The organism is Pseudomonas sp. PSB18 (assembly GCF_014596565.1).
Taxonomy (GTDB): domain Bacteria; phylum Pseudomonadota; class Gammaproteobacteria; order Pseudomonadales; family Pseudomonadaceae; genus Aquipseudomonas.
In genome coordinates this window covers 171,816-282,910 of sequence record NZ_NOIN01000002.1, presented here as the reverse complement: position 1 = coordinate 282,910, position 111,095 = coordinate 171,816, and the positions used below count along the sequence as shown (strand labels likewise).

Annotated in this window: 109 protein-coding genes, 1 pseudogene and 1 riboswitch (2 of these 111 cut by a window edge); of the genes and pseudogenes, 55 read left to right on the top strand and 55 right to left on the bottom strand. The window is 62.1% G+C overall.

Going from position 1 to position 111,095, the window contains the following annotated elements; all coding sequences use genetic code 11:
- The 5 genes from ilvD to CGA22_RS05370 all read right to left on the bottom strand — a co-directional run.
- Positions 1-433, bottom strand: the 5' portion of a protein-coding gene (gene ilvD / locus CGA22_RS05390) for a dihydroxy-acid dehydratase (protein WP_041021456.1). It extends 1,409 nt beyond the left edge of the window; 433 of the gene's 1,842 nt are visible here — the first part of the coding sequence; the start codon lies at positions 431-433; its stop codon lies beyond the left edge, outside the window.
- Between the two features lie 257 nt (positions 434-690).
- Complete coding sequence (locus tag CGA22_RS05385) at positions 691-1,890, bottom strand: MFS transporter (protein ID WP_041021455.1); 1,200 nt, start codon at positions 1,888-1,890, stop codon at positions 691-693.
- Positions 1,883-2,836: a diiron oxygenase gene (locus tag CGA22_RS05380; RefSeq protein WP_041021454.1), complete on the bottom strand. Its 954-nt coding sequence runs from the start codon at positions 2,834-2,836 to the stop codon at positions 1,883-1,885. Before CGA22_RS05380 ends, CGA22_RS05385 begins: the two co-directional genes overlap by 8 nt.
- On the bottom strand, positions 2,833-3,915 hold the full coding sequence (locus CGA22_RS05375) for a SagB family peptide dehydrogenase (protein ID WP_041021453.1): 1,083 nt from the start codon (positions 3,913-3,915) through the stop codon (positions 2,833-2,835). The genes CGA22_RS05380 and CGA22_RS05375 overlap by 4 nt, the downstream gene beginning before the upstream one ends.
- Positions 3,916-4,355: 440 nt before the next feature.
- On the bottom strand, positions 4,356-5,552 hold the full coding sequence (locus tag CGA22_RS05370) for a class I SAM-dependent rRNA methyltransferase (protein ID WP_041021452.1): 1,197 nt from the start codon (positions 5,550-5,552) through the stop codon (positions 4,356-4,358).
- 282 nt (positions 5,553-5,834) lie between these two features.
- On the opposite strand from CGA22_RS05370, the gene CGA22_RS05365 reads away from it, so the two are divergent.
- Genes CGA22_RS05365 through CGA22_RS05355 form a run of 3 tightly spaced genes read left to right on the top strand, consistent with a single transcriptional unit; the run spans position 5,835 to position 7,868 of the window.
- Positions 5,835-6,650, top strand: coding sequence for an HDOD domain-containing protein (locus CGA22_RS05365; RefSeq protein WP_177329235.1), 816 nt, complete (start codon positions 5,835-5,837; stop codon positions 6,648-6,650).
- A gap of 29 nt (positions 6,651-6,679) precedes the next feature.
- On the top strand, positions 6,680-7,492 hold the full coding sequence (gene mutM, locus CGA22_RS05360) for a bifunctional DNA-formamidopyrimidine glycosylase/DNA-(apurinic or apyrimidinic site) lyase (RefSeq protein ID WP_041021450.1): 813 nt from the start codon (positions 6,680-6,682) through the stop codon (positions 7,490-7,492).
- Between the two features lie 55 nt (positions 7,493-7,547).
- Positions 7,548-7,868: a hypothetical protein gene (locus CGA22_RS05355; RefSeq protein ID WP_041021449.1), complete on the top strand. Its 321-nt coding sequence runs from the start codon at positions 7,548-7,550 to the stop codon at positions 7,866-7,868.
- A 145-nt stretch (positions 7,869-8,013) separates the two neighbouring features.
- Here CGA22_RS05355 and CGA22_RS05350 read toward each other — a convergent pair whose 3' ends face one another.
- The 5 genes from CGA22_RS05350 to CGA22_RS05330 all read right to left on the bottom strand — a co-directional run bounded on the left by CGA22_RS05350 (position 8,014) and on the right by CGA22_RS05330 (position 12,741).
- A complete protein-coding gene (locus CGA22_RS05350; protein WP_003206534.1) occupies positions 8,014-8,265 on the bottom strand; it encodes a YfhL family 4Fe-4S dicluster ferredoxin in 252 nt (83 codons plus the stop codon).
- 135 nt (positions 8,266-8,400) lie between these two features.
- Positions 8,401-8,880, bottom strand: coding sequence for a pantetheine-phosphate adenylyltransferase (coaD, locus tag CGA22_RS05345; RefSeq protein WP_040071510.1), 480 nt, complete (start codon positions 8,878-8,880; stop codon positions 8,401-8,403).
- A 115-nt stretch (positions 8,881-8,995) separates the two neighbouring features.
- Positions 8,996-10,591 carry a GMC family oxidoreductase gene (locus CGA22_RS05340; protein ID WP_041021448.1) on the bottom strand — a complete coding sequence of 532 codons (1,596 nt, stop codon included), beginning with the start codon at positions 10,589-10,591 and terminating at the stop codon, positions 8,996-8,998.
- Between the two features lie 146 nt (positions 10,592-10,737).
- The gene (locus CGA22_RS05335) at positions 10,738-11,283 is read right to left on the bottom strand and encodes a hypothetical protein (protein WP_041021447.1); all 546 of its coding nucleotides are present in this window, start codon (positions 11,281-11,283) and stop codon (positions 10,738-10,740) included.
- A gap of 27 nt (positions 11,284-11,310) precedes the next feature.
- A complete protein-coding gene (locus tag CGA22_RS05330) occupies positions 11,311-12,741 on the bottom strand; it encodes a coniferyl aldehyde dehydrogenase (RefSeq protein WP_041021446.1) in 1,431 nt (476 codons plus the stop codon).
- A gap of 147 nt (positions 12,742-12,888) precedes the next feature.
- Between CGA22_RS05330 and CGA22_RS05325 the strand changes: the two genes are divergently transcribed.
- Both CGA22_RS05325 and CGA22_RS05320 read left to right on the top strand, forming a co-directional pair.
- Positions 12,889-13,560 (top strand): TetR/AcrR family transcriptional regulator, encoded by a 672-nt coding sequence (locus CGA22_RS05325; RefSeq protein WP_024780447.1) that lies wholly within the window; start codon positions 12,889-12,891, stop codon positions 13,558-13,560.
- Between the two features lie 49 nt (positions 13,561-13,609).
- A complete protein-coding gene (locus CGA22_RS05320; protein ID WP_041021445.1) occupies positions 13,610-14,464 on the top strand; it encodes a sulfurtransferase in 855 nt (284 codons plus the stop codon).
- A gap of 489 nt (positions 14,465-14,953) precedes the next feature.
- Here CGA22_RS05320 and CGA22_RS05315 read toward each other — a convergent pair whose 3' ends face one another.
- The 4 genes from CGA22_RS05315 to CGA22_RS05300 are packed head-to-tail and all read right to left on the bottom strand — an operon-like array spanning position 14,954 to position 19,432.
- Positions 14,954-15,952 (bottom strand): hydrolase, encoded by a 999-nt coding sequence (locus CGA22_RS05315; protein ID WP_041019987.1) that lies wholly within the window; start codon positions 15,950-15,952, stop codon positions 14,954-14,956.
- Positions 15,953-15,982: 30 nt separating this feature from the next.
- Positions 15,983-16,594, bottom strand: a complete 612-nt coding sequence (rsmD, locus tag CGA22_RS05310; RefSeq protein ID WP_041019986.1) for a 16S rRNA (guanine(966)-N(2))-methyltransferase RsmD — start codon at positions 16,592-16,594, stop codon at positions 15,983-15,985.
- On the bottom strand, positions 16,594-18,084 hold the full coding sequence (locus CGA22_RS05305) for a M16 family metallopeptidase (protein WP_188258501.1): 1,491 nt from the start codon (positions 18,082-18,084) through the stop codon (positions 16,594-16,596). Before CGA22_RS05305 ends, rsmD begins: the two co-directional genes overlap by 1 nt.
- Positions 18,077-19,432 carry a M16 family metallopeptidase gene (locus CGA22_RS05300; RefSeq protein ID WP_041019984.1) on the bottom strand — a complete coding sequence of 452 codons (1,356 nt, stop codon included), beginning with the start codon at positions 19,430-19,432 and terminating at the stop codon, positions 18,077-18,079. Before CGA22_RS05300 ends, CGA22_RS05305 begins: the two co-directional genes overlap by 8 nt.
- Positions 19,433-19,776: 344 nt before the next feature.
- Here CGA22_RS05300 and ftsY point away from each other — a divergent pair, with 344 nt between their 5' ends.
- The 4 genes from ftsY to rpoH all read left to right on the top strand — a co-directional run bounded on the left by ftsY (position 19,777) and on the right by rpoH (position 23,853).
- A complete protein-coding gene (gene ftsY, locus CGA22_RS05295) occupies positions 19,777-21,198 on the top strand; it encodes a signal recognition particle-docking protein FtsY (protein ID WP_041019983.1) in 1,422 nt (473 codons plus the stop codon).
- Positions 21,195-21,866 carry a cell division ATP-binding protein FtsE gene (ftsE, locus tag CGA22_RS05290; protein ID WP_024778908.1) on the top strand — a complete coding sequence of 224 codons (672 nt, stop codon included), beginning with the start codon at positions 21,195-21,197 and terminating at the stop codon, positions 21,864-21,866. The genes ftsY and ftsE overlap by 4 nt, the downstream gene beginning before the upstream one ends.
- A complete protein-coding gene (gene ftsX, locus CGA22_RS05285) occupies positions 21,863-22,885 on the top strand; it encodes a permease-like cell division protein FtsX (protein WP_041019982.1) in 1,023 nt (340 codons plus the stop codon). Before ftsE ends, ftsX begins: the two co-directional genes overlap by 4 nt.
- Before the next feature lie 113 nt (positions 22,886-22,998).
- A complete protein-coding gene (rpoH, locus tag CGA22_RS05280; RefSeq protein ID WP_024778906.1) occupies positions 22,999-23,853 on the top strand; it encodes an RNA polymerase sigma factor RpoH in 855 nt (284 codons plus the stop codon).
- A gap of 193 nt (positions 23,854-24,046) precedes the next feature.
- Here rpoH and mtgA read toward each other — a convergent pair whose 3' ends face one another.
- Positions 24,047-24,769 carry a monofunctional biosynthetic peptidoglycan transglycosylase gene (mtgA, locus tag CGA22_RS05275; protein WP_041022755.1) on the bottom strand — a complete coding sequence of 241 codons (723 nt, stop codon included), beginning with the start codon at positions 24,767-24,769 and terminating at the stop codon, positions 24,047-24,049.
- A 73-nt stretch (positions 24,770-24,842) separates the two neighbouring features.
- On the opposite strand from mtgA, the gene CGA22_RS05270 reads away from it, so the two are divergent.
- The 4 genes from CGA22_RS05270 to trmB all read left to right on the top strand — a co-directional run bounded on the left by CGA22_RS05270 (position 24,843) and on the right by trmB (position 27,083).
- Positions 24,843-25,214, top strand: a complete 372-nt coding sequence (locus CGA22_RS05270; RefSeq protein ID WP_041023985.1) for a DUF423 domain-containing protein — start codon at positions 24,843-24,845, stop codon at positions 25,212-25,214.
- Between the two features lie 90 nt (positions 25,215-25,304).
- Positions 25,305-25,505, top strand: a complete 201-nt coding sequence (gene thiS / locus CGA22_RS05265) for a sulfur carrier protein ThiS (RefSeq protein WP_024778903.1) — start codon at positions 25,305-25,307, stop codon at positions 25,503-25,505.
- Between the two features lie 48 nt (positions 25,506-25,553).
- On the top strand, positions 25,554-26,348 hold the full coding sequence (locus CGA22_RS05260; RefSeq protein ID WP_003177480.1) for a thiazole synthase: 795 nt from the start codon (positions 25,554-25,556) through the stop codon (positions 26,346-26,348).
- Positions 26,349-26,357: 9 nt separating this feature from the next.
- Positions 26,358-27,083 carry a tRNA (guanosine(46)-N7)-methyltransferase TrmB gene (gene trmB / locus CGA22_RS05255; protein WP_041023984.1) on the top strand — a complete coding sequence of 242 codons (726 nt, stop codon included), beginning with the start codon at positions 26,358-26,360 and terminating at the stop codon, positions 27,081-27,083.
- Positions 27,084-27,218: 135 nt separating this feature from the next.
- On the opposite strand, the gene CGA22_RS05250 is transcribed toward trmB, so the two are convergent.
- From CGA22_RS05250 to CGA22_RS05210, 9 genes are all read right to left on the bottom strand, one after another.
- Entirely contained in the window at positions 27,219-27,542 is a 324-nt protein-coding gene (locus CGA22_RS05250) for a DUF3392 domain-containing protein (RefSeq protein ID WP_024778900.1), read from the bottom strand.
- A gap of 18 nt (positions 27,543-27,560) precedes the next feature.
- Positions 27,561-28,760 carry a radical SAM family heme chaperone HemW gene (hemW, locus tag CGA22_RS05245; protein ID WP_041023983.1) on the bottom strand — a complete coding sequence of 400 codons (1,200 nt, stop codon included), beginning with the start codon at positions 28,758-28,760 and terminating at the stop codon, positions 27,561-27,563.
- Positions 28,757-29,353, bottom strand: a complete 597-nt coding sequence (gene rdgB / locus CGA22_RS05240; protein ID WP_041023982.1) for an RdgB/HAM1 family non-canonical purine NTP pyrophosphatase — start codon at positions 29,351-29,353, stop codon at positions 28,757-28,759. The genes hemW and rdgB overlap by 4 nt, the downstream gene beginning before the upstream one ends.
- Positions 29,350-29,784, bottom strand: coding sequence for a DUF4426 domain-containing protein (locus CGA22_RS05235; protein ID WP_041023981.1), 435 nt, complete (start codon positions 29,782-29,784; stop codon positions 29,350-29,352). The genes rdgB and CGA22_RS05235 overlap by 4 nt, the downstream gene beginning before the upstream one ends.
- 28 nt (positions 29,785-29,812) lie before the next feature.
- Positions 29,813-30,433 carry a methionine biosynthesis protein MetW gene (metW, locus tag CGA22_RS05230; protein ID WP_041023980.1) on the bottom strand — a complete coding sequence of 207 codons (621 nt, stop codon included), beginning with the start codon at positions 30,431-30,433 and terminating at the stop codon, positions 29,813-29,815.
- A 7-nt stretch (positions 30,434-30,440) separates the two neighbouring features.
- Positions 30,441-31,580: a homoserine O-succinyltransferase MetX gene (locus CGA22_RS05225; RefSeq protein ID WP_041023979.1), complete on the bottom strand. Its 1,140-nt coding sequence runs from the start codon at positions 31,578-31,580 to the stop codon at positions 30,441-30,443.
- A gap of 208 nt (positions 31,581-31,788) precedes the next feature.
- Positions 31,789-32,379 carry a YggT family protein gene (locus CGA22_RS05220; protein ID WP_041023978.1) on the bottom strand — a complete coding sequence of 197 codons (591 nt, stop codon included), beginning with the start codon at positions 32,377-32,379 and terminating at the stop codon, positions 31,789-31,791.
- A gap of 10 nt (positions 32,380-32,389) precedes the next feature.
- A complete protein-coding gene (proC, locus tag CGA22_RS05215) occupies positions 32,390-33,208 on the bottom strand; it encodes a pyrroline-5-carboxylate reductase (RefSeq protein ID WP_041023977.1) in 819 nt (272 codons plus the stop codon).
- A gap of 36 nt (positions 33,209-33,244) precedes the next feature.
- Positions 33,245-33,937 (bottom strand): YggS family pyridoxal phosphate-dependent enzyme, encoded by a 693-nt coding sequence (locus tag CGA22_RS05210; protein WP_041023976.1) that lies wholly within the window; start codon positions 33,935-33,937, stop codon positions 33,245-33,247.
- A 55-nt stretch (positions 33,938-33,992) separates the two neighbouring features.
- On the opposite strand from CGA22_RS05210, the gene CGA22_RS05205 reads away from it, so the two are divergent.
- The gene (locus CGA22_RS05205) at positions 33,993-35,027 is read left to right on the top strand and encodes a type IV pilus twitching motility protein PilT (protein WP_041023975.1); all 1,035 of its coding nucleotides are present in this window, start codon (positions 33,993-33,995) and stop codon (positions 35,025-35,027) included.
- Positions 35,028-35,148: 121 nt separating this feature from the next.
- On the opposite strand, the gene CGA22_RS05200 is transcribed toward CGA22_RS05205, so the two are convergent.
- Positions 35,149-35,760 carry a C40 family peptidase gene (locus CGA22_RS05200; RefSeq protein WP_041023974.1) on the bottom strand — a complete coding sequence of 204 codons (612 nt, stop codon included), beginning with the start codon at positions 35,758-35,760 and terminating at the stop codon, positions 35,149-35,151.
- Between the two features lie 250 nt (positions 35,761-36,010).
- On the opposite strand from CGA22_RS05200, the gene CGA22_RS05195 reads away from it, so the two are divergent.
- Positions 36,011-36,439: an NINE protein gene (locus CGA22_RS05195; RefSeq protein WP_041023973.1), complete on the top strand. Its 429-nt coding sequence runs from the start codon at positions 36,011-36,013 to the stop codon at positions 36,437-36,439.
- Positions 36,440-36,561: 122 nt separating this feature from the next.
- Here the strand turns inward: CGA22_RS05195 and CGA22_RS05190 are convergent, their stop codons facing one another.
- The 7 genes from CGA22_RS05190 to gshB all read right to left on the bottom strand — a co-directional run bounded on the left by CGA22_RS05190 (position 36,562) and on the right by gshB (position 42,602).
- Positions 36,562-37,833, bottom strand: a complete 1,272-nt coding sequence (locus CGA22_RS05190; RefSeq protein WP_041023972.1) for a dihydroorotase — start codon at positions 37,831-37,833, stop codon at positions 36,562-36,564.
- On the bottom strand, positions 37,830-38,834 hold the full coding sequence (locus tag CGA22_RS05185) for an aspartate carbamoyltransferase catalytic subunit (protein ID WP_003177495.1): 1,005 nt from the start codon (positions 38,832-38,834) through the stop codon (positions 37,830-37,832). The genes CGA22_RS05190 and CGA22_RS05185 overlap by 4 nt, the downstream gene beginning before the upstream one ends.
- Before the next feature lie 24 nt (positions 38,835-38,858).
- A complete protein-coding gene (gene pyrR / locus CGA22_RS05180) occupies positions 38,859-39,365 on the bottom strand; it encodes a bifunctional pyr operon transcriptional regulator/uracil phosphoribosyltransferase PyrR (protein WP_041023971.1) in 507 nt (168 codons plus the stop codon).
- An 82-nt stretch (positions 39,366-39,447) separates the two neighbouring features.
- Positions 39,448-39,885 (bottom strand): Holliday junction resolvase RuvX, encoded by a 438-nt coding sequence (ruvX, locus tag CGA22_RS05175; protein ID WP_041023970.1) that lies wholly within the window; start codon positions 39,883-39,885, stop codon positions 39,448-39,450.
- The gene (locus tag CGA22_RS05170) at positions 39,885-40,454 is read right to left on the bottom strand and encodes a YqgE/AlgH family protein (protein ID WP_024778884.1); all 570 of its coding nucleotides are present in this window, start codon (positions 40,452-40,454) and stop codon (positions 39,885-39,887) included. The genes ruvX and CGA22_RS05170 overlap by 1 nt, the downstream gene beginning before the upstream one ends.
- 221 nt (positions 40,455-40,675) lie before the next feature.
- Positions 40,676-41,572: an energy transducer TonB gene (locus tag CGA22_RS05165; protein ID WP_041023969.1), complete on the bottom strand. Its 897-nt coding sequence runs from the start codon at positions 41,570-41,572 to the stop codon at positions 40,676-40,678.
- 76 nt (positions 41,573-41,648) lie between these two features.
- Complete coding sequence (gene gshB, locus CGA22_RS05160) at positions 41,649-42,602, bottom strand: glutathione synthase (RefSeq protein ID WP_041023968.1); 954 nt, start codon at positions 42,600-42,602, stop codon at positions 41,649-41,651.
- A 224-nt stretch (positions 42,603-42,826) separates the two neighbouring features.
- Here gshB and CGA22_RS05155 point away from each other — a divergent pair, with 224 nt between their 5' ends.
- The 17 genes and pseudogenes from CGA22_RS05155 to madM all read left to right on the top strand — a co-directional run bounded on the left by CGA22_RS05155 (position 42,827) and on the right by madM (position 61,733).
- Entirely contained in the window at positions 42,827-43,255 is a 429-nt protein-coding gene (locus CGA22_RS05155; protein ID WP_041023967.1) for a PleD family two-component system response regulator, read from the top strand.
- Between the two features lie 47 nt (positions 43,256-43,302).
- Entirely contained in the window at positions 43,303-43,668 is a 366-nt protein-coding gene (pilH, locus tag CGA22_RS05150) for a twitching motility response regulator PilH (protein WP_041023966.1), read from the top strand.
- A gap of 10 nt (positions 43,669-43,678) precedes the next feature.
- Entirely contained in the window at positions 43,679-44,218 is a 540-nt protein-coding gene (locus tag CGA22_RS05145) for a chemotaxis protein CheW (protein WP_041023965.1), read from the top strand.
- Between the two features lie 180 nt (positions 44,219-44,398).
- Entirely contained in the window at positions 44,399-46,453 is a 2,055-nt protein-coding gene (locus tag CGA22_RS05140; protein WP_041023964.1) for a methyl-accepting chemotaxis protein, read from the top strand.
- Between the two features lie 171 nt (positions 46,454-46,624).
- Positions 46,625-52,558 carry an Hpt domain-containing protein gene (locus CGA22_RS05135; protein ID WP_041023963.1) on the top strand — a complete coding sequence of 1,978 codons (5,934 nt, stop codon included), beginning with the start codon at positions 46,625-46,627 and terminating at the stop codon, positions 52,556-52,558.
- Entirely contained in the window at positions 52,551-53,024 is a 474-nt protein-coding gene (locus CGA22_RS05130) for a chemotaxis protein CheW (protein WP_041023962.1), read from the top strand. The genes CGA22_RS05135 and CGA22_RS05130 overlap by 8 nt, the downstream gene beginning before the upstream one ends.
- Before the next feature lie 59 nt (positions 53,025-53,083).
- A complete protein-coding gene (locus tag CGA22_RS05125) occupies positions 53,084-53,713 on the top strand; it encodes a nucleotidyltransferase domain-containing protein (protein ID WP_041023961.1) in 630 nt (209 codons plus the stop codon).
- Positions 53,676-54,100, top strand: a pseudogene (locus tag CGA22_RS05120) (hypothetical protein). The gene CGA22_RS05125 and the pseudogene CGA22_RS05120 overlap by 38 nt, the downstream one beginning before the upstream one ends.
- 380 nt (positions 54,101-54,480) lie before the next feature.
- On the top strand, positions 54,481-56,151 hold the full coding sequence (gene mdcA, locus CGA22_RS05115) for a malonate decarboxylase subunit alpha (protein WP_041020203.1): 1,671 nt from the start codon (positions 54,481-54,483) through the stop codon (positions 56,149-56,151).
- Positions 56,151-57,026, top strand: a complete 876-nt coding sequence (locus CGA22_RS05110; protein ID WP_041020202.1) for a triphosphoribosyl-dephospho-CoA synthase — start codon at positions 56,151-56,153, stop codon at positions 57,024-57,026. Before mdcA ends, CGA22_RS05110 begins: the two co-directional genes overlap by 1 nt.
- Positions 57,026-57,325, top strand: coding sequence for a malonate decarboxylase subunit delta (locus CGA22_RS05105; RefSeq protein ID WP_041020201.1), 300 nt, complete (start codon positions 57,026-57,028; stop codon positions 57,323-57,325). The genes CGA22_RS05110 and CGA22_RS05105 overlap by 1 nt, the downstream gene beginning before the upstream one ends.
- The gene (locus CGA22_RS05100; protein ID WP_041020200.1) at positions 57,318-58,169 is read left to right on the top strand and encodes a biotin-independent malonate decarboxylase subunit beta; all 852 of its coding nucleotides are present in this window, start codon (positions 57,318-57,320) and stop codon (positions 58,167-58,169) included. The genes CGA22_RS05105 and CGA22_RS05100 overlap by 8 nt, the downstream gene beginning before the upstream one ends.
- Complete coding sequence (gene mdcE / locus CGA22_RS05095) at positions 58,166-58,969, top strand: biotin-independent malonate decarboxylase subunit gamma (protein ID WP_188258500.1); 804 nt, start codon at positions 58,166-58,168, stop codon at positions 58,967-58,969. Before CGA22_RS05100 ends, mdcE begins: the two co-directional genes overlap by 4 nt.
- Complete coding sequence (locus tag CGA22_RS05090; RefSeq protein WP_041021149.1) at positions 58,963-59,586, top strand: malonate decarboxylase holo-ACP synthase; 624 nt, start codon at positions 58,963-58,965, stop codon at positions 59,584-59,586. Before mdcE ends, CGA22_RS05090 begins: the two co-directional genes overlap by 7 nt.
- The gene (gene mdcH / locus CGA22_RS05085; RefSeq protein WP_041021148.1) at positions 59,583-60,503 is read left to right on the top strand and encodes a malonate decarboxylase subunit epsilon; all 921 of its coding nucleotides are present in this window, start codon (positions 59,583-59,585) and stop codon (positions 60,501-60,503) included. Before CGA22_RS05090 ends, mdcH begins: the two co-directional genes overlap by 4 nt.
- A gap of 67 nt (positions 60,504-60,570) precedes the next feature.
- Positions 60,571-60,963, top strand: coding sequence for a malonate transporter subunit MadL (madL, locus tag CGA22_RS05080; RefSeq protein WP_025215947.1), 393 nt, complete (start codon positions 60,571-60,573; stop codon positions 60,961-60,963).
- A 5-nt stretch (positions 60,964-60,968) separates the two neighbouring features.
- Positions 60,969-61,733, top strand: coding sequence for a malonate transporter subunit MadM (gene madM, locus CGA22_RS05075; RefSeq protein ID WP_041021151.1), 765 nt, complete (start codon positions 60,969-60,971; stop codon positions 61,731-61,733).
- A 120-nt stretch (positions 61,734-61,853) separates the two neighbouring features.
- Here madM and CGA22_RS05070 read toward each other — a convergent pair whose 3' ends face one another.
- Complete coding sequence (locus CGA22_RS05070; protein WP_041021147.1) at positions 61,854-62,774, bottom strand: LysR substrate-binding domain-containing protein; 921 nt, start codon at positions 62,772-62,774, stop codon at positions 61,854-61,856.
- 153 nt (positions 62,775-62,927) lie between these two features.
- Here CGA22_RS05070 and trhA point away from each other — a divergent pair, with 153 nt between their 5' ends.
- Positions 62,928-63,545 (top strand): PAQR family membrane homeostasis protein TrhA, encoded by a 618-nt coding sequence (gene trhA, locus CGA22_RS05065; RefSeq protein WP_041021146.1) that lies wholly within the window; start codon positions 62,928-62,930, stop codon positions 63,543-63,545.
- Here the strand turns inward: trhA and CGA22_RS05060 are convergent.
- Positions 63,542-64,459: a LysR family transcriptional regulator gene (locus CGA22_RS05060; protein WP_041021145.1), complete on the bottom strand. Its 918-nt coding sequence runs from the start codon at positions 64,457-64,459 to the stop codon at positions 63,542-63,544. The two genes, trhA and CGA22_RS05060, sit on opposite strands and share 4 nt — an antisense overlap.
- A 100-nt stretch (positions 64,460-64,559) precedes the next feature.
- Between CGA22_RS05060 and CGA22_RS05055 the strand changes: the two genes are divergently transcribed.
- Positions 64,560-65,801 (top strand): D-amino acid dehydrogenase, encoded by a 1,242-nt coding sequence (locus CGA22_RS05055; RefSeq protein ID WP_041021144.1) that lies wholly within the window; start codon positions 64,560-64,562, stop codon positions 65,799-65,801.
- Positions 65,802-65,824: 23 nt separating this feature from the next.
- On the top strand, positions 65,825-66,727 hold the full coding sequence (locus CGA22_RS05050; protein ID WP_041021143.1) for a transporter substrate-binding domain-containing protein: 903 nt from the start codon (positions 65,825-65,827) through the stop codon (positions 66,725-66,727).
- Positions 66,728-66,854: 127 nt separating this feature from the next.
- Here CGA22_RS05050 and CGA22_RS05045 read toward each other — a convergent pair whose 3' ends face one another.
- Complete coding sequence (locus CGA22_RS05045; protein ID WP_041022841.1) at positions 66,855-67,574, bottom strand: 16S rRNA (uracil(1498)-N(3))-methyltransferase; 720 nt, start codon at positions 67,572-67,574, stop codon at positions 66,855-66,857.
- A 131-nt stretch (positions 67,575-67,705) separates the two neighbouring features.
- Positions 67,706-69,112, bottom strand: a complete 1,407-nt coding sequence (locus CGA22_RS05040; protein ID WP_188258499.1) for an adenosylmethionine--8-amino-7-oxononanoate transaminase — start codon at positions 69,110-69,112, stop codon at positions 67,706-67,708.
- Between the two features lie 222 nt (positions 69,113-69,334).
- On the opposite strand from CGA22_RS05040, the gene CGA22_RS05035 reads away from it, so the two are divergent.
- The 4 genes from CGA22_RS05035 to CGA22_RS05020 all read left to right on the top strand — a co-directional run bounded on the left by CGA22_RS05035 (position 69,335) and on the right by CGA22_RS05020 (position 72,847).
- A complete protein-coding gene (locus tag CGA22_RS05035; protein ID WP_041021264.1) occupies positions 69,335-71,101 on the top strand; it encodes a flavin monoamine oxidase family protein in 1,767 nt (588 codons plus the stop codon).
- Between the two features lie 173 nt (positions 71,102-71,274).
- The gene (locus CGA22_RS05030; protein WP_156996861.1) at positions 71,275-71,430 is read left to right on the top strand and encodes a hypothetical protein; all 156 of its coding nucleotides are present in this window, start codon (positions 71,275-71,277) and stop codon (positions 71,428-71,430) included.
- Between the two features lie 236 nt (positions 71,431-71,666).
- Positions 71,667-72,218, top strand: coding sequence for a cytochrome b (locus CGA22_RS05025; RefSeq protein WP_188258498.1), 552 nt, complete (start codon positions 71,667-71,669; stop codon positions 72,216-72,218).
- A gap of 32 nt (positions 72,219-72,250) precedes the next feature.
- Positions 72,251-72,847: a YceI family protein gene (locus CGA22_RS05020; RefSeq protein WP_041021262.1), complete on the top strand. Its 597-nt coding sequence runs from the start codon at positions 72,251-72,253 to the stop codon at positions 72,845-72,847.
- Positions 72,848-73,091: 244 nt separating this feature from the next.
- On the opposite strand, the gene CGA22_RS05015 is transcribed toward CGA22_RS05020, so the two are convergent.
- From CGA22_RS05015 to ahcY, 4 genes are all read right to left on the bottom strand, one after another.
- Positions 73,092-74,948, bottom strand: coding sequence for a DEAD/DEAH box helicase (locus CGA22_RS05015; RefSeq protein ID WP_041021261.1), 1,857 nt, complete (start codon positions 74,946-74,948; stop codon positions 73,092-73,094).
- Positions 74,949-75,199: 251 nt separating this feature from the next.
- The gene (locus CGA22_RS05010) at positions 75,200-75,964 is read right to left on the bottom strand and encodes a substrate-binding periplasmic protein (RefSeq protein ID WP_052435090.1); all 765 of its coding nucleotides are present in this window, start codon (positions 75,962-75,964) and stop codon (positions 75,200-75,202) included.
- A gap of 160 nt (positions 75,965-76,124) precedes the next feature.
- On the bottom strand, positions 76,125-76,970 hold the full coding sequence (metF, locus tag CGA22_RS05005; RefSeq protein WP_041021260.1) for a methylenetetrahydrofolate reductase [NAD(P)H]: 846 nt from the start codon (positions 76,968-76,970) through the stop codon (positions 76,125-76,127).
- 181 nt (positions 76,971-77,151) lie between these two features.
- A complete protein-coding gene (ahcY, locus tag CGA22_RS05000; RefSeq protein WP_188258497.1) occupies positions 77,152-78,561 on the bottom strand; it encodes an adenosylhomocysteinase in 1,410 nt (469 codons plus the stop codon).
- A 23-nt stretch (positions 78,562-78,584) separates the two neighbouring features.
- Positions 78,585-78,690, bottom strand: a riboswitch (S-adenosyl-L-homocysteine riboswitch).
- Positions 78,691-78,880: 190 nt separating this feature from the next.
- On the opposite strand from ahcY, the gene CGA22_RS04995 reads away from it, so the two are divergent.
- Complete coding sequence (locus CGA22_RS04995; RefSeq protein ID WP_024778852.1) at positions 78,881-79,285, top strand: acyl-CoA thioesterase; 405 nt, start codon at positions 78,881-78,883, stop codon at positions 79,283-79,285.
- Positions 79,286-79,477: 192 nt separating this feature from the next.
- Positions 79,478-80,359 (top strand): formate/nitrite transporter family protein, encoded by an 882-nt coding sequence (locus tag CGA22_RS04990; RefSeq protein ID WP_041021258.1) that lies wholly within the window; start codon positions 79,478-79,480, stop codon positions 80,357-80,359.
- Here CGA22_RS04990 and CGA22_RS04985 read toward each other — a convergent pair.
- On the bottom strand, positions 80,310-81,479 hold the full coding sequence (locus CGA22_RS04985; RefSeq protein ID WP_041021257.1) for an MFS transporter: 1,170 nt from the start codon (positions 81,477-81,479) through the stop codon (positions 80,310-80,312). The genes CGA22_RS04990 and CGA22_RS04985 overlap by 50 nt on opposite strands.
- Before the next feature lie 204 nt (positions 81,480-81,683).
- On the opposite strand from CGA22_RS04985, the gene CGA22_RS04980 reads away from it, so the two are divergent.
- Both CGA22_RS04980 and CGA22_RS04975 read left to right on the top strand, forming a co-directional pair.
- Positions 81,684-82,517, top strand: a complete 834-nt coding sequence (locus CGA22_RS04980) for an EamA family transporter (RefSeq protein WP_041021256.1) — start codon at positions 81,684-81,686, stop codon at positions 82,515-82,517.
- A 52-nt stretch (positions 82,518-82,569) separates the two neighbouring features.
- Entirely contained in the window at positions 82,570-82,953 is a 384-nt protein-coding gene (locus tag CGA22_RS04975) for an MAPEG family protein (protein WP_041021255.1), read from the top strand.
- A 154-nt stretch (positions 82,954-83,107) separates the two neighbouring features.
- Here CGA22_RS04975 and CGA22_RS04970 read toward each other — a convergent pair whose 3' ends face one another.
- Positions 83,108-84,295 carry a murein transglycosylase A gene (locus tag CGA22_RS04970; RefSeq protein WP_041021254.1) on the bottom strand — a complete coding sequence of 396 codons (1,188 nt, stop codon included), beginning with the start codon at positions 84,293-84,295 and terminating at the stop codon, positions 83,108-83,110.
- Positions 84,296-84,420: 125 nt separating this feature from the next.
- Here CGA22_RS04970 and CGA22_RS04965 point away from each other — a divergent pair, with 125 nt between their 5' ends.
- Entirely contained in the window at positions 84,421-84,870 is a 450-nt protein-coding gene (locus CGA22_RS04965) for a c-type cytochrome (RefSeq protein WP_041021253.1), read from the top strand.
- Between the two features lie 60 nt (positions 84,871-84,930).
- Here CGA22_RS04965 and CGA22_RS04960 read toward each other — a convergent pair whose 3' ends face one another.
- Together CGA22_RS04960 and ligB are read right to left on the bottom strand one after the other, a co-directional pair.
- Positions 84,931-85,326, bottom strand: coding sequence for a DUF1090 domain-containing protein (locus CGA22_RS04960; RefSeq protein WP_041021252.1), 396 nt, complete (start codon positions 85,324-85,326; stop codon positions 84,931-84,933).
- Positions 85,327-85,416: 90 nt separating this feature from the next.
- Complete coding sequence (gene ligB / locus CGA22_RS04955; RefSeq protein WP_041021251.1) at positions 85,417-87,090, bottom strand: NAD-dependent DNA ligase LigB; 1,674 nt, start codon at positions 87,088-87,090, stop codon at positions 85,417-85,419.
- Positions 87,091-87,296: 206 nt separating this feature from the next.
- Here ligB and CGA22_RS04950 point away from each other — a divergent pair, with 206 nt between their 5' ends.
- Positions 87,297-87,917, top strand: a complete 621-nt coding sequence (locus CGA22_RS04950; protein WP_041021250.1) for a LysE family translocator — start codon at positions 87,297-87,299, stop codon at positions 87,915-87,917.
- A 94-nt stretch (positions 87,918-88,011) separates the two neighbouring features.
- Here the strand turns inward: CGA22_RS04950 and metK are convergent, their stop codons facing one another.
- Both metK and CGA22_RS04940 read right to left on the bottom strand, forming a co-directional pair.
- Positions 88,012-89,202: a methionine adenosyltransferase gene (gene metK, locus CGA22_RS04945; RefSeq protein WP_041021249.1), complete on the bottom strand. Its 1,191-nt coding sequence runs from the start codon at positions 89,200-89,202 to the stop codon at positions 88,012-88,014.
- Positions 89,203-89,221: 19 nt separating this feature from the next.
- The gene (locus CGA22_RS04940; protein WP_188258496.1) at positions 89,222-90,217 is read right to left on the bottom strand and encodes an ArsR/SmtB family transcription factor; all 996 of its coding nucleotides are present in this window, start codon (positions 90,215-90,217) and stop codon (positions 89,222-89,224) included.
- A gap of 255 nt (positions 90,218-90,472) precedes the next feature.
- On the opposite strand from CGA22_RS04940, the gene tkt reads away from it, so the two are divergent.
- From tkt to fba, 6 genes are all read left to right on the top strand, one after another.
- On the top strand, positions 90,473-92,470 hold the full coding sequence (gene tkt, locus CGA22_RS04935; protein WP_024778840.1) for a transketolase: 1,998 nt from the start codon (positions 90,473-90,475) through the stop codon (positions 92,468-92,470).
- A gap of 165 nt (positions 92,471-92,635) precedes the next feature.
- The gene (gene epd, locus CGA22_RS04930; protein WP_041020084.1) at positions 92,636-93,712 is read left to right on the top strand and encodes an erythrose-4-phosphate dehydrogenase; all 1,077 of its coding nucleotides are present in this window, start codon (positions 92,636-92,638) and stop codon (positions 93,710-93,712) included.
- 24 nt (positions 93,713-93,736) lie between these two features.
- On the top strand, positions 93,737-94,900 hold the full coding sequence (locus CGA22_RS04925; protein ID WP_041020082.1) for a phosphoglycerate kinase: 1,164 nt from the start codon (positions 93,737-93,739) through the stop codon (positions 94,898-94,900).
- Between the two features lie 31 nt (positions 94,901-94,931).
- Positions 94,932-95,153: a hypothetical protein gene (locus tag CGA22_RS04920; protein ID WP_041020081.1), complete on the top strand. Its 222-nt coding sequence runs from the start codon at positions 94,932-94,934 to the stop codon at positions 95,151-95,153.
- 57 nt (positions 95,154-95,210) lie between these two features.
- Positions 95,211-95,543, top strand: coding sequence for an MliC family protein (locus CGA22_RS04915; RefSeq protein WP_041020080.1), 333 nt, complete (start codon positions 95,211-95,213; stop codon positions 95,541-95,543).
- A 150-nt stretch (positions 95,544-95,693) separates the two neighbouring features.
- On the top strand, positions 95,694-96,758 hold the full coding sequence (gene fba, locus CGA22_RS04910; RefSeq protein ID WP_024778835.1) for a class II fructose-bisphosphate aldolase: 1,065 nt from the start codon (positions 95,694-95,696) through the stop codon (positions 96,756-96,758).
- Positions 96,759-96,816: 58 nt separating this feature from the next.
- Here the strand turns inward: fba and CGA22_RS04905 are convergent, their stop codons facing one another.
- The 3 genes from CGA22_RS04905 to CGA22_RS04895 all read right to left on the bottom strand — a co-directional run bounded on the left by CGA22_RS04905 (position 96,817) and on the right by CGA22_RS04895 (position 98,960).
- On the bottom strand, positions 96,817-97,086 hold the full coding sequence (locus CGA22_RS04905; protein WP_177329206.1) for an I78 family peptidase inhibitor: 270 nt from the start codon (positions 97,084-97,086) through the stop codon (positions 96,817-96,819).
- 236 nt (positions 97,087-97,322) lie between these two features.
- Positions 97,323-97,991 (bottom strand): polysaccharide lyase family 7 protein, encoded by a 669-nt coding sequence (locus CGA22_RS04900; RefSeq protein ID WP_041022574.1) that lies wholly within the window; start codon positions 97,989-97,991, stop codon positions 97,323-97,325.
- Between the two features lie 297 nt (positions 97,992-98,288).
- Entirely contained in the window at positions 98,289-98,960 is a 672-nt protein-coding gene (locus tag CGA22_RS04895; protein WP_041022573.1) for a polysaccharide lyase family 7 protein, read from the bottom strand.
- A 313-nt stretch (positions 98,961-99,273) separates the two neighbouring features.
- On the opposite strand from CGA22_RS04895, the gene CGA22_RS04890 reads away from it, so the two are divergent.
- The 3 genes from CGA22_RS04890 to CGA22_RS04880 are packed head-to-tail and all read left to right on the top strand — an operon-like array spanning position 99,274 to position 102,245.
- Positions 99,274-101,397, top strand: coding sequence for a putative bifunctional diguanylate cyclase/phosphodiesterase (locus CGA22_RS04890; RefSeq protein ID WP_041022572.1), 2,124 nt, complete (start codon positions 99,274-99,276; stop codon positions 101,395-101,397).
- Between the two features lie 43 nt (positions 101,398-101,440).
- A complete protein-coding gene (locus CGA22_RS04885) occupies positions 101,441-101,944 on the top strand; it encodes a M48 family metallopeptidase (RefSeq protein ID WP_041022571.1) in 504 nt (167 codons plus the stop codon).
- Between the two features lie 4 nt (positions 101,945-101,948).
- Positions 101,949-102,245 (top strand): helix-turn-helix domain-containing protein, encoded by a 297-nt coding sequence (locus CGA22_RS04880; protein ID WP_041022570.1) that lies wholly within the window; start codon positions 101,949-101,951, stop codon positions 102,243-102,245.
- A gap of 97 nt (positions 102,246-102,342) precedes the next feature.
- Here CGA22_RS04880 and CGA22_RS04875 read toward each other — a convergent pair whose 3' ends face one another.
- Positions 102,343-102,795: a GNAT family N-acetyltransferase gene (locus tag CGA22_RS04875; protein ID WP_041022569.1), complete on the bottom strand. Its 453-nt coding sequence runs from the start codon at positions 102,793-102,795 to the stop codon at positions 102,343-102,345.
- A 255-nt stretch (positions 102,796-103,050) separates the two neighbouring features.
- On the opposite strand from CGA22_RS04875, the gene CGA22_RS04870 reads away from it, so the two are divergent.
- On the top strand, positions 103,051-103,788 hold the full coding sequence (locus CGA22_RS04870) for a substrate-binding periplasmic protein (protein ID WP_041022568.1): 738 nt from the start codon (positions 103,051-103,053) through the stop codon (positions 103,786-103,788).
- Between the two features lie 62 nt (positions 103,789-103,850).
- On the opposite strand, the gene yccS is transcribed toward CGA22_RS04870, so the two are convergent.
- The 5 genes from yccS to CGA22_RS04845 all read right to left on the bottom strand — a co-directional run.
- On the bottom strand, positions 103,851-106,034 hold the full coding sequence (gene yccS, locus CGA22_RS04865) for a YccS family putative transporter (protein ID WP_041022567.1): 2,184 nt from the start codon (positions 106,032-106,034) through the stop codon (positions 103,851-103,853).
- Between the two features lie 226 nt (positions 106,035-106,260).
- Positions 106,261-107,439 (bottom strand): NAD(P)/FAD-dependent oxidoreductase, encoded by a 1,179-nt coding sequence (locus CGA22_RS04860; RefSeq protein ID WP_041022566.1) that lies wholly within the window; start codon positions 107,437-107,439, stop codon positions 106,261-106,263.
- Positions 107,440-107,582: 143 nt separating this feature from the next.
- Positions 107,583-108,920 carry an ATP-dependent RNA helicase DbpA gene (gene dbpA / locus CGA22_RS04855; protein ID WP_231995077.1) on the bottom strand — a complete coding sequence of 446 codons (1,338 nt, stop codon included), beginning with the start codon at positions 108,918-108,920 and terminating at the stop codon, positions 107,583-107,585.
- 222 nt (positions 108,921-109,142) lie between these two features.
- The gene (gene mdtD / locus CGA22_RS04850) at positions 109,143-110,570 is read right to left on the bottom strand and encodes a multidrug transporter subunit MdtD (RefSeq protein WP_188258495.1); all 1,428 of its coding nucleotides are present in this window, start codon (positions 110,568-110,570) and stop codon (positions 109,143-109,145) included.
- Positions 110,571-110,680: 110 nt separating this feature from the next.
- A protein-coding gene (locus CGA22_RS04845; RefSeq protein WP_041021827.1) for a TldD/PmbA family protein crosses the window boundary here: on the bottom strand, positions 110,681-111,095 show its 3' end. 923 nt of this gene lie beyond the right edge of the window; only the last 415 of its 1,338 coding nucleotides appear in the window; its start codon lies off the right edge, out of view — the gene reads right to left on this strand; it ends in the stop codon at positions 110,681-110,683.

The following is a 111,095-nucleotide window of genomic DNA, read 5'->3' as shown; positions in this document are numbered from 1 at the left end:
CGGACACGAAGATCACCGGGATGTTGAGGCGCAGGGCTGCCATGAGCATGCCGGGGGTGATCTTGTCGCAGTTGGAAATGCACACGATGGCGTCGGCGCAGTGGGCGTTGACCATGTATTCGACGGAGTCGGCGATGATTTCCCGGCTCGGCAGCGAATAAAGCATGCCGTCGTGGCCCATGGCGATGCCGTCATCCACGGCGATGGTGTTGAATTCCTTGGCAACACCGCCTGCGCGCTCGATCTCGCGGGCAACCAGTTGGCCCAGGTCCTTGAGGTGAACGTGACCGGGTACGAATTGGGTGAAGGAGTTGGCAACGGCGATGATCGGCTTCTTGAAGTCGTCATCCTTCATCCCCGTGGCGCGCCACAGTGCGCGGGCGCCGGCCATGTTGCGGCCGTGGGTGGATGTTTTCGAGCGGTAATCGGGCATGGAACACTCCGGGCGGCTAATCAGATATCAAGGGGAAAGTGAGCTTCTATTGACGTCTGGAGCACTCGGGGTTGGCCGGGTGTCCGGAAGTGGCCGATGACTGTGCAGGATCGCTGCGCGCCTCAGCATGAGCTCATAAACCCGCCGGGGGATGAATGGCGATGAATGTCGCGATTCTACACCGCTGGCGCCAGGATGAAATGACGCAAAGCGCTGATCGGATGCCAATGTCGCGCTCGGATGACGGTCGGTGGTGCTCAACCGATCAAAAGCCGTGGGTGACGATGCCGGATCAGGCCATTGAGCGCCAATCCCAGGAGACTGAGCAGCACCAGGCACAACGCCAGGGTGGTTTGCAGGGCAAGCGGGGTAAGGCTGATCGCGGCACTGGTCAGCCCACCGACGATGAAGATCAGCACGCTGCCAGCCGAAGCGGACGTACCGGCTTGCTCAGGAAACAGGTTCATGGCCCGGGTGTGTGCCGCCGCACGGGCGGTGGTGGTTCCGGCGGTACAGACGATCATGGGCAGCAATACGGTGGTGACCGACAACCCGAAATGGCTGGAAAGCCCGAACATCAAGACGCCCGCCAGCAGGATCAGGCTCAGGCCGGTGATGATCTGCGTCTCCGGAGCGATCCGGTTGCTCAGCACCGTCGCCAGTGCGCCGCCGCCGATGTAGGCCAGTCCGTAGCCCAGCAGTGCCAGGGAAAAAGCCTCGGGCGAGAGCTGTAGTTGGTCGATGAATACCAGCGGCGAAATGACGATGAAGGAGAAGTGGCAGGAAAAAGCCAGCGCCGAGGTCAGCCAGTAGGCCATGAAGCTGAAATCGCCGCATACCTTTCGATAGGCGCCGATGAAGCCCAGCCTGGCCTGGCTGCTCGGCGTGGAGCGGCACAATAGAAGCCAGGCGCTCACGAATACGCTGGCTGCCAGGGCAATGAACACCAGGAAGCTGCCGCGCCACCCCATCCAGTGCTGCAGTCCGGTTCCGGCCAGGGGCGAAACGGAAATGAAAATACCGCCGCAGGTGACCAGGAAGATGCGCAGCCGCTGCTGCTCCTGGCCGCTGAACAGGTCCTGGATCAACGCCTGGGACAGCACGAAACAACCGCATCCCAACGCCTGGACGACGCGGAAGAACAGGAATGCTCCGTAGTCGTCGGTGAGTACGCAGCCCGTGGCCCCGACGGCTGAAACGGAGATCCCGATCAACAGCAGGTTCTTTCGCCCCATGGTGTCGGAGAGCGGGCCGACCAGCAGTTGCGAAAGGGCGATACCTATCGCGAACAGACTGACCGACAGGGCAATGTCGGGCGAGGAACGTCCGAAATGTTCGGACAGTGCCGGGAACGAGGGCAGCACGACGTCGATCGGGAACACGCCGAGCAAGGTCATCGTCAGCAATAGGCCTACGGTGGCGGGTTTGCGGCCCGGAAAGCTTTTGGGTTCACCCATCGATAAACCCTGCCTGGGCGAAAAGCCGCTGGTGGTGTTGGTTGTCGAAGAAGCCTGCCTTGCGCATGGCCGCGAAGGTCGACACCGCTCCCGAGCGTACTCGTCGGCCATGGGCGTCCGGTTGCAGGAGATCGGCAACGATCTGGAGAGCCGACCGCCCGCTGAAGCCGACGCTGGCGAGGCTGCGCTTCAGCCAGGGCAGGTCCGGTTCGAAATAGAGGCCGATGATCTGCAGCAGCATGCGCGCGGCCAGGTCGCGTTGCGTGGGATCCAGGGCGCCCCATAGGTACTGGAACACTTCGCTGAAGTAGCGACTGTGGCGTGCCTCGTCCTCGAGATGGCTCCTGAGCATCCGGTAGACGGTGCACACCAGGGAGTCGCGGGTGATGGCCAGCAACTCCTTGGCGATGATCGTCTCGGATACGAACCCCAGCAGAAACCACGCCAGAGGCCGATCCGCGGGGGCGACGGTATCGATCATGCCCAGCAGGCGCTGGATACGCCTGGGTGGCGGCCGATCACTGATCCCATAGAGGGCCGCGATCTGCTCGGCCACGTCGTTGGAAAACAGTGCGTGATAGCCCTCGTCGGTATAGAGCTGCAGGGCCGCGGTTTTCATCGGCTGGGGGATCGGCAAGGCCAGCTCGCCATGGACGATGGTTTCCACGGCGCGATTGACGACCCGGTGTTCGAGCAGCGTGGTGTAGTCGAGGAAATGCACCAGATGGTTGGCCGCCAGGCGCTGGGCGATGGAGCGGCCCGCCTCCTGGATCAACGGATGTTCGATATAGGGAATGAAGGTTGACGGAAACCAGTCTCGACTACGGAGCTGTTGTTCCAGGTTCTCCGGCAGACGATAGTCGCCTTTACCCGTGCGCACGGCCGCCTTGTTATCCCAGTCGCCCAACGTGTACCGAGGCGCCCGGCTGGAGGCTGAGCCGGTCATGACACGACTTCCTGTCGATCGATCAACGCCATCAGCTCCTTGCAGTGCACCTGTCCATCGCCATGACCGCAGCCGACAAAAAACAACGGTTGCTCGCAAGCGCCTTCAAGGCCAAGCAGGTGTTCGACTTCACGGTCGGCCAATGCGCCGGTCAGCCAGGTATCGAGGCCCAATGCAGTCGCAACGGTCAGGAAAGTCTGGGAAACATGACCGGTTTCGACGAAGGCCATTCGGTAGGCGCGAGAGTGCGGGTATTTCCACCAGAGTTTGTCGAAGCGTGACGTGAGAAACAGCCCGAACGGCAGGGGATTGATGAAGTGCTGACCGCACAACAGGTTCCCCAGGGGCTCATCGGGCAGGGATCGGATCGGGCTCAGGGCATGTGCGTCCGGATGATAGGCGTAGATGCCGGGTGCCAGGCCCGTCACGTTGCGTACATACAGGTAACCTTCGCAGGCGTTCAGACCGCCCCCCGAGGGGCTGCTGCGTCTTACCCCCAGCGCATCGGGCCTGGAAGTGTCCTGGACGCCCAGGCGTTCGTTCAGGTAGCCCAGGGTCAGGTACAAGAGGATGCCGACCTGTTCGATCGAGATGGTTTGTTCGCTGAATGAGCGGGATGTGCTTCGACCGACCAGGGTCTGGGACAGCGAAGCGTTCGGCATGTCGACCAACGTGCAGGGAGCCAGGACGATCCGGTCGGCGGGATACGTTCTTGTCCGGGCGGGAGGTGCCGGTGAAGACAGCACTTCATTGCAATGTTGCAGATACGCTTTCGCCCATTCATTCACATCCCTGGGAACTTGTGCACAAGGAATATTTTTTGTACCGATGTGGAATATCCTGGACAACTCATCCCAATGCCACTCAATGGGTCTTCTCGGCTCTTCGATAAGTATGTCTGCCTTCAGGAAATCGGCGTCGATAGCGTTGTTAATGTCGAATTGCAGCGGATTGGCGATAAGTTGCGCCAGTCGTGTCGAATAATGAAGGTCGAGTTCGAATTGGGTATGGCGCTCGTAGTTCCATACAATTTGGTGCGGCGGGCGCGCAAGAACGAAAAGGCACGGATTTATGTGCATGCAAATGGATTCCGCTGGGGAAAAACGTCCGGATGGGGCTGAGGCGCCGGCACTCCTCAGCCCATCGTTTATTTCAAGCGTTTACTGGCTTAGTGGCTCTTTGGAACAATCAGGCCTGCCAGGTTTGCGATTTTGTCAGCTTCCAGATTGATTGCTTTCATGATGCAGCTCCTTTGCGTTGAATAAGTGTTGTGCTTTTAATAGTTGTCACTTGCGCAGTGACCGTTCAATCATAGTTTTTAATGAGTGCTTGGCAAGAGGAGAATGAGTAGGACGGCTCCAGTAATAATGTGAGATCGTTCTTACAAAAATTGTAAGTGGTCGTATTAGCTTCAATGGGAGGTAACTTTTCGTACACAAAAAACAATCGCAGCCGAAGCTGCGATTGGGGTGTTGGCTGGATACCGATGCGCAAGACGCAGGGCCGAGACTCTGATCCTTTAGCTGTTGGGCAACAGCCGGGAGGTGATGCTCTTGATGTAGCGGGTTTCCGGGATGGCTGGGTGAACCGGATGGTCCGGGCCCTGACCGCCGCGTTCAAGCAATTGAATGTTGCGGTCCAGGTGACGGGCACTGGTCAGCAGAATGTTCTGCAGGTCGTCTTCAGGCAAGTGCATCGAGCACGAAGCGCTGACCAGGATGCCGTCCTTGGTGAGCAGGCGCATGGCTTGTTCATTGAGGCGACGATACGCACCCTCACCATTCTTGAGGTCTTTCTTGCGCTTGATGAAGGCCGGTGGGTCGGCCACGATCACGTCGAAACGCTCTTCACTGGCCTTGAGTTCCTTCAGGGCTTCGAACACGTCGCCTTCGATGCAGGTCAGTTTCTCGGCAAAGCCGTTCAGCGCCGCGTTGCGTTCGACACCGTCGAGGGCGAAGGCCGAGGCGTCGACGCAGAAGACTTCGCTGGCGCCGAATGCCGCGGCTTGTACGCCCCAGCCGCCGATGTAACTGAACAGGTCCAGGACGCGCTTGCCCTTGGCGTAGGGAGCCAGGCGTGCGCGGTTCATGCGATGGTCGTAGAACCAGCCGGTCTTCTGGCCTTCCATGACCGGCGCTTCGAATTTCACACCGTTCTCTTCCAGGGCGACCCATTCCGGCACCAGGCCGAACACCGTGTCGACGTAGCGCTCCAGGCCTTCGGCGTCGCGGGCGGCGGAGTCGTTCTTGAACAGAATGCCGCTGGGCTTGAGCACCTGGGTCAGGGCCGCAATCACGTCTTCCTTGTGGGCTTCCATGGTGGCGGAGGCGATCTGCACCACCAGAATGTCGCCGAAACGGTCGACCACCAGGCCCGGCAACAGGTCGGAGTCGCCATAGACCAGGCGATAGAACGGCTTGTCGAACAGCCGCTCACGCAAGGACAACGCGACGTTGAGGCGATGCACCAGCAGGGACTTGTCCAGCGGCAGCTTCGCGTCGCGGGACAGCAGGCGGGCGCAGATCAGGTTGTTGGGGCTCATCGCGACGATGCCCAGCGGCTTGCCGCCGGCGGCTTCGAGGATCGCCTGGTCGCCGGCCTTGAAACCGTGCAGCGGGGTGGCGGCCACGTCGATTTCGTTACTGTAGACCCATAGGTGGCCGGCACGCAGGCGACGGTCGGCGTTGGCTTTGAGGCGCAGGCTGGGCAGGGACATGACGTCGCTCCGAAAAAAAGAGCGGGAGTATACCGTGTTGGGGGGACCGGCGGGCCCGGAGGTCGATATGTGGCAACCGGATGGCCGGCACGAAAAACAGTTCAAGCTCAATGGAGTCGCTGCCGACTCAGGCCTGAGTCTCCATGAAAGTTGCGCCGATCTACCCAAGCGGTGTGTCGGATCCGTCTTTCAGGGTTAGAATCCTTGCCTGTCCCAGAGTGTGTGCCCATGTCCAACGAGCTTTCCACCGAACAGATCCAACAGTCCCTGCAAGGCATCAGCGTGCCGCCCCAGCCGCAGATCATGGTGGATCTGCAGATGGAACAGTACATGCCTGATCCGGACCTGGAGACCATCGCCAAGCTGATCTCACAGGATCCGGGGCTTTCGGGGGCCTTGCTGAAAATCGTCAACTCGCCGTATTACGGCCTGCGCAACAAGATCACCTCGATCCAGCGCGCGGTGAACCTGTTGGGCAGCCGTTCGATCATCAACCTGATCAACGCGCAGTCGATCAAGGGAGAGTTGCACGACGACGCCATCGTCACCTTGAACCGCTTCTGGGATACGGCCCAGGACGTGGCAATGACCTGCCTGACCCTGGCCAAGCGGGTCGGCCTGGAGAATGGCGACGAAGCCTATGCCCTGGGGTTGTTCCACGATTGCGGCGTGCCGCTGATGCTCAAGCAGTTTCCCAACTACATGGGCGTGCTGGAGGAGGCTTACGCCAGCGCGAGCGCCGAGTGCCGGGTGGTGGACACGGAAAACCGCGTGTTCAATACCAACCACGCCGTCGTCGGTTACTACACCTCCAAATCCTGGCGCCTGCCGGATCATGTCAGCCAGGCCATCGCCAATCACCACAACGCCCTGGCGATCTTCAGCGACGAGTCTTCGCGCAACAATAGCCCGCTGAAAAACCTGCTGGCGATCCTGAAGATGTCCGAGAACATCTGTGCGTCCCACCGGGTGCTGGGCAATCAGGCCGAAGACCATGAATGGGATTGCGTCGGTGCCCTGGTGCTCGATTACATCGGCTTGTCGGAATACGACTTCCAGACCCAGAAACAGGAAATCCGCGACCTCGCCACTCGTTGAGTGCCCAGCTCGCCTGACTCGAGAGCCTCATGCCAGAACTGCCGGAAGTCGAAACCACCCGCCGCGGAATCGCGCCACATCTTGAAGGACAACGGGTCAGCCGCGTAATCGTGCGCGACCGTCGTCTGCGCTGGCCGATTCCGGAAGACCTCGATGTGCGGCTCTCGGGCCAGCGCATCGTGCAGGTGGAGCGGCGAGCCAAGTACCTGCTGATCAATGCCGAGGTCGGTACCTTGATCAGCCACTTGGGCATGTCCGGCAACCTGCGGCTGGTGGAGGTGGGCATGCCTGCCGCCAGGCACGAGCATGTGGACATCGAGCTGGAGTCTGGTCTGGCCTTGCGCTACACCGACCCGCGACGCTTTGGTGCGATGCTCTGGAGCCTAGACCCGCTCAACCATGAATTGCTGGTTCGCCTCGGACCGGAGCCATTGACCGATCTGTTTGACGGTGAGCGCCTGTTCCAGCTCTCCCGTGGGCGTTCCATGGCGGTCAAGCCGTTCATCATGGATAACGCGGTGGTGGTGGGTGTGGGCAATATCTATGCGACCGAAGCGCTGTTTGCCGCCGGTATCGACCCGCGGCGGGCCGCTGGAGGCATTTCCCGGGCCCGGTACCTGAAACTGGCCGTCGAGATCAAACGCATCCTTACCCATGCCATCGAACGCGGCGGTACCACGCTGCGGGATTTCATTGGGGGCGATGGCCAGCCTGGGTACTTCCAGCAGGAACTGTTCGTGTACGGCCGGGGTGGGGAGTTGTGTAAGGTCTGCGGCACGGGCTTGCGGGAAATTCGCCTGGGACAGCGTGCGAGTGTCTGGTGTCCGCGTTGCCAAAGCTGATTCGTCCTACGGTCTATAGTCAGTAGTCATACTGATCAGCCGAAGGATCGACCCCATGAGACTGCTTCGACCTGTTGTTTTAATGCTGCTGCTGACCCTGGGTTTGCCTGCCCTGGCGAACAGCGGCAGTGGCGATCCGCGCTACACCATCCAGAATCCGCCCGCCTTCGCCATGATCGGCGACTTGTTGATCGCCCGGCCGCTGCTGCTCGCCGCTACTGTGATCGGTGCGGGGGCGTTCGTGGTGTCGTTGCCCTTTACCGCACTGGGCGGTGGGGTTGGTGATGCGGGGAAAGCGTTGGTAGTGGACCCGGCCAAGGCCACCTTTGTGCGGTGCCTGGGGTGTGTTGGGGAAGGGTTCGAGCAACAGGAGTGATGGTGGTCCTGATGGCCTCATCGCGAGCAGGCTCGCTCCCACAGGGGATCTGCCATGTCCATAACAGGTGTGCCTGGTCCAAATACCTTGTGGGAGCGAGCCTGCTCGCGATGAGGCCGGTGCAGGCGCTACAAAACCTTCTGGCTCAAGCCTTGCCAGTGATCTTGCGATATTTCGCCATCAACTGTTCTTCGGTTTCCGGATGGGCTTCGTCCAGCGGAATGCAATCCACCGGGCAGACCTGCTGGCACTGGGGCTCGTCGTAATGGCCGACGCACTGGGTGCACAGGTTCGGGTCGATGACGTAGATCTCTTCGCCTTGTGAAATGGCTTCATTCGGGCATTCGGGTTCGCAGACGTCGCAATTGATGCAGTCGTCGGTGATGATCAGGGACATGCAGGCTCCTGCCGGGGCGTTGGGCCCGGGCATCTGAAAACGAATATGCGCAATTGTGCCGCATTGGCGAGCGCAGTGCACGCGGGTGCGATGGACTGCGCTCGTGCTACCGCGAAGTGGATCGCAGCAGCGGGTTTATTTCTTGAAGCGCAGGGTCAGCGCATCGGCCACGGCCGGGTGGACGAACTTGGTGATGTCGCCGCCCAGGGCCGCAATTTCACGCACCAGGGTCGATGAGATGAACGAGTAACGTTCCGACGGCGTCAGGAAAAGACTTTCGACGTCCGGGGCCAGCTGGCGGTTCATGTTGGCCAGCTGGAATTCGTATTCGAAGTCCGAAACCGCTCGCAGGCCGCGCAGGAACACATTGGCGTTCTGTTCCTTGGCAAAGTGCGCCAGCAGTGTGGAGAAGCCGACCACTTCTACGTTGGGCAGATGCTTGGTGACTTCACGGGCCAGCTCCACGCGTTGTTCCAACGGGAACAGCGGGTTTTTCTTCGGGCTGGCGGCAACGGCGATGATCACATGATCGAACAGGCGCGCGGCGCGTTCGACCAGATCGCCATGGCCCTTGGTAATAGGGTCGAAGGTACCTGGGTACAACACTCGGTTCATCGCGTCGTCCTGGCGGGAGTCCGTTGGGGAGTCGGATGGTATCGCAGCCTTCTCGGTCGGCCAAGTCGGCTGTGGGATAAGAAAGCACTATAGACGCTGCGAATGATCGGGATATTCATGGATTTCTCAGACGTTCGGCCAGGGATGTCGCCAGTTTCGCTGTCAGGCCATACACCGACAATTGCGGGTTGGCACCGATGCTGGTGGGGAACAACGAGCCGTCGTGGATCGAAAGGTTGCTGAGTTGATGATGACGGCCGAGGCTATCGGCGACAGCGGTTTGCGGCGTTTCGCCCATCGCGCAACCGCCCATCACATGGGCGCTGCCCAGGCGTGTGCGATACAAGGCCAGGTCCAGCCCGTCGATCAGGGTACGGGCTTCGGCCAGGCTTTTCACGTAGCGGGCATCGCTGTGCAGCGGCATGACCGCCCGGGCACCGCCGGCGAACTGAATCTCGGCCATGCTGTGGAACGCGCGGCGCAAACCGTCCCAGGCGTAGGGTGACACGTGGTAGTCGAGCACCGGCGTGCCATCGCTGCGCAACTCGACGCTGCCGCCGGGGCTGTCCGGGTGAAAGCCGTCGCGCAGCAACGCCAGCATGGCATGGGTATGGGGCAGTTGCGCCATGTGAGCGGCGTTCTGTGTGCCGAAACCGCCCAGCAGCGTGGCGGCGAGGGCCGGGTGCAAGGGGGGCACTTCGAGTTTGTAGGACATTTTGCCGGTAGCGCCGTCCTGCCATTGGAAGTGATCCGAATAGATCGATTGTGGCGCGCCATAGAACGGGTTGATGACCTCTTCGAATTGCGCGGCCGACATGTTCACCAGATGCAGGAAGGTCCGTTTGCCCAGGCGTTCGTATGGGTCTGGCGCATCGGAGCGCAGTAACAATGCCGGGCTGTTGATGCCGCCGCCGGCGAGTACGTAGTGGCGCGCCTTGACGGTAATGCGCCGCCCGGTCGGCGCCACACAGTGCTCGTCCATGGCCAGGCATTGCAGGTCGACGACTGCATCGTTATTGAGGGTCAGGCGCTCGGCCCGCGCCAGGTAAAGCAGCGCGCCGCCTTTGTCGAGCAGGGTCGGAATGGTGGTGACCAGCATCGACTGCTTGGCGTTGGTCGGACAGCCCATGCCGCAATAGCCCAGGTTCCAGCAGCCGCGCACGTTGCGTGGGATGACGTGCCAGCTATAACCCAATCGTTCACAGCCTTTGCGGATGACGTCGTTGTTGGCATTCGGTGGAATCAGCCACGGCGCCACGCCTAGCCGTTGCTCCATCCGTTCGAACCAGGGCGCCATCTCGGCGGAGCTGTGCCCTTTGACGTTGTGCTCGGCCGCCCAGTGATCGAGGGTCTGGTCCGGTGTGCGGAAGCTCGAGGTCCAGTTGATCAAGGTCGTGCCGCCCACGGCCCGGCCCTGGAGGATGGTGATGGCGCCATCCTTGCTCATGCGCCCCAGGCCTTCCTGGTACAGGCTGGTGTAGGCCTGGTCCTCGAGCAGCTTGAAGTCGCTGCTGGTCTTGAGCGGGCCTTCCTCGATCAACAACACGTTGTAGCCGGCCGCGCTGAGAATCTCTGCCGTGGTACCGCCGCCCGCGCCGCTGCCGATGATTGCCACGTCTGCTTCCAGGGTCAGATCCTGGCTCAGTCGAGCACCGTTGTAGGTGGTCCAGCCGCGGGCAAGGCCCTCGCGGAAGGGGTCGGGTACGGGCATGTTCGGGCTCTCTTGTTGTGATGGATGTGCGATGGGCCTCTTGTGGGAGCGAGCCTGCTCGCGAAAGCGGTGTATCCGTCAACAGCAATGTTGCCGACCTACCGCCATCGCGAGCAGGCTCGCTCCCACAGGGATTTCGGTGGGTCTCAAACCGTGGGTGGCCCTGGATACCCGCAGTGTGTCCAAGCCTCGGCCCGGCTGTACCACGCCATCATCACCATTTGCAGCAATGAGCTGTGGCCTTGGCGCAACAGGTTCAATGAGCTGTTTTCCCAGCGATCGAGGAACTGGCGGATGTCATCGGCGCTGGCGTTTTCCCACGAGCCCCAGACACCGGTCAGCGGCCCGCGGGTAATACCCAGAGTAAGGACGTCGAACAGTTGGCGAGTGAGCTTGAGCATGGGCGGAGAAAGGTGGGCGAGGCCGGTATCCAGGCTTCCCAAGGTGGCGTCAGCAGCGGCGGTGCGCTGCTCAACGGTCACGGCGCCCTCCAGCATCACGGGAATGAGCGCGCGTAAAAACGGCAGGTCGCTGTCCCGCAGGGCGGCAAGGCCCTTGGCCGCTTGGCCTGGCGAGCAACCGCTCAGGCTGGCCCCCAGTCCCACTGTGCTCAGGAATACGCTGGCGCCGAAGCTGAATTTCAGCAGACCACGCCGTGACAGCGCGGGTGTATCGGTCAGGCTTGGGTTCATTATTGTTATTTCCCGCGCAGACACCGGTTAACGGACAAACAGCTTCTGAATCAACTTCTGGAGCGGTTTGCCATAGGGCGGATAAATCAGTCTGGCGGCATTGAAGCGTTGTTTGCTCAGCACGCCCTTGGCTTTGCTGAAGGTCAGGAAACCTTCGTGCCCGTGGTAATGCCCCATCCCCGACGGACCGACGCCTCCGAATGGCAAGTCGTCCTGGGCAACGTGCAGCAAGGTGTCGTTCAGGCAGACGCCGCCGGAATGGGTTTCGTGGAGTACGCGATTCTGCTCGGCCTTGTTGTAGCCGAAATAGTAGAGCGCCAATGGACGAGGCCGTTGATTGATGTAGGCAAAAGCCTGGTCCAGGTCGTCATAGGGCACGATAGGCAGCAACGGGCCGAAGATCTCGTCCTGCATGACGGTCATGTCGTCGCTGACATTGAGTAGCAGGCTGTGAGGCATGCGGCGTCCCTGGCCCTGGTCGAACAATTCGATCAGCAATCCGCCCTTGCCGGTCGCGTCGCTGATGTAGCCGTTGAGTCGTGCCAGTTGTCGTTCGTTGATGATCGCGGTGTAGTCCGGGTTGTCAGCCAGGGTCGGATACAGCCTGCGAACCGCCTCGCGATAGGCATCGACGAATTCGCCGACGCGGTTTTTCGGCACCAACACGTAATCTGGCGCGACACAGGTTTGCCCGGCATTCAGCATTTTGCCGAAGGCGATGCGCTCGGCGGCATCGCTCAGGGGCACATCGGTGGACACGATGGCGGGCGACTTTCCACCCAGTTCCAGGGTGACGGGGGTCAGATTCTCGGCGGCGGCCCGCATGACGTGCCTGCCGATGCTGGTAGCGCCGGTAAACAACAGGTGATCGAACGGCAACCTGGAGAAGGCTACGCCGACATCTGTCTCACCGAGTACCACGCACACCAGGTCCTGGGGGAAGATCCGTGCCAGCAATTGCTTGAGCAACAGTCCGGTGGCAGGTGTGGCTTCGCTGAGCTTGAGCATCACCCGATTGCCCGCCGACAACGCCCCGACCAACGGCCCGATGGCCAGGAACAAGGGGTAGTTCCAAGGCACAATGATTCCGACCACGCCCAGCGGTTGGTAGATCACCTTGGCCGACGCCGGTTGGAAGGCCATGCCTACCCTGCGTCGGGAGGGTTTCATCCAGCCCTTGAGGTGTCGGCTGGCATAATGGATGCCGTGCAGACTTGGCATCAGCTCGGCCAACAGCGTTTCGTCGGCGCTGCGGTGGCTGAAATCCTCGCTGATGGCGTCGATCAGGGCCTGCCGTTCGTTGCTCAGCATCTCCCGGAGAGACTTGAGCCATTGCCGGCGCTGATCTACCGGAGGCATCGGATGAGCGGCATAGGCCTGGCGTTGTGCCTCGAAGCGTGACTGCAGCTCATTCAGTTGCTGTTGGGAATCGTGCAGATAAGCAATGTCGGCGGGCATCGTCAGGCACCAGTTCTTATTAGTGTGGGTGTTTTCTAGAGCTTATGCTCTAGAAAGTCAAATGACATCCATGATGGCTATGGGTTTGTCCTCCGGGCGATAGGTCGTAAGATGCCGCAATGCTTTCGTCGAATTAAAGCCCAAGCCATGGTCACACGAATGAAAACCAGCGAGCGCATCGTGCAAAACAGCCTCGAGCTGTTCAACCAGCAGGGCGAGCGCAGTGTCAGCACCAACCACATTGCCGCCCACATGGACATGTCCCCGGGTAACCTCTACTACCACTTCCCTAACAAGCAGGCGATCATCGCCGTGCTGTTCAGCGAATACGAAAACCTGGTGGACAGTTTCCTGCGCCCGCCCCAGGGCCGGGCGGCCACGGTGGAGGACAAGCGCTTCTATCTCCAGGAGCTGCTGTCGGCGATGTGGAGCTATCGCTTCCTGCACCGGGACCTGGAGCATCTGCTCGACAGCGATCCGGACCTCGCGGCTCGCTATCGCCGGTTCTCCCAGCGTTGCCTGATCCACGGGACCGCCATCTACGAGGGCTTCGTCGCAGCCGGCATCCTGAAGATGGACCGGGTGCAGATCGAGTCCCTGACCCTCAATGCCTGGATCATCCTGACCTCCTGGGTGCGGTTTCTTTGTACCACGCGGGAAAACTCCAATCATTTGAGTGAGCAGGCCATCAAGCGCGGGGTGTACCAGGTGTTGGTGCTGGAGGCCGGCTTCGTGACCGATCAGGCCCGCGAAGCGGTGGATGCACTGTTCAAAGAGTATTACGTCCCTCTGCCCCAGACCCTGGAGGAAGGGCAGTAGGAATCGGATCTGACCCTACAGGCCACACATTCCGCCACAGGAGCTCGTCATGCCCATCGCGCAACTCATCAGCCCTCAAGCCCTCGAACAGAGGAGGACTCAGCCCGGACTGGTGATCCTCGATTGCCGTTTCGCCCTCGATGACCCGGATTATGGCCAGCGCAGCTACGCCGAGGGGCATATTGCCGGTGCGTCGTTCGCGGACCTTGAGCGCGACCTGAGTGGCTCGGTGATCAAGGGGGTGACCGGGCGTCATCCGCTGCCGGAACCCGAAGCATTGATGGAGCGCTTGCGGGCCTGGGGCATCGACAACGACAGCGACATCGTGTTGTACGACGATGGCCCCGGTGCCTATGCGGCCCGGGCCTGGTGGTTGCTGGCCTGGCTGGGCAAACGCGAGGGCGTGTACCTGCTCGACGGTGGGCTCAAGGCTTGGCATGCCAATGGTTTGCCCTTGAGTCTCGATCCGCCAGCGGGCAACCGTGGGGCGTTCAGCGGTTCGCCCGATGACGCCCTGTTGCTCGACGCCGAGGCGCTGCAACAGCGCCTCGGCCAGGCGGAGATGACGCTTCTGGATGCTCGCGCGTTGCCGCGTTTCAAGGGTGAAGTCGAGCCGATCGACCCGGTGGCCGGACATATTCCGGGAGCGCAGTGTGCGGCATTTACTGACAACCTTGGCGCTGATGGGTGTTTTTTGCCGGCTGATCGGCTCAGGCAGCGTTTTGCCGAGAAATTGGGGGGGCGTTCGCCGACTGAGTTGGTGGCCTATTGCGGCTCGGGGGTGACTGCGTGTCATAACCTGTTTGCTTTGTGCCTGGCGGGGTATCCGTTGGGGAGGTTGTATGCCGGGTCGTGGAGTGAGTGGATTAATGATTCGGGGCGTGGGGTGGCGAAGGGTGAATAGCCGCAATGGGGACCTGGTGTTGTCGATCGGGTACTTATCCGTTGCTGCGGTTATGGCCTCTGGCGGTTCCGCTCTTACAGCGGGTTACTTTTGGCAAACGCCCCAAAAGTAACCAAAAGGTCTTTGCCCCACCACTCGGCACCTCGCCTAGGCTCGGTGTGCCCTCACTCCGGCATTGCTCCGTGGGCCCGCCGCGAAGGGCCATCCATGGCCCAGCGCGGCTAACCCGGCATCCATGCCGGGTTGCCCACTGCGCAATGCCTGCGTTCGGCCAGCGTGGTTAACGGGGCCTGAAGATCAAAAGCAAAAGCAAAAGCAAAAGCAAAAGCGAGGCGAGGGCCTTGCAGTCGGCCTGTTTCTTCCTGCCGGCACTAGTCCCTGTGGGAGCGAGCCTGCTCGCGATAGCGGCGGGTCAGTAGCATTGAGGTGACTGACACTCCGCTATCGCGAGCAGGCTCGCTCCCACAGGGGAGTTGTGTTGGCGGCGGTTCATCCGTGACCCAGGCTTGCCAACCACTGGGGAATGCGTCGCTCCAGGTAGTACCCGGGCGAGCGCAAGGTGCCTTCGACAAAGCCTACATGCCCACCTTTGGCATGCAGTTCAAGTCGGGTGGAGGCGGAGAGTTCGTCGGGTTCGGGCAGGCTGTGGGGAAATACGAAAGGGTCGTCGGCGGCCTGGATGACCAGGGTCGGTGTGTTGATTTCGCTCATGTAATAGCGGCTGGACGCGCGACGGTAATAGTCCGAGGCATCGGAAAAGCCGTGCAGCGGCGCAGTCACCCGGCCGTCGAAGTCCCAGAAGGTGCGCATGTTTTCCAGTGGGCCCAGCGCCGCCAGGGTGGCCAGCCCTTCGTGACGGCCATCGTGCTTGAACCGGCGTTGCTTGTTGCGCACGTAAGCCACCAGCTCCCGCATGAAATGCGCCTGATAGAACTTGGAAAACCCTTGCCCGATGCGGTCGGCACATTGGTCGAGACGAAACGGCACCGAAACGGCCACGGCGCCGAGTAGTTGGCTGTCGTTGCCGGTTTCTCCCAGGTGCTTGAGCAGCACATTGCCGCCGAGCGAATAACCCACTGCAAACAGCGGCGCCAGGGGCCGTCGCGCCCGCAGGTGAGCGATGACGGCGGCCAGGTCTTCGCTGACGCCGGAGTGGTAGCTGCGGGGCAGCAGGTTCGGTTCGCCTGAGCAACCGCGCCAGTTCAGCGCGACGCTGGCCCAGCCCTGACGGCCCAGGGCTTGTTGCAAACCGGCCACATAAGGCGAGTTGGAGGAGCCCGTCAGTCCGTGCAGCACCAGTACCAGTGGTGCCTTGGCGCTGTGGGGGCCATGCCAGTCGAGATCGAGGAAGTCATCGTCGTCCAGCCACAAGCGTTCGCGTTGGCGAACGATGTGCGTGGTCTTGCGCCATAACGGGCCCCACAGGGTTTGCAAGTGGGGGTTGCCAAGGCCCCTGGCGGGGATGAAGCGTTCAGATGCAGCGGCCATTATTATTGTTCTCGATGCTGCGGCCAGCCGTCAGCCGACGGCTTCTGCCATGCGTTGCCATAATGCGTAGTACACCCGTCCGGATTTCTGCTCGCGATGCAAGCGCCAATTGCTCGGCAAGCCGAGGGTCGACGGAGCGGTTTCGCTTTCAGTGTAGACCCAGGCATCCTCGGCCAGCCACTGGCGTTCTTCGAGTAATGCGCAGATCGTCGGCAACAGGTTCTGGTTGAACGGCGGGTCGAGAAACACCAGGTCGAAAGGGCTGGCCGGTTGGCTGTCCAGGTAGCGCAAGGCATCCGCCGTCTGCACCTGGCCGACCGTGCAACGCAGGGTGCCCAGGTGCTCTTTCAGGCTGGAAACCGCCAGGCTGCTGGCGTCCAGGGCCTGGCCCATGGCGGCGCCACGGGACAGGGCTTCGAGAAACAGCGCGCCACTGCCGGCGAACGGGTCGAGCACCCGGGCGCCTGCCACGTAGGGTGCGAGCCAATTGAACAGGGTTTCACGCACCCGGTCCGGTGTCGGGCGCAAGCCCGGGGCGTCGGGAAAGCTCAGACGCCGGCTGCGCCATTCACCGCCGATGATGCGTAGCTGATTGATGCCGTTGTGAGCGGGTTTCTTGCTGGAATTGGATGGGCGGGCCATTAGTGCTCCGGAACCCCGAGCGGTTGCTCGGCAGGTTTGTCAGTGGGGGCCGGCAGCGGCTTTTGCGGCACGGTCGGACCGGCGGTGACGATGACCATTCTGTCGGTGCTCAGGTGCTTGTTCAGTGCTGCCTTGACCTGTTCGACCGTCAACGCCTGGGACTTGCGCATGAAGTCTTCCAGGTAGCTCAGCGGCAAGTCATAGAAGCCCATGGCTCCGAGTTGGCCGACGATGTCGGCGTTGCTCGCGGTGGACAGCGGGAAACTGCCGGCCAGCTCGCGCTTGGCGTCATCGAGCTCTTTCTCGGTCGGACCGTTCTTCAGGTAGTCGGTGAACACATCCTGCACCAGCTTGAGTGTGCCTTCGCTCATTTCGGCGCGGGTCTGCAGGTTGATCATGAACGGGCCGCGAGCTTGCATCGGGGTGAAACCGGAATATACGCCGTAGGTCAGGCCGCGTTTTTCCCGTACTTCGGTCATCAATCGCGTGCCGAAACCACCGCCACCTAGGATCTGGTTACCCAGGGACACGGCCGCATAGTCCGGGTCGTCCCGGTCGATGCCCAGTTGCGCGAGCATCAGGTTGGTCTGCTTGGACGGGAATTCGATGTGGCTGACGCTCGCCTTCGGTTCCACTGGGGACAGGGTTTTTGCCAGGGCCGGACCTTTGGGCAGCGCGGCGGACACTTGGTTGGCAATCGCCTCGGCCTCGGTGCGGGACAGATCCCCCACCAATGCAATCACTACGTTGCCGGCAGCATAGGCCTTGGCGTGAAAGGCACGGGCCTGGGCCAGGGTGATCGGTGGAATGCTTTCTGCGGTGCCGTCACTGGAATGGGCGTAAGGGTGGTCACCGTACAGGCGCTTCATCAGTTCCAGCCCCGCCAGCTTGCCGGGATTCTGTTTCTGGTACTCGAAACCGGCGAGCATCTGGTTCTTGATACGGGCGAAGGAGTCTGCGGGGAAGGTCGGTTTGCCGACCACTTCGGCGAACAGCTTCAGGGCGGGTTCACGCTTGTCCACCGCGCTGAGGCTGCGCAGGGAGGCCACGGCCATGTCCCGATAGGCACCGTTGCCGAAGTCCGCGCCAAGGTTTTCGAACCCTTCGGCGATGGCGCTGACGTCCTTGCCGGCCACGCCTTCGTTGAGCATGGCATTGGTCAGCAGTGCGAGGCCGGGGGCGTTGCCGTCCTGGCTGCTGCCGGCGGCGAAGGTCAGGCGCAGGTCGAACATCGGCAGTTCGCGAGCCTCGACGAACAGCACCTTGGCGCCGTCGGCGGTTTTCCAGGCTTGCACGTCGAGCTGGCGGTGGCCGGGCGCCTTGCCGTCCAACTCCGCCAGCGATTGCAGTTTGTTGCCGGACTTGGCGTTATCCAGGGCCTGGCTGGCAGTGACGTCAGTGGCGGGGGACAGGTAGAAGGCCAGGGCGGCGACCAGGGCAATGACCACCAGGCCGATCAGCAGCAAGCGTGATGATTTGCGCTCACTCATGAGCTTTCTCCTCGGGCAGGACGTGCGCAACGCTCAGGCGCGAGCGGGTGAAATACAGCTGGGCTGCCTTCTGGATGTCTTGCGGGGTTACGCTTTGCAACTCGGCGAGTTCGGTGTCCATCAGCTTCCAGGACAACCCGACGGTTTCCAGTTGGCCGATGGCGGTAGCCTGGCTGGTGATCGAATCGCGTTCGTACACCAGGCCGGCGATCACCTGGGCGCGGACGCGCTCCAGCTCCTCGGCGGTCGGGGCGGTGGTTTTCAATTGGTCCAGCAAGCGCCACAGGCCGGCTTCGGCCTGGGCCATGGTCTTGTTCTTCTGGGTGTTGGGCGCCGCCGACAAGGTGAACAGCGTATCGCCACGGGTGTAGGCGTCGTAGCTCGACGAGCCGCCGGACACCAGTTCTTCCCCGCGCTCCAGCTGGGTTGGAATCCGGCCACTGTAGCCGCCATCCAGCAAGGCCGAGATCAGCCGCAGGGCGTTGACCGAACGCTTATCCGTTGCGGTGGCGATGCTCGGCACGTTGAAGGCCAGCATCAGGCTGGGCAGCTGGGTCTGCACATGCAAGGTGATCTGGCGTTCGCCGGGTTCGGCCAGCTCCAGGGGAATCTTCGCCGTGGGCACATCACGCCGGGGAACCGGACCGAAATAACGCTGGGCCAGGGCCTTGACCTCGTCCGGCGTCACGTCGCCGACCACCACCAGGGTGGCATTGTTCGGTGCGTACCAGGATTCGTACCAGTGGCGCAGTTCCTGGACGGTCATGCGGTCCAGGTCGGCCATCCAGCCGATGGTCGGCGTGTGGTAGCCGCTGGCCGGATAAGCCATGGCCTTGAAGCGCTCGAAGGCCTTGGACATCGGCTTGTCGTCGGTGCGCATGCGGCGCTCTTCCTTGATGACTTCGATCTCGCGACTGAATTCTTCGGGCGGCAGGCGCAGGCTGGCCATGCGGTCGGCTTCCAGCTCGAAGGCCACCCCCAGGCGATCCCGGGCCAACACCTGGTAATAAGCGGTGAAGTCATCGCTGGTGAAGGCGTTTTCCTCGGCGCCCAGGTCCCGCAGGATCAGCGATGCTTCGCCGGGGCCGACTTTTTCGCTGCCCTTGAACATCATGTGCTCCAAGGCGTGGGACAAACCGGTCTGGCCCGGTGTTTCATAACTGGAGCCGACCTTGTACCAGATCTGGGAGACCACCACCGGCGCACGATGATCTTCGCGCACCACGACCTTCAGGCCGTTGTCGAGGGTGAATTCATGGGTGGGTTGTGGATCGGCAGCCAAGGCTGAAAGGGGCAGACAAACTGTGCTGAACAGCAGGCCTGCAACGCGGCGGGCAAGAGCATTCATTCGTGTTTAAACCTGTTGGGCTGCCCGCTAGGTCTTAGCGTCGGCGGGCGAGAGGGTGCTAGGATACTGTTCCGTTTTACTGGCGGCCACGCCTATCGGGCCTTTTATCGGCCCAGGGTTGTCCGGGTTTTGCGCAGAAGCATCGGGTTTTTCCGTGGATCCCTGCGTTTTCGCCGACGATGCCTTGCCAGTCCTTCGAAAAAATCGACGATGAGGTGTCCTGGGGACATTTCGACAATCTGTTGCGCGTGAACAAGCTGGATGAAACGCAGTCTGTTCAGCATCGAATATTCATCACCGAGGCGCCCTCGTGGCGCGTCGCTACCGTGAGATAGCCGTCCTCCATGTTTGGTTCCAACGACGACAAGAAGACCCCAGCTGAGGCTGGCGAGAAAAAAGGCCTGTTCGGATGGCTGCGCAAGAAGCCGCAGGAAACCGTCGTCGAGCAGTCGCAACCGCTCCCCGAGCCCGCCGCTGAACCTGCCGCCGAGGCGGTGGCCGAAGACGCTGCGCCGATCGTTCTGCCGCTGGCCGAACCCGTGTTGCAACCGGCCGAGCCTGAGCCCGTTGCCGCGCCGCCGGCCGAGCAGCCGCTGACTCCACCCGTCGGGCAAAGCCCCTGGCTGACCCTGCCGGTAGCGGAAGAGCCGGTGGCACTGGTCGAGGACGCGCAGCCCCATGTCACGCCGCCGATTCCAGCCCCGACGCCAGCTGTCGCGGAGCCTGTTGTCGAGGTGCCGCCAGTCATGGTTGCCCCTGCCACTCCCCAGGCCGACCCCGTCGTGGTTGATACACCAGTCGTCGTCGAGCCGGCGCCTTCCTCCGAGCCAGGCAAGGTCGGTTTCTTCGCGCGCCTCAAGCAAGGCCTGTCCAAGACCAGCGCCAGCATTGGCGAAGGCATGGCTAGCCTGTTCCTGGGCAAGAAGGTCATCGACGACGAGTTGCTGGATGACATCGAAACCCGCCTGCTGACCGCCGATGTCGGCGTCGAGGCGACGTCGGTGATCATCCAGAGCCTGACCCAGAAGGTCGCGCGCAAACAATTGACCGATGCCGACGCGTTGTACAAATCCCTGCAAGCCGAGCTGGGCAACCTGCTCAAGCCGGTGGAGCAGCCGCTGGTGATCGCTTCGCAGAACAAACCGTTCGTGATCCTGGTGGTCGGCGTCAATGGCGCCGGCAAGACCACCACCATCGGCAAGCTGGCGAAGAAACTGCAACTTGAAGGCAAGAAGGTCATGCTGGCCGCCGGCGATACTTTCCGCGCCGCTGCCGTAGAACAGTTGCAAGTGTGGGGCGAGCGCAACAAGATCCCGGTGATCGCCCAGCACACCGGCGCCGATTCCGCTTCGGTGATCTTCGACGCCGTGCAGGCCGCCAAGGCCCGTGGCATCGACGTGCTGATCGCCGACACGGCCGGTCGCCTGCACACCAAAGACAACCTGATGGAAGAGTTGAAGAAAGTTCGTCGGGTGATCGGCAAGCTCGATGCCGACGCACCCCACGAAGTGCTGCTGGTGCTGGACGCCGGTACCGGCCAGAACGCCATCAACCAGGCCAAGCAATTCAACCAGACCGTCGAACTGACCGGGTTGGCCCTGACCAAGCTCGACGGCACCGCCAAGGGCGGAGTGATCTTCGCCCTGGCCAAGCAGTTCGGCCTGCCCATCCGCTACATCGGCGTGGGCGAAGGCATCGACGACCTGCGTACCTTTGAAGCCGAGCCCTTTGTCCAGGCGCTGTTTGCCGAGCGGGAGCATTCATGATTCGTTTCGAACAGGTCGGTAAACGCTATCCGAATGGTCACGTCGGCCTGCATGAGCTGAGCTTTCGGGTGCGTCGAGGTGAGTTTCTGTTCGTCACCGGCCATTCCGGCGCCGGTAAAAGCACATTGCTGCGCCTGCTGCTGGCAATGGAGCGGCCCACCACCGGCAAGCTGCTGCTGGCCGGCCAGGACCTGAGCACCATCAGCAACGCCCAGATCCCCTACCTGCGGCGGCAGATCGGCGTGGTGTTCCAGAATCACCAGCTACTGTTCGATCGTACCGTGTTCAACAACGTGGCGTTGCCCTTGCAGATCCTTGGCCTGTCCAAGGCCGAGATCAACAAGCGGGTGGATTCGGCCCTGGAGCGCGTAGCCCTGTCGGACAAGACCGACTTGTACCCAGGCGACCTGTCCACCGGCCAGCAACAGCGCGTCGGTATCGCCCGCGCCATCGTTCACCGCCCGGCCTTGCTGCTGGCGGACGAACCTACCGGTAACCTCGACCCGCGTCTGGCGGCGGAAATCATGGGCGTATTCGAAGACATCAACCGTTTGGGCACCAGCGTGCTGATTGCCAGTCACGACCTGGCCCTGATCGCACGCATGCGCCACCGCATGCTCACCTTGCAGCGCGGCCGTTTGATCGGTGACGGGGAGGCTGGCGTATGAGCGCAACCCGCAGCCCGAAAGTGGCCGAGCGCGTGGCCCCGAAGGCCTCCGATCCGCAACCGCAAAAGAAAAAACGCGACGATGACGACGGCCCGGACTTCAGCACGCTGCTGCATGCCTGGATCGAAAGCCATCGCGCCAGCCTGCTCGACAGCCTGCGACGCCTGGGTAAACAGCCGATAGGCAGTTTCTTCACCTGCATGGTCATGGCGGTCGCCCTGAGCCTGCCGATGGGGCTGTCATTACTGCTGAATAATGTAGAGCGTCTTGGCGGTTCCTGGCAGCGCGCGGCGCAGATTTCCCTGTACCTGCAATTGGAGGCGACGCCGGGCGATGGCCAGACGCTGCTCGAGCAGATCAAGGCCATGCCGGGCGTGGCCGATGCCGAATACATCGGCCGCGACCAGGCACTCGAGGAGTTCCAGCAGCAGTCCGGCCTGGGCGAGGCGCTCAAGGAACTGCCGGAAAACCCATTGCCGGGCGTAGTGCTGGTGACGCCGAAGGAAGTCGACAAGCCGACCCTTGAAGCATTAAGACAAAGACTTTCCGAGTTGCCGAAGGTACAACAGGCGCAACTTGATTTAGTCTGGGTCGAGCGTCTTGCGGCGATCCTCAAGCTCGGTGACCGGTTTGTCTTCGGCCTGACGGTGCTGCTGGTGTCTGCATTACTTTTGGTGATAGGCAATACCATTCGTCTTCATATTGAAAACCGCCGCACCGAGATAGAAGTGATTAAACTCGTCGGCGGCACGGACAGTTATGTGCGCAGGCCCTTCCTCTATATGGGCGCGCTGTATGGCTTCGGTGCCGGGATCCTGTCCTGGGGTGTATTGGCGTTCGGCCTGGACTGGCTGAACGATGCGGTAGTGGGGCTGGCCGGTTTGTACGGCAGTGATTTCGCGCTGGCCGGAGTGCCAGTCGCCGACGGTCTGTCGCTCTTGCTTGGCGCGGTGCTGTTGGGTTATATCGGTGCATGGATTGCGGTCGCACGCCACTTGCGTGAGCTTGCGCCAAAATAGAGTCATTTTGCGCGTATTGACCTTTCAGTTTTTGTGGGAACTTGTCCTACGGTTCCCGGTCAATTTTCGCAGTGCTGAACTGCACGAGTTATGTGAGTCGGAGGTTTTTTCGTATGACCACTTCTTTGCAACCTGCGTATGCTCTGGTCCCGGGTGCGAACCTGGAGGCCTATGTGCACACGGTGAACAGCATTCCCTTGCTGACACCCGAGCAGGAGCGTGAACTGGCCGAGAGTCTCTATTATGAGCAGGATCTTGAGGCGGCTCGGCAAATGGTGCTCGCCCACCTGCGTTTTGTCGTACATATCGCCCGCAGCTATTCCGGCTACGGGCTGGCCCAGGCCGACCTGATCCAGGAAGGCAACGTCGGCCTGATGAAAGCGGTCAAGCGCTTCAACCCGGAAATGGGTGTGCGCCTGGTATCGTTCGCGGTGCACTGGATCAAGGCGGAAATCCACGAGTTCATCCTGCGCAACTGGCGCATCGTGAAGGTCGCGACCACCAAGGCCCAGCGCAAGCTGTTCTTCAACCTGCGCAGCCAGAAGAAGCGTCTGGCCTGGCTGAACAACGAAGAAGTCCATCGGGTGGCCGAAAGCCTGGGTGTGGAACCTCGTGAGGTCCGCGAGATGGAAAGTCGCCTGACCGGCCAGGACATGGCCTTCGACCCGGCCGCCGAAGCGGACGACGACAGCGCCTTCCAATCGCCGGCCAACTACCTGGAAGACCACCGGTATGACCCAGCGCGTCAGCTGGAAGACGCCGACTGGAGCGACAACTCCAACACCAACCTGCACGAAGCCCTGGAAGTGCTGGACGAGCGCAGTCGCGACATTCTCTACCAGCGCTGGCTGGCAGAGGAAAAGGCCACGCTGCACGACCTTGCGCAGAAGTACAACGTGTCGGCGGAGCGGATTCGCCAGCTTGAGAAAAGTGCGATGAACAAGCTCAAGTTGTCGATTGCGGCTTAACCGGCACAACGGCAATAAAAAACGCCCCGATCAGCGATGATCGGGGCGTTTTTGGTTGTGTGATCGTTCCCACGCTCTGCGTGGGAACGCATCCTGGACGCTCCGCGTCACGCTTGGGGACGCGGAGCGTCCCGTGCTGCATTCCCACGCGGAGCGTGGGAACGATCATAAGCAGGGACTTTCAGTGCCTGGGCTACTGGGCCCAGGGCGCCCGTCGCGAATCATTGAGTCCCAGCAGGTAACTGTCGCCCCCCAATTGGCTCATCTGCTGGCGTATCCAGCTTGCCCGCCGCAGTACATAGGGGCTTGGCCGGCTGGCGCTCCATTTTCGAGGGTTGGGCAGTACCGCCGCCAGCAAGCTTGCCTGCTGCCGGGACAAGGCATTGGCGCCAACACGGAAATGGTGTCGCGCCGCGGCTTCTGCACCGAATACGCCGTCATCCCACTCCACGCTATTGAGGTACACCTCAAGAATCCGCTGCTTGGGCCAGAGCACCTCGATCAGCGCGGTGAACCAGGCTTCGAAGCCCTTGCGCAGCCAGCTGCGGCCCGACCACAGGAACAGGTTCTTGGAGACTTGCTGGCTGAGAGTGCTGGCGCCACGAATCGAACCGCCGCGGCCGTTATGGGCGAATGCGGCCTGGATCGCGCCGATGTCGAAGCCCCAGTGTTCGGGAAATTTCTGGTCTTCGCCAGCAATCACCGCGACCTTGAGGCTGTCGGAGATCTGGTCCCAGGGCTGCCAGGTGCGTTGCAGGTCGATCGGTTCGCCGTCGACCCAGGATTCAACCTTGCGCTCGATCATCAGCGCTGTGAACGGCGGCGGTACCACGCGCAATAGCAGCACCAGGACAACGCTGCCGACGGCGAACCAGAGCAGGGCTTTGAGGAATCGTCGAAACAATGTACGCAGCATAGAGATGGCTTGGCCGAACCCGTCGAGCGGGCCATTATACAGACCCTGTCCACCGAGTCTGACTGGAGTTCTCATGCTGCGTAGCTTTCTGATGCTGGCTGCCTTTTTCGGCTTCACGGGCGTCGCCCTGGGGGCCTTCGCCGCCCATGGCCTGAAGAACCGCCTGAGCGCCGACTACCTGGCCATTTTCCATACAGGCGTCACCTATCAATTGGTGCACACCCTGGCGTTGCTGGGCGTCGCGCTGCTGGCCACACACATACCCGGCCGCATCGTCACCTGGGCCGGCATTTCGTTCGTGGTCGGCATTCTGCTGTTCTCCGGTAGCTTGTACTTGTTGACGCTCACGGGTATCAGCAAACTGGGCATTATCACTCCGTTCGGCGGTGTGGCGTTCCTGATTGGCTGGTTGTGCCTGGGGCTCGCCGCCTGGCGGCTGGGTTGACCGGACGGTCCATTTCATGACGAATGGCTTGGGTCACCCAGGCTGATCGGGCTAGAATGCCAGCCCCTAAAAATGATGGCGGCATCCGGCATGCGCATTCAGTTGAACGGCGAACCCTTTGAATTGCCCGACGGTGAGACCGTTGCGGCCCTGCTGACCCGTCTGGATCTCACCGGACGCCGTGTCGCGGTGGAACTCAATCTGGATATCGTCCCGCGCAGCCAGCATGCCGACACCGCCCTCAACGAGGGTGACCAGGTTGAAGTCGTGCACGCCATCGGCGGCGGCTAGCGGTTTCGCAGCATTTCGCAAGAACCTCATCCCAACAGAGGATTTCCCATGAGCATCGTTCGTAGCGACAAGCCCTTCGTCCTGGCCGGTCGTACCTACCAGTCGCGCTTGCTGGTTGGCACCGGCAAGTACCGCGATATGGAAGAAACCCGCCTGGCCATCGAGGCTTCGGGCGCCGAAATCGTCACCGTTGCGGTGCGTCGGACCAACATCGGCCAGAACCCGGGCGAACCGAACCTGCTGGATATCCTGCCGCCGGATCGCTACACGATCCTGCCCAACACCGCCGGCTGCTTCGACGCCATCGAGGCCGTGCGCACCTGCCGCCTGGCCCGTGAGCTGCTCGATGGCCACAACCTGGTGAAGCTGGAAGTGCTGGCCGACCAGAAGACCCTGTTCCCCAACGTGATCGAAACCCTCAAGGCTGCCGAAACCCTGGTCAAGGAAGGTTTCGACGTCATGGTGTACACCAGCGACGATCCGATCATCGCCCGGCAACTGGCGGAAATCGGCTGCATCGCGGTCATGCCGCTGGCAGGCCTGATCGGTACGGGCCTGGGGATCTGCAACCCTTACAACCTGCAGATCATCCTTGAAGAAGCCAAGATCCCGGTGCTGGTGGATGCCGGCGTCGGTACCGCGTCCGACGCGACGATCGCCATGGAGCTGGGTTGCGAAGCGGTGCTGATGAACTCCGCCATCGCCCACGCCCAGCAGCCGATCCTGATGGCCGAAGCCATGAAGCACGCCATTGTCGCCGGGCGCCTGGCGTATCTCGCCGGCCGCATGCCGAAAAAACTTTACGCCAGCGCCTCCTCGCCGCTGGATGGTCTGATCAAGTAAGAGCCATTGATGACTGAATCGAACGACACGCCTGTCCAGCCGGACGAAGGCGAAGAGCGCCAACACCGCCGCATCAAGAGTTTCGTGATGCGCGCCGGGCGCATGACCGAAGGCCAGCAACGCGGCCTGGAGCAGGGCGCGCCATTGTTCGTCCTGCCCCTGGCTGATGCGCCGGTGGACTTCGACCAGGTGTTTGGTCGCTCGGCCCCGCGCTCGCTGGAAATCGGCTTTGGCATGGGCCACTCGCTGCTGGAAATGGCCGCTGCTGCGCCGGAGCAGGATTTCATCGGTGTGGAAGTGCACCGTCCGGGCGTCGGTGCATTGCTCAATGGCGTGCTGACCCAAGGGCTGACCAACCTGCGGGTCTACGATTGCGACGCTATCGAAGTGCTCAACCGTTGCATAGCCGACAACAGCCTGGACCGGTTGATGCTGTTTTTCCCGGACCCGTGGCACAAGAGCCGTCACCACAAGCGCCGTATCGTCCAGTCTTCGTTCGCCGAGCTGGTGCGCAGCAAGTTGAAGGTCGGCGGGGTGCTGCACATGGCCACCGACTGGGAACCCTACGCCGAATACATGCTGGAAGTGATGAACGTCGCCCCGGGTTATCGCAACCTCGCCGAAGACGGCAAGTGCGTGCCGCGCCCGGCCGAACGGCCGATCACCAAGTTCGAGCGCCGTGGTGAACGACTTGGGCATGGGGTCTGGGATCTGAAGTTCGAGAAGCAGTCCTAAGCCATAATTGTGGGAGAGAGCTTTGTGGGAGCAAGGCTTGCCCGCGATAGCAGCGCCTCGGTATCAAACTGAATCCGGGTCGTATGCATCGCGGGCAAGCCTTGCTCCCACAGTTGTTTCAGGGCGCTGCGAAGGTCAGCGACGATCCGCCACCACCCCGATCAACACCAGCACCACCAACAGCACCGGCGCCAGGCTGTAGTTGTTGAACTGGCTCAGCCCCCGCACCACCCACGGCGTGGCGTAGATCAGTGCCGCGCCGCTGCCAATCATGCACAACAGGGCGATCAGCGGGACGCGCAATGCGCCGGCGATGCTGCCCAGGCGTTGTTCGACCCAGGCCTTGATGTCTGCGCCGAACAGCACCAGCAGGCAGCCGACCAATGCCAGGGAGATTTCCGACAGGTTGCTGCGGCTCCAGCGGGACACGGTGGCGAGCAGGTCGAGTACCAGATCCATTCGATTTCCTTGTGTTGATCAGCTCAGAAATTTCTGCAGCAAGTCATTGAGAAACAGCTGTCCGCGCTCGGTGGCCGCCAGACGTGACGGTTCGACCTGCAACAACCCGCTTTGTTCGGCTTCACGGCGACCTTCGGCCAGGCTTTGCAGGGGCAGGCCGGTGCGTTCCGGGTATAGCCGCGCGTCCACGCCTTCGGTCAGGCGCAGGGCGTTCATCAGGAATTCAAAGGGCAGTTCTTCGTTGGCCAGGGTCTTTTCGCCGGCCAGGAAGCGCTTGGCCGGGTTGAGGTAGTCCTTGGGCAGGCGGGTCTTCCAGGTGCGCACGATGCGCCCGTCCGGATGGCTGAGCTTGCCATGGGCGCCGGCGCCGATGCCGATGAAGTCGCCAAAACTCCAGTAGTTGAGGTTATGCCGTGCCGCCCGACCCGGTTGGGCGTAGGCCGACACTTCGTATTGGGCGTAGCCGTGCTCGGCCAGCAGCGCTTGTCCGGCTTCCTGGATGTCCCACAACGTGTCGTCTTCCGGCAACGTTGGCGGCTGGTTCCAGAACACCGTGTTCGGCTCCAGCGTCAGCTGATACCAGGAGAGATGGGTGGGCTTCAGGGCGATGGCCTGGCGCAGATCGCTCAAGGCATCGTCGAGGGATTGGTCGGGCAGGCCATGCATCAGGTCAAGGTTGAAGTTATCGAACCCGGCCTGGCGGGCCATGTCGGCGGCACGCACCGCCTCGTCACCGTTATGGATCCGGCCCAGGGCTTCGAGCTTGGCTTGTTGGAAGCTCTGGATACCGATGGACAGGCGATTGATGCCCAAGGCCCGGTAAGCCACGAATTTCTCTTGCTCGAAGGTGCCGGGGTTGGCCTCCAGGGTGATTTCGATGTCGTCGGCAAAGGCTATCCGCGCCTCGACACCCTTTAGCAGCCGGCCCAGGGCCTGGGCGCTGAACAGGCTGGGGGTACCGCCGCCAAAGAAGATCGAGCTCAGTTTGCGACCATAGACCCCGTGCAGATCCTGGTCGAGATCGGCTAACAAGGCATCGACGTACTCTTCTTCCGGCAACTGCGGGCTGGCGGTGTGGGAGTTGAAATCGCAATACGGGCATTTGCGTACGCACCACGGGATGTGGACGTACAACGCCAAGGGCGGCAGCACTGGCAGCGGCGCCCGTGGCGTGTGTGCGCCGCCATGAATCAGCGGCGCGGGGGAGTCATTGTTCATTGCAGGCCCAGGCGTTGACGCAGCAGGGCCATGGCGCGGGCGCGGTGGCTCAGTTGATTCTTTTCCACCGGACCCAGTTCGGCGCTGGAACAATTGCGCTCCGGCACCCAGAACAGCGGGTCGTAGCCGAAGCCGTGCTCGCCGCTGGCCTCGGTGAGGATGCGTCCCTGCCACAGCCCTTCGCAGAGGATCGGCAGCGGATCATCGGCATGTCGCACCAACGCCAGGACGCAAACGAACTGTGCGCCACGCTCGGCTTCAGGCACGTCCTTGAGGGCGTCGAGCAGCTTGGCATTGTTCGCTGCATCACCCTTGCCGTCGGCGTAACGGGCCGAGTAGATGCCCGGCGCGCCGCCGAGGAAATCCACCGCCAGCCCGGAATCGTCGGCCAGCGCCGGCAGGCCGGAAATGCGCGCGGCGTTGCGGGCCTTGAGGATCGCGTTCTCGACGAACGACAGACCGGTTTCTTCCGGCTCCACCTGGCTGAACTCACCGATCGAGCGCAGGTGCACCGATCCGCCGAGCATGGCCTGGAGTTCCTTGAGTTTGCCGGCGTTATGGCTGGCGAGTACGAGTTGGGTGAGGTTCATCATTCGGCCGGAAACAGCTCCTGGTTGAAGTTGAGGGTGTTGACCTTGTCGCCCGTCTTGACCTTGATCTCGAAGGTACGGGTTTCCTGCTGCTCTACCGGATACTGGGCGATGTAGTAGATCGCGCCTTGTTCGCTGATTTCGCGGAACGCCAGGGGGACCGTCTTGCTGGTCAGGTCCTTGATCGTGCCGCTGACCTCGGCCGTCAGCGGCTTGCCATCCTTGATCACCGACACGTTGATCACGCCCTGGTTCTTGCTGCGGACCAGCTTGGCGGCCTCGGCGATGTCCGATGTCAGGAAGGTGGAATTGAAGGTGTTGTAGTGCACGGTGACGTCACCGAACACTTCCTTGCGCTCGGCCTTGATGGCGTCAGCGGCCATGACGCCGGCGCAAAGGCAAGCAGTGACGAGGAACAACGCGAGACGTTTCATGTTGTGCTCCTGGGAACAGGGTCGGGGTTCACACGGCGACCTGATGATCGGCAAGGCCTGGGCTGCTGACCCGATAGATGCCTATTTCACCTAATAGATTAGGCCATAGCTTGCTGGCCCACCCGTGGCGGTGCTGCTGATCCACCGCCAGGCGATCGATGACCTTGGCCTGGCGTTCGCGGCACAACGCTTCGAAATCCTCGAAGGTGCAGAAGTGGATGTTCGGCGTGTTGTACCAGGTGTAGGGCAAGAACTCCGACACCGGCATGCGGCCCTTGCTCGCCAGGTACCAGCGGCAGCGCCAGTGTCCGAAGTTGGGGAAGGTGATGATGCACTGACGTCCGACCCGGAGCATTTCGTCGAGGATCCTGTCCGGGTAGTGCACCGCTTGCAGGGCCTGGGTCATGACCACGATGTCGAAACTGTTGCTGGCGAAGTTGCCCAGGCCCTTGTCCAGGTCCTGTTCGATGACGTTGATGCCCTTGGCGACGCACTCGGCGATGTTGTCCGGGTCGTTTTCCAGGCCGTAGCCGGTGACCTGCTTGTTGTCCCGCAGCCAGGTCAGCAGTTCGCCGTTGCCGCAGCCCAGGTCGAGCACGCGGCTGCCGGCGGGGATCCATTCCTGGATGATGTCCAGATCGGCTCTCATGGCGTCCTCACAGCGTAATACGGTTCATGTAGTTGCCGAACGCCTGCAGGTAGCGCGGGATCGGAATCAGAAAGGCGTCGTGGCCCTGGGGCGCGTCGATCTCCAGGTAGCAGACGTCCTTGCGCGCGGCCATCAGCGCGTCCACCAGTTCCCGGGAGCGGGCCGGGGAGAAGCGCCAGTCGGTGGTGAACGACATCACGCAGAACTTGGCGGTGGCACCGGCGAAGGTCTTCGCCAGGTTATCGTCGAAGTTCGCCGCCGGATCGAAGTAGTCCAGGGCCTTGGTCATCAACAGGTAGGTGTTGGCGTCGAAGCGCCCGGAGAATTCCTCACCTTGATAACGCAGGTAGCTTTCCACCTGGAACTCGACGCTGTGGAAGTCGTAGTTGAGCTTCTCGCTCTTGAGGCCGCGGCCGAATTTCTCGCCCATGGAGTCGTCGGACAGGTAGGTGATGTGCCCGACCATTCGCGCCAGCATCAGCCCGCGCTTGGGGATCACGCCGTGCTCCTGGAACGAACCGCCGTGGAACTCCGGGTCGGTAAGGATCGCCTGGCGCGCCACTTCGTTGAAGGCGATGTTCTGCGCCGACAGCTTGGGGGCCGAGGCGATTGCCAGGCAATGGCGCACGCGATCCGGGTAGGTGATGGTCCATTGCAGGGCCTGCATACCGCCCAGGCTGCCACCGATCACGGCTGCCCATTGGCCGATACCGAGACGGTCGGCCAGGCGGGCCTGGCTGTGGACCCAGTCTTCCACGGTCAGCACGGGGAAATCGGCGCCGAACGGCTTGCCGGTGTCCGGGTTGAGGCTGCTGGGGCCGGTGGAGCCGTTACAGCCGCCCAGGTTGTTCAGGCTGACCACGAAGAACCGATTGGTGTCGATCGGCTTGCCGGGGCCGATGCAACTGTCCCACCAGCCGGGCTTGCGGTCGTCGACGCTGTGGTAGCCGGCGGCATGGTGATGCCCCGACAAGGCGTGGCAGATCAGCACGGCATTGCTCGCCGTGGCGTTGAGCGTGCCATAGGTTTCGTAGATCAGGTCATAGGCTGGCAACGAACGGCCACAGGCCAGGGCCAGGGGCTCGCTGAAATGCGCCATTTGCGGCGTCACCAGACCAACGGAATCGGGGGGAAAGGCAGCTGGCATCGACCCTGCTCTCGTTGAAATGAGGCGTAAGTCTAAAGACCGCTGGGGTTAGCGGCAACCAAGGAAATCGCTGACTGATGCTGATCGTTCCCACGCTCTGCGTGGGAATGCATCCCGTGACGCTCTGCGTCATCCCAAGGCAGAACGCGGAGCGTCCTTGGCAGCATTCCCACGCAGAGCGTGGGAACGATCAGGCCACAGGGTCAGGTCAGATCAGGACGCGCAGGATATCCGGCATCATGGTCATCGCCGCGAGGTTGTTGATCACCAGCATGTCGAGCAGTTTGAGCACCATGAACGCCAGGATCGGCGAAATATCCAGGCCGCCGAGGTTCGGCACGATGCGACGGAACGGGGCCAGGGCCGGTTCGCAGATCTGGTTCACCAGCTCGGCGCCCGGGTTGTGGCTGCCCGGGGCGACCCAGGACAGGATCACGCTGATGATCAGGGCGAAGAAGAAAATCTTCAGGAACAGCGCAGTTACGCCGATGATCGACCAGATCAGCAGTTGCAGCGGGTTGCCGGTGGTGCCGTAGGTGAGCAGCAGGGTCAAGGCCATCAGCGCCATTTGCACGAGGATTGCCAGTACCAGCGAGGACATGTCCAGGCCGAACAGGCTCGGGATGATCCGGCGCAGGGGCTTGAGCAGCGGTTGGGTGGCCTTGACGACGAACTGGCACAGCGGGTTGTAGAAATTGGCTCGGACCAGTTGCAGCACGAAACGCATCAGCACGATCAGCAGGTAGAGGCTGCCAAGGGTTTGCAGCACGTAGACCGCTGCGGTGTTCAATCCAATCATGAATGGCTCCTTATTGGCCCAGTTGTTCGGCCATTTCGGCCGAGCGGTGCGCGGCGGCGCCGAGTGCTTTTTCCACCAGGGCTTCGAATCCCCCGGCCTGGAACGATTTGATGGCGGCTTCGGTGGTGCCGGCCGGCGAGGTCACGCGGCGGCGCAGTTCGGCGGCATCGACGTCACTGGAGGTGGCCATGTGGGCTGCGCCGAGGGCGGTCTGCAAGGTCAGCTTCGCGGCAATCTCGCGGGGCAGGCCCAGTTTTTCGCCGGCGGCGGTCATGGCTTCGATCAGCAGGAAGAAGTACGCCGGGCCCGAACCGGAAACGGCAGTGACCGCGTCCAGCTGCTGCTCGGTTTCCAGCCACAACGCCAGGCCGACGGCCGACAGCAGCTCTTCAGCCTGCTGGCGTTGTTCGGCGCTGACCTGTGGGGTGGCGAACAGGCCGCTGACGCCCTGACGCAACAGCGCCGGGGTGTTGGGCATGCAGCGCACGATGGGCTGGTCGCCGAGCCACTTGTTCATGCTGGCGCAGGTGATGCCGGCGGCAATCGACACCACCAGTTGATCGGGCTTGAGGCTTGGGCGAAGGGCTTCGCACACGGCTTTCATCGCCTGCGGCTTGACCGCCAGCACGATGACGTCCGCGCCATCGATGGCTTGTGCGTTGTCGGCAAAGGTCTCGATGCCGTGCTCGTTGCTCACCCGGGTGCGGGTCTCGGTACCCGGATCGCTGGCGCGGATCTGCGCAGCGTCCAGGCCCTTGGCCCGCAGGCCACCGATCAGGCTGGCGGCCATGTTGCCGGCGCCGATAAAGGCAATACGCGTGTTGCTCATGACAGGTCCTTGATTGAGGAGTTGAGTCGGCATGGCTTACGGTTGGTTGGCGCTGTAGTCGCGAGCACCAAACAGGGCTGTACCGATCCTGACCCAGGTGGCGCCCTGGGCAATGGCGGATTCGAGATCGTGACTCATGCCCATGGACAGCGTGTCCAGCGGCAGGGCCAGGCTGGCTTGCAAACGTTGGACGGCGGCGAAGGCTGCGTCCTGGGCGGCGCGCTCTTCGGTTGGCTCGGGGATCGCCATCAGGCCGCGGAGCGTCAGGCGTGGCAATGCGCTGATGGCATCGGCCAGGGCCGGCAGATCCTCCGGGGTACAACCGGATTTGCTGGCTTCCCCGCTGACGTTGACTTGAATGCAGATGTTCAGCGGTGGTAACCCGTCCGGACGCTGCTCGGACAGGCGTTGGGCAATTTTCAAGCGGTCCACGGAATGCACCCAGTCGAAATGTTCGGCAATAGCGCGGGTCTTGTTCGATTGAATGGGGCCGATGAAGTGCCAGATCAAGGGCAGGTCGGTCAGTTCGGCCTGCTTGCCCAGCGCTTCCTGCAGGTAGTTCTCACCGAAGTCCCGCAGGCCGGCGGCATAGGCTTCACGCAGGGCCTGGGCGGGCTTGGTCTTGCTCACCGCCAGCAGTTGGACGCTGTCTGCGGCGCGGTGGGCGGCTTGCTCCGCAGCGCGGATGCGCGATCTAACCTGAGCGATGTTGTCTGCTATCGTGGACATAAAGAAGCGCCAGCGGTCTGAGGTTCGCGGCATTCTACTGGAATTGAGGAGCGCTATGGATATCACTGAACTGCTGGCGTTCAGCGCCAAACAGGGGGCCTCGGACCTGCACCTGTCGGCCGGGCTGCCGCCGATGATCCGGGTTGATGGCGATGTGCGGAGGATCAACCTGCCGGCACTGGACCACAAGCAGGTTCATGAGCTGATCTACGACATCATGAACGACCGGCAACGGGTAGATTACGAAAAGTTTCTGGAAACCGATTTTTCCTTCGATGTACCCGGGGTCGCCCGGTTTCGGGTCAACGCTTTCAACCAGAATCGCGGCGCGGGGGCGGTGTTCCGGACCATTCCGTCGAAAGTCCTGACCATGGAAGAGCTGGGCATGGGCGAGGTGTTTCGCAAAGTGACCGAGGCCCCTCGCGGGTTGGTGCTGGTGACCGGACCGACCGGCTCAGGCAAGTCCACCACCCTGGCGGCGATGATCGACTACCTCAACACCCATAAGCATCACCACATCCTCACCATCGAGGACCCCATCGAGTTCGTTCACGAACCGCGCAAATGCCTGATCAACCAGCGCGAAGTGCACCGCGACACCCAGGATTTTTCCACGGCCCTGCGTTCGGCCCTGCGGGAAGACCCGGACGTGATTCTGGTGGGGGAGATGCGCGACCTGGAAACCATCCGCCTGGCACTGACCGCCGCCGAAACCGGGCACCTGGTATTCGGCACCCTGCACACCACCTCGGCGGCCAAGACCATCGACCGGGTGGTGGACGTGTTCCCGGGGGACGAGAAGTCCATGGTGCGCTCGATGTTGTCGGAATCATTGCAGGCGGTGATTTCCCAGACGCTGATCAAGAAGATCGGCGGCGGCCGGGTTGCCGCTCATGAAATCATGCTGGGCACATCGGCGATTCGTAACCTGATCCGCGAAGACAAGGTGGCGCAGATGTACTCGGCGATCCAGACCGGCGGCTCGCTGGGGATGCAGACGCTGGACATGTGCTTGAAGGACCTGGTGACCAAAGGCTTGATCAGCCGGGAACATGCGCGGGAGCGGGCGCGTACGCCGGATAGTTTCTGAGGCGTTTTCCGATCGTTCCCACGCTCTGCGTGGGAACGCAGCCCGGGACGCTTCGCGTCCCCTGAGAGCCGAACGCAGAGCGTCCGCTGAGGCATTCCCACGCAGAGCATGGGAACGATCATCAGCGCTGGACGACCCGCATCCCGCCCGGCTCTTTCGGCAACACTCGCTTGGCAACCACGTAGTGGGTGTCCCAGTACGGTTTGTTCAGGGTGTCGATGGTCACCGACTTGCCGCGACGTGGCGCATGGATGAAGCGGTCGTTGCCCAGGTAGATGGCCACGTGGTTGACCCGGCGGCTCTTGAGCTTGAAGAAGATCAGGTCGCCGGGCTTGAGGTCCTTGCGCTCGACTTTCTCACCGTGACCGGCTGCCATGGCATTCGAAGTGCGTGGCAGGTCGAAGGTGCTGTCGTTGAACGCATATTTCACCAGGCCGCTGCAATCGAAGCCTTTACTTGGGCTGCTGCCGCCCCAACGATAAGGTGTGCCCAGTACATTCACGGCACGGCTCAATACGTTGCTGCTCGCTTTGGTCGCCATGGGCGGCACCAGCTTGCTGTTGCCCGTGGTCGTGTACTGGACGCTTGGCTTGTTCTTTCTCGACGGAGCAGAAACATGGGATTTCGGGGTGTAGCCGTTGACGTTGGGAAGACGTTGCTCACGATTGGTGGCGTGGGCGGCCAGTGGCAATAATAGGCAAATGGTCAGCCATGTCTTGAAAAATGGACGCATTAGGCAGGGCTCTTATAGGTTAGCGCGCAACTTTATAACAGCTTTTTGAGTGATTCCGAGGCCGTTTGTCGATCCGGAATCCTGCGCGCAACCCCTGAAAATGAGCCACTTTGCCCCGATTGTCCGACACAACCCCCGGAATACGGGGGCTTCGCTGCGCCCAAGGTGCCAAGAACCGCTTGTCGGCAAGACACACAAAAGTCACAAAAGGTCCGAACAAATTTATCTATCGAGGCAAAAGAGGCCATTTATGAACAGCTATCAGCTGGACGCTACCCATGACACCCACAGCAAAATCATCGGGTATCTGCTCTGGATTTTCGGTTTCACCGGGGCCCATCGTTTCTACTATGGCAAGCCGGTCACCGGCACGATCTGGTTCTTCACCTTCGGCCTGCTGGGCATTGGCTGGCTGATCGATTTGTTCCTGATCCCTGCGATGGACCGCGAAGCGGATCTGCGCTTCACCCCAGGACCCATCGAATACACCGTGGCGTGGATCCTGTTGACGTTTCTCGGGGTGTTCGGCGTGCACCGGATGTATCAGGGCAAATGGCTCAGCGGGATCATCTACCTGCTGACGGGCGGGGTGTTCTTCCTGGGGGTGCTGTATGACTTCTGGACGCTGAACGACCAGGTTTCGATTCGGAATGCGCAGAAGCGTGGGGCTTTTCAGTAAGACTGGGTTGCTCCCATCGCGAGCAGGCTCGCTCCCACAGGGATCTTCAGCGCGCACAGATTGTGTGAGTACCTGAAATCCAATGTGGGAGCGAGCCTGCTCGCGATGGGCGCGACGCGGTGTCAGGCCTGGTGAGTAACCCGCCCATCCATCAAGGTATAGCGCACCAGTCCCGGCAAGCTGTGGCCCAGGAACGGGCAATTGTCGCCCTTGGAGCGCCAGGCTTCCCCAGCCACGGTGGAGGCGGCCGGGTCAAACAGCACCAGGTCCGCTGCCGCACCCACTGCCAGTTTCCCTGCCGGTAGTTGCAGTGCCTGGGCCGGGCCGGCGCTGAGGCGCGCCAGCAGGGTCGGCAGGTCGAGCAGGCCGTCTTCCACCAGTGTCATCGCCAGCGGCAGCAGCAGTTCGACGCTGCTGATGCCCGGTTCGGTGGCGCCGAAGGGTGCCAGCTTGGCATCGCGCTCATGGGGTTGGTGATGGCTGGAAATGGCCGAGATCACTCCGGATTTCACTGCCTCGCGCAAGCCATCCCGGTCGGCGCGGGTGCGCAGCGGTGGTTGGACGTGATAGACGCTGTTGAAATCGATCAGGGCTTCGTCGGTCAGGATCAATTGGTACAGCGCCACATCGGCGGTTACCGGCAAGCCGCGGGCCTGGGCCTGGGCGATCAGCGCCGCGCCGCGGGCGCTGGTCAGCTGGCTGAAGTGCGCGCGCACACCGCTTTGCTCCACCAGCAACAGGTCACGGGCCAGGGCCACGGTCTCGGCGGTCTCCGGTATGCCCGGCAGGCCAAGGAAGCTGGCGGTCGGGCCTTCGTGGGCCAGGCCACCTTCGGCCAGGTCGTGATCCTGGGAGTTGAAGATCACCGTCAGGCCGAAGGTGGCTGCGTATTCCAGGGCGCGGCACAGGGTGCGGGTATTGCGGAAGCTGTTCAGGCCGTTGCCGAACGCCACGCAACCGGCATCGCGCAACGCGATCAGCTCCGCCAGTTGTTCGCCGTCGAGGCCTTTGCTCAACGCACCAATCGGAAAGACCTTGGTATTGCCGGCTTCGCGGGCGCGGTCGAGGATCAGTTCGGCCACGGCCGAGGTGTCCAGCACCGGTTTGGTCTGTGGCGGGCAGCACAGACTGGTCACGCCACCGGCGGCGGCGGCCCGGGTCTCGCTGACGATGCTGCCTTTGCGACTGTAGCCAGGCTCGCGCAGGGCGACGTTCAGGTCGACCAGGCCGGGGGCGGCCACCAGGCCCTGGGCGTCGAGGGTCTCGGCCGCCACGAAACCGGCCGGGGCGGCGCCCAGGGCGACGATTTTGCAGGCATCGATATGGATGTCAGTCACTTGATCCAGGCCGCTGGCCGGATCGATCACGCGTGCGCCGAGAATGCTGAGCTTCACTGGGCGTTCTCCTGGTCGAATTGGCGCTGGGCCGTTTGCCCGCTCATGGCCATGGACAGCACGGCCATGCGGATGGCGATGCCGTAGGTCACCTGGTTGAGAATCACCGAATGGGGGCCGTCGGCCACCGCCGATTCGATCTCTACGCCGCGGTTGATCGGCCCCGGGTGCATGACGATGGCATCCGGCTTGGCCCCGGCCAGGCGGGCGGTCGTGAGGCCGAACAGGCGGTAGAACTCGCCTTCGCTGGGTAGCAGACCGCCGGTCATGCGTTCACGCTGCAGGCGCAGCATGATCACCACGTCCACATCCTTGAGGCCTTCGGTCATGTCGGTGTAGACCTTCACGCCGTACTGTTCGACGCCGATGGGCAGCAGGGTTTTCGGCGCGATCACGCGGATATCCGGGCAACCGAGGGTCTTGAGGGCGAGCATGTTCGAGCGAGCCACCCGCGAGTGCAGGATGTCGCCGACAATGGCCACCGAGAGGTTCTCGAAACTGCCCTTGTGCCGGCGAATGGTCAGCATGTCCAGCATGCCCTGGGTCGGGTGGGCGTGACGGCCGTCGCCGCCGTTGATGATCGCCACCTGCGGGCAGACGTGTTCGGCAATGAAGTGTGCCGCGCCGGAATCTCCGTGGCGCACGACGAACATGTCCGCCGCCATGGCTTCGAGATTGCGCAGGGTATCGAGCAGGGTTTCGCCCTTGCTCGCCGAGGACGTCGACACGTTGAGGGTGATCACGTCCGCCGACAGCCGCTGGGCCGCCAGTTCGAAGGTGGTGCGGGTGCGGGTGGAGTTTTCGAAGAACACGTTGCACACGGTCTTGCCGCGCAGCAACGGGACTTTCTTCACCGCCCGGGCGCCGACTTCAAGGAACGAGTCGGCGGTGTCGAGGATTTCCGTCAGCAGCTCGCGGCGCAGGCCGTCGAGGGACAGGAAGTGCCGCAGCTGGCCCTGATCGTTGAGCTGCAGCGGGCGCTTGGTTTCGAGAGGCGTCATCGCGATGGACTCTTACAAGGGCAGTTAAAGGGCAAGGTCTTGCAGTTCGAGTTGCAGCGGTGCGGGACCGGAGAGCTTGACCCGCTGGTGTGCGGCCAGTGTCAGCGTCGCACCGACCACGTTCGGGCGGATCGGCAACTCGGCGGCGTCCAGGTCCAGCAGGCACACCAGGGTCACACTGGCCGGGCGCCCGTAATCGAACAACTCGTTCATGGCGGCGCGGATGGTCCGGCCGCTCATCAGCACGTCATCGATCAGGACCAGGTGCTGGCCCTCGATCTCGAATGGCAGAGCCGAAGGACGTACCTGTGGGTGCAGGCCGTTCTGGCTGAAGTCGTCGCGGTAGAAGGACACGTCCAGGGTGCCCAGCGGCGATTGGCTGCCAAGTTCCTCGAGCAAGGCCTGGGCGACCCAGACGCCGCCGGTGCGAATGCCGATGTAACGCGGTTCGCTGATGCCGCGTTGTTCCAGGTGTGCCGTGAGACGGATCGCCATCTGGCTGATCAGGTCGGCAGGATTGGGCAGGCTCATGCTGGCTCCTTCAGGTTCCCGGGCCTGTGGTGAAAGGCCCGGTCTATCGCTAAAAGAAAGCGCCTTGGCGGCGCTTTCAAAATCAGGTGTCGAACAGGGCGCTATTGGCATCGAGCCAGCCCTGCAGTAGCAGGGCGGCGGCGATGGCGTCCACCGGGTTGTCGCGGTAACTGCCTTTCTGCCCGCCACGCTCGAGGCGTTCGCCCTTGGCTTCGAACGTGGTCAGGCGCTCGTCGTGGGTATAGAAGGGCAGGTTGTAGCGGCCATTGAGCCGGCGGGCGAACTTTTCAGCGCGCACGCACATGTCGCTGGGCGTACCGTCCATGTTCAGCGGCAGGCCGACCACCACGGCGTCGGGTTTCCATTCCTTGATCAGCGCTTCGACCTGGTTCCAGTCCGGAACGCCATTCTGCGCCTTGAGGGTGCACAGCTCGCGGGCCTGGCCGGTAACGACCTGGCCGACCGCGACGCCGATCTGTTTGGTGCCGTAATCGAAACCCAGCAGCAGGCGCAGGGCCATCAGGCGTGTCCTGCCTGGCTGGTGAGCAGGCTGAGGTTGATCCCCAGGCGGTTGGCCGCCGCTTCCAGGCGCAGTTCACTGCTGGTGTTGAACAGGATGTCGGCGTCGAACGGGCAGGTCAGCCAGGCGTTGTCGGCCAGTTCGGCCTCCAGTTGCCCGGCTTCCCAACCGGCGTAGCCGAGGGCGATCAGGCTTTTTTCCGGACCGACACCGTCAGCGATGGCAAACAACACGTCCTGGGAGGTCGACAGCGACACGCCGTTGAGGTCCACCGTGGCCTGGTAGCTCGGCCCCGACGGATGGAGCACGAAACCGCGGTCGGTCTGCACCGGCCCGCCGATGAAAATCGGCACGTGCTGACACAGGATGGGCGGCTCTACCTCAGGGCGCAGCTGCTCGAGAATGTCCGCCAGGTTCAACTCCTGCGGGCGATTGATCACCAGCCCCATGGCGCCATTGGCCGTGTGCTCGACGATGTAGGTCAAGGTATGGGCGAAGTTCGGATCGGCCATGTGCGGCATGGCGATCAGGAAATGATGCTTGAGGTAGGTGGGGCTGACGTTTTTCATAGGCGATAGTGTGGCGGCGCAGGGGCGAACTGACAAGCTGGGGATGTGCAGGAAATACCTCGATCTGGTTGGCGACACCGATCAAATGTGGGAGCGGGCCTTGTGGGAGCAAAGCTTGCTCGCGATCCAGGCGCTGCGGTCCTCAAGAGACCGCGGCGTTTTCATCGCGGGCAAGCCTTGCTCCCACACAACCCACTCCCACAAGGGGCTTGGGCAGTGGGTCAGTTACTGGAGAGCCGATCACCCCGGGAGAATTTCCAGGTGCGGATGATCTCCAGCCGGTCGATGTCCGACAAATCTCCGGTAAACGGTGCGAACGGTGCCGCCAGGCGCACGATGCGCTGGGCCGCCTGGTCCAGCAGCGGCTGGCCGGAAGATTCCAGCACCAGCACTTCATACAGGGAGCCGTCGCGGTTGATCGAGACCATGAGCCGCAGGTTGCCGTAGATCTGCTTGCGCCGTGCTTCGTCGGGGTAGTTGAGGTTGCCGATGCGTTCGACCTTCTTGCGCCACTCGTCCTTGTACCAGGCGCCCTTGTCACGCATGGTCGAGGCGGCGCTCAGGCGGTGGATACGCGGACGCTTGGCATAGAGCTGCTGTTCCTGGGCCAGTTCGGCTTCCAGGCTGGCGATGTCGCTGGACAGCTGGGAGCTGTCGAAGGTCGGTGCCGGGGCCTTGGGCTTGGGATCGGGCTTGACCTCCTCCTTGACCGGCGCCTTCTTCGGTTTCGGTGCCACGGTGGTCACGGCAGCCTTGGGAGCGGTTTCCTGCACCTCGGGCTTGGCGGCCGGAGGAGGGGTGGCCTTCTGGACCTGATTATCCTGGAACGGCGCGATCTCGGTGGTCTTGGGAACCGCCTTTTTTTCCAAGGTGCCGCTACCCTGCTGGTTCTCCTGGGCGAGGAAATCTGCCTGCTTCGGCTTGGTTTCGCTCTTGAAGGTGGCCAGGGTGATTTCCAGGGTCTGGGTGATCTGCTTGGGCTCGACCGTGGCAAATCCGACGCCCAGCAGCAGGGCCAGGTGGATCAGCGCCGCCAGGAACAGGGTAAAGCCGAGGCGATCAGCCGGACGCACGCCACGGTGGGCGAGCTCTAGGGGCAGATCGGACGGAAGGGTCATGACAAGGAAACCAACATCGCGTTTTTTTAAGGCCGGGCATGATAACGCAATGTGGGTTCCCTTCATCAGATCTGGATCAACGAGCCTTGAGCTTCTGATCGATGGCATCCATCAGCATCCCGCCGATGTCGGTGCCGAAGGCATTGTCGATCTCGCGGATGCAGGTCGGGCTGGTGACGTTGATTTCCGTCAGATGCTCGCCGATTACGTCCAGGCCCACGAACAGCAAGCCTTTTTCCCGCAGGGTCGGGCCAACCTGGGCCGCGATCCAGCGGTCCTTCTCGGTCAGCGGGCGGGCTTCGCCACGGCCGCCGGCGGCCAGGTTGCCGCGGGTTTCGCCTGCTGCCGGAATGCGCGCCAGGCAATAGTCCACCGGCTCGCCGTCGATCATCAGGATGCGCTTGTCGCCATCGACGATGGCCGGCAGATAACCCTGGATCATGATCTGCTGCTGGCCGTGCAGGGTCAGTGTTTCCAGGATCACGGAGAGGTTCGGGTGGCCGGCGGTGTGGCGGAAGATCGAAGAGCCGCCCATGCCGTCCAGGGGCTTGAGGATCACGTCGCCGTGATGATCGGCGAACGCGCGCAGTACATCCGGGCGGCGGCTGACGATGGTCGGTGGCGTGCATTGCGGGAACAGCGTGGCGAACAGCTTCTCGTTGCAGTCGCGCAGGCTCTGGGGCTTGTTGACCACCAGCACGCCGGCGGTTTCGGCTTGTTCCAGCAGGTAGGTGGAATACACGAATTCCATGTCGAAGGGCGGATCCTTGCGCATCAGGATCACGTCCAGGTCGCTCAGCAGCGCATCCTTTTCGTCGCCCAGTTCAAACCATTTTTCCGGGCTGGCGAAGACTTTCAACGGTTTCATGCGCGCCCGTGCCTGGCCTTCGGCCTGGTAGAGGTCGCGCTGTTCCATGTAGAACAATTCCCAGCCGCGCTTTTGAGCGGCCAGCAGCATGGCCAGCGAGCTATCCTTCTTGTAGGAAATGCTGGCGATAGGGTCCATGACAATGCCGACGCGTACGCTCATGGCTTGGTTCCTCGAAATCTGATGGGGCACAAATGGCGTGAAAAAGTGGCGTCAGAGTGGCGCCCGCCGGATTCGCGGTCAAGGAAAAACCACCATGCCGCCCGGCCGATAGCCCGGCGCTGGAGACTGTGCTAAAAAGGCTGCCATGTGGCGCGCGGGCCTTGAACATCAAGGGCTTGCGCCGTCGGTCGCATTTAAGCGTTTAAAACCGGTTCGCAGTAGCAATGGCAGAGCATCCTACGCAGCAGCAACCCAGCGCCTTGAAGGTCATGGTCATCGACGATTCGAAGACCATTCGCCGTACCGCCGAAACCTTGCTGCGCAATGTGGGTTGCGAGGTGATCACGGCGGTCGATGGCTTCGATGCCCTGGCCAAGATTACCGACCATCACCCGGGCATCATCTTTGTCGACATCATGATGCCGCGTCTGGACGGTTACCAGACCTGCGCCCTGATCAAGAACAACAGCGCCTTCAAGGCCACGCCGGTGATCCTGCTGTCGTCCCGGGACGGGCTGTTCGACAAGGCCAAGGGACGCATCGTCGGTTCCGATCAGTTTTTGACCAAGCCTTTCAGCAAGGAAGAACTGCTGGGCGCGATACAAGCTCATGTTCCGGGCTTTGCCGCCGTCCAGCCGCACCAGGCACATTAAATGACGCCCGGCCGCAGAGCCTGGGGTCGACAAGAATGGGGAACACCATGGCACGAATTCTGATCGTCGATGATTCGCCGACTGAAATGTACAAACTGACCGGCATGCTGGAAAAGCACGGTCACCAGGTCCTCAAGGCCGAGAACGGCGCCGACGGCGTGGCCCTGGCCCGCCAGGAAAAGCCCGACGCGGTGTTGATGGACATCGTCATGCCCGGCCTCAACGGGTTCCAGGCCACACGCCAGCTGACCAAGGATCCGGAAACCGGCCACATCCCGGTGATCATCATCACCACCAAGGACCAGGAAACCGACAAGGTCTGGGGCACGCGCCAAGGCGCCAAGGACTACCTGACCAAGCCGGTCGACGAAGAAACCCTGATCCAGACCCTGAACAACGTCCTGGCGGGTTGACGGCGCGGCCATGAGCCCATCCCTGACTGCGTTCGAGCTGCTGCTGCAGATCGATCGACGCTGCCGGTCGCTGGCGGCGGACCTGCCGTCCCAGCCGACCCACCGTCATGCCTGGAGCGGTATCGGCTTTCGCCTGGGTGAGCGCTGGTACGTGGCGCCCATGGAGGAAGTCAGCGAAGTGCTGCACGAGCCGCGCCATACGCATTTGCCCGGGGTCAAGCCTTGGGTTCGCGGCGTGGCCAACCTGCGCGGACGACTGTTGCCATTGATGGACCTGAGCGGTTTTTTCGGTCATGAACTGTCAACGGTGCGCAAGCAGCGGCGGGTGCTGGTGGTGGATCATGGCGAGGTGTTCGCCGGGTTGCTGGTGGATGAAGTCTTCGGGCTCCAGCATTTCGCCCAGGACAGCCTGGAGCCGATGCAGGCAAACGATCGCGACTGTCCGGAAGCCGCCTTCGTCAAGGGCCGGTTTCTTGGCGAGCGCCAGTGGCAGGTGTTCAGCCCTTTTGCGTTGACGCAGTCTGAGGGGTTCATGGATGTGGCTATTTAACAGACACCGCGTAGCCTCCTGTGGGAGCGAGCCTGTGGGAGCAAAGCTTGCTCGCGATGCAGACGCCTCGGTCGGCAGCAAACCGTGTTGTTTTCATCGCGGGCAAGCCTTGCTCCCACAGAGCCGCCCTGAGATCAGTCACCCATGGCGAGTTGGATTGGGCAGTACAGGCGAAAATCGATGATCAAAGCAAACACAGGCAAGCCACTGGAAGCGTCGCGCAGTCGTTCGCAGATCATCGTGCTGTTCGTCGCGCTGATTGTCTTCATCATGCTGCTGTTCGCCAATTTCGCGTACCTCAACACCCAGTCCACCTACGATAAACAGTACATCGGCCATGCCGGTGAGTTGCGGGTGCTGTCCCAGCGCATTGCCAAGAACGCCACCGAGGCCGCCGCCGGCAAGGCCGCGGCGTTCAAATTGCTGAGCGATGCACGCAACGATTTTGCCCAGCGCTGGGGCTACCTCAAGCAGGGTGACCCGGTGACCGGCCTGCCACCGGCGCCTTCGACCCTGCGACCGCAGATGCGCGCGGTACAACTGGACTGGGAACGCCTGCTCAAGAACACCGACGCCATCCTGTCCAGCGAGCAGACCGTGCTGTCGCTGCATCAGGTGGCGGCGACCCTGGCCGAAACGGTGCCGCAGTTGCAGGTCGAATACGAAAAAGTCGTCGAGATCCTGCTGCAACGGGGCGCACCCGCGGCCCAGGTGGCCATGGCCCAGCGCCAGTCGCTGTTGGCCGAGCGCATCCTGGGCGCGGTGAATACCGTGCTGGCGGGGGATGAGAACGCCAGCCAGGCCGCCGATACCTTTGGCCGCGATGCCGCGCGTTTCGGCCAGGTGCTCAACGGAATGTTGCAAGGCGACCCGGCCTTGAAGATTTCCCAGGTCCAGGATCGCGATGCCCGGGCACGCCTGAGCGAAATCAGTGAACTGTTCGAGTTCGTCTCGGGTTCGGTGGATGAAATCCTCGAAACCTCGCCGGAGCTGTTCAAGGTCCGCGAGTCGGCGGGTAACATTTTCAACCTGTCGCAGACCCTGTTGGATGAAGCCTCGCACCTGACCACCGCACTGGAAAACCTGGCCGGTGGCCGGTCCGTCCACGCCATTGGCGGTTACGTGCTGGGGCTGCTGGCACTGATGTCGATCATCCTGATCGGCCTGGTGATGGTGCGTGAAACCAACCGCCAGTTGCACGAAACCGCGGAGAAGAACGAGCGCAACCAGAACGCGATCATGCGCCTGCTGGACGAGATTGCCGATCTGGCCGACGGCGACCTGACCGTCACCGCGTCGGTCACCGAGGACTTCACCGGCACCATCGCCGATTCGATCAATTATTCGGTGGATCAACTGCGCGACCTGGTCGCCACCATCAACCTCACCGCCGGTCAGGTCGCCGCCGCGGTGCAGGAAACCCAGGCCACCGCCATGCATCTGGCCCAGGCTTCCGAGCACCAGGCCCAGCAGATCAGCGAAGCTTCGACTTCAATCAATGAAATGGCCCAGTCCATCGACCAGGTATCGGCCAACGCTGCCGAGTCGTCGGCGGTGGCCGAGCGCTCCGTGGAGATCGCCAACAAGGGCAACGAGGTGGTGCACAACACCATTCATGGCATGGACAACATTCGCGAGCAGATCCAGGACACCGCCAAGCGCATCAAGCGCCTGGGCGAGTCGTCCCAGGAAATCGGCGACATCGTCAGCCTGATCGACGACATTGCCGACCAGACCAACATATTGGCCCTCAACGCCGCGATCCAGGCGTCCATGGCCGGCGATGCCGGGCGCGGCTTCGCGGTGGTGGCCGATGAAGTGCAGCGGCTGGCGGAGCGCTCTTCGGCGGCGACCCGGCAGATCGAAACGCTGGTGCGGGCGATCCAGGCCGACACCAACGAGGCGGTGATCTCCATGGAGCAGACCACCAGCGAAGTGGTGCGCGGCGCCCGGCTGGCCCAGGACGCCGGGGTGGCCCTGGAAGAGATCGAGGGCGTGTCGAAGACCCTGGCGGCGCTGATCCAGAGCATTTCCAACGCGGCGCAGCAGCAGACCACCTCGGCGGGGCAGATTTCCCTGACGATGAACGTGATCCAGCAGATCACCACGCAAACCTCGTCCGGCTCCACCGCCACCGCCGAGAGCATCGGCAACCTGGCGAAGATGGCCAGCCAGCTGCGTCGGTCGGTGTCGGGTTTTACCTTGCCGGCGGCCAAGGATGAGGACAAGTCTTGATTGTTGGAGGCGGTATACGGGGCGAGGGGAATCATGTGGGAGCAAGGCTTGCCCGCGATGAGAGCGACGCGTCAGGCCGGAGATCGAGTTGCCTTTATCGCGAGCAAGCTTTGCTCCCACAGATGAGTCCTCCCGCCACAAGGAGGGTGTATTTGCCGGATTGGAGCGGTTATGGGTGATCGGCACGACTATGTGGCCCTGGAATGGGTCAAGGGCGAGATTGCCGAAACGCTGAAGCAGGCCCATCTGGCCCTCAACCGGCTGGTGGATGACCCGCAGGCGGCAGACGCCCTCGGGCAATGCCTGGCCTGCATTCACCAGGTGCATGGTGGCCTGCAGATGGTCGAGTTCTATGGCGCGGCGTTGCTGGCCGAAGAAATGGAGCACCTGTGCGTTGCCCTTCAGGACAATCGCATCGCCCATCGCGACGAAGCCATCAGCCTGTTGAGCCAGGCCTTGGGGCAGTTGCCAATGTACCTGGATCGCATCCAGGGTGCCCGCCGCGACCTGCCGCTGGTGGTCCTACCGCTGATCAACGATCTGCGCAGTGCCCGGGGCGAAAGCCTGTTGTCGGAAACCAGCCTGTTCAGCCCGGAACTGCCCGATATCGCGCCCCTCGGCGATGGGGCCCTGAAGCGGCTCGAGCCGGCGGACCTGCCCGGCACCTTGCGCAAATTGCGCCAGACCTTGCAAGTGGCCCTGGTGGGCCTGTTGCGCGAACAGGATGACGCCACCCACCTCGGTTACCTGGCCAAAGTTTTCCATCGCCTGGAAGGGCTCTGCGCAGGCGCGCCGCTCAATGCCCTGTGGCAGGTGGCTTCGGCGTTGATCGAAGGCATGCGTGACGGGCGAATCGCCAACAGCCCGGCGTTGCGCAGCCTGTTCAAGGAAGCCGACAAGGAACTCAAGCGCCTGCTCGACCAAGGCATGCCCGGTATCAATCAACCGGCCCCGCCGCACCTGCTCAAGAGCTTGTTGTTCTATATTGCCAAGGCCGAATACCCCAGCGGGCAGATGCAGATCATGAAAGAACGCTACTCACTGGACGAGGCGCTGCCCGACAGCGCCATGCTCGACGAAGAACGTGCGCGCCTGGCCGGACCCGACCGCGACGCCATGCGTTCGGTGCTCACCGCGCTCTGCGAGGAGCTGGTGCGGGTCAAGGAGCGGCTGGACCTGTTCGTGCGCAGCGACCGCCAACACGCCTCGGAGCTGGACAGCTTGCTGGCGCCCCTGCGGCAGATCGCCGATACCCTGGCGGTGCTTGGTTTCGGCCAGCCACGCAAGGTCATCATCGATCAATTGGCGGTGGTACTGAGCCTCTCCCAGGGCCAGCGTGAGCCCGATGACGCGACCCTCATGGACGTCGCCGGAGCCTTGCTCTATGTCGAGGCCAACCTGGCCGGCATGGTCGGCACTGTCGAGCCTGAAAGTCGTGAAGACAGCCAACTGCCCACCACCGACCTGACCCAGATCCACCAGATCGTCATCAAGGAAGCCCACACCTGCCTGCAGCAGGCCAAGGACATGATCGTCGACTACATCGACGCCGACTGGAACAGCGAGCAACTACAGACCCTGCCGACCTTGCTGACTCAGGTTCGCGGCGCGCTGGCAATGATCCCCCTGAGCCGCGCTGCCGGCCTGGTGGAGGCCTGCAACGGCTTTATCCGCGACCACTTGCTGCTGGACCAGACCCGACCGGGCTGGGAAGAACTCGACCATCTGGCCGACGTGATCACCGGCCTTGAATACTACCTGGAACGTTTGAGCGAAGATCCGGAAACACCCGGCGAGCCGTTGTTGGATGGGGTCGAACGGAGCCTGGCCGCGCTCGGCTATTTCCCCGACGAAGCCCGGGTACCCTTGCTCGACGATGTGCTGAGCCCGAACGAAGCCCAGGTCATGCAGGATTTGCAGGAACTGGATGATCCGCAGACCGTGCAGTCCCTCGCCGACATGCTGGCCAGCCCGGTCTCGGCGCTCAATCCGCCGGCCAGGAGCACGCCGGGCAGTCTGCTGCCGCCCCCGGTGGATGAGCACCCGGTGGACGAAGAGTTGCGTGAGGTTTTCCTCGAAGAAACCGGCGAGGTGCTGGAGGTGCTGCACGAATACCTGCCGCGCTGGGCCGCTCAGCCCGCCGACCAGGTCGCCCTGGGCGAAGTGCGTCGGTCCTTCCATACGCTCAAGGGCAGCGGCCGCATGGTCCGGGCGCTGGTGCTGGGCGAGCTGGCCTGGGCAGTGGAGAACCTGCTCAACCGGGTGCTGGAGCGCAGTGTCGAGCCGAGTGCTACGGTCCTGCAACTGGTGGACGACACGGTACGGCTGCTGCCCGGCCTGGTCGCCGATTTTGCCGCCCATCACCAGCGTCAGCGTGACGATGTCGACCGGTTGGCCGCCCGCGCCCATGCCCTGGCCAAGGGCAATGAAGAGCTCGATGAAGACCAAGGGGACGTGGCTGCCCTCGACCCGCTGCTGTTGAAGATCTTCGACAAGGAAGCCCAGGGGCATCTCGCCGGTCTCAATCGTTTTCTCGACCAGGCTGCCGAACACCTGCCCTTGCAGGCCAGCGATGAATTGCAGCGGGCCCTGCACACCCTCAAGGGCAGCGCATCGATGGCCGGTGTGCTGCCGATTGCCGAGCTGGCCGGGGCGATGGACCAGCTTGCCCGGGAGTACAGGGTGCACCTGGTGGCCCTCGACCTGGATGAAGTCGAGTGCCTGCTGGAAGCCGAAGGCCTGCTGCGCCTGGGGCTGCGCCAGTTGCACAGTGATCCGCTGGCGCCGATTCCCGGGGCTGCGGACTTGATCCGGCGAACCCAGGCCCTGGTGGCCGAGCGCCTGCAGGCGGTCAGTGGTACCTCGGACCATGGCGCGCGGAACAAGCGCGATCCGCAACTGATCAACGATTTCCTGGCCCAGGGCATGGACATCCTGCTGGACGCCGAAAACCTGCTGCAACGCTGGCAGCAGCACCCCGGCGAGGGGCAGGAGTTAAGCGCGTTGCTGGATGAGTTGACGACCCTTGGCGAAGGCGCGCACCTGGCCGACTTGCAGCCGGTGGACGAACTCTGCGAAGCCTTGCTTGATCTCTATGGCGCCGTTGAGGAAAGCAGCCTGGCGGTCAGCGACGAATTCTTCCAGCAGGCGCAACGTGCCCACGAAGCGCTGATCGACATGCTCGATGAGTTGGCGGCCGGCCAGCATGTGCATCCACGGCCCGAGCGGGTCCAGGCCCTGCACGCGTTGCTCGAGGCTGGTCTCGATCCGTCGGCCACCGGCCTGATCCGTAGCGATGGCAGCCGCACCTTGAGCATCCGCGAGCTGGGTCATGCAACCGCCGAGCTCGAACGCGACGTGCCTGCTGACACGTCGGTGGACGACGACATTACCTCGATCTTCCTCGAAGAGGCCCAGGACATCCTGGAAAGCGCGGCCCAGGCCCTGCAACGCTGGCTGGCCGACCCGGACAACGGAGCGCCGCTGTCCTCGTTGCAGCGGGACCTGCACACCCTCAAGGGCGGTGCGCGCATGGCCGGTATCCGGCCGATCAGCGATCTGGCCCAGGAGCTGGAAAACCTCTACGAAGGCCTGGTGGATCGCCGCTACAGTTACAGCGATGAGCTGGCTCACTTGCTCAACGGCAGCCACGAGCGTCTCGACCTGTTGCTCGGACAACTGCAGCAGGGCCAGACCTTGGGCGATCCGGTTTCACTGATCGACGCCATCCGCCGGTTCCGTCAGGACAAGCCGAACGCCGTCGAAGGCGTCGGATCCATCCCGGGCGACGCGGCCAGCCATGATCCCGAGCTGCTGGACATCTTCCTCGAGGAAGGTTTCGATATCCTCGACAGCTCCGGCGCGGCCCTGCTGCGCTGGCAGGCCGAACCGTCGAACCGCCAGGCGGTGGAAACCCTGCTGCGGGACCTGCACACCCTCAAGGGCGGTGCGCGGATGGTGGAGATCGGGCCCATCGGCGACCTGGCCCATGAGCTGGAAAACCTCTACGAAGGCTTGTCCGCGGGCCTGTTGCAAGCGACTCCGGCGCTGTTCGTCCTGCTGCAGAGCAGCCATGACCGCCTGGCCCACATGCTCGATGCTGTACGGGCCGGCCTGGCCTGTCCGCCGGCGGACCGGCTGATTGCGCAGATCCAGGCGGTCAACCACCCGCAGGACAGCGAAACGCCGGCTACGGAGCCCCCCGCAGTCCCGACCATGCCCGTAGGTGCGGCCACGGCACCCGCGCCCGCCAAGCCCGAGCCAGCTGCATCGAGCGACGGTGCGGACATGGTCAAGGTGTCTGCCGAACTGCTGGACGACCTGGTGAACCTGGCCGGGGAAACCTCGATCTTCCGTGGCCGTATCGAACAGCAGGTCAACGACGCACACGTGGCCCTGAGCGAGATGGAAACCACCATCGAGCGCATGCGCGACCAGTTGCGACGCCTGGACACTGAAACGCAGGGGCGGATTCTCAGCCGCCAGCAAGTGGAAGCCGAGCGCCTGGGCTACGAAGAATTCGACCCGCTGGAGATGGACCGTCATTCCCAGCTGCAGCAGTTGTCCCGGGCACTGTTCGAGTCCGCCTCGGACTTGCTTGACCTCAAGGAAACCCTGGACCGCAGCAACCATGACGCCGAGAACCTGTTGCAACAACAACGGCGCATCAACACCCGGCTCCAGGAAGGCCTGATGCGCACGCGCATGGTGCCGTTCGAGCGCATGGTGCCGCGGCTCCAGCGCATCGTCCGGCAAGTGGCGCAAGAACTGGGCAAGGATGTGGAGTTCGTCGTCGACAATGCCGAAGGCGAGATGGATCGCAACGTGCTGGAACGCATGGCCGCGCCGTTGGAACACATGCTGCGCAACGCCGTCGACCATGGTCTGGAGCCGGCGGACGTGCGCATCGCCGCGGGCAAGCCGGCCCGTGGGCGTATCAGCCTCGACCTGTCCCGGGAAGGCGGCGACATCGTCTTCGATATCCGCGACGACGGTGCCGGTGTGCCGCTGGACGCGGTGCGGCGCAAGGCGATCAAGCGCGGACTGCTGGCGCCGGACAGCGACATCAGCGACCGCGACGTGTTGCAGTTCATCCTGCAGCCGGGCTTCTCCACCGCCGAAAAAATCACCCAGATCTCCGGGCGTGGCGTCGGCATGGACGTGGTCCACGAAGAGGTGCGGCAACTGGGCGGCAGCATGGTCATCGACTCGACGCCGGGGCAGGGCGTGCACTTCCGCATCCGCCTGCCCTTTACCGTGTCGGTCAACCGGGCCCTGATGGTGCAGTGTCACGAAGACCAGTACGCGATCCCGTTGAACACCATCGAAAGCATCGTGCGGGTGCTGCCCGCCGAGCTGGAGGCTTATTACCAACTCGATCCACCCACCTACACCTATGCTGGGCAACGGTATGAGTTGTGCTACCTGGGCGAGCTGCTGAAAACCGCGCCCCGGCCGAAACTGTTGGGCCAGAGCCAGCCCTTGCCGCTGTTGCTGGTGCAGTGCAACGAACGGCATGTCGCAGTGCAGGTGGATGCCACCGTCGGGACCCGGGAGATCGTGGTCAAGAGCCTCGGCCCACAATTCTCGGCGGTGCAGGGCCTGTCCGGTGCGACCATCCTCGGTGACGGCCGGGTAGTGCTGATTCTCGACCTGTTGGCACCGATCCGCGCCATGCCCAGCCAGGCCCCGCGTCGTCCGGTACTGACCGAAGGCGAGGGCGAGCATCAGCGGCCGTTGTTGGTACTGGTGGTGGACGACTCGGTGACGGTCCGCAAGGTCACCAGCCGCCTGTTGGAGCGTCATGGCATGCATGTCCTGACCGCCAAGGACGGCGTGGATGCCATGGCGGTGCTGGCTGAACACACCCCGGACCTGATGTTGCTGGACATCGAGATGCCCCGCATGGACGGTTTCGAGGTCGCGACGCAAGTACGCAACGAGCCGCACCTGGCGCACCTGCCGATCATCATGATCACCTCCCGCACGGGCCAGAAACACCGCGACCGGGCCATGGCCATCGGGGTCAACGACTACCTGGGCAAGCCCTACCAGGAATCGGTGCTGCTCGAGAGCATCGCCCACTGGAGCAAGCCCCATGCATGACCACCGCACCCGCTACCTGACCGGGCTGCTGTTGCCCCTGGCCGACCGGCACCTGGTGCTGCCCAACGTGGCGGTGGCCGAGCTGATCGATTATCAGAGCGGCACCTTCGATATGGACACCCCGCCGTGGTTCCTGGGCTGGGTTTCCTGGCGCGAGCGGCAGATCCCGTTATTGAGTTTCGAATCGGCCTGTGACCAGAAAACCGTGATTGGCGAGCGCGCCCGCATCGCCGTGCTCAATGCCCTGGGCGGTCGCGCGGAACTGAAGTTCATCGCCCTGTTGGTGCAGGGCATCCCGCGTTCCTACAAGCTTGATAGCCAGTTGAGTTACGTCGACGTGCCGCTCTGCGGTCTGGAGCAGGCGGCTGTGCAGGTGGGCGAGCATGTGGCGAAGGTGCCGGATTTGCTGGCGTTGGAAGAATTGGTGATTGCCGCCGGACTCATTAGTCCCTCCGCAAGGCCTTAAGGCTTGATAAGTCCCAAAAAGGGACCTATCGTTCCCTTTTTGGGACTTATGGTTTCCCCATGGATCATCTCTCTCTCAGCGATGCATTGTTTACGGTAACCCAGCAACGGATCCTGGGCTTGTTGTTCGGGAAACCGGAACAGAGTTTCTACACCAATGAGATTGCTCGCAGGGCTCAAGTGGGCAAAGGCAGTCTGATGCGCGAGCTGGAGCGCTTGCAGAATTCGGGTGTTCTGACGATGACTCGTCAAGGTAACCAAACCCATTATCAGGCCAATACACGCTGCCCTATTTACGCTGAACTGCTGGGCATCGTTCGCAAAACCATCGGTCTGGCCGAGCCGATTCGCCAGGCATTGGAACCTTTTTCCAGACAGCTGAGATGGGCGTTCGTCTACGGCTCTATCGCCAAGGATCAGGCAAACGCATCCAGTGACATAGATCTCATGCTGATCGGCGATGGACTGCACTACAGTGAGGTGATGGAGCGGCTTATGCCCCTGGAAGAGCAACTGGGCCGTCCTCTTAACCCTACGCTCTACACGCCTCAGGACTGGGCCGCAAAATTCGCAGCTGGCAACAGCTTCGTGACGCGAGTAGCGCAACAGGACAAGATCAGCTTGCTGGGTGAAGACCCTTTGGAGTCCAAGGATGGGATACCAGGAAAACCTGGAGAATCTGTTACGTAGTGGCGGGCTCAAGGCCGAGCCACCTGATCGCCAGGATGCGAGGGCTTGATGCGCTCGGCAATGGCTCGCCTCAATGACGCACAAACGCCATCTCTTTCATTCGCCAGCCGCTTTGACCTGGCCTACAACGCGGCTCATGCCCTGGCGCTCACGGCACTGCGCTTGAGCGGTTATCGTTCGGACAAGCGTTATCTGGTTTTTCAATGCCTGATTCACACCGCAGATGCAAGCAAGCTTCAGGTCCGCATATTTGCGCTTTGCCATGAACGGCGCAATCTTGCCGAATACGAAGGCTATATGGATGAAGATCATGGGCTTCTCGCTCAACTGATCGAGAATGCTGTGGAACTGCTGGAGCGAGTCCGGCGACTGATGGACATCTGCTGATCCTGGCGCAAGCCGCGAAATCTGAACTCAACTACAAGCCCTGTGGGAGCGAGCCTGCTCGCGATAGCGGCGGCCCATTCAGAGCAGATACCGACTGACCCACCGCTATCGCGAGCAGGCTCGCTCCCACAAGGGATTGACGGTGGACGTTACTTTTGTGAACCCCACAGAACCTGTGGGAGCCGGGCTTGCCCGCGAAGGCGGCGGCCCATTCAGAACAGGTGCAAGCTGACCCGCCACTTTCGCGAGCAAGCTCGCTCCCACACAGATCCATTTCCAACCATTACTCCAAGCGTAACGATCCACCGTCGAGCTTGATTGATGCCGTTGTCCCATCACTCCTAAGGTAACCCCCACGACAGCGAACCCGTGGAGTGGTCATGACAACAACAATATCCCCCGACTCGCGCTGGACGCGGCGGCGCGGCGAAAAGCAGCGGCGTCTCGAACAGGTGAAGGGCATGGTCGATGGCGTGGTATTGCCCACCGACCGGATCGTCGAGGCGTTGCAGGTGTTGATCGAACCTGGCGACCGTGTGGTGCTGGAAGGCAACAACCAGAAGCAGGCGGATTTCCTTTCGCGCTCCCTGGCCAAGGCCGACCCGTCGAAGCTGCACGACCTGCACATGATCATGCCCAGCGTCGGCCGCTCCGAGCACCTGGACCTGTTCGAACGTGGCATCGCCCGCAAACTCGATTTTTCCTTCGCCGGGACCCAGAGTCTGCGCATCAGCCAGTTGCTGGAAGACGGTCTGCTGGAAATCGGCGCGATCCACACCTACATCGAACTCTACGCCCGGCTGGTGGTGGACTTGATTCCCAACGTGGTGCTCTCGGCCGGTTTCATGGCCGACCGCGCCGGCAACATCTACACCGGCCCCAGCACCGAAGACACCCCGGCGTTGATCGAGCCGGCGGCCTTCAGCGATGGCATCGTCATTGTCCAGGTCAACCAGTTGGTGGATGACGTCAGCGACTTGCCGCGAGTAGACATCCCGGCATCCTGGGTGGATTTCGTGGTGGTGGCCGACAAGCCGTTCTACATCGAGCCGTTGTTCACCCGCGACCCACGCCACATCAAGCCTGTGCACGTGCTCATGGCGATGATGGCGATCCGTGGGATCTACGAAAAGCACAACGTCCAGTCCCTCAACCACGGCATCGGCTTCAACACCGCCGCCATCGAGCTGATCCTGCCGACCTACGGCGAATCCCTCGGTCTGAAGGGCAAGATCTGCCGCAACTGGACCCTCAATCCTCACCCGACATTGATCCCGGCCATCGAAAGCGGTTGGGTCGACAGCGTGCATTGCTTCGGCACCGAACTGGGCATGGAGCATTATATCGCCGCCCGGCCGGACGTGTTCTTCACCGGCCGCGATGGCTCGCTGCGCTCCAACCGCATGGTCTGCCAATTGGCCGGCCAATACGCGGTGGACCTGTTCATCGGTGCCACCCTGCAAGTGGACGGCGACGGTCATTCCTCGACGGTCACCCGAGGCCGATTGGCCGGTTTTGGTGGTGCGCCGAACATGGGCCACGATCCCCGTGGTCGCCGCCACGGCACCCCGGCCTGGCTCGACATGCGCCACGGTGATGGCGAGGCTCCATTGCTCGAACGCGGCAAGAAGCTGGTGGTGCAGATGGTCGAGACCTTCCAGGAGGGCGGCAAACCGACGTTCGTCGACACCCTCGATGCGGTGGATGTGGCGAAGAAAGCCGGCATGCCCCTGGCGCCGATCATGATCTACGGCGACGACGTCACCCATCTGTTGACCGAAGAGGGCATCGCCTATCTGTACAAGGCCCGTTCCCTGGAAGAACGCCAGGCGATGATCGCGGCGGTTGCCGGGGTTACCGCCGTCGGCCTGCGTCACAACCCGAAAGACACCGCCCGCATGCGCCGCGAAGGGCTGATCGCCTTGCCCGAAGACCTGGGCATCCGCCGCACCGACGCCACCCGCGAATTGCTTGCCGCCAAGAGCGTGGCCGACCTGGTGGAGTGGTCCGGCGGCCTCTACAACCCTCCCGCCAAGTTCAGGAGCTGGTAATGCACGCACTCAACCTGCAACCGAAAACCCTGACCCTGGCCGAACGGCTGGCGGACCTGGCAGTGGACGCGCTGATCGACGAAGCGGACCTGTCACCCAAGCCGGCGCTGGTGGACCGCCGTGGCAATGGCGCTCACACCGATCTGCACCTGGGACTGATGCACGCCTCGGCGCTTTCCTTGTGGCCGGCCTTCAAGGAAATGGCTGACGCGGCGATGGCGTTCGGCGAAGTGGGCCTGCCGCTACGCGAAGCCCTTGGGCGCATTGGTCGTGAAGGCGAAGCGGCGATGCTCGCCACCACCGACGGCGTGAATACCCATCGTGGCGCGATCTGGGCGTTGGGCCTGCTGGTGGCTGCGGCGGCGCTGGAACCTGAATCCAGCGCCGCCAGCGCCCTCACATTGCGTGCCGCACGCCTGGCGCTGCTTGAAGATCGCTACGCGCCAAGACCTCTCAGCCATGGCGCCCAGGTGGCCCAGCGCTATGGCGCACGCGGCGCAAGGGAAGAAGCGCAGCTTGGCTTTCCTTCGATCATGCAACGCGCACTGCCGCAACTCAGGCGTAGCCGAACCCACGGCCATGGCGAGCAGAACGCCCGGCTCGACGCCTTGCTGGCGATCATGACCCAACTGGCGGACACCTGCGTGCTGTACCGCGCCGGCGAACCCGGTTTGCAAACCATGCAGACCGGTGCCCAGGCGGTACTGGATGCCGGTGGCAGTGCGAGCCTCGACGGCCGCCGCCGATTGCACGCACTGGACCAACAACTGATTGCATTGAACGCCTCGCCCGGCGGCGCCGCCGACCTGCTCGCGGCCTGTCTGTTCATCGATCGTATCGAGTCGGGTGATAGCGTCATCCAGGGAGTTTGCTGATGGAAACCTTATCCTTTGAATTCCCCGCCGGGCAGCCGCCACGGGGCCGGGCGCTGGTGGGCTGTGTCGGCTCGGGCGACCTGGAAGTGCTGATCGAGCCGGGGCTGGCAGGCAAGCTGACCATCCAGGTGCAGACCTCGGTCAATGGCAGCGAACAACGCTGGCAGCATCTCTTCACCCGGATGTTCGACGGCCAGACGCCGCCCGCGCTGTCCATCGACATCCACGATTTCGGCGCCACCCCCGGCGTGGTGCGTCTGCGTCTGGAGCAGGGCTTCGAGGAGATCGGCCATGATTGACAGTGCAGCATTGCTCAACAAGCACAGCTTCGTCGAACTCGGTGCCCGGCAACGGGCGAAAGCCTTGCTCGATGACGGTACGTTTCGCGAATTGCTCGACCCGTTCCAGCGGATCATGTCGCCGTGGCTGCTGCGTCAAGGCGTGGTGCCGCAAAGCGACGACGGCGTGGTGATCGCCAAGGGCAGCATCGACGGCTTGCCGGTGGTGCTCGCCGCCATTGAAGGCGCGTTCCAGGGCGGTAGCCTTGGCGAAGTGGGTGGGGCGAAGATCGCCGGCGCCCTGGAACTGGCCGCCGAGGACAACCGCAAGGGCATTGCGACCCGTGCGGTGCTGCTGTTGGAAACCGGTGGTGTGCGTTTGCAGGAGGCCAATCTGGGATTGGCGGCCATCGCCGAGATTCATTCGGCCATTGTCGACTTGCGTCAGTACCAGCCGGTGGTCGGTGTGGTGGCTGGCAGTGTCGGTTGTTTTGGCGGCATGTCCATCGCCGCTGGGCTGTGCAGTTATCTGCTGGTGACCCAGGAAGCGCGGCTGGGATTGAACGGCCCGCAGGTGATCGAACAGGAGGCCGGAATCGCGGAATACGACGCCCGGGATCGCCCGTTTATCTGGAGCCTGACCGGTGGCGAGCAGCGTTTCGCCACGGGATTGGTGGATCGTTATTGCGCCGATGATGTGCAGCAGATCCGCCACCAGGTCAGCCAGTTGTTGCACTTGGGCGTGCCCGCCGAACACCGCAGCGGCCAGGCCGGGTTGTTCCTGCAACGCCTGGCCCGGTTGGACACTGAGGTGCAGATCGAACCGGCTGCGGTTCGCCAGCTTTATCAGGGAGAACGCCCATGAGTTCGTATTCGTTGAGAGGCTTGCGCTGGTTCGAAGCCTTGAGTGGCGGCGCCGAGCCGCTGTCGGGACTGCCCGCTTCGGTGAAAGCGGCCGATGCCCGGTTGGGCGGGCAGACCGTGCGCCTGTTGGCGGTGGTGGCCGACCCTGACAATCCTTTTCCCCGTGCTCGCAACGGTGAGGTCGGCCTGCTGGAAGGCTGGGGCCTGGCCAAGGCGGTGGATGACGCCATCGAGGCTGACCGCGGGGCGCCCGGCAAACGTGCGCTGATCGCCATTGTCGATGTACCCAGCCAGGCTTATGGTCGCCGGGAAGAAGCCCTGGGCATCCATCAGGCGTTGGCCGGTGCGGCGGACAGTTACGCCCGTGCCCGGTTGGCCGGCCATCCGGTGATAGGCTTGCTGGTGGGCAAGGCGATGTCCGGGGCGTTCCTGGCCCACGGCTACCAGGCCAACCGGCTGATTGCTTTGCGCGATCCTGGGGTGATGGTCCACGCCATGGGCAAGGCCTCGGCGGCGCGGGTGACCCTGCGCAGTGTCGAAGAATTGGAAGCCCTGGCTGCCAGCGTGCCGCCGATGGCCTATGACATCGACAGCTATGCCAGTCTGGGCTTGTTGTGGGAAACCTTGTCGGTCGAACAGATCGAACAACCATCGGCGGCCGATCTGGCCCGGGTCACCGATTGCCTGCAACAAGCGATCAACGATGTGGCCGGTGCGCCTCGAAACTTGAGCAGCCGCCTCGGGGCGCCCCATCGGGCCGCTTCCAGCCATGTTCGCCAGTTGCTGAGCGCGCAGTGGTGAGCACCTTCCTGGCGCACGACCTGTTGTGGGGGATGACCCCGCAGCAGTTGCCAGCGGATGCGCCGGCGTGGGCTGTGCAAGCCCTTGACCTCGGACAACCGGTGGTGGTGCGGCGGGCGCTGACTGCGCCGGGACAGGTGGCGGTGGGTATTCGTGGTCGGGCTCGGGAGCAGCGTTACGCTACGTCGATGCCGCTGGCGGCGATCCAGCGCAGAGTGCGCCCGGAAGACCTCTGCCACGTCGAGTGCCATCGGGATTTGCCGGCCCTGCGGGCGCTGTCCCGTCTGCGCTCGATGCTCGACGCCTGCGGCTGGACCTGGGGTATCAGCGGCAGCGCCGGGTTCGAGCTCGCCAGCGGCATCGAGGCGTTGCATGAGCGCAGCGACCTGGACCTGATCCTGCGCACGCCGCAACCGATGGATCGTGTCCAGGCCAGGGACTTGCTGGCGCGACTGGACGGCTCGGTGTGTGCCGTGGACATGCAGTTGCAGACTCCATTTGGTGCTGTTGCCCTGCGCGAGTGGGCGGGCTCGTCACGTCGGGTCCTGCTCAAGGATGACGTCCAGGCACGGTTGGTGAGCAATCCCTGGCAGCCGTCGCGGGAGCAGGCCGCATGAGCAGCCTTCTGGTATTCCCCGGCCAGGGCGCGCAGCGGACGGGCATGCTCCATGGCCTGGCGCCGCATGTGTTGGCCGAGGCGAGCGATGTGCTCGGCGAAGACGTATTGCACTTGGACAGCGCCGAAGCCTTGCAATCGACCCGCGCAGTGCAGTTGTGCCTGCTGATCGCCGGCGTGGCAGCGTCACGCCACCTGCTGGAGCAGGCCCAGGCGCCGGACTACGTGGCGGGGCTGTCCATCGGCGCGTATCCGGCGGCGGTGGTGGCGGGAGCGCTGAGGTTCGAGGATGCGTTGCGGCTGGTCAGCCTGCGGGGCGAATTGATGCAGCAGGCCTATCCGCAAGGCTACGGCATGACCGCGATCATCGGCCTGGACCTCGCCGCCGTGGAAGGGTTGCTGGCCCAGGTGCACAGCGACGCAACACCGGTCTACCTGGCCAACATCAATGCCGATAACCAGGTGGTCATCGCCGGCAGCGACGAGGCCATGGCGATCGTTGCCGGCCACGCACGCCGCCAGGGCGCCGGCAAGGCGTGTCGCCTGGCGGTGAGCGTGCCGTCCCATTGCCCATTGCTGGAGGGTCCGGCACGGACATTGGCCCAGGCGTTTGCCGACGTGCCGTTGCAAGCCCCGACATTGGGTTATCTCAGTGGCAGCCGCGCCCGGCCGGTGACAAAGCCCGACGCCTTGCGCGACGACCTGGCTTTCAACATGTGCCGCGTCGTCGATTGGCGCGGCACGGTGCAAAGTGCCTATGAGCGCGGCGTGCGCTTGCAGATCGAACTGCCACCCGGTGCGGTGCTGACCGGGCTGGCGCGCCGGGTGTTCGAACAGGGCACGGTCATGGCCTTCGACGGTGCCCGGCTCGATACCCTGCAGGCGCTGCTCGCAGAGGAGGGAAGCCGCCAACCCTAGACCACCGACTCAAGCTGGCGAAGCACAAAAACAACAACTTCGACGATGCACTTTGAGGACTACGACAATGATTATTTACGGTGTGGCGTTTCTGGCCTTTTGTACCCTGACGGGTATTTTCATCGGTGAGCTGCTGGGCAAACTGATCGGCGTGCCGGCCAACGTCGGCGGTGTCGGCATTGCGATGCTGCTGTTGATCGGCCTGGGCAGTTATCTGAGCAAGCGCGGTCTGTTCAAGGGCAAGTCCGAGGCTGGCGTGGAATTCTGGAGTGCGGTCTACATTCCCATCGTGGTTGCCATGGCGGCCCAGCAAAATGTCTATGGCGCGCTCAAGGGCGGGCCCATGGCGATTCTGGCCGGGACCCTGGCGGTGGTGATTGCCTTTGCGTTGGTGCCGGTGCTGGTGCGCATCGGCAACAAAGGGCCTGAAGCCAACGTTTCCGTGAAGACGGTAGGGTGATCGCCATGTACGAATCGATGATGAAAGTGATTACCGGCTACGGCCTGATCAGTGGTTTTGCGGTTGTCGGCATCACCATGTGGGTGTCGTACTGGATCAGCAACACGTTCACCAAGGGCCGCCTGCACGGTTCGGCCATCGCGATTTTGTTGGGGCTGATACTGTCGTATATCGGCGGGGCGATGACCGGAGGGCAGAAGGGGGTGGTGGATATTCCACTGCTTTCCGGCATCGGTTTGCTGGGCGGCGCCATGCTGCGGGACTTTGCCATTGTCGCCACGGCGTTTGGGGTGAGTGTCGAGGAGCTCAAACGTGCCGGTTTCGTCGGAGTGCTGGCGCTGTTCGTCGGCGTGGGCACCTCGTTCATTGCCGGCGTGGGTGTAGCGATGGCCTTCGGATACACCGATGCGGTGAGCCTGACTACCATCGGCGCTGGGGCGGTCACATACATCGTCGGGCCGGTCACCGGAGCGGCCATTGGCGCCAGTTCCGAGGTGATGGCGCTGTCTATTGCGGCGGGGTTGATCAAGGCGATCCTGGTGATGGTGGCGACGCCTTTCGTGGCACCGATGATTGGTCTCAACAATCCACGCAGTGCGGTGATCTTCGGTGGGTTGATGGGCACTTCCAGCGGTGTGGCCGGCGGGCTGGCAGCGACCGATCCGAAGCTGGTGCCGTATGGGTGCCTGACGGCGGCGTTCTATACCGCGCTGGGGTGTTTGATGGGCCCTTCGGTGTTGTTCCTGATCATGCGCGGGCTGATGGGCTAGGGCTTATCTCCTTTGATCGTTCCCACGCTCTGCGTGGGAATGCCTCCTTTGACGCTCCGCGTCACGCTTTTGGGCCGCGGAGCGTCCCGGGCTGCGTCCCCACGCAGAGCGTGGGGACGATCATGGGATGGCTTGGCGATTGGCATACATCCGGCATTCGGCCAATAACGCCAGCAGGTTCGGATCGCGCTCCTTGGCCTTGAGGAACACCACGCCGATGTGCTGCTGCAAGCGGTACTTCTCCTGCAATGGGATGAGCTTCACCCGGTTCTCGTACACCGCTGCAATCCTGCCCGGCAGCAAGGCATAACCCACCCCGGAGCTGACCATGCTCAGCAGGGTGAAAATGTCGTTGACCTGCATCGCCACCTTCGGCTCGAACCCCGCCTGCCTGAATACCCGCACCCCATCCTGATGGGTGGCGAAGCCCTGGGTCAGGGTGATGAACGTTTCGTCACGCACTTCAGCCAGGTCGACTTCGCTGCGTTGGGCAAACGGCGAGTCGGCCGGCGTGGCGAGAAAAATGTCGTCGGAAAACAGGGGGATCTGCTCGCAGTCCGGGTCGTTGACGCTGTCGTCCAGGGACACCAGGATGGCATCGACTTCCATGTTCTTGAGTTTGTACAGCAAGTCGATGTTCGAGCCCATGATCAGGTCGATGTTGAGCTCACTGCGCCGGATCTTCAGGCCCATGATCAGCTGCGGCACGGTCTTGACCGTCAGCGAGTACAGCGAGCCCAGCTTGAAGCGCTCGGCGGAGAACCCGGCGGCTTCACGGGTCAGGCGTACGCTTTCGACCACGTCCTGGATCAGTTTTTGCGCTCGCTCCTCCAGCACATAGGCGCTTTCCAGCGGTGTGAGGTTGCGGCCTTCGTGCTTGAACAACGGGCAGCGCAGGGCGCTTTCCAGCGAATGAATGGCCCGGTGCACGCTGACATTGCTGGTCTGCAATTCCGCCGCCGCCCGCGCCAGGTTGCCGGTGCGCATGAAGGCCAGGAACACCTCGAGTTTCTTCAGGGTCAATTCTTCGTCGATCAGCATGGGGCGGACTCTTATTCGTGTCATCCGATTGTGCCCCAATGAACCTGGTGGCGAGGAGATTTACAGATGATCGCAACTCACAGCAAACCATTGCACTTTTACGCCACAGGCCTGAGCCTTGGCGCCTGTTTCGTCATGGAGGGGTAGGAATCGATGTATCACGGGGAGCGACTGAACGCCTGGACCCACTTGGTTGGGGCGATTGCGGCGTTTATCGGCGGGGTGTGGCTGGTGGTGCTTGCCGGGCTGACCGGCGATCCGTGGAAGATCGTCAGCGTGGCGATCTACGGGTTTACCCTGCTGGTGCTGTACAGCGCCTCGACGGTCTACCACAGCGTGCGCGGGCGCAAGAAAGCGATCATGCAGAAGGTCGATCATTTTTCGATCTACCTGCTGATCGCCGGCAGCTATACACCGTTCTGCCTGGTGACCCTGCGCGGGCCGTGGGGCTGGACGTTGTTCGGGATCGTCTGGGGGCTGGCATTGATCGGGATCCTGCAAGAGATCAAGCCGCGTTCCGAAGCGCGGATCCTCTCCATCGTGATCTACGCCGTGATGGGCTGGATCGTGCTGGTGGCGGTCAAGCCGCTGTTGGCGGCCCTGGGCAGCACCGGTTTCGCCTGGCTGGCCTCGGGCGGGGTGTTGTACACCGTGGGCATCATTTTTTTCGCCCTCGATAAGCGATTGCGCCATGCCCATGGCATCTGGCATCTGTTTGTGATCGCCGGCAGCCTGCTGCACTTCGTGGCGATTCTGTTCTATGTCCTTTAGCGGGCAGCCGTGAACAGCCCATCCAGTTGCCCCTGGGCCTGACTGGCGAATATCTCCAGCAGGGCGCCCAGGGTGTGTGCCGGCGCTTCATTGGCTCGGGTCACGGCGTAGAGTGAGATGGGCAGCGGTGGCGATAACGGTCGGATCGCCGTGCAGCTCTTCGCGGCGCCAAGGGCCGTGAACGGGTCGATCACCGCCATGCCGGCACCGGACTCCACCATGGCCCGGGCCAGCGAATAGGTCTGTACGGCGATGCTGATGCGCGGCGCAGGGTCCACCGCTTCCAGGTAGCCGTCCAGTCTGGCCGAGAGTGGATCGGCGCTCGACAAGCCGATCAGGGGCGCGCCGGCCAGTTCCTGCAGCGACATCGGTTTACCCACTGTCGCGTCGTCCCAATGCCCCTTCGGCGCCAGCGCCACCAGCACACCGCTGGCCAGGGGCTGGGCCTTGAGCCCCGGATGGTCGGGCGGCTGCAAGGTGAGGGCGACGTCGATCTCGCGCATCAACAGGTTCTGCATCAGTTCACGGCTGTGGGCGCTGGACAGCTCACAGACAATGTCCGGGTAGCGCCGGGTCCATTGATGAATGGCCGCCGGCAGCAGCGACAGGGCCAGGGCCGGAGTCGCGCCGATGCGCAGGTTGTGACCGGGTTTGCGGCGCAGGCTCTGTGCCAACCGCCGAACGCCTTGCAGGCTTTCGCTGACCTTGTCGACTTCGCGCTCCAGCTCCAGGGCTTCGGGGGTCGCCTGCAACTTGCCGCGCACCCGCAGGAACAGGGCAAATCCCAGCTGTTGCTCGGCGTGTTGCAGCACTTTGGTCACCGCCGGTTGGGAAACGTGCAGCAACTGTGCGGCGCCGCTGATGGAACCGGCCTGGCGTATGGCCTGGAAAATCTCGATATGACGAAGGCGCATGGCGATCCCATAACCTTTGTTTATAGGTGCTCCATCTTTATTCATTGTTCCGAACCTGTCACCTGCCCCTAACCTCAACTGATTGGAAACGGAGGCGGACATGGGGCAACGGGTGTGCATCATCGGCGGTGGCGTGGTCGGGTTGGCGACGGCTTATGCACTGGTTCGCGACGGCATCGAGGTGACGCTGGTGGAGGCCCGGGACACACTGGGCAGCGAAACCAGTTTTGCCAACGGCGGCCAATTGTCCTATCGCTACGTCGCCCCCCTGGCGGACGCCGGGGTACCCTGGCAGGCACTCGGCTGGATGTTGCGCGGGGATTCGCCACTCAGGTTGCGGCCTCGCCTGGACCCAACCCAGTGGCGCTGGATGGCTTCCTTCATTGCGGCGTGCCGGACATCGGTCAACCGGCGTAACGGCGCCCACCTGTTGCGCCTGGCGCTGCTGAGCCAGGCCACCTTGCAGAGCTGGCGCGAAGACGATCGCCTCGATGGCTTCGGCTGGCGGCGCAACGGCAAGCTGGTGACGTTTCGGGATGCCGCCCATTTCCAGCATGCCCGGCAGCGACTGACGGACAACCTGCACCAGCAGGTGCTTGGGCCCGCCGAGTGCGCGAGCCTGGAGCCGGCGCTGGCGGGCATGCCATGGGTGGGCGGGATCTACACGCCGGGCGAGGAGGTCGCCGATTGTCACGCTTTCTGCCAGCGACTGGCCGCACGCTTGCAGGCGTCGGGGCGCTGCGAATTCTTGTTGGGGCAGACGGTGACCGGTATTGGCCACGCCGATGGACAGGTGCAGGCCATCGAGTTGAACGGGCAGCGCTTGCCGGTGGACAACCTCGTGATTGCTGCCGGTCACCGCAGCGCGGCCCTGGCATTGCCAGGGGTGCGAATGCCGCTGTATCCGCTCAAGGGTTACAGCCTGACCGTGCCGATTGGCGCAGCGCATCGGGCCCCGGAGCTGAGCATCACCGACTATGACCGCAAGATCGTCTATGCGCGAATCGACGACCATCTGCGGGTGGCGGCGATGGTGGATATCGTCGGCTTCGACCCGACGCCGGATCCGCGGCGCCTGGCCCTGATCAAGCGCCAGGCCCAGGAAACCTTTCCCTTGGCCGGGGATTACGAACGCGCCGTCGAATGGGCCGGCATGCGCCCGGCTACGCCCAGCGGCGTGCCGCTGATCGGCGCCACCGGCTATCGCAACCTGTGGCTCAATCTCGGCCATGGGGCACTGGGTTTCACCCTGGCGTGCGGCAGCGCTCGCCTGCTCAGCGAACTGATCCGCCAGCGCACCCCGTCCATTGATTTGCAGGGCCTCACGCCCCGCGCCGCCTGACCCACCCGCAACGGAGAATAACAATGCAAAGAATCACGTTGATCGGCTGCACCCTGAGCCTGTTGTTGAGCGCCCCTGTCCACGCTACACAAGCGCCTCCGAGCGGTACGCTGGAGAAAGTCGCCAGCACCCATGTCATCACCCTGGGGTATCGCGACGCCTCGGTACCGTTTTCCTATGTAGGTGACAGCAGCGGCAAACCGATGGGTTACTCGGTGGACCTGGCAAACAAGATCGTCGAGCGGGTCAAGACCCAACTGGCACTGCCTCAACTGGAGGTGAAGTACAACCTGGTCACCTCCCAGACCCGCATCCCGTTGGTGCAGAACGGCACCGTCGACCTGGAATGTGGCTCCACCGGGGTGACGGCCGAGCGGCAGAAGCAAGTGGCGTTTTCCTACGGTTTCATCTACGTGAAGGGCCAGTTGCTGACGGCCAGGGACAGCGGCATCCACAGCTTTGCCGACCTGCGCGGCAAGAACGTGGTGACCACTGCCGGCACCACCAACGAACGTTTCCTGAAAAGCTACAACCAGGACAACAAGGCCGACCTGTTCGTCATCAGTGCGAAGGACCACGGCGAGGCGTTCCAGATGCTCGAAACCGGTCGGGCGGCGGCGTTCTACATGGATGATGCGCTGCTCTACGGCGAACGAGCCAAGGCCCGGGACCCGCACAACTGGGTCGTAGTGGGCGAAGAGCAGTCGCGGGAAATCTACAGCTGCATGGTGCGCAAGGACGATCCGCAATTCCTGGCGCTGGTCAATGCGGCCCTGGGGGACCTGTACAAGTCAGGCGAGATCAACGCCATCTATGACCGTTGGTTCCAGAAACCGATTCCACCCAAGGGATTGAACCTGGAGTTCCCGATGACCAGCGAGCTGAAGGAGATCATTGCCAGGCCGGTGAGTGATCCGGTGCAATAACCGGCACCGCCAATAACCATTGTGGGAGCGAGCCTGCTCGCGAAGTCGGCGTGTCAGTCAGGAGGTGATTGACTGATACACCGCTATCGCGAGCAGGCTCGCTCCCACAAGTGAAACTTCAGCGGGTCTAGAAATCCCCCCACAACTGCTGCGCTACCGCCAGCGCCACCACCGGCGCGGTTTCGGTACGCAGCACACGGGGACCGAGGCGGGCTGCGTGGTAACCGGCGTCCTGGGCCTGTTCGACTTCGGCCTCGGACAAACCGCCCTCGGGGCCGATCAGGAATGCCAGCGTCGACGGTCTGGCATGGCTGACCAGTGGCTCGGCCACCGGGTGCAGCACCAGCTTCAGCTCGGCGTCGGCCTGCTTCAGCCAGTCGGCCAGCAGCAACGGCGGATGGATCACCGGTACGGTCGAGCGTCCGCATTGCTCACAGGCACTGATCGCCACTTGGCGCCAGTGCAGCAGGCGTTTGTCGGCGCGCTCGTCCTTGAGGCGCACTTCGCAGCGTTCGCTGAAAATCGGCGTGATCTCACTGACCCCCAGCTCGGTGGCTTTCTGAATCGCCCAGTCCATGCGCTCGCCCCGGGACAGGCCCTGGCCGAGGTGGATACGCAACGGCGATTCAGGTTGCCCGGCGAATTGCTCGTCCAGTTGCACCCGCACGCGCTTCTTGCCGACTTCAGCCAGGCTACCGCGAAACTCCTGGCCCGAACCGTCGAACACCTGCACCGCATCACCCTCGGCCATGCGCAGCACACGGCCGATGTAATGGGCCTGGGCTTCGGGCAACTCGTGATCGCCAAGGCTCAGGGGGGTGTCGATGAAGAAGCGGGACAGTCTCATGTGGAGTCTCTGCAAGAAAAAAATGATCGTGGTTTAAGCGCCCGGCCTCATCGCGGGCAAGCCTTGCTCCCACAGTGGGTTCGCATTTCTCTGTGGGAGCAAGGCTTGCCCGCGATGGCGGTGGCCCAGGCTCAGCCCGGATCGCGATAACCCGGATGAAAGTCCTTCGGCACCGCCACACTGACCGTATCCCGAGTGGCAATGTCGATGCCCTCGCTGGCCACTTGCGCCAGGAAGTCGATCTGCTCCGGGGTGATGACGTACGGTGGCAGGAAATACACCACGCTGCCCAGCGGCCGCAGCAACGCACCGCGCTCCAGGGCATGCTGGAACACGCTCAGGCCGCGCCGCTCCTGCCAGGGGTAGGCGGTCTTGCTCGCCTTGTCCTTGACCATCTCGATGGCCAGCACCATGCCGGTCTGGCGCACTTCCGCCACGTTCGGGTGATCGGCCAGGTGCGCGGTGGCGCTCGCCATGCGTTGGGCCAGGGCCTTGTTGTTGTCGATGACGTGGTCTTCTTCGAAGATATCCAGCGTCGCCAAGGCGGCCGCGCAGGCCAGCGGGTTACCGGTGTAGCTGTGGGAGTGCAGGAAGGCGCGCAGGGTAGGGTAATCGTCGTAGAACGCGCTGTAGACGTCGTCGGTGGTCAGGCACGCCGCCAGCGGCAGGTAACCGCCGGTCAGGGCCTTGGACAGGCAGAGGAAGTCTGGTGTGATGCCGGCCTGCTCGCAGGCGAACATCGTTCCCGTACGGCCGAAGCCCACGGCGATTTCGTCATGGATCAGGTGTACGCCATAGCGGTCGCAGGCTTCGCGCAGCAGTTTCAGGTACACCGGGTGATACATGCGCATGCCGCCGGCGCCCTGGATCAGCGGCTCGACGATCACCGCCGCCACGGTGTCGTGGTGTTCGGCGAGAGTTTGTTCCATGGCGGCGAACATCGTGCGTGAATGCTCTTCCCAGCTCACGCCCTCGGGGCGGTGGTAGCAGTCGGGGCTTGGCACCTTGAGGGTGTCCAGCAGCAACGCCTTGTAGGTCTCGGTGAACAGCGGCACGTCGCCCACCGACATCGCCGCAATCGTTTCGCCGTGGTAGCTGTTGCTCAGGGTGACGAAGCGCTTCTTGTCGGGACGGCCGCGATTGACCCAGTAATGGAAACTCATCTTCATCGCCACTTCGATGCAGGACGAGCCGTTATCGGCATAGAAGCACCGTGTCAGGCCTTCTGGCGTCAGCTTCACCAGACGCTCGGACAGCTCGATCACCGGCTGATGGCTGAAGCCGGCGAGGATCACATGCTCCAACTGGTCGACCTGGTCCTTGATCCGCTGGTTGATGCGCGGGTTGGCATGGCCGAACACGTTGACCCACCAGGAGCTGACGGCGTCGAGGTAGCGCTTGCCTTCGAAGTCTTCCAGCCACACGCCTTCACCGCGCTTGATAGGGATCAGCGGCAGTTGTTCGTGATCTTTCATCTGGGTGCAGGGATGCCACAGCACCGCGAGGTCGCGTTGCATCCACTGGTTATTCAGGCCCATTTACAGTCTCCTCGAGGCAGCTCGCGGCGGGCGCGGGCAAAACAATCGGGCAAGCCTATGCAATGGCGGCCCCGGGGACAACCCATTGTGTCGATCCTGCTACTTTGAGCGAGGCGATAGACGTCGCTGGCGGCGTTTTGATGGCTGACGTATTCTTCGCCGTTCCTTGAGCCAACTGGCTCGAAACCTGAAATTTTCCTGTTTTATTCCGGAGTTCGCTGAATGTCTGCTGGTTGGCTGCGCGCTTGTGCGTTGGTAGTGATAGGGCTGTTCAGCGTTACGGCGCTGGCGAAGGACAAGCAACCGACGGCCATCGTCGTCGGTGGCGGTCTGGCGGGGCTCACGGCGGCCTATGAGTTGCAGAACAAAGGTTGGGCGGTGACCCTGCTGGAAGCCAAGCCCAGCGTGGGTGGTCGTTCGGGCATGGCCACCAGTGAGTGGATCGGCAACGAAAAGACGCAGCCGGTGCTGAACAAATACGTTTCGACGTTCAAGCTGGGCACCACCCCGGCCCCCGAGTTCGTGCGCACCCCGAGCTATCTGATCGACGGCACTTACTTCACCGCCGCTGACCTGGCCGCGAAGCAGCCAGCCACCGCTGAAGCCATCAAACGCTACGAAACCACCCTGGACGAGCTGGCGCGCTCCATTGAAGATCCGCTGAATCCGGCGGCCACCAGCACGTTGCATGCCCTGGATCAGATGACCGTCTCCGCCTGGCTCGATCGCTTGCAACTGCCGGCCACCGCACGGCAACTGGTGAATCAGGAGATCCGTACCCGTTACGACGAGCCTTCGCGCCTGTCGCTGCTGTATTTCGCACAGCAGAACCGCGTCAATCGCGGCGTATCCGATCGCGACCTGCGGGCTTCGCGTTTGCTCGGCGGCAGCCAGATGCTGGCCCAGGCCTTCCTCAAGCAGCTGAAAACCATCAAGACCGACTCTCCGGTGTCAGCCATTTCCCAGGACAAGGACGGCGTGACCGTCAAGGTCGGCAGCGTCGGCTACCAGGCCGATTACGTGGTGCTGGCCGTACCGCTGCGCGCCCTGAACAAGATCCAGCTGACCCCGGCCCTGGACGCCCAGCACCTTGGCGCGATCAAAGGCACCAACTATGGTTGGCGCGACCAGATCATGCTCAAGTTCAAGACCCCGGTCTGGGACAGCAAGGCGCGCATGTCGGGTGAAATCTTCAGCAACGCCGGCCTGGGCATGATGTGGATCGAGCCGGCCATGAAGGGCGGCGCCAATGTGATCATCAACCTCTCGGGCGACAATTCCCGGGTGATGCAGGCTTTTGGCGACAAGCAGATGGTCGATCAGGTATTGATCCGCCTGCACGAATTTTATCCACAAGCCCGTGGGGCCTTCACCGGTTACGAAATCCGCCGCTACAGCACCGACCCATCCACGGCCGGTTCGTACCTGGCCTTTGGTCCGGGCCAGATCAGCAAGTACTGGCGCCTGTGGGAAAAACCGCTGCAGCGCGTAGCCTTTGCCGGTGAACACACCGATGCCTTGTACCCAGGCACCCTGGAAGGCGCGTTGCGCAGCGGCCAGCGCGCGGCCAGCCAAGTGCAAGACCTGGCGGCGGGCAAGTCGTTCGAGCCGGCCAAGGTCGCTCCGGCCGCGACAGCGGCGGCTGCGGGTGCAGTGGCGGCGAAGAAAGGCAACTTCTTCACCAACCTGTTCGGTGGTTCGGATGACGAGAAGAAGCCAGAGCCGGTCAAGGCACCCGAGCCGGTCGCTCCGCCAGCACCAGCCCCTGCTCCAGCGCCAACCCCGGCCCCAGCACCGGTGGAAGCGCCGAAGCCTGCCGCGCCGGTAAAAGCCGAGCCGACCAAAAAGGCAACGACCAAAGCCGCGCCGAAGAAGCCGGCAGCCAAACCCGCGGCCAAAAAAGCCCCGGCCAAGGCGCCTGTGAAAAAGGCTGAACCGGCGAAGAAGCCAGCGGCCAAACCGGCGGCAACTGAGACCCCGGCTCAGTAACGTCCAGGCGTAAAAAAAGCGCGGCCCAAGGGCCGCGCTTTTTTTTGCCTGCTATCAAGCTCGATGTTCAGGCATTGGGTATATCAGATACTTCCCACAGGGGAATCGGAAGGGAATGATGGGGTGGTCCGGATCGCAGGTTTTAGGCTGCGTAGAAAACCGGAGCACTGAACATGAAAGTAACAACAATTGTAATAATCCTGGTGGCGCTTGCTGGTTGCGTATCTGATGAATTCATCGCAAAGGCAAAAATGATTCCAAAGCGAGACCCTCAATTAGCCTACAGATGCGAGATAGACCCCTATAAGCCTGAATGCTCGGTCAATTGATGTTCTGAGGGGATCGGGAGCCCGGGCGACACGGCCCAGAGAGCAGGGCCCGCTCGCGATGGCTGCCGAAAGACCTGTCTTACCCACCATGACATTGTCCATTCGCTTTAATCTTTCCTTAACCCACCCCACCCAGACTGATGATCGTATTTCTCGATATTTCAAAGCGAAAATTTCCGCTTTAAATCGATAGATAACTCGCTAGTCTTGGTCGCAGTTTTTACAGGATATGAGCAATGCAGCTACGCAACTCTTCTTCTCGCTATGGCTGGGTCAGCATCGTCATGCACTGGGGCGTCGCGCTGGTGGTATACGGGTTGTTCGCGCTGGGGCTGTGGATGGTCGGACTGGATTACTACAGCACCTGGCGCAAAGATGCGCCGGACCTGCACAAGAGTATTGGCCTGGTGTTGCTGGCGGTGATGCTGCTGCGGGTGATCTGGCGCTTTGTCAGCCCACCGCCACCGACCCTGGACACCTATGGGCGCATGACCCGTGTCGGTGCAAAGCTCGGCCATGGTGCCCTGTATCTCGGGTTGTTTGCCGTGATGGCTGCCGGTTACCTGATTTCCACCGCAGACGGTGTCGGGATCCCGGTGTTCGGTTTGTTTGAAGTACCCGCGCTGGTGTCCGGACTGCCCGATCAGGCAGACGTCGCCGGCCAGATCCACCTGTACCTGGCATGGGCGTTGGTCATTTTCTCCGGCCTTCATGCACTGGCAGCACTGAAACACCATTTTATCGACCGTGACGCGACCCTCAAGCGAATGCTGGGGCGCCAAGCCTGATGTTCAACCTCGACTCCAAAGGAATAGAAAGCATGTTGAAAAAGACGCTCGCCGCCCTGGCAATCGGTTCTGCACTGTTGTCGGCCGGCCAGGCCATGGCTGCCGACTACGTGGTCGACAAGGAAGGCCAGCACGCCTTCGTCGACTTCAAGATCAGCCACCTGGGCTATAGCTATATCACCGGTACTTTCAAGGACATCGACGGCAAGTTCAGCTTCGACGCTGCCAAGCCTGAAGACAGCAAGGTTGAGTTCAACGTCAACACCGCCAGTGTGTTCACCAACCACGCCGAACGTGACAAGCACATCGCCAGCCCTGACTTCCTGAACGCGGGCAAGTTTGCCAAGGCCACTTTCGTGTCCACCGGCGTCAAATCCACCGGCAAGAACGCCGATGGCAAGGAAACTGCCGACGTTACCGGTGACCTGACCCTGCTGGGCGTGACCAAGCCAGTGGTGGTCAAGGCTACCTTCCTGGGCGAAGGCAAGGATCCATGGGGCGGCTACCGTGCCGGTTTCGAAGGCACCACCAGCATCAAGCGCTCCGACTTCGGCAAGCAGAAAGACCTGGGCCCATCGTCCGACGTGGTCGAGCTGTACGTTTCGTTTGAAGGCGTCAAGGCGAAGTAACATTCGCGCCTGACAAAAAAACGCCCCCGATCCTGCGATCGGGGGCGTTTTTTATTGCCCCGGATTCCCTCCACGGGAGCTTTCCTGTGGGAGCGAGCCTGCTCGCGATAGCAATCCAACTGTGATGATGAGTTGACCGGCTCACCGCTATCGCGAGCAGGCTCGCTCCCACAAGGGATTTTGTGGCGACCAAAAAAAATGCCCCTGATCGTGAGATCAGGGGCATTTTTCAGGTTTGGAAAACTCAGCGATTGCGAGTCAGCAATGCAGGTTTTTCACCCCGTGGGCGGCTTGGCAGTTGGTCCAGTTGCTCAGGCGTCGGGAAGCGATCGAGCTTCGATTCCTTGTGCATGATTTTCGGCTGGTTGCCGCGAGGGTTCTGCACGGCAGGTTCCTGGCTCGCCTGGTCATCGCGGGCTGGGCGGCGCGGGCGGGAGTCTTCGCGGCGGGCCTGGCTATCACGAGGGCCGCCGTTGCGTGGGCCGTTGCGCTTGGCTGGCGGGGTCCCGGTGGACGAGCCATTGCTGTTGCGCGGACCGTTCTGGCGACCTTGTGGCTGGCCGCTGCGTGGCGCGCCTGCGCCAGCACCCTGTGCCGGAGCACCCGGACGGCGACCACGACCCTGGGCCGGTTTCTGCTGCGGCACGTAGTCGACGCGGTTACCGAAGTTGTCGATATCGTCATCCAGGAACTCGTCCGGGGCACGATCAGCGGCGGCACGCGGGGCTGGGCGCTGTTGCTCACGGGCTGGCGTGCCTTCGCGAGGCTTCTGCTCGCGCGCCGGGCGTTCGCCACGACTGCTGCCGGCCGGCTTTTCCTTGCCTTTGTCCTTGCCCTTGTCCTTGCGACCGCCACCGCCGCCATTCGGACCGTCGCCCCGTGGACCGCGTGGATTGCGCGGGTTGCGCACGTCCGGACGCTCACGCACTTCAGGCTTCTCGGCCTCGATGGTGCTGGCATCGAAGCCCATCAGGTCGCCATCGGGAATCTTCTGCCGGGTCATGCGCTCGATGCTCTTGAGCAGCTTTTCTTCATCCGGTGCGACCAGCGAGATCGCTTCGCCCGAACGACCGGCCCGGCCGGTACGACCGATACGGTGCACGTAGTCTTCATCGACGTTCGGCAGCTCGAAGTTGACCACGTGGGGCAACTGGTCGATGTCCAGGCCGCGTGCGGCGATGTCGGTGGCGACCAGGATCCGGACTTCGCCGGCCTTGAAGTCGGCCAGGGCCTTGGTGCGAGCGTTCTGGCTTTTGTTGCCGTGGATCGCCACGGCCGGCAGGCCATGCTTGTCCAGGTACTCGGCCAGGCGGTTGGCGCCGTGCTTGGTCCGGGTGAACACCAGGACCTGTTCCCAGGCACCGGTGGTGATCAGGTGCGCCAGCAGGCTGCGTTTATGGCTGGCTGGCAGGCGGAATACGCGCTGTTCGATGCGTTCGACCGTGGTGTTCGGCGGCGTGACTTCGATGCGTTCCGGGTTGTGCAGCAGCTTGCCGGCCAGGTCGGTGATGTCTTTGGAGAACGTTGCCGAAAACAGCAGGTTCTGACGCTTGGCGGGCAGACGGGCGAGGACTTTCTTCACGTCATGGACAAAGCCCATGTCGAGCATGCGGTCGGCTTCGTCCAGCACGAGGATTTCAACGTGGGACAGATCGACGCTGCCCTGGCCGGCCAGATCCAGCAGGCGGCCGGGGCAGGCCACCAGCACGTCGACGCCGCGCGCCATGGCCTGGACCTGGGGATTCATGCCGACGCCGCCGAAAATGCAGGCGCTGACGAATTTCAGGTCACGGGCGTAGATCTTGAAGCTCTCGTGAACCTGGGCAGCCAGTTCCCGGGTCGGGGTCAGGACCAGCACGCGCGGTTGACGCGGGCCGTGACGCTGGGATTTGTCCGGGTGACCGTTGGGGAACAGCCGCTCCAGGATCGGGAGGGCGAAACCGCCGGTTTTACCAGTACCTGTCTGCGCGGCGACCATCAGGTCGCGACCTTGCAACACGGCGGGAATGGCCCGCTGTTGCACCGGGGTAGGCTCGGTGTAGCCGGCGGCTTCGATGGCGCCGACTAAAGCCTCGGAGAGACCGAGGGAAGCAAAGGACATGAGTAATCCTGTTTTAGTGAGGGCCTGGCCCAATGGGATAGTCTTGCCTGGCGCGAATGACGTTCAAAAGAAGACGTCATCCCGTCCGGTCCTGCCGGGTCTGGAAGACAGCTCCGGACAAGCTCGCGCTGGCTGGAAGCTGCGCTGTAGCGGTGTCGGGATGCCTTTTGCAAGACCGGGCGTCCGGGCGTGAGCCTGGCGGGAAGGCGCGAGTATAACAGAGCAAACGCCGTGCGCCGCTTTCCTGCTGCTCAACGGTTTATTTCATTCGTGTGCCGGGGCGCGGTGTCATAGCGCGCGCTCAGTTCGGCATAGGCCGGTTCACGCTTGAAACGCTTGAGTTCGGCACTGAAGCGTTGCACCAGCAAATCCATCCCGGCCTTGCGCCGTACGGCCAGGTATTGGCTTTGACGGCTTACGACAGTGGGGTTTTCGCTGATCTGGTCGCCCAGTTGCATCTGCTTGAGCAGATGCCGGCCAACCCGGCGATCGGTGATGAGCAGGTCGATCCGGCCCAACTGCAACTTGCCGAAGTTGGCTTCGTGGGTGGGCGCCGTTTCACGCTTGAGCAGGGTCGACTCCCGGAATGCCTGGCTGTAGAGATAACCGGGCGATGTGCCGACGGTCAGGCCGTTCAGGTCCGCGAGTGTGCGAAAGGGATGGGGTCTGGCGTTGGCATGGAACATCACGAACTCCACCTCCGACAGCGGCTCGCTGGGGTAGAGCAGCATGGCGTCGCGTTCGTCGCTGTGAAAAATGTCCAGCGCTCCATCCGCCAGCCCCTGTTCCAGCATCGCCAGGCAACGCTTCCATGGCAGTAGCTGCCATTCGACATCAATGCCCAGGCGCTTGAACACGATGGCCGTGGTTTCGTAGTCCAGCCCCATGATCTTGCCGTTTTCCTCAAAGACGTAGGGCGCCCAGGGTTCGGTGACGATGCGCAATTTTTCGGCCCGCGCGGCGAGGCTCAGGCACAAGAGAAGAAGGGCGGTCAGTAATTGGGCGATGACGGGCATGGCCTGAGGTTACGATGAGTACGGACCAAATAGCCAGAGCGCTCTGGCTCGCGGCTTCATTGCCCTCTGTCTGCATGGAAGACCGACAGGCTGCTCGATTGGCACCGGCGATCATCGGATAGTAAAAAGGCCTTGGTTCGCCAAGGCCCTTTTTGTATCACTAGCGCGGCAGTTGAAGATTATTCCATACCGCCAGGCTGGGCTCTGCCTGGTTCAGGGTATAGAAATGCAGCCCTGGTGCGCCGCCTTGCAGCAAGCGCTCACACATTTGTGTGATCACATCCTCGCCGAAGCGTTGGATGCTGGATGTATCGTCGCCGTAGGCTTCCAGCTGTTTGCGGATCCACCGGGGTATTTCCGCGCCGCAGGCGTCGGAGAAGCGCGCCAGCTTGCTGTAGTTGGTGATCGGCATGATTCCCGGCACGACGGGAATGTCCACGCCCATCTTGCGAACGCGCTCGACGAAGTAGAAATAACTGTCGGCGTTGAAGAAGTACTGGGTGATTGCACTGTTGGCGCCGGCGTTGGCCTTGTTGACGAAGTTGCGGAGATCGTCTTCGAAATTACGTGCCTGAGGGTGCATTTCCGGATAAGCGGCAACTTCGATGTGAAAGTGCTCGCCGGTTTCTTCACGAATGAAACTCACCAGGTCGTTGGCGTGGCGCAGCTCGCCACTGGCCATGCCCATGCCCGAGGGCAGGTCGCCGCGCAGGGCTACGATACGCTGGATGCCTGCGGCCTTGTACCGGGTCAGCAGGGTGCGCAAGTCGTCCTTGCTGTCGCCTACGCAGGACAGGTGCGGGGCGGCCGGGATTTTGACTTCGCTTTCCAGCTGCAACACGGTGTTCATCGTGCGGTCACGGGTCGAGCCGCCGGCGCCATAGGTGCAGGAGAAGAAGTCGGGGTTGTAGCTCGCCAGCTGACGGGCAGTGGCGATCAGTTTTTCATGTCCAGCATCGGTCTTCGTCGGGAAGAACTCGAAGCTGTAGCGACGGTCTTGGGACATGGAGGGCCTCCAGCTACAAGCTGCAAGCCTCAAGCTGCAAGAGGGCGGTGCGCCTGGTCTTGTGCTTTGCTTGCAACTCACGGCTGCATAATAGCGATGAAGAAGTAAGCTCCAAGCTTCAACCCGCAAGTAAATAAACTGCTTTTACTTGCAGCTTGAAGCTCAAAGCTTGCAGCTGCTGTCAGTACCGGTAAGCGTGCGGCTTGAACGGGCCTTCGACGGTCACGCCGATGTAGTCAGCCTGTTGCTTGGTCAACTTGGTGACCACGCCGCCGAAACCGCGGACCATTTCCAGGGCCACTTCTTCGTCGAGTTTCTTCGGCAGTACTTCCACGGTCAGGCGCTCGGCTTTCTGGGCCGGCGACAGGTCGGCGTACTTCTGGCCGAACAGGAAGATCTGGGCCAGGACCTGGTTGGCGAACGAACCGTCCATGATCCGGCTTGGGTGGCCGGTGGCATTGCCCAGGTTCACCAGGCGGCCTTCGGCCAACAGGATCAGATAGTCGTCGTTCTGTGGGTCGAAGCTGCCGGTGCCGGTGCGGTGAACCTTGTGAACTTGCGGCTTCACTTCTTCCCAGGCCCAGTTCTTGCGCATGAAAGCGGTGTCGATTTCATTGTCGAAGTGACCGATGTTGCACACCACGGCGCGCTTCTTCAGGGCCTTGAGCATGTTCGCGTCGCAGACATTGACGTTACCGGTGGTGGTCACGATCAGGTCGATCTTGCCCAGCAAGGCCTTGTCGATGCTGGCTTCGGTGCCGTCGTTGATCCCGTCGATGAACGGCGAAACCAGTTCGAAACCGTCCATGCAGGCTTGCATGGCACAGATCGGGTCGACTTCGGACACTTTGACGATCATGCCTTCCTGACGCAGGGACTGGGCCGAACCCTTGCCCACGTCACCGTAGCCGATCACCAGCGCCTGTTTGCCCGACAACAGGTGGTCGGTGCCGCGCTTGATGGCGTCGTTGAGGCTGTGACGGCAGCCGTACTTGTTGTCGTTCTTGCTTTTGGTCACCGAGTCGTTGACGTTGATGGCCGGGATCTTCAGTTCGCCCTTGGCCAGCATGTCCAGCAGACGGTGTACGCCGGTGGTGGTTTCTTCGGTCACGCCGTGGACCTTGTCCAGGACGGCCGGGTATTTCTTGTGCAGCAATTCGGTCAGGTCGCCGCCGTCGTCGAGGATCATGTTGGTGTCCCACGGCTGGCCATCCTTGAGGATGGTCTGCTCCAGGCACCACTCGTATTCCTGCTCGGTCTCGCCTTTCCAGGCGAACACCGGGATACCGGCGGCGGCAATGGCGGCAGCGGCCTGGTCCTGGGTCGAGAAAATGTTGCAGGACGACCAGCGCACTTCGGCACCCAGGGCGACCAGGGTTTCGATCAGCACGGCGGTCTGGATGGTCATGTGGATGCAGCCGAGGATCTTCGCGCCCTTGAGCGGTTGTTCGCCGGAGTATTTGCGACGCAGACCCATCAGGGCTGGCATTTCGGATTCGGCGATGATGATTTCGCGGCGGCCCCAGGCGGCCAGGGACATATCGGCGACTTTGTAATCGGTAAAATCTGCAGGCGTGATAACAGCGCTCATGAAGAGCCTCCATTCGTAATGTATGCGAATGGGCGCCGTTGTGCGTTTAGTGTCCGTGCGGGAGCCCCGAACGAACAACGCCCCATCCGAGCCTGACAGGTCTTGCCTGCTGCAGCGCCCCTCGGACAGGTGGCGGGAACGGTCCAAAGCGTGGACCGGGTAAAGCGAGGGCGATTATAGCGGGCTAATCGGATCTTCCAAAGGGTTTCTGTCGGCAAATCAAAATTGCCGATGACTGTTATTGAACCAGCGGCGTAGAGCCTGCCTGCCCGGTCTGCCATGATGCAGGCATTCATTGGCCAGACGCTCAGGAGTGATCATGAATTTCCACACCCGCAAATGGGTCAAGCCCGAAGACCTCAACCCCAACGGCACGCTGTTCGGTGGCAGCCTGCTGCGCTGGATCGACGAAGAAGCGGCGATCTACGCCATCGTCCAGTTGGGCAACCAGCGTGTGGTGACCAAATACATCTCGGAAATCAACTTCGTCAGCGCCTCGCGCCAGGGCGACATCATCGAACTGGGGATCACCGCCACCGAATTTGGCCGCACCTCCATCACACTGACCTGTGAAGTGCGCAACAAGATCACCCGCAAGAGCATTCTGACCGTGGAAAAAATGGTCTTCGTCAACCTTGGCGAGGACGGCCTGCCGGCGCCCCATGGGCGGACCGAGATCAAGTACGTGAAGGATCAGTTCAAGGATGATATCGCCAGCGAATGAGATGGGCGGTGTACCCATCGCGAGCAGGCTCGCTCCCACATAAGCCCCCATTCCCCTGTGGGAGCGAGCCTGCTCGCGATAGAGATTTTTCAAACACTGAAAATCCCAAGTCCCAATCAAGCTTGAGTCAGCACTGAACAGCGCCGAACGCCACGTGTCGTAGATTCATCACGCCACCGGTTCAGGAGCTGTATGGACACCCACGACGACGGCAAGACCCCCGACCTTTCCGCCCAGGAAAAGAACGAAGTCGACCGCAACCAGCCGCCACGGGCGGCAGTGTTGCATGAAATCATTCGCACCCAGGGCAATCAGGAGCTGGAACGCAGTATCGCCGCGCTCTGGTGGTCGGCCCTGGCGGCCGGCTTGACCATGGGGCTGTCGCTGATGGCGATGGGCTTGCTCAATTCCCGATTACCGGAGGGCGAGGCCTTCAAGGTGATCGCCAGTTTTGGTTACTGCGCCGGTTTTCTCGCAGTGATCCTGGCCCGCCAGCAGTTGTTCACCGAAAATACCCTGACCGCTGTGCTGCCGATCATGAGCAAACCCACCTTGAGCAATTTCGGTCGGCTGTTGCGGCTGTGGGGCGTCGTGTTGGTGGGCAACCTGTGTGGCACCTTGCTGGTGGCCTATGTGATGCTGCATCTGCCAATTTTCGACCAGCGCACCGACCTGGCTTTCCTCGAGATCGGGCGCAAGGTCATGGAGAACGACACCGGCCAGATGTTCGCCAAGGGCATCATTTCCGGCTGGATGATCGCCACCATGGTCTGGATGATCCCCTCCATGGAAAGCGCCAAGATGTGGATCATCATCCTCATCACTTACTTGATGGCGCTCGGGGACTTCACCCATATTGTCGTCGGTTCCGCCGAAGTGTCGTACTTGGTATTCGCCGGGCAGTTGTCGTGGGAAGACTTCTGGCTGGTGTTCGCCGCGCCGACCCTGGCGGGCAACATCATCGGTGGCAGCTTCATCTTTGCGTTGCTCAGTCACGCGCAAGTGCGCAGCGAGAGCGGCACGCCTAGTCGGCCACACCCAACGGAGCGCCCAGGCGACGTTGGTGATGAATGAAGTACAGAGCCGTCAGTACGGTCAACCCGCCGACCACGGCTCCGGTCCAGGGCAGCTCGGCCAGGTCGATTCCGCTGCCGACCACCAGCCCGCCGATCCAGGCGCCGGCTGCGTTGCCCAGGTTGAAGGCGCTCTGATTCAACGTTGAGCCCAGATTCGGCGCTTCATGGGCCTGATCGATGATCAGCAGCTGCAGGATCGGGCACAGGGCGAAGGCGAAGATCCCCCACAGCACCAACGTGATGGCTGCCGGAATCACCGAGCGGCTGGTTTGGCTGAACGCGGCCAGCACCAGCACCACGGCCAGGGCCATGCCGACCAGTGACGGTAGCAGGCGTCGGTCCGCCAGGCGTCCGCCGAGGAAGCTGCCTGCCGTCAGGCCGACCCCGAACAGCAGCAACATGAGGGTGATGCCGTGGGGGCTGACCCCCGTGATGTCCTGGAGAATCGGTGCGATGTACGTGAACACGCTGAACAGGCTGGTGGACGCCAGCACACTCATGCCCAGGGCCAGCAGCACGCTGGTCTTGCCCAGCACCTTGAATTCGCTGGCCAGGTTGGCCTTCTCCATGGGAATTTCCCTGGGCAGCCACGCCCATTGGGCGATGGCGGCGACGACGCCGATCACCGACACAGCCCAGAAGGTCGAGCGCCAGCCGGCGTATTGACCCAGCGCAGTGCCCAGCGGAACGCCGAGGACGTTGGCCAGCGTCAGGCCGGTAAACATCATTGCAATGGCCTGGGCGCGTTTGTTCGGTGCTACCAGCCCGGCCGCCACCACGGAGCCGATGCCGAAAAATGCACCATGGCATAGTGCGGTGATGACGCGGGCGGCCATCAGCGTGGCGTAGTTCGGTGCCAGGGCGCAGAGTATGTTGCCCAGAATGAACATCAACGTCATGCCCAGCAATGTCGCCTTGCGCGGCATGTTGGCGGTGCCGACCGCCAGGATTGGCGCGCCGAACACTACGCCCAAGGCATAGCCGGTAATCAGCAGGCCGGCCTGGGGGATGCTCACCGCCAGGTCGCGGGCAACATCGGGCAGCAAGCCCATGATGACGAATTCAGTGGTGCCGATGCCGAAAGCGGCAACGGCCAAGGCAAGCAAGGCGAGTGGCATGCGCGAGGTCTCTATCTGTAGTGTGACGCTCTGATCAGGCATACGCATGCCGTGGCCCCGCCTACATAAAAGGGGCAACGACAGAATTATTGGAATTGGCTATGCGCAACTGAATGCGGCGTGGTCGTTTGCAGTATAAACAGCTGCGGACGGATCGCGAATCAATTCATCGCCCCGCTGCCTCGCGGGGATAAGGAGCGTGCCGTGCTTGCAACGGCTCTGGTGTTGGTGGCTGCGTTGCTGCATGCCGCCTGGAATACGTTGATCAAATTCAGTGGCGAACGTCTTCTGGTGGTGGCGTGCATGGACAGCGTCGCGTTGCTGTTCGCCGTGTCGGCCCTGGGCTTCGTGGCGCTGCCGCCGATGGAAATATGGCCGTGGATCCTGGCATCGGCGGCCTTTGAACTGTTGTATCGCTATCTGCTGATCCAGGCGTATCGGGTCGGGGACCTGGGACTGGTCTATCCGTTGATGCGTGGCTTGTCGCCGCTGGTGGTATTGGCCCTGACGCTGGTCTTTGCCGGCGAAGTGCTGACGACCCAACAGACTCTCGGCATTTTGCTGATCCCGTTCGGCATGCTCTGTCTGTTGTGGCAGGGTGGGGGCGGCGAGCGACTGCCCTGGTCGATGCTGCCGGTGGTCGTGCTGATCGGCCTGTGCATCGGCTGCTACACCTACATCGATGGCCAGGCCCTGCGGCGCTGGTCCCATCCGCTGGACTACCTGGTCTGGATCACCCTGTTCTGCGCCTGGCCATTCCCGCTATTGGCCGTGGTGAGCAAACGACCGGCCTTCGTGCGGTTCTGGCGCGAACAGTGGCGGCTCGGGTTGGCGGTCGGACTCTGCGTCTTGTTCAGCTACGCTCTGGTGCTCTGGGCCATGCAATTGGGGTCGATCGCCGAAGCGGCGGCACTGCGGGAGATCAGTGTGATCCTGGTGGTGCTGTTCGGCATGCGCTACCTGAAAGAACCTTTCGGCCGGCCGCGGCTCTTAGCCTGCGGGCTGGTGCTGATTGGCATGCTGGTGATGAAATTCTGAGCAACTCCCCGATTTTCGATTCCCCATAAAACTCAAAAGAAGGAACTGCCTCATGACGGTTGCCCTGTGGTGTATTTTGATCGCCATCATCCTGCCTTACCTGTGTATCGCCATCGCCAAGATCAGTGGACGATACCGGTTGCGAGACAACCACGATCCGCGGGATTTCCTGGAGACACTCGAGGGCTTCCCCCGGCGTGCGTATGCCGCGCAGCTCAACAGCTTTGAAATTGCCCCCGCGTTCGCTGCCGCGGTGATCGTCGCGCACCTGGCCGGCAATGCGGAGCTGGTGACCATCAATGTGCTGGCGGTGTTGTTCATCACCAGCCGCCTGCTGTACATCATCTGCTACCTGGCGGACTGGGCGGTCCTGCGTTCGCTGGTGTGGTTCGTGGGAGTGGGGTTGATCGTCAGCTTCTTCTGTGTTTCTGTCTGAGCCTGGCTGTTGAGTCCCGGGGGCCGTGGAGGCCCCCTTCGCGAGCAGGCTCGCTCCCACATTGATTTCGGGTGCTCACAAAATCGTTGTCCACTGAAGATCAACTGTGGGAGCGAGCCTGCTCGCGAAGGCGTCGGCACAGACAGCTCCCTGCTCAGGGATTAGCGGTGACGGCATTCGCCACCTGCGGCACTTGCGGCAACGCCATGCCCTTGGGCCATAACATCCAGATCTGACCCTGTTGCTTCATGTCCCCGGCCAATTGACCCGCGGTGTCACCGGTGCCCCAGAACAGGTCCGCCCGCACTTCACCGGCAATGGCGCCGCCGGTGTCCTGGGCGGCAACCGGTCGGTTCAACGCGCTACCGTCGGGGCGGGTCGTGGAGAGCCACAGCAAGCTGCCCAGCGGAATGACCTTGCGATCCACTGCCACGCTATAGCCGGCGGTCAGCGGGACATTCAACGAGCCCCGCGGGCCTTCGTTGCTGTCGGGGTTGCGGTTGAAAAACACATAGCTGGGGTTGCTGCCCAGCAATTCGGGGATCCGGGTCGGATGGGCCTTGGCCCAGGCACTGATGGCGCCCATGGTCACATCTTCTTTCTTCAATTCGCCCTGTTCGACCAGCCAGCGCCCGATTGGCCGGTAAGGGTGGCCGTTCTGGTCGGCATAACCGATGCGTAACTGGCGACCGTCATCGAGCCGAATACGGCCCGAGCCCTGGATTTGCAGGAACTGCAGGTTCATCGGGTCCGTCAGCCAGGCGATCACGGGCGCCTTCACGCCGTTGGTTTCGATGGTGGCCGCGTCGTCGTAGGGCTTGAGCACCCGGCCTTCGAGGCGACCGCGCAGGCGTTTGCCCTTGAGCTCGGGGTAGAGGCTGTCCAGCGCCACGATAATCATGTCTTCCGGTACGCCGTACACCGGAATGTTGGCGCTGGAGGTCTGGGTCAGGCTGCCCGGGTAGACCGGCTCGTAATAACCAGTGATCAAGCCGTTGGGGCTGTTATCTCCCGAGCGCAGGCCGTAGACGTCCAGGTTCTGTTTCAGGAAATTGCGCACAGAGGAAGCGGTCTGCGGCACATTGGCCGCCGCGGCACAGGTGGGTCCCCAGGTCGCGTCGGTCTTGAGCCGGGTGCACGCGCTGCGCCAGGAGCCGAAACCGGCCAGCAGGTCTTCATCGGACGCCGCCGGCAGCGCCTCCCAGGGCGCACTGACATAAGTGGCGAGGGCATGAGTCCGAGGCTCTTCGACCTTTTCGCCGCGATTGCAACCGGCCAGCAGTGCGATCAGCGGTAGGGTCAACGCCAGGCCTTTGTGCCAGGTCTTGAAACGGCTGTTCATGAAATTTTTCCTTGCAGTCATTCGAGCGCTGTCAGGCATTCGAACAACCCGTATTGTGAATAGGGCCATTGGTCTTTGCCGATGACCCGAGGATACTAACCGCCGTTTCCTGTCCCGAGGCCAAGATGTTTGTAAAACGATTTTCCATGGTCATGCTGGCCTGCCTGATGTTATCCGCCTGCGGCGGTGTCGATCCCAACTCCCCACTGGGCCAGCGCAAGGCGATTTTCAAGCAGATGCTCAAGACCAACGAAGAGCTGGGCGGCATGTTGCGTGGCCGGGTTCCGTTCGACGGTGCGCGTTTCGCCGCGGGCGCCGTGCAGCTTGACCAGCTGTCCCGCGAGCCGTGGAAACACTTCCCGCCCGTGCGCGAGCAGGACCACACCAGTGCTCGGGATGAAGTCTGGCAGAAACAGGCGCGTTTCCAGGAACTGGCCCACAGTCTTGAAGCGGCCACCGGGGAGTTGGTGACGGCCAGCAAGGTCCAGCCCTACAGCGCCAGTTACCTGGGGCCGGCGGTGCAGAAGGTCGAGGATGCGTGCAGTGCCTGTCATAAGGAGTTTCGGGATCATTGACGCCTCTTGAAAGATCGCAGCCTTCGGCAGCTCCTACAGAATATTGCGATCTCTCAGTGCTTATTTGTCCAACTCATCCACCGCTTCCTGCAGTTCCTTGCGCGAGGCTGCGAGTTTGTCCTTGCGCTTGTTGATCCGCTCGGGGTCGCCTTTTTTCATGGCTTTTTCCAAGTCGGCCTGGCGGCGGCTGACTTCGTGCTTGGCATCGAGCACCTTGGTCTCGCGTTCCTTGCGCAGGGATGCGTCGGTGCAATGGGTGGTGACTTCATTCAGGGCGGTTTCCAGGCCTGCCTGCTGGTCCGCGTTGCCGCGGGACTTGGCCAGTTCGATCTGGTTGATGATGCCCTGGCGCTTGGCTGCGCAGCCGGTAAGCTCCGGGGTCTGCTCGTCCGCCATCAGGGGCGCAGCCAGGGTGGCGCACAAGACCAGCAGGGCAAAGGGGGGCAGGAAATTCATAGCAACTCCGTAAAAAACTCGCGAGCGGTCGGTCCAGATGCGCTGTTGGAACGCATGTTCGCCCCTTGGGTTCAACTGCGCGGGACAATGTCAGAAACCGTCGACCCCGGCAGCGCGTAATACTTCACTCAACGCCAGCACGTGCGGGTCGCGAAAAAAAGCGCTCAGTTGCGCGGCGCGTCCCGGCCCGATGCCTGCTTCGGCTTGCCATTGCTCGGTCGTCCGTTCGGCCAGCACCTGCCACGGCCCATCCAGGTTGGCCGCTCCGGCGGGCGGTAAACCGAGAGCCTTGAGCCATTGACCGAACGGCCGCTGTCGGGCGCTGTGCAGGCTGACGAGCAGGCGGGCGCTGCTGCGTTCGCCGAAGCCGGTCATGTTAGCAAGCTCGGCGGCATCGAGGGTCATCCAATCCAGCAATCCGTCGAGTCGGCCCGCCGCCAGGAGTTTTTCCCAGGTTCCGCGGCCGACATGGGGCAGGGCGAGGCCGTGCTTGCCGCTGAGCCTGCTCAGGCGCGCCAGGAACTGGCTTTCGCAGCCGGGCGTCGGTTGCCAGCAACTCAGCGGGTGATAATCCGCCGCCACGGGGACAGTGATGTCCGGGCGCTCGACACTGCGCAGCACCACGCCATCGAGTCGCGGGATAGTCAGCCCGGCCAGGCTGATGGCTACCCGGTCTCCGGGGCGGATATCCAGCTCCTCCCAGCGCTTGAGGGAGCTGACGCTCACCCGTCGGACCTGACGGTCGTCGAGCATGACGGGCTCGACTTCCAGCAGCGGTGTGATGCGTCCGGTGCGCCCGACCTTGAAATGCACCTTGCGTACCGCGGCCAGCGCCTGGACATAAGGGTATTTCCAGGGCACGCCCCAGAACGGCGCCTTGGCCTGCCAGCGGTCGGCAGGCGGTCTGCGGCTCTGGCGCAGGACGATCCCGTCGCTGGCGAAGGGCAGCGCCGTGCGATACCAGTGGTCGCGCCAGCGCTCCGCGTCGGCCGCTGCCTGGATGGGTTGGCTGTAGCCGCTGGTGTCGCTGAAGCCCAGGGCATTCAATGCGGCCTCCCGTTCGGGCAGGGTGGCGGGGCCTTCGGGCCAGTCCCAGGTGAACAGGCCGATACCCGAAGCTTCTTCAGTCGTCAGGTCCTTGCGGGCCATCAAACCCGCCACGGTTGAGCGGGCATTGAGACTGCCATCCCTGGCTTGCACATGATTGTCCAGTCGCCAGTACAGTTCCCCCTGAACGAGCAGATCGGAAGGTCGGCGCAGGTGCTGGGGAATGGCGCCGATCTTGCGCGCCGTCGGCGTCCAGTCATGTCCTTGAGCGCCATCGCCGCGACTGATCGCCTGATGCAGGTGTCCTTCGCGATAGATCAGGGTGACCGCTACACCGTCGACTTTCGGCTGGACCCAGATGTCTTCCCGATTCTGCAGCCAGGCCCGCACGGCGTCGGCATCCTTCAGTTTATCCAGGCCCGTATGTGGGATGGGATGCCGCACTTTGCCACCCGCCGAGCGTAGCGGGTCAGCGGGTGCCGCAAGATCAAAACAGTTGCGCCATTGGCCCAGTTGCGCGCGGGACTGATCGTAAAGCTCGTCGACGACCAGCGAACGGCCGAGGCGGTGATAGCTGTCGTCCCAAACGTCGATTTGCCGTTGCAGGGACGCAACCTCCGACCGGGCCCGCTCGTCTGGCCAATCGGGGCAAGGCGCGGCGATGACGGGGGTGGGGACGACTATTAAAAAGGCGACTGCATACAATAGCGGCAGCATCGAAGCATCCTTGCTGGGTGATGTGCCTGAAGGCTAGTCACTGGCGCGGAGGAGGCGAGGACCGGATGGTTACCGGATTTTGCCGAGCCTGATGGCACTACTGCGGCGGTACAGTAGGGCGCGATTTGATCGCGTAACTGTCTCTTGAACCCATTGCTGGGCCGCGCAGAATGGACCTTCCGATCCACGCTGCCAGGAGTGACCCTATGGACCTGACGACACTCGCTGTTTTCATTCCGGCCTGTTTCGCCCTGAACATGGCGCCAGGGCCGAACAATCTGTTGTCCATCAGCAACGCCTCGCGTTATGGCTTCGTCCGGGCCTGTAGCGGTGGTATGGGGCGGCTGCTGGCGTTCGCCATCATGATCGCCTTGGCGGCGGTGGGGCTGACGGCTGTGCTGCATACCTCGGAGTTGTTGTTCCTGGGGATCAAGCTCGTGGGGGCCGGGTATCTGTTCTACCTTGCCGTGCAGCTATGGCGGGCCCGACCCGAGGCCGGTAGCGAAGCCGCGATGGGGTCGAAGGGCATGGGGCAACTGGCGCGCCAGGAATTCCTGGTGGCAATCGGTAATCCCAAGGCGATCCTGTTGTTTACCGCGTTTCTGCCACAGTTCGTTGACCGCTCCGGCACCGTCACCCAGCAATTCGCTGTGCTGGGCGGGTTGTTCCTGGCGTTGGAGTGCATTGCCATCGGGCTGTATTGCTACATGGGCATCTATGCGCGAAAGCTGTTTGCCCAACCCAGTGGCAAGCGCTTGTTCAACCGGATGTGTGCGGGACTGCTGGCGAGTGCGGCTTCGTTCCTGCTGGTGGCGCGGCGCTCCTGAATATTGCCGGCCCTGTGGCTGTGAACTCAGCAGGCCAAACATGAAAAAGCCCCTGGCGACCTGGTCGCCAGGGGCTTTTTCATGACAGCAGGTATTACAGGCCGGCAGCGGCGCGCAGGGCGTCGGCGCGGTCGGTTTTTTCCCAGGTAAAGGTGGTGAACGTGTCGCCACCGATGGTCTTGGTTTGCGGCGTGCGACCGAAGTGGCCATAAGCGGCAGTTTCCTGGTACATCGGGTGCAGCAGGTCGAGCATGGTGGTGATGGCGTACGGACGCAGGTCGAACACTTCACGAACCAGTTTGATGATCTTGTCGTCGCTGATCTTGCCGGTGCCGAAGGTATTCAGCGAGATCGACGTAGGCTGGGCAACGCCGATGGCGTAGGAAACCTGGATCTCGCAGCGCTCGGCCAGGCCGGCAGCGACAATGTTCTTGGCCACATAGCGACCGGCGTAGGCTGCCGAGCGGTCAACCTTCGATGGATCCTTGCCGGAGAATGCGCCACCGCCGTGACGGGCCATGCCGCCGTAGCTGTCGACGATGATCTTGCGACCGGTCAGGCCGCAGTCGCCTACCGGGCCACCGATGATGAAGTTGCCGGTCGGGTTGATGTGGAACTGGGTGTCCTTGTTCAGCAGCTCGGCAGGCAGTACGTGCTTGACGATCAGCTCCATCACGCCTTCGCGCAGGTCTTTGTAGGACACTTCAGGGTTGTGTTGGGTCGACAATACGATGGCGTCGATACCCACCACCTTGCCATTTTCGTAACGGCAGGTGACCTGGGACTTGGCATCCGGACGCAGCCACGGCAGCAGGCCGGACTTACGGGCTTCGGCCTGGCGCTGCACCAGTTGGTGCGAGAAGGTGATCGGGGCTGGCATCAGCACGTCGGTTTCGTTGCTGGCATAGCCGAACATCAGGCCCTGGTCGCCTGCGCCCTGATCTTCCGGCTTGCTGCGGTCAACGCCTTGGGCGATGTCCACCGATTGTTTACCGATGATGTTCATCACGCCGCAGGTCGCGCCGTCGAAGCCGACGTCGGAGCTGTTGTAGCCGATGCCCAGGATGACGTCGCGGACGATCTGTTCCAGGTCGACCCAGGCCGAGGTGGTGACTTCGCCGGCGATGATCGCCACGCCCGTTTTCACCAGAGTCTCGCACGCCACGCGGGCGAACTTGTCTTCAGCAATGATGGCGTCCAGCACCGCATCAGAAATCTGGTCGGCGATTTTGTCCGGATGCCCTTCAGACACGGACTCGGAGGTGAAAAGGGAGTATTCGCTCATCTCGATGTTTTCCTACAAGTTACCGATGGTGAGTGTCGCCAGCCGGTCGCTGAAAGTGGCGAACCTGGATCTGGAAACCATTACGTAAGCCTACATAGAGGCTTTCCCCGGGCACGAGGCCCGCAGCGGTGGCCCAACGGGCCAGATCGTCCTGTTCAAACCCCAACCAGAGATCACCGCAGGCCTCCCTGGCCCAACTCTGGTTGTGGCTGCATAACTCTGTCACCAACAGGCTACCGCCTGGTTGCAGCAGGCCGGCCATGTGCCTGAGCGCATCGGCCGGCGCGGCAAAATGGTGCAGTACCATGTTCAATACAACGCAATCGGCTCGCAGGCTCACACCTTCCAAGGCATCGGCCAATTGCAGGCTGACATGAGTCAGCTGTTCACGTTCGCATACCTGGCGCGCCAGTTCGAGCATCGCCGGGCTGTTGTCCAGCGCCGTTACCTGGCTGAAGCGCCGTGCCAGTTCCGGCAGGAAAGCGCCGTCGCCGGGACCCACTTCAATGGCCGTGGCGGCAGGCTCGAAGCTGAGCTTGTCGAGCAGCGCCACGACGCTCTCGCGGTATTGCGGCAGGCCCGCGATCAGGTCCTGCTGGGCCCGGAACTTCTCCGCTACCCGTGCAAAAAAATCCTGGCTGGCGGCGGCCCGTTGCCCGTGCACCTGGGCGATGCGCGCCTGCACGTCCGCCGGCAGGTGCAACTCGTCCACTTCATCCAGCAATGCCGCATGCAACTTGCCACCCAACAGCTCGGTGTGGGGCAGGGCGCGGCGATAGAAAATGGCGTTGCCTTCGCGGCGGGTGGCCACCAGGTCGGCCTGGGCCAGGACCTTGAGGTGATGGCTCATGCCGGACTGGCCGATGCCGAAGATCTGCGCCAGTTCCAGTACGCCGAACGAATCGTTGGCCAGGGCCCGCAATACATTGAGCCGCAGCGGATCGCCGCCGGCCTTGCAAAGGGCCGCCAGCTCGTCGCTGTCTTCATGGCGAATGGACGGCACGCGTAAGTTCATAGGGCGGCAGTCTAGTGATGGGTCTGGATCATCGCAAGTTCAATATCAAAAAGTTTTGATATTGCTCGATAAATGGCACTTCTCGAAACGGGCTTTACTCTACAAACCAGCAGCGGAAAGGTTTCACCTGGCGAAAGCGACTTTATCCACCGGAAAAACCGCTCTGGATGACTATCTGTCATTGCCCCGGGCGGGTGGGTGAGGGAAAATGCACGCCTTTTTTCAGTTTCGTTATTCAAACCCAGGAGATCAGCGATGCCCAGCCGTCGTGAGCGTGCCAATGCCATTCGTGCCCTCAGCATGGATGCCGTGCAGAAAGCCAACAGCGGCCACCCAGGTGCCCCGATGGGCATGGCGGATATCGCCGAGGTGCTGTGGCGCGACTACCTCAAGCACAGCCCGAGCAATCCATCGTTCGCTGACCGTGACCGCTTCGTGCTGTCCAACGGCCACGGTTCGATGTTGATCTACTCGCTGCTGCACCTGACCGGCTACGATCTGTCGATCGATGACCTGAAGAACTTCCGTCAATTGCACAGCCGCACCCCGGGTCACCCCGAATATGGCTACACCCCAGGCGTGGAAACCACCACCGGCCCACTGGGTCAGGGCCTGGCCAATGCCGTGGGCTTCGCCCTGGCGGAAAAAGTCCTCGCCGCGCAATTCAACCGCCCGGGGCATAACGTTGTCGATCACCACACCTACGTGTTCCTGGGTGATGGCTGCATGATGGAAGGCATTTCCCATGAAGTCGCTTCCCTGGCCGGCACCCTGGGCCTGGACAAGCTGATCGCGTTCTACGACGACAACGGCATTTCCATCGATGGTGAAGTCGAAGGCTGGTTCACCGATGACACGCCGAAACGTTTCGAAGCCTACAACTGGCTGGTGATCCGTAACGTCGATGGCCACGATCCGGAAGAGATCAAGACTGCCATCGAGACGGCCCGCAAGAGCGCCCAGCCGACCCTGATCTGCTGCAAGACCACCATCGGTTTCGGCTCGCCGAACAAGCAAGGCAAGGAAGACTGCCACGGCGCCCCCCTGGGTGCCGAGGAAATCGCCCTGACCCGCGCTGCGCTGAAGTGGGAACACGGTCCGTTCGAAATCCCGGCGGACATCTACGCCGAATGGGACGCCAAGGAAAAGGGCCGTGCCCTCGAAGCCGACTGGGATCAGCGTTTCGCTGCCTACTCCGCCGAATTCCCTGCCCTGGCCAACGAACTGGTGCGTCGCCTCAGCGGTGAACTGCCGGCCGATTTCGCCGAAAAAGCCTCGGCCTACATCGCCGAAGTCGCAGCCAAGGGCGAAACCATTGCCAGCCGCAAGGCCAGTCAGAACACCCTGAACGCTTTCGGCCCATTGCTGCCGGAGCTGCTGGGCGGTTCGGCCGACCTGGCCGGTTCCAACCTGACCCTGTGGAAAGGCTGCAAGGGCGTCAGCGCCGAAGACGCCAGCGGCAACTACATGTACTACGGCGTTCGTGAGTTCGGCATGAGCGCGATCATGAACGGCGTCGCGCTGCACGGCGGCCTGGTGCCTTACGGCGCCACCTTCCTGATGTTCATGGAATATGCCCGCAATGCCGTGCGCATGTCGGCCTTGATGAAGAAACGCGTGCTCTACGTATTCACCCACGACTCCATCGGCCTGGGCGAAGACGGCCCGACTCACCAGCCGATCGAGCAACTGGCGAGCTTGCGTTGCACCCCGAACCTGGACACCTGGCGCCCGTGCGACGCCGTGGAGTCGGCGGTGGCCTGGAAGTACGCCATCGAGCGAAACGACGGTCCGTCGGCGCTGATCTTCTCCCGTCAGAACCTGCAGCATCAGGCCCGTGAAGTCGGCCAGATCGACGAGATCGCCCGTGGCGGTTATGTGCTCAAGGATTGCATCGGCGAGCCTGAGCTGATCCTGATCGCCACCGGTTCCGAAGTCGGCCTGGCTGTCCAGGCCTACGACAAACTGACCGAGCAGGGCCGCAACGTGCGCGTAGTGTCCATGCCTTGCACCAGCGTGTTCGATGCCCAGGACGCCGGCTACAAGCAGTCGGTATTGCCGCTGCAGGTCAGCGCCCGGATCGCCATCGAGGCTGCTCACGCCGATTACTGGTACAAGTACGTGGGCCTGGAAGGTCGCGTGATCGGCATGACCACCTACGGCGAGTCGGCGCCTGCGCCGGCGCTGTTCGAGGAGTTCGGTTTCACCCTGGAAAACATCCTGGGTCAGGCTGAGGAGTTGCTGGAAGACTAAGTCCAGGAATGTATCGCCTGTTCTGGCGCTATCGCGGGCAAGCCTTGCTCCCACAGGATGTGTATTCCCACAGGGAAATGCCAACCTGTGGGAGCAAGGCTTGCCCGCGATGACAATCCAATGTTCAGCGCCATATTCATGGATTCACTCAAATCAGAGAGCCCCATGCCCCAACCGCGTCCCTACAAAGTTGCACTCAACGGCTACGGCCGGATTGGTCGTTGCGTCTTGCGTGCGTTGTTCGAGCGAGGGGCTGAGGCCGGCTTCGAAATCGTGGCCATCAACGATCTGGCCGACATGGCCAGCATCGAATACCTGACACGCTTCGACTCCACCCATGGCCGGTTCCCCGGCGAAGTACGGGTCGAGGGCGATTGTCTGCACATTAATGGCAACTGCGTGAAAGTCCTGCGCAGTGCCACCCCCGAAGGCATCGATTGGGCGTCCCTGGGCGTCGATCTGGTGCTCGAGTGTTCCGGCGCCTACCACACCCGCGCAGACGGTGAGCGTTTCCTCGCTGCCGGTGCGCCGCGGGTGCTGTTTTCCCAGCCGATGGCCAGTGAAGCGGATGTGGACGCCACCATCGTCTACGGCGTCAATCAGGATTGCCTGACCGGCCACGAATTGCTGGTATCCAATGCCTCCTGCACCACCAACTGCGGCGTGCCGCTGTTGCGTCTGCTGGATCAGGCCATTGGCCTGGAGTACGTGTCGATCACCACCATCCATTCGGCGATGAACGATCAGCCGGTGATCGACGCCTACCATCACGAAGACTTGCGCCGCACTCGCTCGGCGTTCCAGTCGGTGATCCCGGTGTCCACTGGTCTGGCGCGAGGCATTGAACGGCTGCTACCGGAACTTGCGGGGAGAATTCAGGCCAAAGCCGTGCGAGTGCCGACGGTCAACGTGTCCTGCCTCGATATGACGATGCAGACCGTGAGCGACACCGACGCCACCGAGGTCAACCGGATCCTGCGCGAAGCCGCTACCAGCGGCCCGCTCAAAGGCCTGCTGGCCTACACCGAGTTGCCTCATGCAAGTTGTGATTTTAACCATGACCCACATTCGGCCATCGTCGATGCCAGCCAGACCCGTGTATCCGGCCCGAGGCTGGTGAACATCCTGGCCTGGTTCGACAACGAATGGGGGTTTGCCAATCGAATGCTCGACGTCGCCGAACATTATCTGCAGACGGCGACATCGCAGGCGACCTCCGTTTCCAACAAATCTGCTCCCTAAACAGTTATCCAGGAATTGCGACCCATGACCGTGTTGAAGATGTCCGACCTCGATCTGCAAGGTAAGCGCGTACTGATCCGCGAAGACCTCAACGTCCCTGTCAAGGACGGTGTCGTCACCAGCGACGCGCGTATCCTGGCTTCGCTGCCGACCATCAAGCTGGCCTTGGAAAAAGGTGCGGCCGTGATGGTCTGCTCCCACCTGGGCCGTCCGACCGAAGGCGAGTTCTCGGCCGAAAACAGCCTCAAGCCCGTGGCCGACTACCTGAGCCGTGCCCTGGGTCGCGAAGTGCCGCTGGTGGCTGACTACCTGGGCGGCGTCGACGTGAAGGCCGGTGATGTCGTGCTGTTCGAAAACGTGCGCTTCAACAAGGGCGAGAAAAAGAACGCCGACGAGCTGGCCCAGCAATACGCAGCCTTGTGCGACGTGTTTGTGATGGATGCTTTCGGCACCGCCCACCGTGCCGAAGGTTCGACCCATGGCGTGGCGAAGTTTGCCAAAGTCGCCGCGGCCGGCCCGCTGCTGGCCGCCGAACTGGATGCACTGGGCAAGGCCCTGGGGGCGCCGGCCAAGCCGATGGCTGCCATCGTCGCCGGTTCCAAGGTGTCGACAAAACTCGACGTGCTCAACAGCCTCAGCCAGATCTGCGACCAATTGATCGTCGGCGGCGGCATTGCCAACACTTTCCTCGCCGCAGCCGGTCACCCGGTCGGCAAGTCCCTGTACGAACCGGATCTGCTGGACACCGCCCGAGAAATCGCCGCCAAGGTCAGCGTACCGTTGCCGGTGGACGTGGTGGTCGCCAAGGAATTCGCTGAAAGCGCTGCGGCTACCGTCAAGGCCATCGCCGACGTGGCCGCCGACGACATGATCCTGGACATTGGCCCACAGACCGCGGCCAACTTCGCCGAACTGTTGAAATCTTCCAAGACTATCCTGTGGAACGGCCCAGTCGGTGTGTTTGAGTTCGACCAGTTCGGCAACGGCACCAAGGTCTTGGCCCAGGCCATCGCCGACAGCGCTGCGTTCTCCATCGCGGGTGGCGGTGACACCCTGGCGGCGATCGACAAATACGGCGTTGCCGAACAGATCTCCTACATTTCCACCGGTGGCGGTGCGTTCCTCGAGTTCGTCGAAGGCAAAGTGCTGCCGGCGGTAGAAGTCCTGGAAAGCCGAGCCAAGGCCTGAGGCGGCATTGACCAGGCAAGGGAGCGTTTTTATGGTCAAGACGTGGACGCTTTTGTTGTTGACCGCGGCCCTGGCCGCTTGCGGGAGTCACCCGCAAGCGACGCCGGAACCGGCCGCCAGCGATCCGGAGCCAGGCTGCTACCAGGCGGACTGGCAGGCGGAAACCAACCCGGTGCTGAACAAGCGCTCCGGGCCGGACGGTCTGGACAAATACGAAACGCAAACCCCGACCAAGGAACATGGTTGTCCTTGACGGGTCTGACCCTTTAACTCATGGCCGGCGGCATGCGTCGCCGGTCGAGGAACACGGATGAAAGGCTTGATCGCCGTTGTGGCGTTGGCATTGCTGGCCGGTTGCGCGCAGTTGGGTTTTTCGAACGCGTCCGACCCCGTGGCGGGCTGGACGACCTGGACCTGTGACAGTGAGGCCAAGGTGCTCTGGCGCTATACCGACGGCACCCGCAAGGCCGTCGATGTGCGCCTCGGCGGGGCCGAGCAGGTTTATCGTCTGAAGCAGGAGCCGGGTGCGTCGGGCGCGCTGTACAGCGACGACATGCTGGCGTTTCACATCAATGGTGACGAAGGCCTGGCGTACTGGGTTGCCACCAATGATTTGATTGGCCGGGGTTGCAAGGCGCAGTAATTGAAATCCCACAGGGTTCTGTGAACGCTGAAGAGACAGGTAACACCGAATTCGCGGTCGAGGGCTAACCCCGACCCGCAATGACTTGAATAGCCGCCGCCGCTACGGCAGGCTGGTACGATTAACGACCCTCGACGGGAGAGACACACAATGGCACTTATCAGCATGCGTCAGATGCTGGACCACGCAGCCGAATTCGGCTACGGCGTTCCAGCCTTTAACGTCAACAACCTTGAGCAGATGCGCGCCATCATGGAAGCCGCTGACAAGACCGACTCTCCGGTGATCGTCCAGGCTTCGGCTGGCGCCCGCAAATACGCTGGTGCGCCGTTCCTGCGTCACCTGATCCTGGCGGCAATCGAAGAATTCCCGCACATCCCGGTGTGCATGCACCAAGACCACGGCACCAGCCCTGACGTCTGCCAGCGTTCCATTCAACTGGGCTTCAGCTCGGTAATGATGGACGGTTCCCTGGGTGAAGACGGCAAGACCCCGACCGACTACGAATACAACGTACGCGTCACCCAACAGACCGTAGCCATGGCTCACGCCTGCGGCGTTTCGGTGGAAGGTGAGCTGGGTTGCCTGGGCTCGCTGGAAACCGGCATGGCGGGTGAAGAAGACGGTATCGGTGCCGAAGGCGTGCTGGATCACAGCCAGATGCTGACCGACCCGGAAGAAGCCGCCGACTTCGTCAAGAAAACCCAGGTCGACGCCCTGGCCATCGCCATCGGCACCAGCCACGGCGCCTACAAGTTCACCAAGCCGCCCACCGGTGACGTGCTGGCGATCGACCGCATCAAGGAAATCCACAAGCGCATCCCCAACACCCACCTGGTGATGCACGGCTCCTCCTCGGTGCCGCAGGAGTGGCTGGCGATCATCAACCAGTACGGTGGCGACATCAAGGAAACCTACGGCGTGCCGGTCGAGGAAATTGTCGAAGGCATCAAGCACGGCGTACGCAAGGTCAACATCGACACCGACCTGCGCCTGGCGTCCACCGGTGCCATGCGCCGCTTGATGGCGACCAACCCGAGCGAGTTCGATCCGCGCAAGTTCTTTGGCGCGACCGTGACTGCGATGCGTGATGTGTGTATTGCGCGTTATGAGGCGTTTGGTACGGCGGGTAATGCTTCGAAGATCAAGCCGATCTCCATGGAAGCAATGTTTCAGCGTTATCTGAAGGGTGAGTTGAACGCGAAGGTCAACTAAGCCTTATATATAAAAAAACCGCATTGATTAATGCGGTTTTTTTATGCTCGGGATTTGGCTAGTTGCAGGTTATGCTCGCAATGTTGCCGTCCTTGTCGACCATAATGCTGAGTCGTCCGTTGTTTAAGTTTTTAATTAAAAAGCCCTCTCCTGGCGGTGTACTTCTTACGAGATCCGCGCCTGCTCGAGCCTTTGCATCCTTCTCGGTTGCAGCGTCGAACTTTTTGCCAATAAGATCCTGGACGAGTGTTGCATCGCAGGCGGCCTGCGCATGGGCGGCTGCGCCCATCAACAGGGTCGATGCAAGGATCAGTAATTTATTGCTCATAGATAAGCTCCCTTTGTATAGGCCTCCGTTTACAAACGGGGTGGAGCCAGCCTGAAACGTTGTGATGTTGGAGGCTACTGTCATAGATGACAGTTCTTTATAGGTTTTTGCACTGTGCAGTTTGTTTTTATTCGATATGAATAAGAGCGGGTCTGACGAAAAGCCAGGGCTGCTTGGCAGCCCTGCGGGGTGTGCCACAAAAGAGCCGGATTGCTACGAGATTCGGAGCTGAGTACTCAGGTGTTGTGATCGATATCCAGCTTGCTGAACGTCACTTTCCCGCCTTCGCTGGTATAGCCCGTGTTGTCCTGCACATATACCCCGGCCTTGAAATACAGCGGCCTGACCCGCCACGTGGAGCTGATGGTGGTGTACCAGCTACGACCCGCCGCGGTGATACCCAGGTCCCCGGTCCGATCCAGGTGGATCCGATAAGAGAACGCCTGAGAAAGTTTCACACCGCTGGCGACTGTGATGACCCGGCCCTTGCTGTCATCGGGGCGCATGCGGACTTTGGCGACGATGTCGCCGGTGTCGCTGGCGTCCTTGTACTGGTATTCCAGTTTCACCATGGGTTTGCTGCTGTCCTTGGCATGAATCTGACCGATCACGATCTTGCCGCTGCTGGGCACCTGGTTGACGACCAGGGTCGCGCTCAATTTATTGTCGGCATCGGGATACAGCCAGTTGCGCAAGGTGCCGTCCCTGTAGGTCTCGCGCAATTCGCTGCGTGGGTAGATCGCGTTTTCGGTCTTGGTCCCGGTGACGGGCGACCAGAAATACACGGTGCTGCCTTCGGAGTTGAAATATTTGTCCCGGAATCCGTCCACCAGCCGAGGGGTTTCGATGGTTTTCGGCGGACTGCCTTCAGGGATGCTCAGGTTCCAGGTTGCAAGATCGACCATGTTCGGATCCTTTCTGAGAGAAGAAATGATTTACGCCACAGCCGGAGGCTCTAAGACGCGCTTTTGCTGAGGCCAGATGGAAGCGCGAGCGAGTATTTGGCACATTCGTTCGGCGGAGGGTTGGCGCCAACAGTCCGTCAGAGTTGCGTTTGCCGCTTTTGTGCCCGAGACAGATGACCGTTGGTCGGCCAAGCTGATTTTTCGCGGAACAATTGGCACATGGCCATTTGGCTCTTCGTCGCATACGGACAAAAAAAAGGCATCCGGAAGCGGATGCCTTCAAAGATGGAGCAATAGTTAAAGAGCGGTGTGTTTGATTTCCAGCAGGCTGAACGACACTTTTCCACCTTCGGTGGGGTAGCCGGTGTTGTCCTGCACATACACACCCGCCTTGAAGTACAGGGGCTTGTCCTTCCAGCTCGGGTCAATGGTCGTTCTCCAGTTGTAGCCCGCCGCGGTAATGCCCAGGGCACCCTTCGGGCTGAGGTGGATCATGTAGGAGAAGCTACGATCGAGCTTCACACCGGTGGCAACGGTGATGACCTGGCCGGTTTCGTCATCGGGACGCATCCGTACCTTGGCGACGATGTTGCCGGTGGCGCTATAGGCCTTGTACTGATATTCCAGTTTCACCATGGGGCTGGTGCTGTTCTTGGTGTGGATCTGGCCAATCACGACCTTGCCGCTGCTGGGCACCTGGTTGACGGTCACCGTGGCCCGCAGGGTATTGTCCGCCGCCGAGTACAGCCAGTTCCGCAGGGTACCGTCGCTGTAGGTTTCCCGCAGTTCGCTGCGGGGGTAAATCGCGTTCTCGGTCTTGGAGCCGGTTACAGGCGCCCAGAAAAATACCGTGCCGGTTTCGGCGCTGAAGTACTGATCCTTGAACCCTTGCGCCAGGCGAGGGGTTTCGATAGTCATCGCCGGGCTGCCTTCGGGGATGCTCAAATTCCAAGTGTTAAGGTCGATCATGTTCAGTTCCTGCAATGAAATGTTAGGGCGCAACAACGCGAGGCTCTAGCCCGCGGATTGGGGCGTCCTGATAGCACCGGTTTGAGCTTGTTGTCGTTTTGCGGCGAATGATTGACGTCAAGTGATCGTCACTGTGGTCTATTGCAGTTTCTGTGCCTGAGACGGGTGACCGTTAGTCGGCTATTTTGGGCATTGTCGGGATGATGGCGCGATGACACCTACTGCTTTTCAAAATCACGGTCTAGAGTGAGAACACAGTATTTGTCTGTTTTGCTACGTAAAACGGACGTGGCGCCCCGATAAGAGAAGCAGCATGGAATGCGCGCAACCTACGCTTGGTGAAGACAGCTCCGTCCTTTTGATTGTTGATGATTACCCTGAAAACCTGCTCAGCATGCGGGCGTTGTTGCAGCGTCAGGATTGGCAGGTTATGACCGCAGCCTCGGGTGTCGAGGCCCTTAACCTGCTGCTCGAACATGACATCGACCTGGTTTTGCTGGATGTGCAGATGCCGGACATGGACGGTTTCGAAGTGGCGCGCCTGATGCGCGGCAGCCAGCGCACGCGGCTCACGCCGATCATTTTCCTGACCGCCAATGAGCAATCCCAGGATGCGGTGATCAAGGGCTATGCCAGTGGCGCGGTGGACTATCTGTTCAAACCCTTCGATCCGCAGATCCTCAAGCCCAAGGTCCAGGCGTTGCTGGAGCACCAGCGCAATCGCCGGGCCTTGCAGCGCCTGAGCCAGGATCTGGAAGCTGCCAGGGCGTTCAACGCCTCGGTGCTGGACAATGCGGCCGAGGGGATCCTCGTGGTGGACGAGGCTGGTTGCATCCGTTTCGCCAATCCGTCCACTTGCCGTCTGCTCAATGCAAAGGCCGAGCAATTGCAGGGGACGCCGTTTCTGGATTACCTGCAGAAGCCTCATATCCCACAATGGGTCGATTCCGATATTCATATCGCCTATTGCCGTGGCCAGACCTGGCGTTTGCATGATGCGGTCCTGCGTACCGCGCCTGGTCAACAGGTGTCGGTAGCCTTGTCCTGCGCCCCGCTGCCTTCGGAACAGAAGGCCATGGTGGTGACGCTTCAGGACATGTCGGTAGTCCGGCACTTGCACCAGCAACTCGAATTCCAGGCCGTCACGGACCCGCTGACCGGTTTGCTCAACCGCAGGGGGTTTTATCAGACCGCCGAAAACCTGTTGATGCGTAGCGAGCGGCTGGAAAGCAATTGGGTGCTGCTGTATCTGGATCTCGACGGTTTCAAGCGCGTCAACGACTCGTTGGGACACGATGCCGGTGACCGGGTGCTGCGCTGGGTCTCGGAGCAGTTGAAAGCTTGCCTGCGCCCCTTCGACATCCTGGCGCGTCTGGGCGGTGATGAGTTCACGGCCCTGCTGGACCTGGAGCACCCGGAGCAGGCGGCCAAGATTGCGGAAAAGCTTATCGAGCGGGTCGCGATCTGCCAGCAGATCGAAGGCATGGATGTGGCGTTGGGGGCCAGTATCGGTATTGCGACGTACCCGGATTGCGGCGCCAATCTTGACGGGTTGCTGCGTGCGTCCGACATCGCCATGTACGAAGCCAAGCGCGCCGGCCGCCAGCAATACCGTTTTTACGACCACGAAATGAACGGTCGAGCCCGTTCACGGTTGATGCTCGAGGAAAGCGTGCGCTCGGCCATCGAGAACCGCGATTTCAATATGGTCTACCAGCCCCAGGTGAACATCCACGATGGGCGGATTCGCGGGTTCGAGGCGTTATTGCGCTGGCAGCACCCGAGCGTCGGCGATGTACCGCCGGGCCTGTTCCTGCCCTTGTTGGAGGAAGCACGACTGATCAGCCGGCTGGGCAGCTGGATTTACCATCGCAGTGCGGCCCAGCGCAAAGTCTGGGAGCGAAATTTCGCCGATGACCTGGTGTTGGGCGTGAGCCTGAGCAGTACCCAGTTCGGCATGCCGAACCTGGTGACCGAGTTGCGTCAGGTCCTGGAGCGCCATGCCTTGAGGCCTCGGCAACTTGAAGTCGAGGTGACCGAAGACGCGCTGATGCGCAATCCCGACGAAACCCAGAAGCAGTTGCGCCTGTTGCGCCACCTCGGGGTGCGGGTGGCGCTGGATGATTTCGGCTCGGGACCGTGCTCCCTGACCCATCTGCGCGACCTTGAACTCGATACCCTCAAGCTCGACCGGCACCTGATCGCCCGATTGCCGGATTCACCGCGCGATGCTGCCCTGGCGGCCTCGGTGATCGACTTGTGCACGCAATTGGGCCTGCGGGTGATCGCCGAAGGCGTTGAGACCCTGGCGCAATATCAATGGCTCAAGGACCATGGTTGTGAGTATGTGCAGGGATTCCTCGTGGCGCGACCCTTGATGGCCGCAGACACCGATGCGTTCGCCAAACCCTTTGACTGGGGCGCGCTGACGGTCTGAGTTCGCTACACTGGCGATCTTTTCTCCACAGTATTGCCGCTCGATGACCGCGCTCAAGTACCTCCAGGCCTACCCCACCGCGTTGCAAGCTCAGGTGCAGCAGTTGATTGCCCAGGATCGCCTGGGTGATTACCTGCAGCAGCGCTATCCGGGTCGACATCCGATCCAGAGCGACAAGGCTCTGTACAGTTATGCACTGGAACTCAAGCAACAGTACCTGCGTAATGCGCCGGCCATTGACAAGGTGTTGTTCGACAACCGCCTCGACCTGACCCATCGCGCCCTCGGCCTGCACACCGCGGTTTCACGGGTGCAGGGTGGCAAGCTCAAGGCGAAGAAGGAAATCCGCATCGCGTCGCTGTTCAAGGACGCCGCACCCGAATTCCTGAACATGATCGTGGTGCATGAACTGGCCCACTTCAAGGAATCGGACCACAACAAGGCGTTCTACCAACTCTGCGAGCACATGCTGCCGGGGTATCACCAGCTGGAATTCGACCTGCGGGTGTACCTGACCTGGCGCGATCTGCAACAACCGAAGGAATGACCGGATGGATGTCAGCAAGACCAAGAGCAGCTTCTATCGCCGCTTGTATGTGGCTTACCTGATCGACAGCGGCGTGGCCAGCAATGTCCCGGCGCTCATGGATGCGACCGGCATGCCTCGACGCACCGCCCAGGACACGGTCGCGGCGCTGGCGGATCTGGATATCGTGTGCGAGTTCGAGCAGCAGGAAGGGGCCCGCAACCATGCCGGGGGCTATCGGATCCGCGATTGGGGGGCGCTCGATCGGCGGTGGATCGAGGCCAATCTGCAGCGGATCAAGGCGGTGCTGGAGTACCCCTGATACTGATGATGGCTGTACCGGCCTCATCGCGAGCAGGCTCGCTCCCACATTTGGAATGCATACCCCTGTGGGAGCGAGCCTGCTCGCGATAATGGCCTCAAGGCCGATGCATGCCTATGTGCGGAATACCATCCTCCAGGTATTCGACCCCCACCACTTCAAACCCATACCGCCCGTAATACCCTTGCAGATGCGCCTGCGCCGACAATGAAATCGACGTTCCGGGCCAATGCTTCTCGGCGTGCTTGAGTCCATGCTCCATCAAGGTGTGGCCCAGCCCCTGTCCCCGTGCCTCTGGGGCGATGATCACGCGGCCAATCACCACGTCGCTGTTCTGGGAATGAGGATCGAGCAGGCGCAGGTAGGCCACGAGGTGGTTATCCCGCCAAGCCATCAGATGCAACGTATCGCCTTCCAGGTCCAGCCCGTCGACGTCCGGATAGGCGCAGTTCTGTTCGACGACGAACACGTCGGCGCGCAATTTGAGAATGGCGTACAGCTGTTCCTTGCTCAGGTCACTGTGGTGTTTGCAGACCCAATCGATGTCCATGTTCTGAATTTCCTGAGGAGCCCGATGCCGATATTAAGTGCGCTGTGTTTGGATGTCTCTTTCCCGGGCGAGCGAAAAATTGTGATAAAGACCAAATTGCCATCATTCTTCCTTCGCAGCGTTGTCGTCTTTATGTAATCTTCGTCCAAGCGCTGCGCAGCGGTTTCAATGAGCTAATGTTAGGTCGGATGTCTCTGTTTATCCCCCGAATTTCGGTTAAAAACATGGGCTTCGCAACCTTCAAGGATGTATGGCATGCCGCAATTGCATCGAGCTCTTGTTTTGATCGGGTTGCTGTTGTTGGGTCACAACGCTTGTGCGCAGAAGTTGCGCCTGGTTGCGGATGGCTGGCCGCCCTTTACCGACTCCACGCTGGTCAATGGTGGCCTGGCGACCGATATCGTCAGTACCGCCCTGGCGCGTGCCGGTTATGCGACCGAGTTTGAACAAGTGCCTTGGGCCCGGGCGATGCTGGGCATCAGCGAGGGGCGTTATGACGTACTGGTCAACGCCTGGTACAGCGAGGAGCGCACTCACATAGGCCAGTTCTCAGCCGAGTACCTGCTCAATCGCGTGCGTTTTCTCAAGCGCAAAGACGCTCCGATCCAGTTCGACAGTCTGCAACAGCTATATGACTACCCCATTGCAGTGGTTCGCGGTTATGCCTATTCCAAGACGTTCGATGAGGACCAGCAAATGCAGAAGGTCCCTGTGCATAACTTCGCGATGGCGGTGCGCATGGTTGCTGCCGATCGCGTGAAGTTGACCTTGGAAGATGAGTATGTCGCTCGTTATTACCTGGCCCGCGAATCGCCCAAGGTGCGCAATTCCGTGGAGTTCCTGCCCAAGCCGTTGAGCGAAAACAGCCTGCATATCCTGGTCAGCCTGAAGAATCCGGAGCATGAGCAGATCGTGGCGGGGTTCGATCGGGAGATCGCGGCGATGAAGGCGGATGGGAGTTATGCGCGGATCCTGGAAATGCACGGTATGTGAGCAGGGTTTGCGCTGCCCTTGCTGGCCCCATCGCGATGGGGCCGGATTGAACACCCCATCCCTCAGGCTTCGCTAGTATCCTTGATGAGATGCGCCGCCAGGGTCCGCAACGGTCCGAGCTGACGGCAGATCAACGCTAACTGCGTCTGCACCAGTCGCTGGCCCTCATCGATTTCGTCAGGCATCTGCTCAAGTTCGTTGGCCAGGGCCTCTTCCTCGTCACTCTGGATCATGATCGACGTTTTCGTTGCCAGGCCCTGGGCGATTTCGTCGATGCTGGAGGCCAGCTTCACCCCCGCGCCGTCTATCAATTGCTCGCGCACATCCGTCGGCAGTTCGGTTCCCCGGTGGGCGCCCAGGCCCGACAGGTAGCTGAGCAAGGTGTGGGACAGCACCAGGAAGCGGAACCCGACGTCGGCTTCCTTACGGAAGTGCCCCGGCTCCATCAGCATGTTCGCCAGCGTCGTGGACAACGCAGCGTCGGCGTTGTGGGCGTTGCGTCGGGCCAGGCGATAGGCCAGGTCGTCACTCTTGCCGGCGGCGTATTGCTGCATGATCTGGCGCAGGTAGATGCTGTTGCAGGTCAGTGTGTTGGCCAGGACCTTGTTCAGTCGGCGGCCCTGCCAGTCCGGCAGGAAGAGGAACACCGCCAGGCCGGCGATCAGGCTGCCGAGCAGGGTATCGAACAGCCGTGGCAGCAACAGCCCGTAGCCGTCGCCGACCTGGTTGAAGCAGAACAGCACCATGATGGTGATCGCGGCCGTCGCCAGGGTGTAGCGGGTCGTGCGATTGGTGAAGAACACCACCCCGGCGGCGATGGCGAAGCATGACTGCACCAGAGGGTTGGGGAACAGGTCGAACAGCGCCCAGGCCACGGTCAGGCCAATGGCGGTGCCGATGATTCGCTGGCCGAGTTTGCGTCGGGTGGCGCCATAGTTGGGCTGGCAGACGAACAGCGTGGTGAGGACGATCCAGTAACCCTGGGACGGGTGAATCCAGTGCACCATCGCGTAGCCAACGCTCAGCGCCAGGGGCAGGCGCAGGGCATGACGGAACAGCAGCGAGGTCGGCGTGAGCTGCGTGCGCAGGCGTAGCCAGACATCCTTGAGGTTGCGCGGCGAGCGGTCCAGCAGGCTGCTGTCAGTGGCGTCGGCCAGGGCGTCAGGGTTGCTGGCGTCGCTGAGCAAGCGGTCAAGCGTACCGAGGTTCGCCGACAAGGCCCGCAACGAACGCAGCAGGCCACGCCAGGCCGGATTGCTCTGGATGCGCAGGTGCTCCAGAGACGCGTGCAGGTCGTTCGAGGCCTCGGCGAAGCGATCATCGTAGACGAACGGCTGACGCATCTGGATCGACTCGGCCAGCGCCTGGCAGGCCTTGCCTTGCTGGCGCAGCAGGCGCTGGCAGCGGAACAGCACGTCGCTGTGAAAGAACGCCTCGGCCAGGGCGTTGTAGGGATAGTGGGAGGAGCTGGCACGCTCATGGATGTCCTGGGCGAGAAAGTACAGCTTCAGGTAACGGCTGACCTTCGAGCCCGGCCGGCCGTTGCCGACGCGGTGCAGGATGATTTCCTTGGCCGCGTTGAGGGCCGCCACTACGCGGCCATTCTGTTGGGCCAGTTCCAGGCGTCGGGCTTCGATATCCAGTTGACGGACCGGTTCGAGCAGCGACGACTTGAGTTTCAGGTAGCGCCCCAGCTCGCGGAACAATCGCGCCAGGCTCTGTTGCACCGGCTGATTGGAAAACAAGACATGCCACAGCACCGAGAGCATGCCGTACCACGCGGCGCCGGCCACCAGCAGCAAGGGTTCGTGCCAGAAATCGGTGACCGCGCCACCGCGCTGGTCCACGCCGATCACGGTATAGACCGACAGGATCAAGGTGGCCGAGGCAATCGCGCCATAGCGCTCGCCCAAGGCCCCGAGCATGGTCAGGCCGAAACTCGCCAGGGCGAGGGCGACGATGAACAGGATGGGGTAGGGAAACAGCAGCTCCACCGACAGCGCCGCGACGGTGAAGCAGACCAGGGTCACGGCGAGCGCGTTGAGGCGGCCCTGCCAGTTGTCGTCGGTCTCGGCCAGGGCGCTGGCGATGATGCCCAGGAACAAGGGAATCAACAGGGTCATCTCATCCAGGTACCAGCACAGCGCCATGCTGCCGGTCAGGGCGATGAACACCCGCACGCTATAACTGAACTTATCCAACGCCCAAAGGCGACGCAGAGACTGACGAAACGAGGTCGATGACATGAAATGCAAGGGCCTGACGGGCGATGACACTAAATTGAGGCAGTAATGACGCCGACGCAATGGCGGCGATCACTTCTGACAGCAAAAAGTGTTCCGTCGTCCGACACTTAACCCTGTGGGAGCGAGCCTGCTCGCGATGGCGGCGTGTCAGTCAATTCATTACCAACTGAACCACAGCTATCGGGGGCAGGCTCGCTCCCACAAGGTGCCACATGTTTACAAGTAGTCAGACGTATTGTGCGGCCGCATAACCCGAAGCCCAGGCCCACTGGAAGTTGAACCCGCCCAGGTGGCCGGTGACGTCCAGCACTTCGCCGATGAAATACAGCCCGGGGCTTTTCAGCGACTCCATGGTCTTGGACGAGACTTCCCGTGTGTCGACACCACCCAGGGTGACCTCGGCGGTGCGATAGCCTTCGGTGCCGGCCGGGATGACGTTCCAACTCGCCAGTTTCTCGGCAATGTCCGCCAGTTCCGCGTGGGTGTACTGCTTCATGGGTTTGGAGATGAACCAGGTATCCGCCAGCAGGTTGGCCATTTTCTTGGTGAACAACTCGCCCAAGAGGGTTTTCAGCTCGCTGTTGGGGCGCTCGGCCTGTTGCTGTTGCAGCCATTGGGGCACGTCGTGGTCCGGTAGCAGATTGATCTGCACCGTATCCCCCGGTTCCCAGAATGACGAGATCTGCAGGATGGCCGGGCCACTGAGGCCGCGGTGGGTGAACAGGATGTTTTCGCGAAAGCTCTGGTCGTTGCAGCTCACCAGGCAATCGACCGATGTGCCCGAGAGTTCGGTGCACAAGGCCTTGAGCTGATCGGTAATGGTGAACGGCACCAGGCCGGCGCGGGTTGGCAACAACTGATGGCCGAACTGCCTGGCGACCTGGTAGCCGAAACCGGTCGCACCCAGGGTCGGGATCGACAGTCCGCCGGTGGCGATCACCAGGGACTGGCAGGCGATGGCGCCGAGGGTGGTCTGCAGCAGATAGCCGCCGTCGGTTTTCTCGATGTGTTCGATCGAGGTGTCCAGGTGCAGGTTGACCCCGACCTGTTCGCACTCGTCCAAGAGCACGCCGAGAATGTCGCTGGATTTGTTATCGCAGAACAACTGGCCGAGTTTCTTCTCGTGATACGGCACGCCGTGCTTGGCCACCAATGCGATGAAATCCCACTGGGTGTAGCGGGCCAGGGCCGATTTGCAGAAGTGCGGGTTCTGCGAAAGGAAGTTGCCCGGCTCGGTATACATATTGGTGAAGTTGCAGCGCCCACCGCCGGACATGAGGATTTTCTTGCCGGCCTTGTTGGCATGGTCCAGCAACATCACCTGCCGCCCGCGCCCCGCGGCGGTCAGCGCGCACATCAACCCTGCGGCGCCAGCGCCAATGATCACGACTTCGGTAGAGCGCAAAACGGTGTCCTCTCAGCTTTCTCACGATCGTGCCCGCGCTCTGCGTGGGCATGCATCCTGTGACGCTCAGCGTCACGCTTGACAGCAAGGGACGCGGAGCGTCCCGGGGGGCATTCCCACGCAGAGCGTGGGAACGATCATCCTCAGAGGATGCGCACCCGCAACGAGCGGCCCTTGATCTTGCCTTCGTTCAGGCGCTTGAGGGCCTGTTTGGCGATCCCGCGTTCCACCGCGACGTAAGCCTGGAAATCGAAGATCGCGATCTTGCCCACCTGGGTGCCAGGGATGCCCGCGTCGCCGGTCAGGGCACCGAGGATGTCGCCGGGGCGAACCTTGTCCTTGCGACCGGCGGCAATGCACAGGGTGCTCATGGCCGGCAGCAGCGGGCCGCCACCCTGGGGCTTGAGGTTGTCCAGCTGGTCCCAGCTCAGCGGCGCCTTCTGCAATTGTTCGATGGCCTGGGCGCGATGGGCTTCGGACGGCGCCACCAGGCTGATGGCAACACCGGTTTCCCCGGCGCGGCCGGTGCGGCCGACGCGGTGGATATGGATTTCCGAGTCCCGGGCCAGTTCGACGTTGATCACCATGTCCAGGGCATCGATATCGAGGCCGCGGGCCGCCACGTCGGTGGCCACCAGCACCGACGTGCTGCGGTTGGCGAACATCGCCAGCACCTGGTCGCGGTCGCGCTGTTCCAAGTCGCCATGCAGGCCGACGGCGGAAATGCCTTTGGACGTCAAGTGGTCGACGGTTTCCTGGACCTGCTGCTTGGTGAAGCAGAACGCCACGCAAGAGGCCGGGCGGAAGTGCGCCAGTACCTTGACCACCGCGTCCATGCGCTCCTCGGGAGAGATCTCGTAGAAACGCTGCTCGATCTGTGCGTCGGAATGCAGTGCCTCGGCTTTCACCTGTTGCGGGTCACGCATGAACTTGGACGACAGTTGCTTGATGCCCACCGGGTACGTGGCGGAGAACAGCAGCGTCTGGCGACGCTCCGGGGTCTGCTGGATGATGTCTTCGATGGCGTCGTAGAAGCCCATGTCGAGCATGCGGTCGGCTTCGTCGAGGATCAGTGTGTTGAGGCCATCGAGTACCAGCGAGCCTTTGCGCAGGTGCTGCTGAATGCGTCCCGGTGTGCCGACAATGATGTGGGCGCCGTGTTCGAGGGAGGCGATCTGCGGGCCGAAGGAGACGCCGCCGCACAGGGTCAGGACCTTGATATTGTCCTCGGCACGGGCCAGGCGGCGGATTTCCTTGGCGACCTGGTCGGCCAACTCGCGGGTCGGGCACATGACCAGTGCCTGGCAGCCGAAGTAGCGCGGATTGATCGGGTTCAGCAGGCCGATACCGAACGCCGCGGTCTTGCCGCTGCCGGTCTTGGCCTGGGCGATCAGGTCCAGGCCCTTGAGGATCACCGGCAAGCTTTGCGCCTGGATCGGCGTCATCTGGGCATAACCGAGGGATTCGAGGTTAGCCAGCATGGCGGCGGACAGCGGCAAAGTGTTGAAAGCGGTGGCAATGGTGGTCACGGGACAGGCCTGCAAAACAAAATGTCGCGCAGTGTAGCAGCCTCAGGCCACTTTCTTCGAAAGTTCTGGACGAGCTGTGCGAGCCATGGGGCGCTTGGAAGGCCGGGTGATTAACCTGTGGCGAGGGGATAATCCCCTCGCCACAAAAGCTTACCGAAGCCACTCAAGCTTGGGTTAATGCTCGATATGCTCATCGTGACGTTTCTGCCGCCGCCCATCCTGCTTCGACAACTGGGAGAAAATCGTCGCCGCCAGCATCGCCATGACCCCCACCGTCACGAACGTCAGCTGGAAGGCGCCCAGCACCGTGTCGACCCCATCGTTACCCACCTGGGCCGTGAAACCGCCAAGCAGGGCGCCGGCACAGGCGACGCCGAGGCTCAGGGACAGTTGCGCCACCACGGACAACAGGCTGTTGCCGCTGCTGGCGCTGGCATCGTCCAGGTCGATCAGCGTCACCGTGTTCATTGCCGTGAATTGCAGCGAGTTGATCGCCCCCAGCACTGCCAGTTGCGCCAACAGCAGCCAGTACGGGGTCTGTTCGCTGACCAATCCCATGCTCGCCAGCATCACGCCCAGGGCCAGGGTGTTTCCGGTCAGGACGATGCGATAGCCCAGGCGCTCGATCAGTGGCCGGGCCACGGATTTGGCGACCATGGCCGCCGCCGCCAGGGGCAGCATGCTCATCCCGGCCTGGGACGGCGAATAACCGAGGGCCACTTGCAGCAGTAATGGCACCAGGAAGGGCAGGGCACCGCTGCCCAGACGGGCGAACAGATTGCCAAGGATGCCCACGGCAAAGGTCCGGGTCTTGAACAGCGACGGCGCGAACAGCGGATTCTCGACGTGTCCGGCCCGCAGCCAATAAGCGGCCAGGCAGGCCATGCCGCCGAACAGCAGCAACATCACTCGCAGGTGCGGCAAGTGCAGTTCGCCGAGGCCCTCCATGGCGACGGTGATCAGCACCATCGCCGCGCCGAACAACAGGAAGCCCACGCCATCGAAGCGGGTGCGCTCGCTGCCGCGCAGGTCGGGAATGAATTTCCATACCGCGTAGCAGCCGATCACCCCCACCGGCAGGTTGATGATGAAGATCCAGTGCCAGGTCAGGTATTGCACCATCCAGCCGCCCATGGTCGGGCCGATCAACGGGCCGAGCAGGCCGGGAATGGTGATGAAACCCATGATCCGCACCAGCTCCGAGCGCGGATAGGCCCGCAGCACCACCAGCCTGCCCACCGGCAGCATCAGTGCGCCGCCCAGACCCTGGATGATCCGGGCGCCGACCAGCATCGTCAGGGAACTGGACAAGGCGCACAGCAGTGAGCCGAAGCTGAACAACAGGATCGCGCCGAAGAAGATCTTCTTTGTGCCGAAGCGGTCGGCGATCCAGCCCGAGGCCGGGATCAGCAGCGCCACGGTGAGCATGTAGGCAATGATCACGCCCTGCATGCGCAGCGGGTTCTCCGCCAGGTCACTGGCCATGGCGGGCAGGGCGGTATTGAGGATCGTCCCGTCGAGGGACTGCATGAAGAAAGCGATCGCCACGACCCACGGAAGCCAGCGGGCGGTGGTTGCGTCGAGCGGTGCACGGTTGGGCATGGGGCCTCTTGCTGGGTTTCAGGGTATTCGTGGTGGCTATGTCGCGGGCAAGCCTTGCTCCCACAGGGTTGGGTAGTACCTGTGGGAGCAAGGCTTGCCCGCGATGCTTTTTACAGGGTCAACGTCAAGCGCTTGACCAACGCCCCCGGCAACAGCATCGAGGCCGTGGCCCGCTGGCTGTAGGTGCTGGCCGAGAGCAGAAGTTCCCGCTCCCGGGTCAGGCCTTCGAGTTGCGAGCCGAGCAGGCTGTAGACGCTGTCATCGAAGCGCATGGTGCTGACCGGTGCCTGGATCTGGCCGTTCTCGACCCAGAACGTGGCAAAGCGGGTCATGCCGGTCATGCGAGCCGCTGGCTGGTCCGAGTAGTTCAGGTACCAGAGGTTGCTGATGTACAAACCGGTGCCGAGGCGCTCGAGAATGTCTTTCTGCGCCAACTGGCCTTCCTGCATGACCAGCGCCGAGGGGTATTCGTAGCTGCTCGCGCCGTTGGCGGTGAGGCCGTATTCGGCGGCGCTGCGTGAATTG

What these genes read in the sequence shown, in the direction of transcription:
- CGA22_RS05385 (WP_041021455.1), bottom strand. Translation starts at nt 1,890, where the DNA reads ATGGGTGAACCCAAAAGCTTTCCGGGCCGCAAACCCGCCACCGTAGGC.
- CGA22_RS05380 (WP_041021454.1), bottom strand. Translation starts at nt 2,836, where the DNA reads ATGACCGGCTCAGCCTCCAGCCGGGCGCCTCGGTACACGTTGGGCGAC.
- CGA22_RS05375 (WP_041021453.1), bottom strand. Translation starts at nt 3,915, where the DNA reads ATGCACATAAATCCGTGCCTTTTCGTTCTTGCGCGCCCGCCGCACCAA.
- CGA22_RS05370 (WP_041021452.1), bottom strand. Translation starts at nt 5,552, where the DNA reads ATGTCCCTGCCCAGCCTGCGCCTCAAAGCCAACGCCGACCGTCGCCTG.
- mutM (WP_041021450.1), top strand. Translation starts at nt 6,680, where the DNA reads ATGCCAGAACTGCCGGAAGTCGAAACCACCCGCCGCGGAATCGCGCCA.
- CGA22_RS05355 (WP_041021449.1), top strand. Translation starts at nt 7,548, where the DNA reads ATGAGACTGCTTCGACCTGTTGTTTTAATGCTGCTGCTGACCCTGGGT.
- CGA22_RS05350 (WP_003206534.1), bottom strand. Translation starts at nt 8,265, where the DNA reads ATGTCCCTGATCATCACCGACGACTGCATCAATTGCGACGTCTGCGAA.
- coaD (WP_040071510.1), bottom strand. Translation starts at nt 8,880, where the DNA reads ATGAACCGAGTGTTGTACCCAGGTACCTTCGACCCTATTACCAAGGGC.
- CGA22_RS05340 (WP_041021448.1), bottom strand. Translation starts at nt 10,591, where the DNA reads ATGCCCGTACCCGACCCCTTCCGCGAGGGCCTTGCCCGCGGCTGGACC.
- CGA22_RS05335 (WP_041021447.1), bottom strand. Translation starts at nt 11,283, where the DNA reads ATGAACCCAAGCCTGACCGATACACCCGCGCTGTCACGGCGTGGTCTG.
- CGA22_RS05330 (WP_041021446.1), bottom strand. Translation starts at nt 12,741, where the DNA reads ATGCCCGCCGACATTGCTTATCTGCACGATTCCCAACAGCAACTGAAT.
- CGA22_RS05325 (WP_024780447.1), top strand. Translation starts at nt 12,889, where the DNA reads ATGGTCACACGAATGAAAACCAGCGAGCGCATCGTGCAAAACAGCCTC.
- CGA22_RS05320 (WP_041021445.1), top strand. Translation starts at nt 13,610, where the DNA reads ATGCCCATCGCGCAACTCATCAGCCCTCAAGCCCTCGAACAGAGGAGG.
- CGA22_RS05315 (WP_041019987.1), bottom strand. Translation starts at nt 15,952, where the DNA reads ATGGCCGCTGCATCTGAACGCTTCATCCCCGCCAGGGGCCTTGGCAAC.
- rsmD (WP_041019986.1), bottom strand. Translation starts at nt 16,594, where the DNA reads ATGGCCCGCCCATCCAATTCCAGCAAGAAACCCGCTCACAACGGCATC.
- CGA22_RS05305 (WP_188258501.1), bottom strand. Translation starts at nt 18,084, where the DNA reads ATGAGTGAGCGCAAATCATCACGCTTGCTGCTGATCGGCCTGGTGGTC.
- CGA22_RS05300 (WP_041019984.1), bottom strand. Translation starts at nt 19,432, where the DNA reads ATGAATGCTCTTGCCCGCCGCGTTGCAGGCCTGCTGTTCAGCACAGTT.
- ftsY (WP_041019983.1), top strand. Translation starts at nt 19,777, where the DNA reads ATGTTTGGTTCCAACGACGACAAGAAGACCCCAGCTGAGGCTGGCGAG.
- ftsE (WP_024778908.1), top strand. Translation starts at nt 21,195, where the DNA reads ATGATTCGTTTCGAACAGGTCGGTAAACGCTATCCGAATGGTCACGTC.
- ftsX (WP_041019982.1), top strand. Translation starts at nt 21,863, where the DNA reads ATGAGCGCAACCCGCAGCCCGAAAGTGGCCGAGCGCGTGGCCCCGAAG.
- rpoH (WP_024778906.1), top strand. Translation starts at nt 22,999, where the DNA reads ATGACCACTTCTTTGCAACCTGCGTATGCTCTGGTCCCGGGTGCGAAC.
- mtgA (WP_041022755.1), bottom strand. Translation starts at nt 24,769, where the DNA reads ATGCTGCGTACATTGTTTCGACGATTCCTCAAAGCCCTGCTCTGGTTC.
- CGA22_RS05270 (WP_041023985.1), top strand. Translation starts at nt 24,843, where the DNA reads ATGCTGCGTAGCTTTCTGATGCTGGCTGCCTTTTTCGGCTTCACGGGC.
- thiS (WP_024778903.1), top strand. Translation starts at nt 25,305, where the DNA reads ATGCGCATTCAGTTGAACGGCGAACCCTTTGAATTGCCCGACGGTGAG.
- CGA22_RS05260 (WP_003177480.1), top strand. Translation starts at nt 25,554, where the DNA reads ATGAGCATCGTTCGTAGCGACAAGCCCTTCGTCCTGGCCGGTCGTACC.
- trmB (WP_041023984.1), top strand. Translation starts at nt 26,358, where the DNA reads ATGACTGAATCGAACGACACGCCTGTCCAGCCGGACGAAGGCGAAGAG.
- CGA22_RS05250 (WP_024778900.1), bottom strand. Translation starts at nt 27,542, where the DNA reads ATGGATCTGGTACTCGACCTGCTCGCCACCGTGTCCCGCTGGAGCCGC.
- hemW (WP_041023983.1), bottom strand. Translation starts at nt 28,760, where the DNA reads ATGAACAATGACTCCCCCGCGCCGCTGATTCATGGCGGCGCACACACG.
- rdgB (WP_041023982.1), bottom strand. Translation starts at nt 29,353, where the DNA reads ATGATGAACCTCACCCAACTCGTACTCGCCAGCCATAACGCCGGCAAA.
- CGA22_RS05235 (WP_041023981.1), bottom strand. Translation starts at nt 29,784, where the DNA reads ATGAAACGTCTCGCGTTGTTCCTCGTCACTGCTTGCCTTTGCGCCGGC.
- metW (WP_041023980.1), bottom strand. Translation starts at nt 30,433, where the DNA reads ATGAGAGCCGATCTGGACATCATCCAGGAATGGATCCCCGCCGGCAGC.
- CGA22_RS05225 (WP_041023979.1), bottom strand. Translation starts at nt 31,580, where the DNA reads ATGCCAGCTGCCTTTCCCCCCGATTCCGTTGGTCTGGTGACGCCGCAA.
- CGA22_RS05220 (WP_041023978.1), bottom strand. Translation starts at nt 32,379, where the DNA reads ATGATTGGATTGAACACCGCAGCGGTCTACGTGCTGCAAACCCTTGGC.
- proC (WP_041023977.1), bottom strand. Translation starts at nt 33,208, where the DNA reads ATGAGCAACACGCGTATTGCCTTTATCGGCGCCGGCAACATGGCCGCC.
- CGA22_RS05210 (WP_041023976.1), bottom strand. Translation starts at nt 33,937, where the DNA reads ATGTCCACGATAGCAGACAACATCGCTCAGGTTAGATCGCGCATCCGC.
- CGA22_RS05205 (WP_041023975.1), top strand. Translation starts at nt 33,993, where the DNA reads ATGGATATCACTGAACTGCTGGCGTTCAGCGCCAAACAGGGGGCCTCG.
- CGA22_RS05200 (WP_041023974.1), bottom strand. Translation starts at nt 35,760, where the DNA reads ATGCGTCCATTTTTCAAGACATGGCTGACCATTTGCCTATTATTGCCA.
- CGA22_RS05195 (WP_041023973.1), top strand. Translation starts at nt 36,011, where the DNA reads ATGAACAGCTATCAGCTGGACGCTACCCATGACACCCACAGCAAAATC.
- CGA22_RS05185 (WP_003177495.1), bottom strand. Translation starts at nt 38,834, where the DNA reads ATGACGCCTCTCGAAACCAAGCGCCCGCTGCAGCTCAACGATCAGGGC.
- pyrR (WP_041023971.1), bottom strand. Translation starts at nt 39,365, where the DNA reads ATGAGCCTGCCCAATCCTGCCGACCTGATCAGCCAGATGGCGATCCGT.
- ruvX (WP_041023970.1), bottom strand. Translation starts at nt 39,885, where the DNA reads ATGGCCCTGCGCCTGCTGCTGGGTTTCGATTACGGCACCAAACAGATC.
- CGA22_RS05170 (WP_024778884.1), bottom strand. Translation starts at nt 40,454, where the DNA reads ATGAAAAACGTCAGCCCCACCTACCTCAAGCATCATTTCCTGATCGCC.
- CGA22_RS05165 (WP_041023969.1), bottom strand. Translation starts at nt 41,572, where the DNA reads ATGACCCTTCCGTCCGATCTGCCCCTAGAGCTCGCCCACCGTGGCGTG.
- gshB (WP_041023968.1), bottom strand. Translation starts at nt 42,602, where the DNA reads ATGAGCGTACGCGTCGGCATTGTCATGGACCCTATCGCCAGCATTTCC.
- CGA22_RS05155 (WP_041023967.1), top strand. Translation starts at nt 42,827, where the DNA reads ATGGCAGAGCATCCTACGCAGCAGCAACCCAGCGCCTTGAAGGTCATG.
- pilH (WP_041023966.1), top strand. Translation starts at nt 43,303, where the DNA reads ATGGCACGAATTCTGATCGTCGATGATTCGCCGACTGAAATGTACAAA.
- CGA22_RS05145 (WP_041023965.1), top strand. Translation starts at nt 43,679, where the DNA reads ATGAGCCCATCCCTGACTGCGTTCGAGCTGCTGCTGCAGATCGATCGA.
- CGA22_RS05140 (WP_041023964.1), top strand. Translation starts at nt 44,399, where the DNA reads ATGATCAAAGCAAACACAGGCAAGCCACTGGAAGCGTCGCGCAGTCGT.
- CGA22_RS05135 (WP_041023963.1), top strand. Translation starts at nt 46,625, where the DNA reads ATGGGTGATCGGCACGACTATGTGGCCCTGGAATGGGTCAAGGGCGAG.
- CGA22_RS05130 (WP_041023962.1), top strand. Translation starts at nt 52,551, where the DNA reads ATGCATGACCACCGCACCCGCTACCTGACCGGGCTGCTGTTGCCCCTG.
- CGA22_RS05125 (WP_041023961.1), top strand. Translation starts at nt 53,084, where the DNA reads ATGGATCATCTCTCTCTCAGCGATGCATTGTTTACGGTAACCCAGCAA.
- mdcA (WP_041020203.1), top strand. Translation starts at nt 54,481, where the DNA reads ATGACAACAACAATATCCCCCGACTCGCGCTGGACGCGGCGGCGCGGC.
- CGA22_RS05110 (WP_041020202.1), top strand. Translation starts at nt 56,151, where the DNA reads ATGCACGCACTCAACCTGCAACCGAAAACCCTGACCCTGGCCGAACGG.
- CGA22_RS05105 (WP_041020201.1), top strand. Translation starts at nt 57,026, where the DNA reads ATGGAAACCTTATCCTTTGAATTCCCCGCCGGGCAGCCGCCACGGGGC.
- CGA22_RS05100 (WP_041020200.1), top strand. Translation starts at nt 57,318, where the DNA reads ATGATTGACAGTGCAGCATTGCTCAACAAGCACAGCTTCGTCGAACTC.
- mdcE (WP_188258500.1), top strand. Translation starts at nt 58,166, where the DNA reads ATGAGTTCGTATTCGTTGAGAGGCTTGCGCTGGTTCGAAGCCTTGAGT.
- mdcH (WP_041021148.1), top strand. Translation starts at nt 59,583, where the DNA reads ATGAGCAGCCTTCTGGTATTCCCCGGCCAGGGCGCGCAGCGGACGGGC.
- madL (WP_025215947.1), top strand. Translation starts at nt 60,571, where the DNA reads ATGATTATTTACGGTGTGGCGTTTCTGGCCTTTTGTACCCTGACGGGT.
- madM (WP_041021151.1), top strand. Translation starts at nt 60,969, where the DNA reads ATGTACGAATCGATGATGAAAGTGATTACCGGCTACGGCCTGATCAGT.
- CGA22_RS05070 (WP_041021147.1), bottom strand. Translation starts at nt 62,774, where the DNA reads ATGCTGATCGACGAAGAATTGACCCTGAAGAAACTCGAGGTGTTCCTG.
- trhA (WP_041021146.1), top strand. Translation starts at nt 62,928, where the DNA reads ATGTATCACGGGGAGCGACTGAACGCCTGGACCCACTTGGTTGGGGCG.
- CGA22_RS05060 (WP_041021145.1), bottom strand. Translation starts at nt 64,459, where the DNA reads ATGCGCCTTCGTCATATCGAGATTTTCCAGGCCATACGCCAGGCCGGT.
- CGA22_RS05055 (WP_041021144.1), top strand. Translation starts at nt 64,560, where the DNA reads ATGGGGCAACGGGTGTGCATCATCGGCGGTGGCGTGGTCGGGTTGGCG.
- CGA22_RS05050 (WP_041021143.1), top strand. Translation starts at nt 65,825, where the DNA reads ATGCAAAGAATCACGTTGATCGGCTGCACCCTGAGCCTGTTGTTGAGC.
- CGA22_RS05045 (WP_041022841.1), bottom strand. Translation starts at nt 67,574, where the DNA reads ATGAGACTGTCCCGCTTCTTCATCGACACCCCCCTGAGCCTTGGCGAT.
- CGA22_RS05040 (WP_188258499.1), bottom strand. Translation starts at nt 69,112, where the DNA reads ATGGGCCTGAATAACCAGTGGATGCAACGCGACCTCGCGGTGCTGTGG.
- CGA22_RS05035 (WP_041021264.1), top strand. Translation starts at nt 69,335, where the DNA reads ATGTCTGCTGGTTGGCTGCGCGCTTGTGCGTTGGTAGTGATAGGGCTG.
- CGA22_RS05030 (WP_156996861.1), top strand. Translation starts at nt 71,275, where the DNA reads ATGAAAGTAACAACAATTGTAATAATCCTGGTGGCGCTTGCTGGTTGC.
- CGA22_RS05025 (WP_188258498.1), top strand. Translation starts at nt 71,667, where the DNA reads ATGCAGCTACGCAACTCTTCTTCTCGCTATGGCTGGGTCAGCATCGTC.
- CGA22_RS05020 (WP_041021262.1), top strand. Translation starts at nt 72,251, where the DNA reads ATGTTGAAAAAGACGCTCGCCGCCCTGGCAATCGGTTCTGCACTGTTG.
- CGA22_RS05015 (WP_041021261.1), bottom strand. Translation starts at nt 74,948, where the DNA reads ATGTCCTTTGCTTCCCTCGGTCTCTCCGAGGCTTTAGTCGGCGCCATC.
- CGA22_RS05010 (WP_052435090.1), bottom strand. Translation starts at nt 75,964, where the DNA reads ATGCCCGTCATCGCCCAATTACTGACCGCCCTTCTTCTCTTGTGCCTG.
- metF (WP_041021260.1), bottom strand. Translation starts at nt 76,970, where the DNA reads ATGTCCCAAGACCGTCGCTACAGCTTCGAGTTCTTCCCGACGAAGACC.
- ahcY (WP_188258497.1), bottom strand. Translation starts at nt 78,561, where the DNA reads ATGAGCGCTGTTATCACGCCTGCAGATTTTACCGATTACAAAGTCGCC.
- CGA22_RS04995 (WP_024778852.1), top strand. Translation starts at nt 78,881, where the DNA reads ATGAATTTCCACACCCGCAAATGGGTCAAGCCCGAAGACCTCAACCCC.
- CGA22_RS04990 (WP_041021258.1), top strand. Translation starts at nt 79,478, where the DNA reads ATGGACACCCACGACGACGGCAAGACCCCCGACCTTTCCGCCCAGGAA.
- CGA22_RS04985 (WP_041021257.1), bottom strand. Translation starts at nt 81,479, where the DNA reads ATGCCACTCGCCTTGCTTGCCTTGGCCGTTGCCGCTTTCGGCATCGGC.
- CGA22_RS04975 (WP_041021255.1), top strand. Translation starts at nt 82,570, where the DNA reads ATGACGGTTGCCCTGTGGTGTATTTTGATCGCCATCATCCTGCCTTAC.
- CGA22_RS04970 (WP_041021254.1), bottom strand. Translation starts at nt 84,295, where the DNA reads ATGAACAGCCGTTTCAAGACCTGGCACAAAGGCCTGGCGTTGACCCTA.
- CGA22_RS04965 (WP_041021253.1), top strand. Translation starts at nt 84,421, where the DNA reads ATGTTTGTAAAACGATTTTCCATGGTCATGCTGGCCTGCCTGATGTTA.
- CGA22_RS04960 (WP_041021252.1), bottom strand. Translation starts at nt 85,326, where the DNA reads ATGAATTTCCTGCCCCCCTTTGCCCTGCTGGTCTTGTGCGCCACCCTG.
- ligB (WP_041021251.1), bottom strand. Translation starts at nt 87,090, where the DNA reads ATGCTGCCGCTATTGTATGCAGTCGCCTTTTTAATAGTCGTCCCCACC.
- CGA22_RS04950 (WP_041021250.1), top strand. Translation starts at nt 87,297, where the DNA reads ATGGACCTGACGACACTCGCTGTTTTCATTCCGGCCTGTTTCGCCCTG.
- metK (WP_041021249.1), bottom strand. Translation starts at nt 89,202, where the DNA reads ATGAGCGAATACTCCCTTTTCACCTCCGAGTCCGTGTCTGAAGGGCAT.
- CGA22_RS04940 (WP_188258496.1), bottom strand. Translation starts at nt 90,217, where the DNA reads ATGAACTTACGCGTGCCGTCCATTCGCCATGAAGACAGCGACGAGCTG.
- tkt (WP_024778840.1), top strand. Translation starts at nt 90,473, where the DNA reads ATGCCCAGCCGTCGTGAGCGTGCCAATGCCATTCGTGCCCTCAGCATG.
- epd (WP_041020084.1), top strand. Translation starts at nt 92,636, where the DNA reads ATGCCCCAACCGCGTCCCTACAAAGTTGCACTCAACGGCTACGGCCGG.
- CGA22_RS04925 (WP_041020082.1), top strand. Translation starts at nt 93,737, where the DNA reads ATGACCGTGTTGAAGATGTCCGACCTCGATCTGCAAGGTAAGCGCGTA.
- CGA22_RS04920 (WP_041020081.1), top strand. Translation starts at nt 94,932, where the DNA reads ATGGTCAAGACGTGGACGCTTTTGTTGTTGACCGCGGCCCTGGCCGCT.
- CGA22_RS04915 (WP_041020080.1), top strand. Translation starts at nt 95,211, where the DNA reads ATGAAAGGCTTGATCGCCGTTGTGGCGTTGGCATTGCTGGCCGGTTGC.
- fba (WP_024778835.1), top strand. Translation starts at nt 95,694, where the DNA reads ATGGCACTTATCAGCATGCGTCAGATGCTGGACCACGCAGCCGAATTC.
- CGA22_RS04905 (WP_177329206.1), bottom strand. Translation starts at nt 97,086, where the DNA reads ATGAGCAATAAATTACTGATCCTTGCATCGACCCTGTTGATGGGCGCA.
- CGA22_RS04900 (WP_041022574.1), bottom strand. Translation starts at nt 97,991, where the DNA reads ATGGTCGATCTTGCAACCTGGAACCTGAGCATCCCTGAAGGCAGTCCG.
- CGA22_RS04895 (WP_041022573.1), bottom strand. Translation starts at nt 98,960, where the DNA reads ATGATCGACCTTAACACTTGGAATTTGAGCATCCCCGAAGGCAGCCCG.
- CGA22_RS04890 (WP_041022572.1), top strand. Translation starts at nt 99,274, where the DNA reads ATGGAATGCGCGCAACCTACGCTTGGTGAAGACAGCTCCGTCCTTTTG.
- CGA22_RS04885 (WP_041022571.1), top strand. Translation starts at nt 101,441, where the DNA reads ATGACCGCGCTCAAGTACCTCCAGGCCTACCCCACCGCGTTGCAAGCT.
- CGA22_RS04880 (WP_041022570.1), top strand. Translation starts at nt 101,949, where the DNA reads ATGGATGTCAGCAAGACCAAGAGCAGCTTCTATCGCCGCTTGTATGTG.
- CGA22_RS04875 (WP_041022569.1), bottom strand. Translation starts at nt 102,795, where the DNA reads ATGGACATCGATTGGGTCTGCAAACACCACAGTGACCTGAGCAAGGAA.
- CGA22_RS04870 (WP_041022568.1), top strand. Translation starts at nt 103,051, where the DNA reads ATGCCGCAATTGCATCGAGCTCTTGTTTTGATCGGGTTGCTGTTGTTG.
- yccS (WP_041022567.1), bottom strand. Translation starts at nt 106,034, where the DNA reads ATGTCATCGACCTCGTTTCGTCAGTCTCTGCGTCGCCTTTGGGCGTTG.
- dbpA (WP_231995077.1), bottom strand. Translation starts at nt 108,920, where the DNA reads ATGCTGGCTAACCTCGAATCCCTCGGTTATGCCCAGATGACGCCGATC.
- mdtD (WP_188258495.1), bottom strand. Translation starts at nt 110,570, where the DNA reads ATGCCCAACCGTGCACCGCTCGACGCAACCACCGCCCGCTGGCTTCCG.